Source organism: Yersinia kristensenii (assembly GCF_900460525.1).
Lineage (GTDB): Bacteria > Pseudomonadota > Gammaproteobacteria > Enterobacterales > Enterobacteriaceae > Yersinia > Yersinia kristensenii.
In genome coordinates this window covers 3,343,154-3,458,496 of record NZ_UHIY01000001.1, presented here as the reverse complement: position 1 = coordinate 3,458,496, position 115,343 = coordinate 3,343,154, and the positions used below count along the sequence as shown (strand labels likewise).

Genomic DNA, 115,343 nt, shown 5'->3' with positions numbered 1-115,343 from the left:
CACGGCCAATCCCATAATAAGTAAAACCTTGTCTATTTAGACGCTCGGGATCGTACAAATTACGCCCATCAAAAATAACGGGGTGTTTAAGGCGGGACTTGATCATCTCAAAATCAGGCGCCCTAAAATTCTGCCATTCAGTACAAATAATCAAAGCATCAGCGCCTTGTAATGCTGACTCTTTCGTACCCATTAATTTTAAGTCATCCCTTGCACCATAAATCCGCTGGGCTTCATCCATTGCCTCGGGATCATAAGCTTGAATAGTCACACCGGCTTTCCACAATGACTCCATTAAAATCCGACTCGGAGCTTCACGCATATCATCCGTATTGGGTTTAAATGCTAACCCCCAAAGAGCCAATGTTTTTCCCGCCAGTTGTGAGTTAAAGTGATGCAGAATAAATTCGACCAATTTAAATTTCTGCTCATTATTGATTTGCTCAACAGCTTGTAACAGCTGAGGCTGGTAGCCACAACTTTCAGCTGTACGAATTAACGCCTGAATATCTTTGGGGAAACAAGAGCCACCATAACCACAGCCAGAATAAATAAAATGATAGCCAATGCGTGAATCGGAACCAATACCCTGCCTCACCTTTTCGATATCTGCACCAAGACGTTCAGCGATATTAGCTATCTCATTCATAAAGCTGATTTTGGTTGCCAGCATACCATTTGCCGCATATTTCGTCAGTTCAGCACTGCGAATATCCATTATTAACATCCGGTCATGATTTCGATTAAATGGCTCGTATAACTCGCTAATTAAATCGATAACACCGTTATCATCAGTATCAATACCGATAACAATACGTTCAGGCCGTTTACAGTCAGCGACCGCCGCCCCTTCCTTCAGAAACTCAGGGTTTGAAACCACATTGAATGCTATTTTCTGCCCACGTTGCTGTAGAACAGTTTGTATCCTTTGTTGCACTTTATCTGCAGTGCCGACAGGGACAGTAGATTTATCGATAATAACTTTGGGGGAATCCATATATTTAGCAATGGTACTGGCAACTTCAAGTACATATTTCAGATCAGCGGCCCCATCCTCATCTGGAGGGGTGCCAACGGCTATAAATTGAATCGTGCCATGTGCTACGCCGGCTTCTGCATCTGTGGAGAATTGTAGCCTTCCACTCTCATAATTTTCTTTTACCAACGGCGCTAATCCGGGCTCGAAAATAGCGATACGACCTTTTTGAAGGTCAGCAACTTTTTTTTCATCTATATCTATACACATGACATCATGACCAACTTCAGCCAATACCGCAGCCTGAACTAACCCGACATAGCCAATGCCAAAAACCGTAACCTTCATTCGATCTATCCTCAAGTTAAAAATTCAATAAGAGACGTGCTATAGACCATTATCAGGAACCAACCTTAATTTAGCCTGAAGCGACGCATCTTATTGCCTGTAAATAACGCAGGTTAAAAATTTTCAGAGATAAGTATGGAAGAAAGTATATCAACCGATAATTATCACATCTCGGTTATACACATTGATTGAAACACATTGGGCTTATTTCACAGGTTCGTTATAGAACCATTTATATTAGGATAGATGTAGTCGTAAAAAAATGTGTCAATATATTGATTTATTAAACTCATTATTGTGTTTTAGATTCAGAGTACGGCGGGCTCCTCCGCAGACAGCATCAACCGTAAACGACTTCCCCCCCCCAAACTTGGCACTGCCATGCAGCGCAACGCTGGCTGATTTGATTTAAATGGGCTGTTTTTAATGTTCCTAAAGGCACACCATTACTGAGTTGAATCTGATGTTTACCTGCATGAACATTGGCATGTAAACCAGCGGAAATCAGTATCAAATTCTGATATTCCGCATGGTAATACCCCATAAGCAAAGGAAATTGCCCATCTAAATGGGTACGTCTTAAGAGTTGATTAACTTGTTCGAGTAAAGATGACATCTGTGGCAGCCGATGCTGTTGATGTGCTAAATGCTCTTGTAGAATCCCATTGAACAATACCCTTAACAGTAAGGCGGCTAAAACACCGTTATCTCCCGCACGTGTAACATCCAGACAGTAGAAGGCTAAATCTTTATCTGACAATGCTGCTATATCCAAGACTAACCCTGGTTTCTCAACCATGGTCAATTGCCGGTAGTTTATGCGGCAGTGAGCAATTGTTTGTTGTGCTGGAGGTTGGAGCTGTTTTAATAACTGAGCAGCATAATAAGGATTCTGGCGCAGCGCGTCCCAATCTTGAATAAGTTCCGTTTCTTCAATTGCATGGGAGGTAAACAACGCGGGATAAAGGCAAGTCAGTACGGTTTCTCGCAAGCGCTTTAAGTCGACAATTGGCTTCAACAAAACGTCCTTTACACCTAGGCGCAGAACTTTGGCAATATCTGTCATTTTATCGGTTGCTGATATCACTAGAATGGGAATTTTTACCCCTTGAATGAGTAAACGCTCAACAAACTCTATCCCTCCCATCACAGGCATAGCGAGATCACACAGTATCAGATCAGGAACCTGAGTTTTTAATTGTTCTAAAGCCTCAAGTCCATTTTCCGCCTGGTGAACTGTCGCGCCGAGTGAACTTAAGAATTCTGCAATGACTGAGCGAAAAACTGTTTCGTCCTCAACGACTAAAATATTTTTACCTGCTAGTGGTTTTTCCATGTACTGCTTCTCTTACTGACCTTAATGATAATAGTGGCTCAAAATGATTGTTTGTGCTTGTCAGAAATTGTCATGCCTCTGTTACAAACACCGATCTGTGCTATCTGTGCTTTATCAGGGGGTATAATTGTTCCGCACATTTCTCCACGGCCAACTGCCCGGCTGCAATGCTTTCATCCGCACGATGAAAATCCAACATTGATATTTGCGGACAATACGGCTGAATCAGGACATCCGGAGGATCACCGGCCATACGATTGCGTTTCAATCGGTTTTCCAATACTTGTATCGACGTAGACATGATTTCCATCGCGCTGGGTGCATTCTTTATCGGGTTGGATGTTAAGTCCGTTATCCGTGCTTTCAAGCGCCGGTGCCAATTATCTGGTATCTCCGCAAACTTGCTTTCAATAGGTGTTTGTGGGGAAAATATATCTTGCGCAATGAGATGGGCATCATGCTGCAAATCAACCGCAATAACGATATCTGCCCCCATAGCCCTGGCCAAAGAGATAGGAACCGGATTAACAACTGCACCATCAACAAGCCAATATCCCTCGAACAAAACAGGTGAGAATAACCCAGGCATACTGCACGATGCTCTGATAGCCTGCTTGATATCCCCCTCTGTAAACCATAGCTCCCGGCCGGTTGTTAAATTTGTCACCACGCACCCAAAAGGTAATGCGCATTCGGCGATATCTTGTACTTCAATAATTTCATTTACCACATTAAATACGCGTTCCCCGCGCAGTAGCCCACCACGTCGCCACGAAAAATCCATCATTCGGATAACATCCCAGTATTTAAATGAACGCACCCAGCGTTCCATCACCTCCAAGTGATCACTGGCGTAAGCTGCACCAACCAATGAGCCAACTGAGCACCCGGCGACCACATCAATCTCTACGCCCATCTTTTTCAGTGCATTAATGACACCAATATGTGCCCATCCTTTAGCAGCCCCAGCTCCCAGAGCCAATCCAACCTTACTTTTTCTCATTGTGTTTCATCCATTTCAAATCACTTTGGCACTTCCCCTGCTCTGAAATCTAACGCCTTATATACCGCTCGTTGATGGTCAATTTAGTTGATATCAACCTCACTGTAGCTAGGGAATAAAACGTATATTTATTCTTTTACTTTGTAGCCTTACTTATATAACTATAGTGAATATTTATTCTTCTGCTATTTTGATACAAATACTTTACATTTCAGGGCTAAGATATAGCGCGGGGACGAAAAGACATACGATGAATATTGAAATATGCCAAATGGATCGGTTTATCCCTGAGATTGTTACATTAATTAATCAATTAGATGCGTATCAATCGGCACTCTACCCCGCAGAAAGCAATCATGCGGAGCCTATAGAGAATTTGGCTCAGATAAAAACATATATTTATGTCGCTAAATGGGACAGTCGCATTGTCGGATGCGCGACTCTGGTACTACCAAGGGATAGCGTCCCTGAAGTTAAACGCGTTTTTGTCACGCCAGATTGTCGAGGTTATGGTATTGCATCATTGTTGATGTCCGCTTTGATTGACAAAGCTAATACTTTAAAAGTAAAGGAAGTTTACCTTGAGACAGGAGTGTTACAACCTGAAGCAATAAGCTTATATCAACGGCAAGGTTTTGAATTGACTGCTCAGTTCAGCCATTATACCTATGACCCATTGAGTGTATTTATGGTGAAAAAGCTAGATCCAAACCAATAAGTAAATCATAAGAAACATATATGGATAATATACAATTACTTTATTAACTCTATTGCTTAAATTTTATTATCATTAACAATAGATAAAAAGCAAAATAGCCACCTTTTCGGTAGCTATTTAGAGTTAATATTCAGGAATTCGCGCTCAAAAGGCGAAACATCATCGGATAAAAAACACGAGTAACAGGTTATGCATATTGCATGGTTACTTTATGGTCTGTCTGTAATGAACTCAGAGCCATCGCCTGTGAACCGAATTTCGTCCAAAATATTATGAAAAATTACGGATTAATAATGAAATAATTAACCGTTAATGGTACCGAATGAGACATTCATTTTTTCAAACATTGCGATAACTTTATTAATCAGTTTCATGGTTAGCTCCAGTCAATATCTTTATTTTTATGTGACACACATCACAGTTACAAAGTTAATCCAAAATGAAACGGCGGTCAAGTATTTTTGTGATATGAATCACAAAACTTCTCATTGTACTCTATTTCTTACGGGACTATCAGCTTTGAACCTCACCACATGATTAGGTAAGATAGCGTCTTATTCACCACAACTCGACTTTACTCGTGTTGATCGGCCGCTAACGAGTAACTCGCGGTTATCACGGCATATTGATTATTTGGGAGAAATTTTGTTAGAACAGTGTCCTTGTGGCAGTACACTTGAATATCAAGAATGTTGTGAACCTTATATTCTTGGTACTCAAGTTGCGGTTAACCCGGCAGTATTGATGCGTTCCCGCTATAGCGCTTACGTGAAAAAGAATGTGGATTACCTGGTCAAAACTTGGCATCCCGACTGCAATGCGCAAAAATGGCGTGAGGGAATAATTCAAAGTTTTAGTAATACTACATGGCACGGATTAACAGTCATTGCTGAAATCGAGAGTGATCGTGATGATGAGGCATTTGTTGAGTTTATCGCTCGTTTTTCTGATACAACCTGTTTTACTGATACAAATAGTACCCCGACAAGCTCCATGCATGAACGTTCTCGCTTCCTTCGCATAAATGAACACTGGTACTATATTGACGGAATCCGGCCATCTGTGGGTAGAAATGATTCATGCCCTTGTGGCTCGGGGAAAAAATATAAGAAATGCTGCGGGCGCTGACGGTAAGATCGTTCTCTTATCTGCCGTAACATCGAACATTTACATAACATCAAGTCATGTTAAGACAGGATTTACCACCTTATGCCACACCAGAATGTACAAAAGAAAGTGTTACGCACCATTTGCCCTGATGCCAAAGGTTTAATCGCAAAAATTACTAATATTTGCTACAAACACCAACTGAATATCGTGCAAAATAATGAATTCGTCGATCATCTGACTGGTCGCTTTTTCATGCGTACAGAGCTTGAGGGTATTTTTAACGATACCACCCTACTCGCCGATCTGGACGATGCTTTACCAGAAGGGACCAACCGCGAATTGCATACTGCTGGGCGTCGTCGTATTGTCATTATGGTCACCAAAGAGGCACATTGCTTGGGTGACTTATTAATGAAAAGCGCCTACGGCGGTCTGGATGTTGAGATTGCCGCCGTCATTGGCAACCACGATGCGTTACAAAATTTAGTGGAGCGCTTTGATATACCTTTCCACTTGATTAGTCATGAAGGGCTCACTCGGGAACAGCATGATCAACTTTTGATTGAACAAATTGAGCAATATCAACCAGATTATGTTGTGCTGGCAAAATATATGCGCGTATTAACGCCTGCATTTGTGCAGCGCTTCCCGTACCAAATTATTAATATCCACCATTCATTCTTACCTGCTTTTATCGGTGCCCGTCCATATCATCAAGCTTATGAGCGTGGTGTGAAAATCATTGGTGCTACTGCGCATTATGTCAATGACAGCCTAGATGAAGGCCCAATTATTATGCAGGATGTGATTCATGTTGATCACTCATATACCGCCGAAGATATGATGCGTGCCGGACGTGATGTTGAAAAAAATGTACTGAGCCGGGCGCTCTATCGTGTATTAGCCCAGCGGGTTTTTGTTTACGGTAACCGAACTGTTATTTTGTAAACACACAATAAACTGATGTTTTTTGTCCATATAATCATCGTCGCGGACAAAAAAACACCGAATGAATTATTTTTTTCATTTCAAGTCTTTACAGGGGCGCTTCATTTGATATGATGCGCCCCGCTTACCAAGACAGTGTTGTTAAGCAGATAGGCCAGTGGTGGGGTTCCCGAGCGGCCAAAGGGAGCAGACTGTAAATCTGCCGTCATCGACTTCGAAGGTTCGAATCCTTCCCCCACCACCATTTTTAACCTTAAGCAGCAAACTGATTTTGTATCAAGAATTCAGATAAGCACTTAAGGGGAAGGTGAGAATCTTCAAAAGAATAGCACGGCCAAGTATCATTAATTAAACCACGAACTCAGTGGTGGGGTTCCCGAGCGGCCAAAGGGAGCAGACTGTAAATCTGCCGTCATCGACTTCGAAGGTTCGAATCCTTCCCCCACCACCATCTCCTTATAATATTCCTAATATTCAGATAAATAATTTTATTTAAATAGCTCTAATCAGGGAAAGTTAGTCACCCTCACTGAAAAAGATGAATAATATTAAATAGTTATACTAGACTATAAATATAGTCAATTAGCCCATTTAGTACGCTTGAATGCGACCTTGATTTATAAAAATACAATTTATTTTCATCTTGGAAATTGGCTAAATTTATGAAATCCAATTTTGAATCACCATTAAAATTATCCATGATAGAGTCTGTAATACAGATATATCTACCTGAATAGATAAAGTCCAAACAGCAAGCTAAGTTATCCACTTGCCTAACACTAACTTTATCATATTGTTTTTTAACAAATTCCTCTAAATCCTTAACGAACTTACTTCTATATAAAGTTGGATTACACAGCCACGTATTATTATGAAGAATATTTATTACGTCCGGGCTTTCATTAATTATATCTTTTCTACCATAAATACCAAAACCGCTATCTGGAACCTCATTCAATAGTGTAAATCTGTCACTGGTTATTTTTTCCGATGAAAGTATCAGCGAGTTTCCATCATAATCTCCAATCTCATCAATATTTTCATAATAAAATTTTATTATATTAGCTTGGATGTTATTTTTCTCAGCGACTTTATACAATTTCGTCAGTTTTTCACTTTTTCCCCAGTCGTAATAAATATTAATAACATTAGAAACATGACCGGTAAGATGTTTTTTGGTTATTTCTTTTTCTTGCTGATATAAATCTTTTAGATCATTATATAAAACCTCGCCATCCCGAGTTAAACTCATGCCAAACTTCTCTCGCTTAAATAATTTTTTTCCTATTATACTTTCAAAGTCTTTAATAGACTTTGCTACAGGAGGTGTAGTTCTATTCATCACTCTTGCAGCCTTACTCAGCGAACCATTTTCAACTACAGCCATAAAGGCCTCAAACTTACGAGATAGAAACATAATTCACCAATCCTTTGTTTTGCGTAAAAATTAATCAGAAAAAACAACAAGCATGCCTACGTGTATAATGCTAACTGTAGATATTCTTTAATATATAATAAAAAAAACACCCGTTGGATTTAGAATAATTTATAGATATATTATCAAAAATTATTTTCGCGTAGACACTAACGACGTGAAGTTACATTTTTTGCAATCAAAGTTTTGGCGATTTTGTGTATTATCACCCTAACATTACAAACATTTTTAACAGACAAATCGATGTAGATCTATGATATTAAATAACTATTTTTTATTCTGCCTGTTACAAAATCAGATAATGCTGTCAAATATGAAAAAACAAAAATCATTGCTGAAATTTATAATTAAAAAAATAGTTAATAATTGTAAGAGCTTGATCTGTAGCTGAATCCATTTTTCTTTCGAGGAAGAATAAGCGGGGCCTATCAATAGATTTTGGTGATGATAATCACCGTAAAAATATGATAACAAGTTTATAGTTATTTTAACCATACAGAATTCATGCTATATCAATCAATATTGAAAAATAAAATATATATTAACACCTGGAGGAATTAATAACCAATAATATAGTGACTCCTTTGCCACCCATATAATATTATTAATCTATTTTTTTGAATTTCTTTTCTTCCGTAGTTCTTCACTCTCTGTTTTTTATAATAGACTATAGGTTATTCTCTTATTATGGATTACATTTTTATTCGACATCTGCTAATATTCGTAATCATTTCTAGCGAACATTCGGTGCTGACTATGAAGTTTGTCTCTTTTAATATCAATGGCCTACGTGCTCGACCTCATCAACTTGCTGCAATAATCGAACAACATCAACCCGATGTTATTGGACTTCAAGAAACAAAAGTACATGATGATATGTTTCCGCTTGAAGAAGTCAGTCAGCATGGCTATCACGTCTTTTATCATGGACAAAAAGGCCATTACGGTGTTGCATTGTTAACCAAGAATGAACCCTTAGCCGTGCGACGTGGATTTCCTACCGATGAAGAAGATGCACAGCGCCGTATTATTATGGCTGATATTGCGACACCACAAGGCCCATTAACCGTGATTAATGGCTATTTCCCCCAAGGGGAAAGCCGTGACCATCCCATAAAATTTCCGGCTAAAGAGCGTTTTTATGCTGACTTACAGCAGTACTTGGAACAGCAACTGTCATCTGATGCCCAAGTATTAATTATGGGAGATGTCAATATCAGCCCAACAGATATGGATATTGGTATTGGCGAAGAGAGCCGCAAGCGCTGGTTGCGTACGGGTAAATGTTCATTCCTACCTGAAGAACGTGCATGGCTGGAGCGTTTACAAAATTGGGGATTAGTGGATACATTCCGTGCAGCAAATCCCGATTGTAACGACCAATTTTCATGGTTTGATTACCGTTCACGTGGTTTTGACGAGAATAGAGGCTTACGCATAGATTTATTGCTGGCGAGCCACCCTCTGGCAGCTCGCTGCATTGCCACTGGCATTGATTACGATATTAGAAGTATGGAAAAACCCTCAGACCACGCCCCTGTGTGGTCTGAATTCGCACTCTAATCCTATGTTAGAATTTGAGGCATACCTTATTTATATAGAGCTGTTTTACAAAAAAAATAAGTAAACCTCTGTCATCAGGCAAATAGAAATGATTGATGTCGTCGCGGCAATTATTGAACGAAACGGTAAGATTTTATTGGCACAACGAGATTCACATCGCGATCAGGCGGGTTTGTGGGAATTCCCTGGCGGGAAAGTCGAGGTTGGAGAAAGCCAACCGCAAGCATTGATACGCGAACTTGCCGAAGAGTTAAATATTGACGCGGCGATAGCCAGATATGTTGCGACCAATCAGTGGGATTCACCGAAAGGCACCATCCGACTACATGCCTGGCACATTGAAAGCTTCTGTGGTGAGCCTGTGTTACATTGCCACTCCGCCCTCGCCTGGCTAATACCAAAGGATGTCCATCACTACCCTCTGGCCCCCGCCGACATCCCATTATTAGAGGCTTTTATCCGCCAAAAACGGTAATCACTATCGGGTTAATCTTTTCCAGATCAATGGATTAGTTCCAATCACGTTAGGGTCACGCACACATTGTAAAACTTCGCCCTCAACTCGCAGTACCGCACCTTCTGAATAGTTTTGATTTTGATAAATACAACAACGGGTACATGGATTACTGTTGCGATTTGATGAGTTATTCCAAACTTCGGGAGGTAAAGGAACGACAACATCAACATTATTCCGGTTCGCTAAAGCCTGACCGGAAATAAGTGCGGCAAACCCTATGCACCCTAGCATTACCCATATTCTCATGACTTAGTCTCCTTGGTCTTGGTCGGCGTTTTCTTACGTTTCTTTATCGCCCCAGAAGGAGCGGCTGGCAACCCACGAAAAACCTGAGGTGACCGATTTTGTTTTGCCTGACTGATTAAATCCTGCAATGTGGCCACCAGCGGTTGCATGAAATCCTGATAGCGGCAGTTTTTTTCACTGATTTGTGTCAGTGTTGATTCCCAATGAGCCGTCATATCGGGCCGAGCGGCGATATCGGGTAACGCATGAATTAATGCGCGTCCTGCCGGGCTGGCGTGGATATAACGGCCTTTTTTAAATAAAAAAGTTCGTTTAAACAGCAGTTCAATAATCCCCGCTCGTGTGGCCTCCGTTCCCAAACCATCAGTAGCGCGCAATACTTTTTTCAGTTCTTTATCCTGCACAAAACGGGCAATGCCGGTCATAGCAGATAACAAACTGGCATCGGTAAATGGCCGAGGCGGCTGGGTCTGGCGTTCAACAACTTCTCCACGTTCGCACAGTAATTCAGCGCCTTTCTCAACCACCGGCAATGGTGCGCCCTCATTTTCTTCATCCCGCTCTTTACTGCCGAGCAAGGTACGCCATCCCGCCTCCGCCAGAAAACGAGCTTTGGCGATAAATTTCCCCCCTGCAATATCCAGTTCAATAACACATTTACGAAATTGTGCATCAGGACAAAATTGCATCAGATATTGCTGTGCAACTAATCGGTAAACTTTGCTCTCATCAGCCGTCAAATTCACTTTACTGGCACGCGCCGTCGGGATAATGGCGTGGTGGGCATCAACTTTTTTGTCGTCCCAACAACGGTTACGCCGATCACTGTCCATGACTTCCAGCGGCAAAAGGTCGGCCTGATGAATACTGATAGCATTCAATACTGAATGACGTCCGGCAAAATGTTCTTCTGGTAGGTATCGGCAATCCGAGCGCGGATATGTAATCAATTTGTGCGTTTCATATAGTCGCTGACAAATATCCAGCACTTGCTGCGCACTCAATCCGAATCGTTTTGCCGCTTCAATTTGCAAAGTAGAAAGAGAGAATGGCAATGGGGCGGTTTCTGATTCCCGTTTATCATTATAGGACGTCACAACAGCCGGCTGACCCGTTATGCGGTTAACGACGTGTTCTGCCAGTGGGCGATGTAACAAGCGCCCTTCTTCATCCTGATAGGATTCACAAGAATCACTCGGTTGCCATAACGCCACAAAACGCTCATCAGCTGGCGTGACGATATGGGCTTTTACCTCAAAAAAATCTTTGGCTACAAAATCTTCAATTTCTTCATCGCGGCGCACTACTAGCCCTAATACCGGCGTCTGTACTCGCCCCACCGATAGCACTCCATCATAGCCCGCATTGCGCCCAAGAATAGTATAGGCGCGAGTCATATTGATGCCATATAGCCAGTCGGCTCTGGCTCGTGCCAATGCTGAAACACAAAGCGGGATAAACTCACGGTTGTAACGCAAACGCTCTACAGCACGCACTACAGCCTGCGGGTTTAAGTCATTAATCAAACATCGGCGTACGTTTTGCCGTTTCTCTGCCGCTAAATCGAGATAATCCAAAACCTCATCAACTAAAAGTTGACCTTCGCGGTCAGGGTCCCCCGCATGAACGACCTCATCGGCTTGTTGCAACAATTGCTTGATAACATTCAATTGTTTACTTACAGAGGGGCGCGGCTGCAACTGCCATTTTTCGGGAATGATCGGTAAATCTGCCAATGACCAACGCGCATAGCGGCTGTCATAAGCATCGGGTTGAGCTTGTTCCAACAAGTGGCCGACACACCAGGTCACCATTTGATCATTACCACAGGCAATGAACCCATCCCCCCGACGATGCGGTTTTGGCAAAATATCCGCAATCGCCCGTGCCAAACTGGGCTTTTCGGCAATAAAAAGTCGCATCATTTACCGCACGAATGTATCAAAAAAAAGGGCAGCAAATAAAAAATCATTCTGTTATCTCAATCAGTGCTCGGCTGTTATCCACCGTAGTTAATTCGCCAATAGCACTGAACACCAGGCCATGTTGAGCTGCAATTTCATGCACTTGCGCCTCAGCTTCTGGTAAGACCGCTAACAGCAAGCCACCTGATGTCTGCGGGTCACAGAGTAAACTCTTCTGTAAATCTGACATTTTGCCAATCAGATGACCATAACTGTCAAAGTTGCGACCGGTTCCCCCTGGAACACAGCCTGCAACAATATACTCTTCAACCGCGGGTAAACGCGGAATAGCTGAAAAATGCAAGGTCGCCTGAACACCCGAACCCTGACAAATCTCACTTAAATGGCCCAGCAGACCGAACCCGGTCACATCAGTCATGGCAGTGACCCCAGGAATATGCGCAAAGTCAGCGCCAGACTTGTTCAACTGGCACATGGTTTTGGTTGCAACCCCCTGATGCTCTGGCCGTAATTGGCTTTTTTTCTCGGCCGTGGTTAGGATGCCAATCCCCAGCGGTTTGGTGAGAAATAATTTACAGCCTGCTTTTGCCGCACTGTTTTTCTTCACGTGATCAGTGCCGACAATACCCGTGACAGCCAAACCGAAAATAGGCTCCGGTGCGTCAATGGAGTGCCCCCCCGCCAGTGAAATCCCCGCTTGTTGGCAAACAAGCCGTCCACCCTCAATGACTTGCTGGGCGACTTCGGGGGCCAGTTTATCAATTGGCCACCCCAAAATCGCAATAGCCATAATCGGTTTGCCGCCCATGGCATAAATATCACTGATGGCATTAGTCGCGGCAATACGCCCGAAATCAAAGGGATCATCGACGATCGGCATAAAAAAGTCGGTGGTGCTAATAATACCGACCCCATTACCAATATCATAAACAGCAGCATCATCACGGGTTTCATTACCCACCAGCAGGCGAGGATCGAGGAATTTTTCCTGCTCCGAATGTAAAATTTTATCCAAAACTTTAGGCGAAATTTTGCAACCGCAACCCGCTCCGTGGCTGTATTGAGTAAGACGTATCGCTGGCGATGTCATGAAACTCTCCCGTCTGGTGATTCAGCTGTTCAATCAATAGGTAAGTAAGGTACTTAGTCTGGAATAATGCGTCCAGGGTGTCTATGGTAGCGCCTATAGCTTAGCTTAGTAAGTAGAGAGCCGCCGTCGGGCAGATAGGTTGGTCACAAAGCGGGCGAAAACGCAGCTTATTGCCGATAAAAGCGACAGGCTGCGCAGTTTCGCGTGAGAAATAGTATCGCTATCTTAGAAATAGCGGACAAAAGTTGAGTAATCTGGCGGTGTCACATGGGTCGCTGATTTCAGCTGCGGTGTCCCCAAATACAGGAAACCGACAATTTCATCTTGTTCACGGCAAGCAAATCCTTGACGAACAACAGGATGGTGCGTCCAGGAGCCGGTACGCCAAATACCATTAAACCCTTGAGCCAGAGCCGCCATCTGCATCGCTTGCACGGCACAACCCGCAGAAACGACTTGTTCCCAATTAGGGACTTTCGGGTTTTCTGTGACATGAGCAATAACTGTAATAATCAGTGGCGCGCGAAAAGGTGCCTGTTTCGCTTTCTCCAGCACCGCGTCATCAGAGCCATCGTGCTTGACCGCATCTTGTAGCAATTGGCTAAAGCGCTCCCGCCCTTCGTCTTGGATTAAAACAAAGCGCCATGGCTGGAGTGTGCCATGATCAGGTGCCCGCATTCCTGCATGAATAATGTGATCCAATGCCTCGCCCGCTGGGGCTGGAGCCACTAAGCGCGACGCCGAACGGCGATTAAGTAACAGTTCCAATGCATCCATTATTTTCTCCTAATAACGATTTTCATTTTCAACACGGTAGCATAAGTTGTCGTTTTGTTACCAGTGCTGACCTATTAGCTAAACTTCTCTATGATTTAAAGCTGACTTTTGTTCGTCAGGTCATTAGGATAACTGTACTTGCTCGGTTTTATTGGAGATAATATGCACACTTTGTGGCGAATTATTGCTGGTTTTTTCAAGTGGACTTGGCGTCTGCTGAATTTTGCCAGAGAGTTTATTCTTAATCTTTTCCTGATACTGCTAATTTTGGTCGGTGTCGGTATTTACTTTCAGTTCCAAAGTAAGCCAACAGAGCCGGTTAAAGGGGCGCTGTTAGTTAATTTAAGTGGTGTTGTCGTTGATCAACCTGCGGTTAATAATAAATTGCGCCAATTAGGGCGTGAGTTATTAGGCGCATCGAGCAATCGCTTACAGGAAAATTCCCTGTTTGATCTGGTCGAAACCATTCGTCTGGCAAAGGCCGATAACAATATTACTGGATTAGTGTTATCACTGAGTGACTTTACCGGCGCTGATCAGCCCTCTCTACAATATATTGGGAAAGCACTACGGGAATTCCGTGATACGGGCAAACCCATTTATGCCATTGGCGATAGTTATAATCAAACTCAGTACTATTTAGCCAGCTTTGCCAATAAGATCTATCTGTCACCCCAAGGGGCGGTCGATCTGCATGGTTTTGCCAGCAATAATCTGTACTACAAATCCTTACTGGAAAAACTCAAAGTTACCACCAATATCTTCCGTGTCGGCACCTATAAATCGGCGGTAGAGCCGATGATTCGTGATGATATGTCGCCAGCCGCTCGGGAAGCGGATAGCCGCTGGATTGGCGGTTTATGGCAAAATTATCTGACTACAGTTTCCGCTAACCGGCAATTAACCCCAGAACAGTTGTTCCCAGGGGCAGCAGGAGTGATCAGTGGATTACAGGCTGCTGGCGGTTCTCCGGCGCAATATGCACTGGCGAGCAAACTGGTTGATCAATTAGCCACACGTCCAGATGTTGAAAATGAGCTGGTGAAAGCTTTTGGTTGGGACAAAAAGAGTAACGATTTCAACTATGTCAGTATTTATGACTACCAACCGACGCCAACCCCACAACAAGGCGAACAGATAGCGGTTCTCTTTGCTAACGGCGCGATTATGGATGGCCCACAAACCCCTGGGAATGTCGGCGGCGATGCTCTGGCGGCTCAAATTCGTCAAGCGCGTTTAGATCCAAAAATTAAAGCCGTTATCTTGCGGGTAAACAGCCCAGGGGGGAGCGTGAGCGCCTCTGAACTGATCCGTACTGAATTAGCGGCGTTACGTGCGGCCAATAAACCACTGGTGGTATCAATGGGCGGAATGGCGGCCTCAGGTGGGTATTGGATCTCAACCCCAGCCAACTATATCATCGCTAACCCAAGCACCTTGACCGGCTCGATTGGTATTTTCGGGGTGATTAATACTTTCCAAAACACACTGGAAAGCATTGGCGTACATACCGACGGTGTCGCGACTTCACCACTGGCGAATATTTCTGTGACCAAAGACTTGCCGCCTGAGTTTTCTCAGATGATGCAAATCAATATCGAAAATGGCTATAAAACCTTTATTGATTTGGTCGCGACCGCCCGCCACAAAACGCCAGAGCAAGTTGATCAAATCGCGCAAGGCCATGTGTGGATTGGGATGGATGCCAAAAATAATGGTCTGGTAGATCAACTGGGTGACTTTGATGATGCAGTTAAAAAAGTGGCTGAACTGGCACAACTGAAAACCTGGCAACTGAACTGGTTTGTTGATGAACCCAGCCTCAGTGATTTGATTTTCGGCCAAATGAGCGCATCAGTACAGGCGATGTTACCTGCGGCAATTCAAGCTTGGTTGCCCGCGCCAATTTCCGCGATGGCACAAGCAGTGAAAGATCAGCCCAGCTTATTGAATACACTCAATGACCCGCAGAATCGCTATGTTTTATGTCTAACCTGTGGTGATGTGCGCTAGTCAATTACTCAAAGGTATCCAAAGTAATTGGTGTTGCGGGTCGGCAGCAAACGAGTAAGTCCCGATGAGCTGACACAGGTCAGTGATTCGGGCGAGTAAGTGCAGCTAACACCGCTGCAACTTCTATTTACGATGGATATAGTAGATAAATACTCCGCCCGGCACCTGCCGGGCTTTTTTTCCTCGCCAGTCTCCCTATAATTCATCCATCTCATTTTTTACTATTTTTTAGGCATATGACTCATGCGGAAGAAATCTATTTATGTCGCCTATACTGGCGGGACTATTGGTATGCAGCGCTCAGATAACGGATACATTCCTGTTTCCGGCCATCTACAGCGCCAGCTTGCGCTCATGCCTGAGTTCCATCGGCCCGAGATGCCAGATTTTACTATCCATGAATATGCCCCATTGATTGATTCTTCTGACATGACGCCGGAAGACTGGCAGCATATTGCCAATGATATTCAGCAAAATTACGATTTATATGATGGCTTTGTTATTTTGCACGGCACCGATACCATGGCGTTTACTGCCTCAGCCCTCTCTTTTATGTTGGAAAACTTGGCTAAACCGGTGATTGTCACCGGTTCGCAAATTCCTTTGGCCGAGTTGCGTTCTGACGGGCAAACCAACTTACTCAACGCGCTCTATCTTGCTGCCAATCACCCGGTGAATGAAGTCAGTTTGTTCTTTAACAACAAACTTTTTCGCGGTAATCGCACCACTAAAGCGCATGCTGATGGATTTGATGCTTTTGCTTCTCCTAATTTGTCCGTGTTGCTCGAGGCTGGAATTCATATTCGCCGGATGACCTCAGTCGAATCCCCGGTTATTAACGGCCCATTGATTGTTCACAAGATCACACCTCAACCCATTGGGGTCGTCACTATTTATCCGGGAATATCTGGGGCGGTAGTGCGTAACTTCCTGTTGCAACCGGTAAAAGCGCTTATTCTTCGCTCCTATGGCGTCGGTAATGCGCCACAAAAAGCCGAGTTATTAGATGAATTAAAAAATGCCAGCGACCGCGGTATTGTGGTGATGAATCTGACACAATGTATTTCTGGTAGAGTCAATATGGATGGCTATGCAACCGGCAATGCACTGGCGCACGCCGGTGTTATCAGTGGTTTTGATATGACGGTGGAAGCAGCGCTGACCAAATTGCATTATTTATTAAGCCAATCTCTATCTCCCGAAGACATTCGCCGGTTGATGCAACAAAACCTGCGGGGCGAATTAACGGATACTCAATGATTTGGTGGAATGTAAATGAATACGGCACTGCTCTTAATTGATTTGCAAAATGATTTTTGTCCCGGTGGTGCACTGGCGGTAGCTGAGGGTGACGCGGTGATCGCCATTGCCAATCAGGCTATTGCCACCTGCTTGAGACACAAAATACCGGTCATCGCCAGTCAGGATTGGCACCCTGCTGGACACCGGAGTTTTGCCGTCAACTCACAGGCAGAACCCTGGACTGTCGGTGATTTGGCGGGATTAACCCAAGTGTGGTGGCCAGTGCATTGTGTCCAGAATACGTCTGGTGCGGCTTTGCATCCGCAGTTAAATCAACAAGCGATTACCGATATTTTCCGAAAAGGCCAAAACCCTGATATCGACAGCTACAGCGCCTTTTTCGACAATGGCCGACGAGCGAAAACGCCACTGGACGATTGGTTACGTCAGCAGGGAATTGACCGTTTGTTCATTATGGGGTTGGCAACAGATTATTGTGTGAAATACACCGTACTGGATGCATTAACATTAGGTTATAAAACATCAGTCATCAGTGAGGGTTGCCGTGGGGTCAATCTACAACCACAAGACAGCCAACAAGCTCTCGATGCGATGAATGCAGCAGGGGCAAACATACAGTCGTTGAAAGAGTTTATGGCTGAAATAAAAACACTGGCTGGCTCAACAAGATAAACCTATTTTGTTGCACTGGGACTGGCGGGGCGACTGCACCGATGGGCGCTCCGACAGCTTACGCCGTTACGACCCATTAGGTACATTTCCCCGCTTATCAACTTTATCAACAGTCTGGCGGAGCCTCACCCGGCTCCGTTTTTTATGCTTTCAATTTATGTATTAGTAATTACTCCGGCTTCAACTTGGCCAGTGTCGGCTGGCTGAATTGTTGCTTCAGCTCTTGTTTGGTTTTCATCACTATCTGGCCATCGGTACCGATACTCATATGCTGCGCATCCTTGTTATGGCGCGCTTGCCACAGCATGACCATTTGCAGGCTATTCTCTTTTTGTTCCGGCGTCAGTGCCACACCATCCGGCCATTTACCTAACTCAACCGCTTGCATCAACCGCTGGTAAATTTCGGGTGTCATCACTGAAATCAGGTCTTCAAGCTCCATCAGAGCATCCTCAGTAAACGAATAATAAGCTGAATCGATTTTTCACACCTAAAATGAGAAACAAAAATGCGCATTTACCCTGCGGTTTGTTCACCATTTTGGTTATCAACAAAATTCAGTGATGCCGAGTTTACGCAATAGCGCTCGCCGGTGGGTTGCGGGCCATCAGGGAAAACATGCCCCAAGTGCGCATCACAGTGACCACAACGGATCTCAACACGATGCATATTATGAGAATAATCATCAATATAGCGAATAGATTCTGCATCAAGTGGCTGATAAAAACTCGGCCAACCACAGCCGGAATCAAACTTAGATTCTGAAATAAAAAGCGGTTGATGGCAGCACAGGCATTGGTAGATACCCTCACGCTTATTATGCAGTAATTTTCCACTAAAAGGCGCTTCTGTCCCCCGCTGTTGGGTGACATGCCGCTGAATATCGGTCAGTTTCTCAATATTTTCTGTAGGGTTCAGTTCTTTAGCCATTTGTGCGGTTCTCTGGCAGGGAATAAAGTCAACGAAAACAACGTCTAATAATAACAAAAAATTAACAACAAAGCAGTTAAAATTGTCCTAAACTGTATGCCATCGAAAGGGCATCAGTGTAAATGTGATAAAAATCGCAAATATTACTGATTCTCACTTTAAACTGAATAATTCGCCCCAATATGGAAATAAGGCTAATCGTATCTGGAAACGTGTAATTAATGTTCGATCTAACGCCCTTGGTTTGATTTGTAGCAATAATTGACACGATTCCGCTTGACGCTCGGTAAGGTTTTTGTAATTTTACAACCAACCTTTTATTCACTAACAAATAGCTGGTGGAATATATGACTATCAAAGTAGGTATCAACGGTTTTGGCCGTATCGGTCGCATTGTTTTCCGTGCTGCTCAGGAACGTTCTGACATCGAAATCGTTGCAATCAACGACCTGTTGGACGCTGAATACATGGCGTACATGCTGAAATACGACTCTACCCACGGTCGTTTCGACGGTACTGTAGAAGTAAAAGACGGCCATCTGGTTGTTAACGGTAAAACCATCCGTGTTACCGCAGAGAGAGATCCGGCTAACCTGAAGTGGAACGAAGTCAACGTTGACGTTGTTGCTGAAGCAACTGGCCTGTTCCTGACTGACGAAACTGCACGTAAGCACATCGCTGCTGGCGCGAAGAAAGTTGTTCTGACTGGCCCGTCTAAAGACGACACCCCAATGTTCGTGATGGGCGTTAACCATAAAGAATACGCAGGTCAGGAAATCGTTTCTAACGCTTCTTGTACCACTAACTGCCTGGCTCCACTGGCTAAAGTTATCAACGACAAGTTCGGCATCGTTGAAGCGCTGATGACCACTGTGCATGCAACTACCGCAACTCAGAAAACTGTTGATGGCCCGTCTCACAAAGACTGGCGCGGCGGCCGCGGCGCATCCCAGAACATCATCCCTTCTTCTACCGGTGCTGCTAAAGCAGTGGGTAAAGTTATCCCAGCACTGAACGGCAAACTGACGGGTATGGCGTTCCGCGTTCCTACTCCTAACGTTTCAGTTGTTGACCTGACTGCACGTCTGGAAAAACCAGCTTCTTACAAAGAAATCTGTGCGGCAATCAAAGCTGCTTCAGAAGGCGAGCTGAAAGGCGTTCTGGGTTACACCGAAGACGACGTTGTTTCTACCGATTTCAACGGCGAAAAACTGACTTCAGTATTCGATGCTAAAGCCGGTATCGCGTTGAATGACAACTTTGTGAAACTGGTTTCTTGGTACGATAACGAAACTGGCTATTCAAACAAAGTTCTGGATTTGATCTCTCACATCTCCAAATAATGGATTGATGTAGATTTCTACCAAAAGCCACCTTCGGGTGGCTTTTTTATTATTGATAAACGGTGATCTCACCACCCTGCCCATTTCGACACTACAAAAAGTTGCGTAATATCAATGATACGCTACGACTTCATCGTTGATTTGCTGCAAGATTTAAAGCCTGTGATATTATCGAAAGTCTGAAGTTCAATGGATCTCCAGCCCCTTTTCTCATAAGGCCAAACGAATGAACGAGAAAATCTTCACCCTACCTGTTGTTGAACAAATTTCACCTTACATCAGCCAGCGCCAGTTGGATGATCTGCCCATTGTGGTCGTTTCCCATCCCAAAGTACGTGCCGCCGTTAGCTTGCAAGGTGCTCATTTATTGGCTTACCAGCCGAGCGGTGAACAACCTGTAATCTGGTTGAGTAATAACACGCCATTTAAAGACGGTGTCGCTATTCGTGGTGGTGTACCTATTTGTTGGCCTTGGTTTGGACCATCAGCGCAACCTTCTCACGGTTTTGCTCGTTTACTGCCATGGACGCTTAGTGCCCATGATGAGAATGAAAATGGCGTTATCCTGACGTTCACCCTGGAAGACAGTGATGCATCCCGTCAATTCTGGCCACATCCATTCACTTTGATTGCTCGCTTCAAGTTGGGCGAAGAGTGCGAAATGGAGTTAGAATCACATGGCGATTATGAAGCAGTTGCTGCATTGCACACTTACTTCCAGATTGGTGATATCAACCAGATTAAGATCAGTGGATTAGGTGAAAAATACCTTGATAAAGTGCTGAAAGTGGCTGATGCCACTCAACAAGGCGACTTGGTGTTTAACGGTCAGACCGATCGCATCTATACCCACCCTGAAGCCTACAGCCTGATAAAAGATGCCGCGCTGAAACGTACCATTGAAGTGCATCATCATCACCAAAGTGATGTGGTTGCCTGGAACCCAGGTGCAGAACTGTCCAGCAGCATGGTTGATATGCCAAATGATGGCTATAAAACCATGGTTTGTGTAGAAACTGCGCGGGTTAATAAACCGTTGGTTGCCAAACAAGATTCCCCTGCACGTCTGGCCATGACCATTCGTAGTCGCAAGAATACTCAATAACAGCATGTACCGCAGATACAAAAATGGGGCTTTATGCCCCATTCATAGCATTAACAAAGTCCTGGTCCTCTGACTGGGATTTTGAACTGATAGGAATCGCCGACTTTCAGGGCTAAGTGTCATGACTTAATCCTAAAGATTCTATTTCATAGTTTTGTGTTTTTTGACGCGATGATAATCTTATCTCTTGCATAATATTAGTCACTACTAATCTACTTTTCGGTTCCTCATGTTGAAGATAGAGTTTTTCTCCACCATAACCTGATATAGGAAACTCCCACGTTTTTCTCATCTGTTTTTTACTGCCAATAACCTCCAGATTAAGCAGTTCATTACCATCCGCATCAAAATAACGTAGTACAGCGTATGTCCTGTTGAACCCACTATGGGCAGTACCACTCATAAGTTTCACTTCAAGTTTTTTTGTCACTAAATTAAGTTCAGCGCTCAAAAAAATCCGGTCATTAATTCCTTTAAAGACAAAGCTAAATCTATTACCCAAGTCTTCATTAGGCTTTTCATAGTAGGGAGAAATACAATCAGAATACTGTTCAAGTAAGGCTTCCTTTCGTGGGCTAGGGAAAATATCGATTGCTAAATATATATTATCTTTAGCTTCTGAAAAATTGGCATGCCACATTATCGGCTGACTACGCAGTGCCTCTACTGCAGAATTTATACTGTCTAATAAAAAAACTTTCGGATCGTTATTCAACTTTATATTTTGCAAACCATAAGGCGTTATAATAAACGTATTGGTAGACGATTTATTATCAATCACACCTTTACATTCCGGAATTAACTTTATTCTACCAGGCTCTTTGTGAAAGACCTCAATATAATAACAAGAAGACAGTGGAAGTGTATTTTTACTTAACGATTGATTAGTACCGGTAATCACTTCATTAATTAAGTCATTATTATCTTTATCTTTTATTATTATTCCCGCATACATACCAGGGAAATGATAATGTGGCTTTTCCTTAGTAATATCAACGATAACCGTAGCATTTTCCTGATCAATAAATATAGTTGCAAATGTAGAATCATTTAACCCTCGTAAAGAAATTGTCTGGGAAGCAATTGAGGAACCTATTCTGTGAACAAAATCTATATTTTTTGGACTATCTTCATTGTTTGCTATCAAATAATTATTTTGAGGTGCATACTTTTTATTTCTTCCTGTAGGGATGCGTAATGTATAAGCACCAATGGGAAGATCATATATAGTTTGTTCTTTATCCATAATAGATTGATTATACACATAGTTATCACCATTGAGTATAAGCAATTCTTCGCCATAGATCTGAGTAAAATCATCTATGGAAAACTGCAATGTCATATTGATTTTTATATCTGTAAACTCAAGATTATCTACATCAACAAGACTGAGTTCGCTATTCAAGTTTAGTGTTTTTTTAACAAAACTTAATTCATCACCTTGCAATATTTTATTTAGTGGATACACTGCCTTTGCATGGCTAAATAAGTTACGTTGATATTGTTCTTGAGATATATGTCCACCAACTATTTGTATAAATGGTGTAACATCAACTCGATTTTCAACAGTTGCAAAGCTGTTTGAGAGCATATCTAACACTGAGGGTACGCTTTTATCGAGATTTTTGCGTTCACGATATATCTGATTGAAATAAGTAAAACAATTTACTCCTGCTTTCTCTAGCATCAGCATGATAAAATATAATTTACTCCGCGGTTCCCAAGAGTTGACTTTCCTACCATTACTAATGTTATTTAAAATACCTTTTTCAACCTCTTTTTGTTTGCCGAAGTTATATAACCATCCTTTATTGAACTTTTCAGTTCCTAACATAACATCTTGGTAGCAGGCAGCATAAATATTATTCCAGACTTCTCTTGTAGAAAAATATTTGTCATCAATAAATCCGCCCTGATAACCATGCGCGATTTCATGCAAGCAGCCCCAATTAGTTGAATTGGGGGATAGCCAAAATGTATTTATGGAACCAGAGGATGACGCGACCCAATTATTAGAATAATATGCTGCCCCACCACCTCCTTTATCTGCTTTAGCAAAATAACGATTCCGTGTATTTTCGTCAGAATATCTTTGCGGTTCAAAAGACAGACCTGCCAGAGAGTTATTGAAAGCAAGAATGCCTTGATAAAATTCTAATATTTTATCAATCCCTCCACTCGTACTGAAAGATTTTAGTCTGTCCTTACTGGCTTTCGGTGCCAAAATTATTACATATTCTGATTCTACTACGCCAAACTCAGCATCTTGTTCATCCCAACTTTCAAAAAATATTCGCTCGTCATCCCCTCTTTCATAAACAGGCAGTAATTTAGATGTGTCCGGGTATTCAAAAACAATTTCAGGTATAATCTCATCACTATATGGGGTATTAATAAAGGGTACTGAAACAGCATCAACACTCAACTCTATCCAATCAAAATTAAAATTTATCGAAGTCTGTGTTTTTTGATTATCATTAAGTAAGCGTAATTTAAGTCCTCCTTTAAATTCCATATTGACTTGTCGGACTCGGATAATTTCTCCGGCAGCAAGAATAATGCCTAGATGTTGTCTATCATGATCAATACCTTTTGACATTCCAGCCTTAACTAACCATTCTGGGTAAGGTAGAAATTTAAGTTTTTTTGATTTTGTTATTTGCCCCATAAATAAAACCCTCATTAGGATGGTATGATTAAATATTTTAAATTACATCAGTTATATATTAAAATATCGCATATAAGTCATTAGTGATATTTACACATAAAAACCCCAGTTGAAATCCATGTTGTACTTTATATATAATTAATACCTTTACCATAATTGATAAATTGGAATAGACTCTTCACTTTAAATAAGAGCATTATCACTTAATGTGTGAATATGCATTATTTATTATCTACTTGTATTTTTCTTATTACCTTTCTTAATCCTATGGATGGATTTTTAACGTGTATCTCGAAAGATTCATGTTTTGGTCAGGATGGAAAAAAGTCTATTTGTAGTACGTTATAAAATGAATGTTTACTTTTAATATTAATAACCACATCAAATATGCTGATTTTAGTGTTTCCAAAACTATGCACGCCGAAAAATTCACTTTGTCTGATTTTTTGCTTCGGATCTTGAAAAAATCTGTCGTGCTTTTAAAATCATTATTCACTGAAAGCGGTTATCGTATAATGGATATTACTTCCGTTTTCAAAGCTGATAATGCGGGTTTGATTCCCGCTGACCCTCGCCAATTAATTCAACACATCATTCAGTGATAGATAGATGGGATAACCTAAAGCGTTTGAGGTGTTGCACAATTGCATAGGTATTGGGGATGCATAAAAGTAAAAGTGGCTCCGTGTAGATATGCAACCGTATTCCAGTACCTATGCCAATTGTGATAATGAAATGATATGCACAATCGCATGAGCCATTGCCGTGGTATTTAATGATGCTTAATACCTCTCCGAGCCATGGTTGATGGCTCAGCCGATTGTGGTGTTAGCGTGACTACGCGGGTAAGTCTGGTAGTGTCGGTAGCTGACGATAACACCCGATGTCAGGTAGACCAGCGCTGGGACATCTTCGGAATAAGTACCGAGCACCACAGCTTTTACCAATAATAATAGAGGGTTCACCCCCTCTCTTCCCGCCTCACTTTAATGAGTTTTTTGCCGTTAAACTTCCTTATTGTCATTGTCTTATTGCTTTTTATTTCGAGTAAATATTGTACGAACCATTAATATGGTCTTTAAAATAGTTAACTTCATCTTTTAACAAGTTTGAGTCAGTCGAGCATAATCAATAGAGATTGTATTTACTCACAATACAATCTCTAATTAACATTACCCCCCGCATTGAGCAAGGTTTGAGGGGGATTTATTAAATTTTATTTTGGGCACAAAAGAGAGCAACTTTCCCAATCTGCATGATCTCAACATGATAAAAATAGGTTGAGAGTATGGCCTGTAATGTATTTTTGCTATCTGACTTATTAGAAAAAATCCCTTTCGCGTTGTACACGTCCATCAGTTTTTTGCCGAAACAATTATGATTAGCTTCTTCACCCAAAATTGTTGCACCGTACAGTGTGCCATTTGCATTTAAGGCATCTCTGGCGTTAGCTATTGCTTGTGATTTTTCTGTCAATGTTCCCGGTAAACAATGCAAAAGATAGAACATAGAGATAGAATCGAATTTATCATGAAATTTTTTAGGGAAAGGGTTGAATACATCATGCTGGATGCAATCTTTAACTCGTCCCACCCCAACTCGGTTGCTTGCCGCATTTAAGCTGCTGATATTGACATCCATGAGAGATACGAACGAACCTTGAGGTAAGTGAGTTAGATAAAAACCAGTACCCACCCCAATATCTAAATGTTCTTTACCCACATACTTTTGGAAATGGGGCAATAGAACTTCTTTTGTTGGGCACCGCCAAGCGAATTGATTAGAAAGACCCAAGACCCACCAATCGTACAATTTTAGCGTCAGTGGAGTGTAGACCTTTGCGCCCATATGAGTTGTTTTTTCCATAGTTACAATCCATTACTATTAGTAAAATCACAAATATTAATCAATATTTACAATAGGAGTCAACGGGAAGAAATTGATATTACAAACATATAACCTTAATAAAACCAGATTACCAACGACAGCCAGTGACAGTTAATTACACCTCAAGCTAAAGGATGAGTTTCACGATACATTTTGATAACGGGAAATATATTAAATAACTTTCCATTAATATGGTGATATTTTTTAGTTCTTTATTTTCGAATAATCAAATAGATTAATATAGAAATAAAAACACTACTTATGACAGCCCAGAGAAACCGGGATAGCTCCAAAGTAAAATAAGAATCATAATCCATATAAATGTACCTTTATTGATTTCTTACTACGGTTTGGCCGTAGTTTATCCACACAACAATAGCTTCGCCCCATTACGCATCAGGGTAACCGAATATTAAGTACAATTTGCCCTTTGGTCTCCCCAGACCTTAGTTTGTCTTTGTCGACATACATGAAGCATTGCTCACCCGCGTTTATCCAAGAGCAAGGTCCCCCCCCCATCCTCGTAATGCGGACTGCCGTAGTAAACCCCGCATCAACATCTTTGGTGGTGGCAGCCACAAACGCCCAGGTACTACTGTCATCCGTAACGGTTAGAATCGGAACATAGGGATGACTTTCTGATACCAGGTGCTGGATTTGCTCATTGTAGGTTGCAGACCACTTGTTACCCCCCCCTCTAAGGAAATAGTAACTATCATCCCATCCAGACGACGCATTCCAAGATCGGGGGAGTTCGACCTTTTTACCATAGGGTATTAACGTGGCGTAACTGGGGCCATATGCAGACTTATTGGCGGTGATGGTGTTATAAACATAAAGGTTTGCATAGGCGTTGGGGTATTGTGGCGTTGCCTGAAGTCTCACTTGGGCGACACATATAGCCTCCCCCGCGTAACCTTCTTGTAATTTTTTCACTTTCAGGATGACTTCTCGATGGCCATAACTGCCGTTCACTATTTCGCACTGATATGCTGAGTTTGTAGCGCCCTGAATAATCTGCCCGGACACAATGTTATCCACACTGCCATACGCGATAGCATCGGTCATGACCTCACCGACTTTACTGCTATCCGCGCCAATATGTGTACTGAGTAAGAACTGAGCTATCGCCACCCGTCCACTTTCGTCTCCATGCAGGGTTATTATCCCGGCGTATCCCGTTGTTACTCTGAGTGGCACCAGCAGCACGATTAGCACAGTTTTCCACGTCATCGTCATCATCGTTGACCTCACACTATCAAATCAGTAGATTCTGGCTGGTTCCCGGTATCCCCCTGCGAGTGTCCCTCTCGTCCTGAGGGGAGCATAACCAACCGAAACTCATGCACACTGGAAAACCCATACCATCGAATCAAGGCGCGCCGCCGGTTGTGTATCGTTTTGATGCAGGCTTCCCTTTCCCTCGCGTACTTTGTCACCCCACAGTCGCTCATCATACTCTCGTATGCCACCCCGATACGTGTCACCGATTCAGGAGTAACCGCTACGCTAGCCGTGCGCTGACACTCACTCAACGCAACGATGCTGTCTTTTATCAGTTTTCGCAATGCCCGTAGTCCCCGCTTATATCCGTGACCATCTATCATGCGCAGGCGCGGATGCGTAATAACCGCAGCAGGGACGCGAAAAGGGTGCAATACAATAATGCCGCACTTATAATGCGACAAAAGCGTATGCAGCTCGTCAAGATAGCGCGCTCCCCACCCCAATGCGGGCTTATCGCTCCAGCACATGACCAAAATATCATCTGGCTCAAGCGGGCGTTCACAGTGATAACGGCGATAAGACAGGCCCATGTCATCCATGACATGACATAACCCGATGTATTCGTAATCACATGCGCCATATAATGTTATTATCGGGTACATTATTGTTCCCTCGGCTTGTTGGCCTGGAACCATGTCGCCGCCTTTACAACCGCGGCCATTGCGCTTTCAGGGGAGCTGAACATTGAGTACAACCAAACCTTTAGTCACCCCCGGTTTCAGCTTGTCTTTATTGACATACATTAAGCATTGATCCCCTGCACCCATCCCTCTATCGCAAGGTCTGCCATCCTTCATCCTGAAATTTACCGCCGCAGTAAAGCCGGCATCGACATCTTTGGGGATAATAGCCACATACGCCCATACGTCACTGTCATCGGTAACGGTCAGGATGGGAACATAGGGATGACTTTCTGATACATCGTGCTGAATTTGATCATCGTAGGTTGCAGACCACTTAACCGCTTTGCGAAAGGTATTACTCTTATCGTTCCAGGCATGCCACCAATAACCAGGATAGCCTTGCATCTGCCACGCCTTGGGAAGCGTAACTTTTACACCGGACGGCAGTAGCGTGGCGAAGCTAGGCCCATATGCTGACGGTGCCGTTATAGTGTTATAGACATAATAGTTCGTATAGCCCCAGTTCTCGTTGTATGGTGCCATAGTGACCACTTCAGCGGTACATGTCGCCTCCCCTGCGTATCCTGCTTGTAGTTTCCTCACTTGCAGTCTGATATCATTCGGATACTTATAGCCATTCGGATACGTATAGTCCCCACTGCTATACTTACCGGGCTGCCCCTCCGCCAGTTCACACTGATATGCTGGGTTTGTGGCGTGTTCGGTAATATACGCGTACTCTTTACTGCGGTAACTGCTAACCACCCCAACATTAGTAATAACCTCACCTATTTTGCTATCATCAGCACCAATATAGGTACTGAGCACAACCCGTACGGACGCCATCTCCCTGTTTTCATTCTCCAAGGTTATTATTCCCGCGTGCCCGGTTGTTATTCTAAATAACACCAACAGCGCGATTACCATTGTTTTCCACATCGCGTGACCTCATATTACAAAATTATTCATCGAGTTCTTTTTAGATTCAGGCCGGATACACCACTTCAAAGCGAATCGTCGCACTTATCTGACCCAGCGGGTCTGACGCCCTCACCTCGGTGACCGGCGACAAACTACAACTGTTGTTTATCCCGGTCTGTACACAGAACGCATCCGCCTCATTCCCCGTCAGCATCACACTCTTTCCATTGTTATCCAGCCACAGCAACGGCCCCGAACTCGCCTGGTTGCCATTAACCGGCATCACCATTTTGTCATTACCCGCCACCAGGGTGCCGTTCAAATTCTTGGCGGTCAGCGCGGTCTTGACCGGTGTATTCCCCTGACATTTAATGTCCAACGTAAACGGCCGATGTGATACCTGCCCGGTGCTTATCAATCCCAAGTTATAGTTCCCTCCGGTGACATCGCCTCCATTGACCTCCAACAAACAGGTGTGCTGATTATTTATTAATGTCACCTGTATCGTTGCCGTGTCTGTTGCCGCGGCCTCTGCTTTGGGCAACAATGCCATGCTAAGGAAGAGTAAGCTCACGCCTGCATATCGCTTAATGTTATGCATCATCATTGCTCCTCATTTGTTGTACTTCTAACCCTTCAGCGTGTAGCTATCTACACCGCCCCAATCATTGACAGCTTCAATCATCACCGTGCCATTCAAGGCATGCTTACCGACCGAAACCACGCCAAACGGCGCCATTTGAGCCAGAGCATTCTGCTCGGCAGAACTCAATTTGACCGCCTGACCATTTACTTTCATCCCGATGACAGCAAAGTAATACGGTGTCGGATTACTCAGGTAAGTCACTCCGTCTTTTTTAACCAGCGAGATATTCTTTTCAGCCCCTTTGCGCCCCTCCACAAGGGATTTGGGGCGATAAATCAGCTTCACCTTGGTGTTCACCGCTACCGCCAGCACGTTACCGTCTTCCGCCTTCGGCTTCGGGGGGATTTCTTGTACATTCAGCCAGAACAATGATTCCCGGTTCGTCGGCAACCCGCTCCCCGTCTTAATAACCCGCACTATCTGCTTCTGATTGGCAGCCACTTTGAAGAATGGCGGGGCCGGAACCATGTACACGTCATTTCCCTGATTGGTATTATCCACCCAGACCTGACCACCAAAGGTTTCCTCTGCTTGGTTGGTTACCTCAAAGGAGAGGTTTCTCTTGCCCTCTTCATAGATAAAACGTGTCCCGTTCAGAACAAAAGCCGCCATAGCATGGCCACAGACAAACATAGACAGTAGGGAAATCATCCCCCACTTCATGACCTTATTCACAACGTACCTCCTGAACCTTATTGGCATCAGCCACTATTCCAGTCATTGAAAAACGGCAGGTTTTCCCCTCGTCTAACGTAATTTTCACCCACTTCGGTGTGCTCAGCATGCTCATCAGCAATACTCCGTTATTGGCAATAAACCCTGCATCCAACCCCTGTTCCGTGCGCGCACTGCCCCCATCAAGAACCTTGCCGTTGCTATCTTTTACTCGCAGGATGTAACGTTGCACATAGTTTGCGCCGAAATGGCGATAGACCACGGCTTTCTCGGTCGGCACCACGTTGTAAGAGGTGGTTTGAAGCTCTAAATCATCCGGCACGTTCTCCATGTCAACATTAATGCGATTGAGTGCGTAGTCCGACAGGTTGACCACCGTGTAGCCCTTACTGTTGGTCGGCGTTGAGCGGTTAAAGCGCACACCTGCCACATTCGGTATCCGAACCACTCCCAGGGTATTTCCCTGTTCTTTAGTCAACAGCACACCACTCTCCGGTGTTGCCAGCACGGTGCCGCTCACACTGCCCGATACGCTGGTTTGGTGGCGGCCCCGCGTCAACATCAGACGAGTCTGTATGGCATCGAATCCATAAGACATATTACCGCTCAAATTTCGGTTTCCTTTTTCACTCAATGAGGTACTCAGGCCGTAACTGAAGCGGTCTGTCGGGTTGGCGGATACCCCTGCGGTCATGCCCATTTTGTTATGGCGGCTATAGTTCACCCCCGTATTGCTGTAATGGCGTACCCCTCCCAGATTGAACGGCACACTAAAGGAGATGGAGGTGCTGTAATCAGGCTTCTCCAGATAGGGTTGTTTGTTATAGCTGCCGCGCAGAAACATCGAGACATCCGTAAATAACCGGCTGCTGAGTGAGATATCTCCCCCAGTGGCATTACCATTCAACCACCAATAGTTCTCTCGCCAGCCAGACAGGCTCAGGTTGATATCCCCCATACGCTGCGAAAAACGCATCTCATAACGCGCTTTTTTGTCGTTACGGGCATAGCGATCGGTGGTATAGAAATCGGCAAACTCGACATATCCCTTGCTTTGATAGCGGTAGGCCAATAACTGTAGGTCAGTGTCGTTAGAAAAACTCTTGGCATACTTGGCACTCGCACTATGACCGTTCTTTTTCACCCCGTTGTCATAACGCGCTTGTGCCAGATTTCCCCCGACCGAGAAAGCCCCAAATGCCCCCAAAGACTGCGTCAGACTCAGGCCACCGGCCTGATATTTATTGTGCATAATTGAGGAGGCATTGAATGTCGTGCCGGAAAAGCCATATCCCAAACTTCCCAGCCAGAAAAGACCATTCTCACCGGAGGAAAAAGCATCTTTAATATTGCTGCTGCTGGTTTTACGCCCCGCAGCCATGTTGTACTCCAATTCCCCCGGACGCAGCAGGGTCGGCAGCGTGGTGATCGGATAGAGGGTAGTGGTTTTCTGACCGTCGGCATCTTCGACCGTCACTTCCAGGTCACCGTTCCCCACCGGGCGGACGTCATCCAGTTGGTAAGGGCCTGGCGGAACCACTTTTGAATACACTGTATAACCACTCTGGGTAATAGTGATACGGGAGGTGGAACTGGCGACTCCCGTGATCAGTGGGGCATACCCGCGCAACTCCCACGGTGTCATATTGCTGTTGGAGCGCAGTGATGCGCCATAAAAACCAAAATCACTGAATAGCAAGCTGCGTGTCTGGGATTTTCCCAGCAACAAATCCCCTTGAATCTGACTGACAGCTGTCGATAACGTAATATCACTCGCTGCAAACTCACTGGAGCCATTGCTGTTTTTGGTAGCATTCATATTGCTACCCAGCACCCAACGCCCCAAGTTGACTATCAGGTCAGTGTTGGCAAACGCACTGTTTTTTTGTCCGGATGACTGGAAAAAGTTACCGGAATATTTTAGGCGTGCAGCACTCACCCCATAGTCCCACTGGCTGGGGTCGGTTTTACTGATGAGATAAGATTGGGGAATACTAAAGACCAGACTTTGGCTGCCATAGTCAAAGTCCACTCGGGTATACGGGTTTTTACTCAGTTCATAACACTGTTTTGATGCGTTCAGTTCAGATACATAACTATCCAGGCGAACGGGGACACCCGCGGTTTTTAACCATGCCGCTGACAAACATAAAATATTAGCTTTATCCTCTTCAGGGGAAATATTTAATTGCGCCTTGCCGATATTTTCTTTATTGACAATAACATCAACATAATATTGGCCAGCAGGATAAAGTGAAGCCGTTTTTAATATAGAGGGTATAACACTGGTACCTTGCAAAAAATCAAGATTAAGATCCGAATCAGAAGACGCCGAAGAAAAATGTGAGAATAATGCCAGACTCAATACTGATAATTTAAATATCCGTGGGCGCAATAACACAATTCACCCTCCATTTCGATTAAACGAAATAAGAAAATTTAATAAAGTTATATAAAAGGGGTGTGGCCACCCCTTTGTTTAAATAAAGGTTGTGTCTGCTGATAAATGATTATTTATAAAGAATATCGACTTTAGCTACACTCTGGAATCGACCCGGAGTCTGACCACCTTGCAGTTTGGCTTCAAACTTAAGACCATCGTTAACGACTTTGTTGGCCTCAAATTCAGCGGTATCATTCGAGTTATTAATAGATACCGGGTTAGCGCTCTTAGTATTCACAGCAGTCAGCAAGACTCTAGAATCGTTTGCTTCACCAGAGGTCATCCCCAAGCCCAATGCATCCATTTTCGGAGAGAACCATCTCACCTGGGCGGTATCCTGAGCAGTCAAATTAGCGCAATCACCACCAGCTGCATTAGCCGCTTTCAGTGCAAAACTCACCGCCGGCCCTGTCACACCTTTCCCAACAACACCCAACTCAATGTTATTGCCCATAGCATTAGGAGAATCAACTGATATATCACAGGTTTTAGCGGTTACCCCACCAGTGAATGTCACATCAAGAGGTGCCGCATGGGCCGCTGAACCAGCCATTACACCCAATGCAATAACGGAAGATACAATACTCTTTTTCATGTGAATAACCCTATTAGATTAGTTGGTTAATAACATTTTCCAGCATGGCTGGCCTTATTTCCCTCCATAACAAAAACCAAGGGAAATAAAGATAGCCATATCAGTAAACTTTGCTTTTTACATAAAAAAACACATGAATCTTATTTTCATAAAATGAACTTGAGCGCATATAAAAATTACCTGCCAAAACCTTATGCGTGAATCCTATATGAATTTTTATACCATTAAAAGCCCATAAATCGATCTTTTAAACCAAATCATATCAAAAATACACTATTAAAAACCAAAAACAAATAAAATATAAGAACAAAGAACTACATCTGGCATTGGTTAGCAACATAAAAGATCGTCAACTACAAATAAAATAGAAAAATAATTTTTTTTATCACGCAAAATAAGATATTGTGTAAATGAAACAAAAGACATTAATAAATAACGAGTTACAAACATGACAATGTCAGCACTATTTACATAATTGATATGATTCAGATTTTAATTATTTATCGAGAGGCATTAAATTAAGAAAAAGTGCAATCATGAAAAGTAAAATTATAGAAAACAAGGCATGTTAAAGTTAATTATATATTTACACAAAATAAACGAATACATATTCAAGCCAATGATTAAATGATATTTATCCTTTTGTATAAATCCAATTCACTATGGTTTTCTTGTGCTTTTCATGGTTGAGATTTTTTATGAGAACAAACAAACTCACTAATATTAATCGCAAGGGGTTTTACATAAAAATACAATACAAACAATTATTTATGTTTGTTTGCTTTAGTTTTCTCATATGGTTATGAGTTAGATCTTTAATTTTGAGATTTATCTTAATATTCCCCACATCAAGAAAATTTAATCTAAAAACATTTCATATAACTCTGTTTTTTTAACAGCCCGCTAATTATTAATTAAATATATTTTTTGAGGAGAATAGAATGGTTAGTTATGCGAAAAGAATTAGTGAACTTCTTTACACACATAATGATTTAACTACAGCAGAAATAGCACAAGCACTAAACATCTCGATATACCAGGCGCGCTACCACTTGCTAAAAGAGCACCGAAAGGGAACAGTTTTGATGAAAACGACGGGACAGGGAGGGAAAGTCAGGTGGTCAAGCCAGCGAACGGCATCTACTTGCCGAGGTCAGCATCGGTGAGCATTATGCTTTGTATGACAATACCCCTTTAGAAAGAAAAACACCCTGCTCGCGTGCTGCTCACAGGGTGGATAAGACCATCTTATTAAACAGAGTTCGTCAGGCCTGATTGAGATTGCTAAATACGCCTACCATTACATTAGGTTTAGCGGAAGGTATAAGTCACCCCAGTCCACAGTACACCGGTCCAGGAAGCATCCACCATCGGGCTATTTTTGACTTCATTCGCCAGATGGATATAACGGCCAGTAAAGAAAGCATTCCAGTTTGAATTGATATTGTAGTTTGCTGTCAATTCCAGATACGGTGACCAGCCATCATTCGGGTTATATTGTGCCAAACCACTGCGGGCAGACTCCCCACGGCTCACACCATAGTAATACTTGTTCTGGTCTTCACTGTTCCAAGCCACACCTGCGCCCGGCGTCAGAGTCCAGCTATCAACATTGAAGCGATAGAGATAGGCCAGATCGCCGACAAAACCACCACTATTATCCAGCACGTCACCGGAGAACATGGCTCGGATAGTCCCCCAATCCTCAATATGAGAATATGACATCCCTGCCATCATGGTGCTGCGGCGTTTATCCAGCGCCTTCATCTGATGGTCATCACTATCACCTGGCGTAAAGTGCAGCGGCAGATAATAAGCATCAATCGACAGACGATTATTGTCATCTTTCCACAAGTAATAACCCGCAGCCAATGTACGGAAGTAGAAGTTATCACTTTCATAAGAAACGATAGGCACTGGGTAAACACGGTCATTCTTGCCGCGATAAGGGTCAGGACTGACTAAAGCTGACGCCCCTACCGACCATGTTCCCGCCATCGCCGTTGGCATACAAACTGCGGTCGCCACAGCCAAGGCGGCCAGTGTTTTGACTTGCTTCGTTTTTATGTAATGTTTTTTCACGGATAAAATCCCTTTGGTAACAAAATCATGAGTTAACTTAGTGTAAATCAATTGCTTGCCCGTGGCGAAATCTTTACACATTCCCGCACGATATCAATATTCGTTGTGCAATTTATCGCCGATATACAGCAAATTAACAACATAAAAATTTATGTAAATTTGATTACAATAAAATAACAAGATATTCAAATAGATAATCTCAACTTATCACATATAAATCACTGAGAATGAAATAAAAAATAGATTTAATTACCGAACAATGGTTATTTATTGTACTGACAGTGGCGAGTTTGTGTCTAATGTCTACTTGACCTTTGTCAGAGACGCGACCATAACAATAAGGTAGTAGTTTCAAAATTTTAACCCAATAAAGCACTACTATTATTTTATGTTCCCAACCATTCAAACAGGACGGGCATCGCTATGAACATATTTGATCACTATCTCCAGCGCTACGAGGCTGCCAAGGACGAAGAGTTCACACTGCAGGAGTTCCTTACTATTTGTCAGCAAGATCGCAGTGCATATGCGAATGCGGCTGAACGTCTGCTGATGGCTATTGGTGAGCCTGTCATGGTCGATACCGCACTAGAGTCCCGTATGTCTCGGTTATTCTCCAACCGAGTTATCGCCCGTTACCCTGCATTTGAAGAGTTCTATGGAATGGAAGAGGCCATAGAGCAAATCGTTTCTTATCTCAAACATGCCGCTCAAGGGTTAGAAGAGAAGAAACAGATCCTCTATTTGCTCGGCCCGGTAGGCGGGGGTAAATCATCACTGGCTGAACGTTTGAAAGCGCTGATGCAACGCGTACCTATCTATATCTTAAGTGCCAATGGTGAGCGTAGCCCGGTCAATGACCACCCATTGTGCTTATTCAACCCGCAGGAAGATGCGGCGATTTTGGCGAAAGAATACAGTATTCCCAGCCGTTATCTCGGCACTATTATGTCACCGTGGGCGGCCAAACGCCTGCACGAATTTGGCGGCGATATAACCAAATTTAAAGTCATCAAAGTCTGGCCTTCTATCCTTGAGCAGGTTGCGATTGCAAAAACTGAACCCGGAGATGAAAACAATCAGGATATCTCTGCTCTGGTCGGTAAGGTTGATATCCGCAAATTGGAAAATCATGCGCAAAACGACCCCGATGCCTATGGTTATTCTGGGGCATTGTGCCGGGCGAACCAAGGGATTATGGAGTTCGTCGAGATGTTCAAAGCACCGATTAAGGTGCTGCACCCCCTGCTGACCGCAACTCAGGAAGGGAACTATAACGGAACTGAGGGAATATCCGCCCTGCCATTCAGCGGTATTATTCTCGCGCACTCTAACGAATCAGAATGGGTAACATTCCGTAATAACAAAAACAATGAAGCTTTCCTTGACCGTGTGTATATCGTCAAAGTGCCTTATTGCCTGCGGGTTTCAGAAGAAATCAAGATTTACGACAAGCTATTGACTCACAGTGAACTGACTCATGCACCTTGCGCCCCCGGCACCTTGGAAACACTGGCGCGCTTCTCCATTCTTTCGCGGATGAAAGAGCCGGAAAACTCCAGCATTTACTCCAAAATGCGGGTGTATGACGGTGAAAGTCTGAAAGACACGGATCCTAAAGCCAAGTCTTATCAAGAGTATCGCGACTATGCGGGGGTTGATGAGGGTATGAACGGCCTTTCGACCCGTTTTGCCTTTAAAATCCTGTCGCGGGTGTTTAACTTTGACCATGCTGAAGTGGCTGCCAACCCAGTACATCTATTCTATGTACTGGAACAGCAAATTGAACGTGAGCAATTCCAGCAGGATATCGCGGAGAAATACCTCGAGCACCTGAAAGGTTATTTGATCCCGAAATACGCCGAATTTATCGGCAAAGAGATCCAAACAGCCTATCTGGAATCCTACTCTGAATACGGTCAGAATATCTTCGACCGCTATGTTATTTACGCCGATTTCTGGATTCAGGATCAAGAATACCGTGATCCGGATACCGGGCAACTGTTTGACCGTGAATCACTGAATGCTGAACTGGAGAAAATTGAAAAGCCCGCGGGCATCAGCAACCCGAAAGATTTCCGGAATGAAATCGTCAATTTTGTGTTGCGCGCCAGAGCCAATAACAATGGCCGCAATCCAAACTGGACCAGCTATGAGAAGTTGCGCACAGTGATTGAGAAGAAAATGTTCTCCAACACTGAGGAGTTATTACCGGTTATCTCCTTTAACGCCAAAACCTCAACGGATGAGCAGAAAAAACATGATGACTTTGTCGATCGAATGATGGAGAAAGGTTATACCCGTAAGCAGGTTCGTTTACTTTGTGAATGGTATCTGCGGGTAAGAAAATCATCATAACCTGTTATTCGTCCGCCATGATATCGCGGGTATTGATTCCACATTGTTGCTGTGTTGGTCGTCAGCACAGCAACAGTGCGGAAGAGGCAGGGAATAGAGGCAGGGGGAGTTATGGGCTACTTTATTGACAGGCGACTTAACGGCAAAAATAAAAGCATGGTCAATCGCCAGCGCTTTTTGCGCCGCTATAAGTCGCAAATTAAACAATCAATTTCCGATGCTATCAATAAAAGGTCAGTAACTGATATTGAGAGTGGCGAATCTGTCTCGATACCTATTGACGATATCAATGAGCCGATGTTCCATCAGGGCCGTGGTGGATTACGCCATCGGGTGCACCCCGGCAATGACCATTTTGTCACCAATGACCGCATCGAACGCCCACAAGGTGGTGGTGGCGGTAGCGGCAGTGGTCAGGGGAATGCCGGTCAGGACGGTGAAGGGGAGGATGAATTTGTCTTTCAGATCTCCAAAGACGAATATCTCGATTTGTTGTTCGAAGATCTGGCGCTGCCTAACCTGAAGAAAAATCAGTATAAACAGCTGACCGAATTTAAAACTCACCGTGCAGGTTATACCTCCAATGGGGTACCTGCCAATATCAGTGTGGTGCGCTCACTGCAAAACTCACTGGCTCGCCGTACTGCCATGACCGCCAGTAAACGTCGAGAACTGCGCGAATTAGAAGAGACACTGAAAGCGCTGGAAAACTCGGAACCGGCACAATTGTTGGAAGAAGAGCGCATACGCAAAGCCATTGCCGAATTAAAACAAAAAATCGCCCGGGTACCTTTTATTGATACCTTTGATTTGCGTTATAAAAACTATGAACGGCGGCCTGAACCCTCAAGTCAGGCAGTCATGTTTTGCTTGATGGACGTGTCTGGCTCCATGGATCAAGCCACTAAGGACATGGCAAAGCGGTTTTATATTCTGCTGTATCTATTCCTGAGCCGCACTTATAAGAACGTCGATGTCGTGTATATCCGCCATCACACACAAGCGAAAGAAGTTGATGAACAAGAGTTTTTCTATTCGCAAGAAACCGGTGGGACTATTGTCTCCAGTGCGCTGAAGCTGATGGACGAAGTGGTGCAAGAGCGCTATGACCCTGCGCAATGGAATATCTACGCGGCTCAAGCCTCGGATGGGGATAACTGGGCCGATGATTCGCCGCTGTGCCATGAATTACTGGCGAAAAAAATCCTGCCAGTGGTGCGTTACTATAGTTACATCGAAATCACCCGCCGTGCCCATCAAACACTGTGGCGAGAATATGAAGATTTACAGGCAAAATATGAGAATTTTGCCATGCAGCATATTCGGGATCCGGAAGATATTTATCCCGTATTCCGTGAGTTGTTCCATAGGCAGACTGTTGATAATTAACCTCTAGGTAGCCGGTAATCTTTTTCTGTTACAGAAATGGCTTCCCGGCTTTTTAATGCGCTAAAATTTCTACTTCTCCTTTCATCCTCAGAGCGCCCCAATGAAATGGCATGATGGACTGCGACAACCGGGGGTATTAGCGGTATTAACCGCGGCGGCATTGTTTGGTGCCGGAACCCCATTGGCAAAACAATTGCTGAATACGGTTAGCCCATGGTTACTGGCCGGTTTACTCTATCTGGGTTCTGGAGTGGGTTTGGCGCTGTATCGGTTGATAACTCGCCCGTCCCCCGTCAGCTTGCCGCGTAATGAGCTATGGTGGTTTATCGGCGCGATTACCGCCGGTGGGATTATTGCGCCGGTGCTGCTGCTGATTGGCCTAACCGGCATGCCCGCATCGGGTGCTTCATTGTTACTCAATGCTGAAGGGGTATTTACTGCCCTGCTCGCCTGGTTTGCTTTCAAAGAGAACTTTGACCGCCGCATTGCTTTGGGCATGATAGTGATTATTGCCGGTGCCGCTATTCTGAGCTGGCCGGGAGAAGCACATTTTGCCGGACTATGGCCGACACTGGCTATTCTGGGCGCTTGTTTCGCCTGGGGGATTGATAATAATCTGACCCGCAAAGTCTCTTTGACGGACGCCACATGGATTGCATCAGTCAAAGGATGGATGGCTGGTACGGTGAATCTCGGATTGGCATTTTCGCTTGGTGCCAGTTGGCCGCCACTCACCCAACTGGCCGGTGCTCTGCTGGTCGGATTCTTTGCCTATGGCGTCAGTCTGGCCCTGTTTGTTATTGGCTTGCGCCACTTGGGCACCGCCCGCACCGGCGCTTACTTTTCTGTCGCGCCATTTTTGGGCGCGGCGCTGGCGGTGGCAATGGGTGATGCAGTGACCTTACCTTTAGTGGCCGCCGGGCTGTTGATGGCCATAGGGATTTGGTTGCATCTGACTGAACAGCATGAGCATCAGCACCACCATGAAGACTTACCGCACGAACACGAACATCTTCATGATGTACATCATCAGCATTCACATGATTTTCCGGTCAGCGCCAATGTGCCACATAAACATCCTCATCGGCATCAGCCCATGACGCACTCTCATCCCCACTTTCCGGACTCGCACCATCGCCACAAACATGAATCGCAAACCAAAGATAAATAACAAGCACGGCCACCAACATGAGCAGTATATAAATCACCGCGTTAGCACATATTTTGTTTAATAAACACCAGCCTGACATACACAAACAGCATAATTTGCCAATTTACATCATTAACTTGTTCTACCTGCGAAATCACTTAATATAGGAATATTCTTATATTGGCGGTGTTGCAGATATGACTGTGCGCTCCTTACTCATACTGATTTTATCTTTATCATTTATCCCATTTTGCCAGGCAGTTTATAATCCCAAAGAATATAATATTTGGCATATTCAGGGCAGTGTTTTATACGGTGCCACCCAAACGGAAGATGAAGAGCCGGTGCTAATCAGTATTGCTGGCCCCTCGACCCACTGGGCCAATATGGTGATTTCACTGATGGCCAGTGAGCCCTGTGATATCAATCAAACAACCACTGAACTTGCTTTTAATACTGATCTGTTCACTGTCGAATATGGTTGTCTGACAACAGCAGGCCAGACCGTAATAAGCTATACCCTGCATGATGCTGACAAGGTCAATAAACTCTACAATCACCTGAAATCGGGTTTTACTATCACACTGGATAAGCGCATTAAGGTGTGGGCGGCCAATATTGGCACTCCCATAAACAGTGATTGACGCATAATGGCGTTACTTATCATCAAGTTGACTAAAACGCAGTGTCAAATAATCAAGCACACTGCGCACTGAGGGTAATAAACCGCGCCGTGAGGGGAAAACGGCATGGATAATTTCATGGCGCAGTGACCACTCCGGTAGCAGACGGATTAATTCCCCCGAGGTCAATTGCTCTGTCACCATCATCACCGGAAGCTGCACCGCCCCGACCCCACTTAGGGCAGCGCTGCGTAATGTGGTCATGTCTGCGGTCACCAGCCGAGGTTGATGATAGATTGCTGCATGCGCCCCATCTGGCCCCGCTAAGTTCCAGATAAACTCCTGCTGCGGTTGCCCTAGCCCAAGACTTGGCCAGCCGGTCAAATCAGAGGGCACTTTCACTTCCCCCTGGCGCGCAATCAATTCAGGGCTGGCGACCAGACACTGACAGCGGTTGCCTAACACCTTCAGCACCAAATCACTGTCTTGCAATGGCGGTGGCCGAACCCGAATAGCAATATCAATGGCTTCCGCCACCGGGTCGACCTGTCGATTTGTCGCGTCGAGATGAAGCGTCACCAGAGGGCAACTGGCCATAAAATCCGCTAACATAGTGCTGACCGTGGCTTGTAACAGTGCCACTGGGCAAGTCATACGCACCACCCCACGGGGCTCTGCTCGTGTTAAATCAATCGATTCTTGTGCCGCTTTGGCTTCTTCCAGCATCGCTTTGCAGTGTTCATAATAGGTGCGCCCGACATCCGTCACCGCAAAGCGCCGGGTTGAGCGCTGAATTAATCGCACCCCTAGCCGCTCTTCCAATAAAGCCAACCGCCGACTCAGTTTTGACTTGGGTACCCCCAATACCCGGGCTGCGGCACTGAATCCTCCGTGCTCGACCACCTCGGCATAATAATAGAGGTCATTAAGATCCTGCATACCCTACCCTTATGTTACCTACAGTTAGTATTGTTCCCAAAATAGAACAGTGATACTCACTTTTGCTATCTACTGCTGAGATTATCCTGAATATATACTTTACCCAACCTGTAGCCAAGCAGATTGAACCGTAAGGCTGCTCTCTATTATTAAAGATGTTGTAAGGAGATTACGATGAAAAAAGTCCAAGGTATTTATCGTGCGCCGCGCCAACATTGGGTGGGTGATGGTTTCCCGGTTCGCTCACTGTTTTCATACCAAAGTCATGGCAAACAACTCAGCCCATTCCTGTTGCTGGACTATGCCGGGCCGATGGATTTTACCCCGACTCAGCAGCGTCGAGGTGTCGGGCAACATCCACATCGCGGATTTGAAACTGTGACCATTGTGTATCACGGTGAAGTTGAGCACCGCGACTCTACCGGTAAAGGTGGAATTATTGGCCCTGGTGATGTGCAGTGGATGACAGCAGGTGGCGGTATTCTGCATGAAGAATTTCATTCAGATAGCTTTGCACAACGCGGCGGTGCTTTTGAAATGGTGCAATTATGGGTCAATTTACCGGCTAAAGACAAAATGACCGCACCGGGTTATCAAGCCATTCGCAATGAAACTATTCCTCTGGTTACATTGCCTGAAGGCGCGGGTAGTCTGCGCGTCATCGCGGGGGACTATGCTGGAGAAAATGGCCCCGCCCAGACTTTCTCACCCTTGAATGTGTGGGATATCCGGCTAAATCAAGGAAAAAGCACTGAGTTTTCACTGCCCGATGGCTGGAATACCGCGCTAATTGTGTTGCGCGGTACTGTGCAGGTTAATGGGGATGCGATTGCCCGTGATGCAGAAATGGTGTTGTTGGGATCTGCCGGTAGCAAGGTGATTGTTGAAGCTAATAATGATGCCGTGCTGTTATTGCTCAGTGGTGAGCCAATCGAGGAGCCCATTATCGGTTACGGGCCTTTTGTGATGAACACCCAAGAGCAAATTGCCGAGGCTATCGCGGACTTTAACAGTGGCCGTTTTGGTTCGATGAGTCATCACGCCTAACGGCCAATCTGCCCGCCATTACCTGATATGACACTGATCAGGTAATGGCATTTAACCTGTATCAAACCATGATAGTTATTGGTATTCATTAAAAATAACCTCCGCGCGGCCCTATCATCCCGATAAATCCCCTCTTTCCCTGCTCCGTTATCGACTAAACTTAATGTTATATACAGATACAGCAATAAACTGGCATAAATAAGACTGCCGTATTTTTTTTGCATGTCATATATTAACGAGTATTTAAATATTTATTTGTCATTAATCTTATTTTCTTTATTAAAAAATAATGCTATTCCAATAACTCTAGAGGTAACCTCACTCAAACAACATAGCTGCCAAGCGATTCTTTTTCATAGGAATTCATAATGAAAACAACAAAGACAGTAAAATGGCAGAAAACTGAACCGTCTGATTATGACGAAAATAATGCCTTATTAAGCGCATTAGATGACTCATTAGCTATTATTGAGTTTGATCTTTACAATCGTATTATTGAAGTTAATCAAAACTATCTTGATTATTTTGGTTATAAACGCGAAGAAGTCATTGGTCAACCTCATTTAATTTTTTGTCATCCCGGTTATGCCAACAGTGAAGAATACCAAGAAATCAAAAAGAGCTTCCTCGCCGGGCAATCAATGGAAGGGCATTTTGAACGATTACATAAAGATGGTTCAACTGTCTGGTTGGCGGCTATCTATCAGCCGGTTCGCGGCCCTGACGGCTCAGTCACCCGGATGGTCAAAATCGCCAAAGACATTACCTTTTTCATTGAGCAACAAAAATTGACCCGAGAGTGGGTGAAACTTTATCCGGTGTTAGCCGCATTGGTGCAGGAATGCCCACTCGACGAAGTGATGTCTATGTTGTGCCTCGAAATTGAGCGAATTGCTCCGGAGGTGACTGCCAGTATTTTACAGATCAATGAGGAATGTTATCTTACCCCCCTTGCTGGCCCCTCCCTACCACCGGCTTATACTGCCGCACTCTCCTATGTGCCTATCGGCCCATTTGCGGGATCCTGCGGTACAGCTGCATTTCGCAAACAACCGGTCGAAGTACAAGATATCGCCACTGACCCGCTATGGGAAAATTATCGTCATTTGATTTTACCTCATGGGCTGCTGGCATGCTGGTCAACACCTATCATCTCCAGCCAAGAGAAAATCCTGGGGACTTTTGCTTTTTATTACAAGCAGGTACGAGGCCCAAGTGAATTTCATCGCCAATTGGTCAAGCTAACGGCTGATTTGTGTTCTCTTGCCATGGAACGGGAACTATCACGCAAACAAATTCAACATTTAGCTTTTTATGATTCATTGACCGGGCTGCCCAACCGCAGCCAGTTTTGGATTTATGCTAAACAGGCCATTGCCTTAGCGGCTGAAATGAACCATCCACTGGCCGTACTGGTGATTAATCTGGATCGTTTTAAACAAGTTAATGACTCACTCGGTCATGCTGCAGGTGATGAACTGCTTGCCGCTATCGCCGAGCGCCTGCGTGACAGCCTGCCCAAAAATGACATCATTGGCCGCCTGGCTGGGGATGAATTTATTATTATTCTGGCCTCAAGCCCCCTGCAACAAACTACGGCGAGAGTAGAAAAGATGCTGAGCCTACTGTCTCAGCCCTGTCAAATAGCCAATATGAATATTATTCCTTCGGCCAGTGTGGGGATCAGTTTATATCCAGAAAACGGCACTGAAATAGACACCTTGATGAACCATGCCAATATCGCGATGCATAAAGCGAAGAATATGGGTTATGGGCATTTCAATTTCTTCAGCGTAGAAATGAATAATCTCAATCAACAACGCCAGGATATGGAAGATGCGCTGCGTCATGCCTTTCATATTGGCTCCCTTGAGCTATTTTATCAGCCGCAAGTGATGTTAAAGGATGGCCATCTGTATGGTGTCGAGGCGCTAAGTCGCTGGAATCATCCGGTACTGGGCAACATCCCACCGCAACATTTTATTCCTATTGCCGAGGAGAGCGGCCTTATCAACGAACTAGCCCTGTGGGCGATTGATACCGCGTGCCAGCAACTGGCGGACTGGCGTTTACGGGGCATTGATATTCCATCGGTATCAGTGAATTTATCCCCGACTAATTTCCATAACCCCGGATTACCGGACATGATTTTGCATATTTTGCACCGTTATCATTTGCCGCCACAGGATCTAACACTGGAAATCACCGAAGATATATTGATTGAAAGTAACCCGGCAATTTTCACTACTATCGAAAAAATTCATCGCCTGGGGGTTCGCCTGTCAATGGACGACTTTGGCACCGGTTATTCCAGCCTCAGTTATCTGCGCCGCTTGGATCTCGATGAAATCAAGCTGGATAAAAGTTTCGTGCATGACCTTGAGCATGATGAAACCAGCCGAACCTTGAGTGAAGCCGTGATACGCATCGGTGAAAGTTTGCAATTGTCGGTGATAGTCGAGGGGGTCGAAAACGAAGCTCAGCGCACTTTGCTGAGCCGCCAAGGTTACTTAATTGGTCAGGGATTCCTGTTTTCAGAGGCGCTGCCCGCGATCAAGCTGGAAGAGTGGTTGGAGCGGCGCACCGCCATTGGCTGATAAATGGCATTTAGCTTATGAATAACAAGAGATATACAATTAATTGTAGTAACCTAATGACAGGTTCAATCACCCATAAGTGACGTTGTCACTGTCACCGGGTCACTCGCGTGAAGTTGGGCGCCGCCCACCTTTTCATCTGTCGGCAAATTCTTTATCCTTGCTGCCTTTTTCATTTGGATGTTGCATTGTTGTTATGCAAAAAAATGTTGTTATGCAAAAATTTCTTTTCCTACTGTTAAGCCTCATTCTGCTCGGCCCTCTGGGCATAGACCTTTACCTACCGACCATTCCCGCGATAGCCAAGGGCCTGAACAGTAGCGAGTCACTTATTCAATCCACCATCGCCCTGTTTATTTTGGTGCTGGGTATCGGCCAACTGATCGCCGGACCATTGGTTGACAAATATGGCCGCAAACCGATTGCCATCATCGGTATCATCCTTTATATGTTGGGTGCCGCCATGGCTGCGCTGGCTGTCAGCCCCATGATGTTTGTCAGTTCCCGCCTGTTGCAAGGTGTGGCCGTCTGTTGCACGGCGGTAGTGGCATTCAGTGGTGTCCGTGACCGCCTCAACGGCAATGAAGCTGCCCGTGCTTTTGGCTTCCTCAATGGCACCTTAAATATCGTCCCGGCGCTGGCCCCCTTATTAGGCGGGCTATTGGCTGAAGCCTTTGGCTGGCGTGCACCTTTCTGGTTCCTGGCCCTGTACGGGTTATTAGTATTAATCCTGGTGATTGTCTTCCTACCGGAAACCCGCCCGGCCAATACGCAGCCGGTGAAAAGTTTGCCGATAAAAAGCTATCTGCGCATTTTGCGTGACGACCGCTTTCTGATTTTTGCGCTGGTGAATGCCGGTGCAATGGGGATGGCATTAACTTATGTTTCGTTGGCGCCCAATGTCCTGATGGTCGGCGCTGGGCTGACTCCACTGCAATTTTCCTTAGTATTCGGAGCGAATGGTTTTTGGATCATGGCCGTCAGCTTTTTGGCGAATCGGATCATTCAAAAAGTGGGCCGCCCTGCCTGCCTGATGACCGGCAGTGTATTGATGGCTCTCGGCTGTTTCGGTCTGCTATATGGCCTTCGATTAGCACCTGAAGTGCAACAACACTGGCTGGTTTACATGTTACCCGTTGCCAGTGCCTGCGCCGGTTTAGCCTTTATGATGGGCCCTGCCACGAGCTATGCGCTGGAACCTTACGCCAATGAGGCCGGTGTTGCCTCAGCCTTGGTGGGGTTTGTACAAATGGCAGGTGGTGCCGGGCTAGGTTTATTCGCCATGGCCTTGCCAATTGAACCTAAATTATCATTGGCTATTGTGATGTTAGCGGGTTGCTTACTGGCCTGGCAGGCACGTCGTGCCAGTAAACATGTGCGCGGTAAGTTGCAGAAAATAAACTAACATGTCACTTCAATGGTAAATAATAAACCGATTACCCAATTGAATTGATGTTGTAGCAAGGCTGCAAATGAAATCATCCCGATAAGCTGACATAAGTCAGTGATTCGGGTGTAGATTTGAACGCTATTTGCAGCGGCGAAGCCCATGGACGGGCCGAGTCACAACAGCCGCTAACACCACCACAGGGTCAAGTCAGACAGGTAACACGACTTGCCAGCGCGCACATCAATTCATACCCCACGGTTCCGGCAGCCTTTGCCACCTGATCAATCAGCACATTTTCGCCCCATATCTCGACTTTGCTGCCAATCTGCGCTTGTGGGCAAGGTGTTAAATCCACGGTGAGCATATCCATCGAAATCGCGCCCACCGTGTGAGTCAATATGCCGTCTACCATTATCGGGGTTCCACTGGGTGCGAGTCGTGGATAGCCATCGGCATAACCACAAGCCACCACCCCAATGCGTTGCGCCCCACTGGCACGATAGCGGCCACCATATCCCACACGTTGTCCCGCAGATAATGATTGCACCGCAATAATCTCACTGCGTAAACTCATCACCGGGCGCAAACCCATGCCCGCAATATCCGCCATATCACCACTGGGCGACGCCCCATAGAGAATAATCCCCGGCCGCACCCAGTCATAATGGGTCTGTGGATTACGCAATATCGCGGCCGAATTAGCAAAGCATCGCGCCGCCGGAATATGCCCCGTGGCCTGTTGAATCTGCGTAAACTGTTCATCTACGCCGATAGAATTATCTGCATTGGCAAAGTGGCTCATTAATGTCACTTCGCCGACATTGCTGAGGCTTTTCGCCCATTGCCACACCGCCTGCGCTTGCCCAACAGGGAATCCCAATCGATTCATACCGCTATTGAATTTCAAATAAATATTGAGCGGAGCCGTCAGGCGGGCCGCTTTAATGGCTTCCAGCTGCCAATCACTGTGGACGGACGTGGTCAGTCGATAATGATCCAGCAACACTAAATCTTGCGGCTGGAAAAAACCTTCCAACAGTAAAATTGGCCCGTGCCAGCCCTGCTCTCGCAATAGAATGGCTTCATTTAAATCCAGTAAAGCAAACCCATCCGTGGCCGCCAGCCCCGACCAAATACGTGCTAAACCATGACCATAAGCATTTGCTTTGACCACTGACCAGATTTTAGCTGTTTTGGCTCGTTGGCGAACAAGACTTAAATTATGGTGCAGTGCAGATAAATTCAGCGTGGCAGATATCGGGCGAGGCATGCTTATTCCTTCTGGGACAATCTTCAGTCGTTATTATCAATAGCCATTATTATCAACAGAATTATATTAAACTGGATGAATATCCTGTAATGGCGTGACATTCAGTGGCCGAAAGCCAGCGCTATAGCGGGAGACCGAAAGATCATCAGCAAAAATAGCAGGACGCCGGCCAACCATGATATCGGCCAATAATTGGCCTGAACCGCAGGCCATCGTCCAGCCTAAAGTGCCATGGCCAGTATTGAGGTAGAGATTTTTCAGTGAAGTTCGCCCCACAATAGGCGTACCATCCGGTGTCATCGGCCGCAAACCGGTCCAAAATGTGGCCTGACTAATATTGCCGCCATCGGGATACAAATCGCCGACCACCATTTCCAGAGTTTCTCGCCGTGCCTGTTCCAATTGGGTATTGAAGCCCACGATTTCCGCCATCCCGCCCACTCGAATCCGGTCATCAAAACGAGTAATGGCAATCTTATAGGTTTCATCCAGCACGGTAGAAAATGGCGCAGCAGCCGGGTTGGTGATCGGGATAGTTAGCGAGTAACCTTTTAGCGGATAAACAGGGATCGACACCAACCCCGCCAGCAGCGCGGTAGAATAAGCGCCAAAAGCCACGACATAGGCATCGGCTGTCATAATATCATCGCCGCACAACACACCTGCGATTTGATTTCCATCCACCAGCAATTTATCCACTGAGCGATTGAAGATAAATTTCACCCCCGCTTGCTCGGCCATTTTTGCCAACCGCTCAGTAAACAATTTACAGTCGCCGGTTTCATCATTAGGGAGACGTAAACCGCCAGCGAGTTTATATGAGACTTTTGCCAATGCCGGCTCCACACTGGCCAGTTGATCCGCAGTTAATAATGAATACGGTACCCCCGCATCATCCAATACCGCAATATCTTTGGCGGCATTATTAAATTGCTGTTCGGTTCGGAATAATTGCAGAGTTCCGCCCTGACGCCCTTCATATTGAATACCGGTATCTTCGCGCAGATCTTTTAAACAATCACGGCTGTATTCAGCCAGGCGCACCATCCGACTTTTGTTAATCATATAGTGGGATGTATCGCAGTTTCTTAGCATTTGCCACATCCAGCGCAACTGGGCGGCGCTGCCATCAAGATGGACAGCTAATGGCGCATGGCGCTGGAACATCCATTTAATGGCTTTCAATGGGACTCCAGGGGCGGCCCAAGGGGCGGCGTAACCCGGTGATATTTGGCCCGCATTACCGGCGCTGGTTTCCTGAGCGGGCCCGTCCTGCCGGTCAATGACCGTAACATCATGCCCATCTTTCGCTAAGTACCAGGCACTGGCGACACCCACCACACCACTTCCTAAAATGACAATGCGCATATCATCCCCCACACCCAAAACGCCTTAAAAGCATAATATTCCGTTGACAGAAAATTAGCCCAGCAGAAAAAACTATCCAACATATTAATGATGAATTGTGATTACATTCACAATTAATTTACACCGCAATAACTTTTCAATTCAATGGCCGGAGGGAAATAGCGATAAGATGCTGCTTTTAACGAGTTATACGAGAGAATGACTGAAAAACCCCCTAATTCTACCTATTAACAGCATGAATAATTAGCATATTGTTAAAGTGAATTTTATTGGGTTATTACTCTAAAAAATCACTGAAAATGCAGAACAATAACCTGATTAAATCTTTTTTAAGACAATTGGTTCTGGCAATAAAAAATCCCCCCACACTCCCGTTACGCCCCACCCAAACAGCCCTCTGTTGAAAGATAACGGATATTCATTGACATAAGGTCTTGCCATGCCTCAATTTGTTCATATTGAGCTAGGATTATTGAAGTGACCAGTATTTTGCAGGGTTATAAAACCGTGAGGATGCGCTAATGACAACTTCAACATCGAAACACACCGCGCAGGATAAGCGCCTGACTGACGGCCCGGACTGGACATTTGAATTGTTACAGGTCTATTTGGATCAAATAGATCGGGTGGCAAAACATTACCGGCTTGATACTTACCCTCATCAGATAGAGGTCATCACCTCAGAACAAATGATGGATGCCTATTCAAGTATTGGCATGCCGATTAACTATACCCATTGGTCTTTCGGTAAAAAGTTTATCGAAACCGAGCAAAAATATAAGCACGGCCAGCAAGGCTTGGCCTACGAGATTGTGATTAATTCCAATCCGTGTATTGCTTATTTAATGGAAGAAAACACCATTACCATGCAAGCCTTGGTGATGGCCCACGCCTGCTATGGTCATAATTCTTTCTTTAAGAATAACTATTTATTCCGCGCATGGACAGATGCCAGCTCCATTGTTGATTATTTACTCTTTGCCCGCCATTACATCAGTGAATGCGAAGAGCGCTATGGGGTGGAAGAAGTTGAGCGGCTGCTCGATTCTTGTCATGCACTGATGAATTATGGCGTTGACCGCTATAAACGCCCGCAAAAGATCTCATTGGTTGAGGAAACTGCGCGCCAGAAAAGCCGTGAGGAATATCTGCAAAGCCAGGTCAATTCATTGTGGAAAACATTGCCACGAAAAGACCGGGAAGAAGTGCAAGCCCAAGCTCAGCGCTACCCCAGTGAGCCGCAAGAGAACCTGCTTTACTTTATGGAGAAAAATGCCCCACTGCTCGAGTCATGGCAGCGAGAAGTACTGCGGATTGTGCGTAAAGTCAGCCAATATTTTTATCCCCAGAAACAAACTCAAGTGATGAATGAGGGCTGGGCGACGTTCTGGCATTACACCATTCTTAACCATTTATATGATGAAGGCCGGGTCAGTGATCGCTTTATGATGGAGTTCTTACACAGCCACACCAATGTTGTGTATCAACCGCCATATAATAGCCCTTACTATAGCGGTATTAACCCTTATGCTCTTGGGTTCGCCATGTTTCAGGATATTAAACGCATTTGCCAGTCCCCTACTGAGGAGGATTATTACTGGTTTCCCGATATTGCCGGTAAAGATTGGTTGGATACCCTGCATTTTGCTATGCGTGACTTTAAAGATGAAAGCTTCATTAGCCAGTTCTTATCACCAAAAGTGATGCGTGATTTCCGTCTCTTCACTGTATTGGATGATGATAAGCATAATTATCTGGAAATTTCGGCTATTCATAATGAAGAAGGCTATCGCGCCATCCGCAATGAATTGTCTGCTCAATATAATTTGAGTAACCATGAACCCAATATTCAGGTATGGAATGTTGATTTGCGCGGGGATCGCTCTCTAACACTGCGCTATATCCCTCACGACCGCGCACCACTGGATAAAAGCCGCCAACAAGTGATGAAACATATCCACCGCTTATGGGGATTTGATATCCATATGGAGCAACTTAATGATGATGGCAGTATTGAATTGCTCGACAGCGTCCCACCCAGAACCAATAAACTCTAGTATTGGCTGTCTTACTGAATAAAAATGCGTAAAAAAGGGGCTAACAGCCCCTTTTGTTTTTCTGCTCCACCACATTTTCGTCTAGCGGCGCGCTTCCGTCAAATCACTTGGCATGGTGCTCTGCATACTGTGCCAGATAGCCCCGCTCTCTTTACCGTAGGTTCGTAGGCAGTCCAACACTTGGTCGTAGGCTTTCTCATCACAGAGTGTCGACAACTTGCTATAAAATGTCAGTGCCAACTTACGCGCTTCTGGATTCGAGAAATAATAGCGGCCAACACGGGTATAGAGCCCTTTCAAACCATTCAGGATCAAACCATAGATAGGGTTACCCGAAGCAAAAGCTAAACCACGGAAAATACCATAATCCAGCGCGGTGAAAGACTCAGAGTTATCATCAACCGTTTGCGCTTGTGCCAGAATTTCCTGCGCTTTTTCCGGATGATTGCGAATGGCCGTCCGCACAAAAATGGTAGCGATATTGGTTCGAACAGCCAGTAAGTTGTCTATCAATTGTGGCACGCTGTCGTGATCAAGCCGCGCCAGTGTTTCCAGAATATTAAGACCGGACGTCTCCCAAAAGTTGTTTACTTTCGTCGGTTTACCGTGCTGAATAGTGAGCCAGCCATCGCGGGCTAACCGTTGTAGCACTTCGCGCAATGTTGTGCGGGTGACTCCAATCAGCTCTGAAAGCTCACGTTCCGCGGGCAAAATAGTGCCTGGAGGGAAGCGATTATTCCAAATACTTTCAATAATATACTCTTCCGCGAAACCGGCAGGACTTTGCGCCTTTATAACCATATTTTTTGACGTTCCGTAGCGATACATATCAGCAATTTAGTATGCTCATCATACCAGACGACGGTATTCTGATATAGCTCCAGAACCGAACAAATGGTGAAAGCAGTCATAAAGTTGCAAAAATGGCGCAGATGTAATGATGAACAGATTATACATATTGTTTTTAGGCGAATAACGTAAAGTAAAATGTAACTTTGGACAGTAATAACACCATAATAACTTATTAAGGAGACCGTAGCTCACAATGGAAATGACCATTAGACAAGCCGTACTGAGAAATTTTCTGGGGAGTTCACCCGATTGGTACAAGCTGGCAATTATAGCGTTTCTCATTATTAACCCGCTGGTATTCTTCTTTGTCAGTCCTTTTGTCGCCGGTTGGATGCTGGTTATTGAGTTTATTTTTACACTGGCAATGGCTCTAAAATGTTATCCATTACAACCCGGTGGCTTATTGGCCATTCAAGCCGTCGCTATCGGGATGACCAGCCCGAATCAGGTAGCCGAAGAAATTGCCAATAACCTCGAAGTCCTGCTGCTGCTGGTGTTTATGGTGGCGGGTATCTATTTTATGAAGCAGTTATTATTGTTTATTTTTACCAAACTGCTGCTGAATATCCGCTCAAAAATCGTTCTCTCATTAGCATTCTGTATCGCCGCAGCTTTCCTTTCTGCTTTCCTCGATGCGCTGACTGTGATCGCCGTTGTCATTAGTGTCTCCGTTGGTTTTTATACTATTTATCATCACGTTGCCTCAAATCATTCGGATAAAGACATCAATGATGACAGTTGGATAGACAGCCAGGAAAATCGTAAAACGCTGGAGCAATTCCGCGCGTTTTTGCGCAGCCTCATGATGCATGCTGGCGTGGGAACAGCGCTGGGGGGCGTGATGACCATGGTGGGTGAGCCGCAAAATCTGATTATCGCTAAAAGTGCCGGCTGGAACTTTGGTGATTTCTTTATGCGGATGTTGCCTGTCACCCTGCCAGTGCTGTTTTGCGGATTGTTGGTCTGTGTGTTGGTCGAGCGTTTTAAGCTGTTTGGCTACGGTACGGCACTACCTGAGCGAGTGCGTCATGTTCTGACGGATTATGACCAACAAGCTAGCGCGAAACGAAATCGGCAGGAGAAAGTGAAGCTGCTGGTGCAAGCGCTCATTGGCGTCTGGTTGGTACTCGCGTTGGCGTTGCATTTAGCCGAAGTGGGTTTAGTCGGGCTGTCAGTGATTATTCTTGCTACCTCACTCTGTGGCATCACCAATGAACATGCGCTGGGTAAAGCATTTCAGGAAGCATTGCCTTTCACTGCACTGCTTACGGTGTTTTTCGCCGTGGTTGCAGTTATTATTGAGCAAAACTTATTCACCCCGATTATTCAGTTTGTTTTACAATCCTCACCGTCAGCCCAATTATCCCTATTTTATCTGTTTAACGGCTTACTATCCTCGGTCTCGGACAATGTTTTTGTCGGCACCGTGTACATCAATGAAGCCCGAAAAGCATTTGAATTGGGCATTATCTCACTCCAGCAGTTCGAACTATTGGCCGTCGCTATCAATACCGGTACCAACCTGCCCTCTGTTGCAACACCTAATGGTCAGGCCGCGTTTTTGTTCCTGTTGACCTCAGCACTCGCCCCATTGATTCGCCTATCCTATGGTCGAATGGTATATATGGCTCTCCCTTATACTATTGTGATGACATGTGTCGGCCTGTTCGGTGTGGAGTACTTATTAGTGCCGGCAACGGAGTGGATGATGCAAAGTGGCTGGATAAGTTTGCCTCATCTCGCGGCAGGGGTTAGCATTACACACTGATGGCTTAAACTATCGTCCGTACCCGCCCATTTTCGCCCGTATAAAGAGGCTAAAATGGGCGGGTATAACAAACCAATATCTCACCCAAAGCAAAATTGATGCTCGTGATGGCCGATAGACGCGAGAAATAGCTGATTTTGCCTAATTTTACCTTTGGGTAGCTGGCAGCAAAGATGAATTGGTTTACACTGCCAGTACAATTGCTTACTGCATGGAAAATAAAGATATGTTGCAATTTCTTAACCGCTGCTCTAAAGGGCGCGGTGCTTGGCTGTTAATGGCCCTGACTGCACTTGTATTAGAATTGGTTGCGCTCTATTTTCAACACGTAATGCTGCTTCAGCCTTGCGTAATGTGTATTTACGAACGTGCCGCGTTATTCGGTATTCTTGGAGCATCACTGCTGGGTGCCATTGCACCTAAATCCCCTTTGCGCTATCTGGCTATTTTTATCTGGATTTACAGTGCATGGAGAGGCGTTCAATTAGCCTGGGTACATACGATGCTGCAATTACATCCATCGCCTTTCACAACCTGTGATTTCTTTGTCAGCTTCCCGTCATGGTTACCACTAGACAAATGGTTCCCCGCTATCTTTGTTGCCAGCGGCGATTGTGCAGTAAAACAGTGGGAATTCCTGTCACTGGAAATGCCGCAATGGTTAGTCGGCATTTTCGCCGCTTATCTGCTTATGGCGGTATTAGTGCTAATCAGTCAATTTGTTAAGCCGAAAAGGCGCGATCTATTTAGTCGATAGTTTTTGATTTGGTTGACAGTTTTCACACATATCTTTATCTATTTAAGGCGCCCATAATGTGGCGCCTTTTTTATATTCTGACCGCCTGAGATTCCCGCGCTCCACAGCTTTATTGATTAACGAATAATGCCACGTGCAGAACGACTGAAAAATGGCTTATAAGGCAGCAATATTTGCCACTCCCTAGCCAATATTTCAATTTCTTTATTCACCTCAGCCACCCGCTTACCCCGATGATAAATAAGTTCGTAAGCGCCTTTAACCGCCTGTTGGTCATGGCTATTTAGCCAATCATCCCGAACTCCTGCGCCTCTTATCCCGACAGGCACTGCGCGATTCCCTTGTGCAATAACATAAGGCGGTACATCCTGTACCACGCAAGCCCCTATATTCACTAGGGCATGAGTGCCAATCACACAAAACTGATGCACCGCGCTGCCGGCATTAATAATGGCAAAGTCATCAACTTCGACATGCCCAGCTAATCCCACATTTGATGCCAAGAAACAATGGTCACCCACAATGCAATCATGCCCAATATGAACATGGCTCATCAGATTATTATCATTACCAATATGTGTAATCCCACCGCCCTGTAAAGTACCGCGATGAATAGTGACATTTTGCTGAATCAAATTGCGACTGCCGATGACAACTCGAGTGCTCTCGCCTTTGTATTTAAGATCCTGATTAACCTCTCCAATGGAGGAAAATTGTCCAATATAATTGTCACATCCAAGCTCGGTAATACCATTAATCACAATATGCGATTTAAGCACCGTGCCGGAACCAATAGTGACTTGAGAACCAATGTAACAAAAGTGGCCAATATGTACATTCGCACCAATCACCGCCCCCTTCTCAATGATTGCAGAAGCAGAAATTTTCGCGGTGTTATCAATCAAGCTATTTAATTCTCCTGGTGGAGGACTCACTTGCTGCTCTGTGGGTAACTTCAAGGCTGACTAAGGACTAATCCATCCATTGGTTTAATCGGATTTACTGATAGAAACAGGTAGGAATAAGGGAATATGCTCGTCATGCTGATTCGATCGTCCATATAAAAACCCCGGTCATAACCAGGGTTTTTAAAGGATGCCGGTACTTTCCCGGCTGTCATGTTATGGTGCAAGCGTCCGTCGTACACTCCAACATTACACAGCCTAAGCGCGACTATTGCATAACAGAGAAACACACTGTAAATATCCCTAATGTGCTTATCTGTTAAACATCTTATCCCACGAGTCACTAGCTGTAATAGACGCAAATACTGCTATACTTTAACTTCCTACGACTAATAATCATACAGTGTTATAATGTTTCATCAAGGCAAATTGAATATAATCTTCTATTTCAGATGAATCTGGACTTTTTATTTCTTGCCAACAAGAAGCAAATAATCAATCTCCCCGTGACACTACTAAAAAGGCCGCCCTATGGCAGCCCTGTTTCAAATTATTATCCCAGTATTACGCTTTGCTATAAGTACAAATATATTGACTTGCTTGCTCACCATCGACAATCGCCAAACGAATGGGCATGGTGGAAATGTTAAGAGCCGCTATAACATGTTCTTGGTTACTGGACTTCTGGAAGATTAGCGATTCACCCTGACCTTCCGGATTGACTTTAACAAACTGAAATACTGACTTATCGATGGTCAGCTGTTGATTAGGCCCATCCAATATCGCAGAAAGGTTGCCGCCCTCTTTCAATTCGCAGTCAAGATTAATTAATGAAGCCCCAGCGGCCTGAACCTGATGTGAAACACCACCTAATGTGGCGGATATACCGATGATAACGGCGGCTAAAGTAGAATATTTCATTTTTTTAAGTTTCTTGGTTAAATTTCAGCATTAGTATGCCATATCTGACTGATAGTTGCTTTGCAGTAATTTTCACCCCTACTATGCCCCGTAATACTACCATATGAATGTTCCATCCGCATCCGCGCCCACTCACCATATGCTATAGCATCAATCACACCCAAATCGACTGATACACCACGTAGCAGTTTAACACGTTAAGATAATGCCCGTATGTATCCAAGCATCCCTGACCAACCGCTATATGCGCGGACTATCCTCAAACCTTTCTATCATCAGTTCGGTTGTAATCATGATTTAACTTCTTGTATCGATCGGGCTGTACGATTAAAATCCACCGCATTAAATGCGAGCTTTATATATTCTATAGCGGGTAGCTATGGAACCATATTTCTTAGGATTAAAAGCATGTCAGTAAAATTTAGGCCGGAACTGGATGGACTTAGAGCCTTAGCTGTAGTTGCGGTTATTCTTTATCACGCTAAGCTTCAGGTCTTAGGGCACAATCTTCTGCCAGGCGGTTTTTTTGGTGTTGATATTTTTTTTGTTTTATCAGGCTTTTTGATAACTTATATTATCCGTAACTCTTTACAAGAAGGAAATTTCTCTTTTATTAAGTTTTATATTAAGCGTATAAAGAGAATTTTCCCTGCGTTGTTATTTGTTCTGTTTTCAGCAACCGTTGCTGCTTATTATTTCTTACTACCGTCAGAATTGGTAAAGTTCAGCAACTCTTTATTATCAGCAATATCATTCACATCTAATATATTTTTCTATTACGAAGATCCGTATACATCGAGTACAAGCGAATTAAAACCATTGCTTCACACATGGAGTCTTTCTGTTGAGTGGCAATATTATCTTATCTTCCCTGTTTTGCTATTTTGTTTTTATAGAGTTTTTAAAGAAAAGACATATATACCTTTAATTGTTATATTCTTCGCATCATTATACTTTGCAAACTATCAGGCTCACAATGATATTAGCTATTCATTTTACATGCTACAAACAAGGGCATGGGAGTTGATAGCTGGGGGGCTATGTACATGGCTTGTAAGAAAACAAGAAAATAAATTAATCAGCGAACTGATTACAGCGTTTGGTCTTTGCTTAATTGTATTTTCATTTTTTTATTTTGATGATTCCATATTACATCCATCCTTTATTACTCTAATCCCAGTGGTAGGGACGTGTTGTTTTATAGTTTGCTCTTGGCAGAGCAGTATAAGTTCTGCCCTGCTAAGGTTTAAGCCTGTCGTTTATGTGGGTGGAATATCATATTCTCTTTACTTGTGGCATCAGCCAGTTTTTGCATTTTTCAGAATTCAAAATGACAGTATTACATGGGCTTCCTTTGCAACGCTTGTGTCTCTTATTTTTGTTTTATCTGTTCTTACATATACATATATAGAAAATGTATTCAGAAGAAGCTCGTCATCTATATCTAACTTTGTCTTTTATGGGTCTTTAATCGCTGTTATTTCATCTAGTTATATCGTTAACATTCAATCAAATGGTCTTCCATCTCGTTTAACACCACTTGCAAGAGATATGTACGAAAATTATTCACAGCCAGAATTTAAAAGGCTTGTAGGCCCAGCGGGTATTAAATTAAGAAGCAACACTCCATCTACTTCATGTACGATGAGAGACCCTTATTCAGCATGCAAATTTGGTGACGGTTCTGTTATTGTCCTCGGTGATAGCTATGCTGGCAGCTTCACATATGCACTAAAAAACAATTTGGAAAAAGAAGGTAAAGGATTAATTGCGCTGGATTACGAACAATGTCCATTCGTTTCTGGTCTTTGGTTCGGGAATGTTGCTGAATGCCCTGAAGTTAACAAAAGGCGCTGGAACGTTCTGGACAACATCCAGAATAAAAATAAGACAACTATTTTTATAGCAACAAACTATGCTCAATTTGCCTATCCGAAAGAAGAAACATTAGATCCAATCTCAGACGGTAGAGCGAATATCACTGTCGGTAAATTTGTCGATAGTGATGAAGCTTGGACATCATATAAAAACAACATCACTCTACTGCTTGATAAAGGCTTTAATGTTGTCATTGTATACCCGATCCCCTCAGTTACAGAAGATGTTAAAAATAAATTCTTTAATATCATCAGAACTTCAAGTGCTGAAATATCTGAGAGTTATTACGAAAAAGATATCTCAGGGCTTATTCAAGCAAAGGAATTTAGTGACAAGTTGGATACTTTGTTTGCTGATGAAAAAAGGTTATTAAAAATTAATCCGGTGGATGTTTTATGTAAAACAGGAAAGTGTGAGATTTTAACAAAGAATGGAGCTTTATATAATGTTGGCTCACACTTATCTTACACTGGTGTACAAACAGTTCTAAGCTCGAGTAAATTTTAATGTAACTTATAAAAAATAGCGCAGTTCATATGACTGCGCTATTTGTTATTTCGATATCACTCGCTTCCTTTGATTACGTCTAGTTCTCACTCATTGGTATTCTGCTCAACACAAGAGAACCGCTGTAAAATACAACTAATGGACCGCCTGGAGCCAATATTCTGATGCCAAGTAATTTATTGTGAGATATTCAAATACAGCACGCTACATCTTAGCTGTGGGGGGCTAAAGCAAATTTTGTCGCCAACCAAATGGGGCGTTCAACACCGATGATTTACAGCGTATAGGGTAAACGGATGACTGAAAATAGCCTGGATCAGACAGCTATTTAAAATGCTGGTTTTAGTGAGAATGTCCCACTGACGCCCCAAACAATAGCTATCTGATATAAATACCTTACATATCAATGACTATCTAGCCCACTGTGGCTTATTCAAAATGTGGTTTTGCCAGTCGATCACTTCACTCTCGCGCACTGCAATATGGCGCACTGAAATTCGCTCGCCGTGCATGGCGGATTTTGAACCCGCTAATAATGGGTGCCAATGGGGTAAGTCATGACCTTCACCAATTAAGCGATAAGCACAGGTCGGTGGCAACCATTCAAAAGTCACTAAATTTTCGCGAGTTAACTTGATGCAATCCTCTTCTAATTCAAAGCGGCGATCATAGTTACGGCACTGACAGGTTTTGAGATTAAGCTGATCACAGGCCACATTGGTGAAATAGATTTCATCTGTGTCCTCATCAATCAGTTTATTCAAACAACATTGGCCGCATCCGTCGCACAGTGATTCCCATTCACTGTCTGACATCTCAGCAAGTGTTTTTTGTTGCCAAAAAGGAAGTTGTAACATAACGATATCCGCGTAGTTAATAATATAGAATTGAATGAGCGGGTGGTTATAGACGCTTTGGCTACCAGATGCAAGTTTTGCCGCCCGAGCAATGGCCCAAGCGGCAGACATTCACTTAGATTATGCGAGTGTTCAATGTTTTACCATTTAGCATAATTTTTAGCATATCACCTGATTTCATCGGGCCAACACCTTGCGGTGTCCCAGTCAATACAACATCACCAGGTCGCAACGTAAAGAAACGGCTGATGTAACTTATTAATGGAATGATGGGGGTTATCATATCGCGGGTATTCCCCTGCTGACGGATTTCATCATTGATTGTCAGGGATAAATCAACCTGCTGGGCATCGCTAAACTCAGCCACCGGGATAAAACCTGAAATCGGGCACGAGCCATCAAATGCCTTGGCCTTCTCCCACGGCTGCCCCACTTTCTTCAAGCCAGTCTGTAATTCACGCAAGGTTAAATCCAATGCCACACCATAACCCGCAATAGCACGAGCCACTCTATCTTCAGTGGCTTGTTTTAACGATGTGCCGATCAAAACAGCGAGTTCAACTTCATGATGTACAGCACCCAAATCTTTCGGGATCGAAACCGGTTGGCGAATATCGCACAATGCAGTTTCCGGTTTCATAAACAGTACCGGCTCGGCTGAAGCTGTACTTCCCATTTCTTTAATATGTTCGGCATAGTTACTGCCTACGCAAACCACTTTACTCACTGGAAAATCCAGCAAAGCCCCTTGCCAGTCTCTATGTTGATACATACTGCCTCTCTTGAATTTACATCCTAATAGACACTACACCGCAGGCATTATTGACCAATGCTATCCGCCATCATACCAATGCTGATAGCGAAATAGTAAGAGCGGTTCCAGTGCATTATGGTTCGGAAATTATCATAAACCAGAAACGCGCGTCCTTGCACATCATCGGGCACAATCACCCAAGCACGCCAATCGGGGTGAGTCACCCCCTCTTTAGGGATAACTCCCAGTTGCTGCCATTGTGTGACTGTCTTGGCTTGGCTATCTTTCAAACCGGCAAGAGCAATATTGAAGTTCTCAGGTAACTGAGCTTCTTGCCCCCAATCCATGCCTGGTTTCCACCCCTCAGTAGACAGATAGTTAGCGGTGGAAGCAAATACATCATCAATATTGTTCCAAATATCAACTTTTCCGTCACCATCGCCATCAGCCCCATAGGTCAGGAAAGAACTGGGCATAAACTGGCTTTGCCCCATAGCTCCGGCCCAAGACCCTTTCAATTGCGGATCTTCCACGCGACCTTGTTGAATTATCTTCAACGCGGCCATGAGCTCTTTGGTGAAAAAGGCCTCGCGCCGCCCTTCAAATGCCAATGTTGACAGCGCCGAAATCACATCTTCTTTGCCTTGAATTTTACCAAAACCACTTTCCATACCCCACAGTGCCACAATGTAGCGCTCTGGCACACCATAGCGAGCAGTCACTTGTGATAACTGAGGTTGGTAGCGCTGATAAATTTCTCTACCCTGCGCTATTTTGCTCGGGGTCAGAACTTTAGCGAGGTAGTCATCCAAAGTGACTTTTTTTTCTAACTGATTACGATCCGATTGAATGACCCGGTCGACAAAGTGAATATTCGCAAAAGCGATATCCAACGTGGCCTCAGTGATTCCCTGCGCACGAGCCTGGGATTTCAATTTTTCAATATAAGCAGGAAATTGCGCCGGATCTCGCCCCTGCTCGGATAACATTTGTTTGCTATTGGCGACAGGGACTGGGTTCGGTACAGATTGCAATGTAACAGATTGTGGTTGTATCGGGGCAGCGGTGTTCTTTGTGGAACACCCCATAGATATAACCGCCGCAATGGCGACTGTAATCATTGACAATTTCATCGACGCGTTCCTTTGTAAAGCCATCGCCAGTAAGGAAACTAAGCTTTCGTTTCACCCAAATGCATTTTCAATAAACTTTCTGGCGGTGGCGGGACTTGTAGATAAAAGCCCTGATCAACGAGCGCGTTCTTCACTTTTTCGATATCCGCAGTAGCTAAACTTTTTCGCTCATTGAGTGAAAGCAACATCGCAAATTGCGGTTGACCAAAACTGGCGAGTAACTCAGCAGGCACTCGCGAAAAATCATCTTTCTTTTCAATATAAAGGTAAGTTTGATCCCGTTTCGGGCTTCTGTAGATAGCACAAAGCATATTCTGGACTCTAGTCGATGAATTCAAGGGTAATATACCCTAAATAATTCGAGTTGCAGAAAGGCGGTAACTGAGTGCCCCCCAGAAGCTTACTCAAGTAAGTGACTGGGGTGAACAAAAGCAGCCAACGCACATGCAGCTTGAAGTATGACGGGTATAACTGATGATTATAACACGCCAGGCTATGTCACATATCTGAGATATCAATAGACGGGAATATCAATGCCTATACTGGCAGCACAGGGATCCGGCGTTAAATAGGAACTCCTGGGATTATCCACTCGCGGACGAGGTTGATGTTCTTGCTGTTGGCATTTCATTTGTTTTTCTTTTTCATGTCTGGCGGCATCAGCATCCATTCGCGCTTTTTCCTCATCTAATTGCCGTTGCCATGATTCAGCATCATGAGCCGCCCCTCGCAGAGCTTTACGTTTTTCCAAGTAATCGGTAGAAACCTGACTATCTTTCGGTAATTCAGCGTGATAGCTAAAATCAGCCCCGGCATGAAACGGGGTTGATAGGGCAATAACACAGATAAATGATAGTGGGACGAAATTCCTTTTCATCGTTGATTTCCTTTAGATTTGCTGATGCAGAAAGTGCAAAATATCACAAAATGATTATCATTCTCAATATACAATCATTAAATATAGAACTGATTTATGTCATTCATAGTAAAAAAAACAAAACCTCCTGGGTTTTATGACTCATCCGTTTTCTCGACATACTGCGCAAATTGACAAAGTATTGGGTAAGATTGCTCCGAAATAATATTACGAGGTATTTCACTGAACCGATAATAGCCACATTCCATTTCCCATTTCATCATCATCTTAAAAGCCATAATAATGGTCTACCGTTACCTCATTTTATAAAAAGCAACTTCACTTGATAAAAAAATGACCACATTTGATAGAAATTAATGGCTTTTATGGGCGTTCCCTAACCGGCATAAAGCCAACTTTATTGCTGAAAAAATACACAACTCAATCACGGCAGTGATATACACCAAATATAGGCTGGTCGGGGCTAGCGAATAAGGAGAAGTTATGCTGTAATTTCTGGCAAGTTCGGCGTCATTATGACGTTACAGTTTCAATATATTGATACGGATAGATTTCTTTTTATATTACCTATAACATGCTTAGGAACATCAGAATATTGTACCCCGGATAATATTTCGGGGATTAACACAGCTGAAACTGAGTCAGGATAGATGTCACAATCGCCAATTGAGTTAAAAGGCAGTAGTTTTACCCTATCGGTCATTCATTTACATGATTCACGACCGGAGGTAATCCGTCGGGCATTACAGGAAAAGGTAGATCAAGCGCCGGCTTTCCTGAAAAACGCCCCTGTTGTGATTAACGTTGCAACGTTACCTAACGGTGCTAACTGGAAAGATCTCCAACAGGCTGTCACTTCAGCGGGTCTGCGTATTGTTGGCATCAGTGGTTGTCAGGATGAACGTCAAAAACGTGCGATAGCACGGGCAGGCTTGCCATTACTGAGCGAAGGTAAAGGCCAGAAAGTGGCACCCGAGCCCGTTATCAGCCCGCCGGAGAATGTTCCTACCAAGACACGAATCATCAACACGCCTGTCCGTTCCGGCCAACAGATTTATGCCCGTAATTGCGATTTGATTGTTATCAGCAGTGTCAGCGCCGGAGCTGAATTAATTGCCGACGGCAATATTCATATCTATGGAATGATGCGAGGTCGTGCGCTAGCAGGTGCATCGGGTGATGCGCAATGCCAGATTTTTTGCACACATCTGGGGGCTGAACTAGTCTCTATCGCAGGGCAGTACTGGTTGAGTGACCAGATCCCCAGTGGTTATTTTGGCCAAGCTGCGCGTTTACATCTGCTGGATAACGCACTAACTATACAACCTTTAAATTAAGCCCTTTTGACAAGGAATCCATTTCATGGCACGCATTATTGTTGTTACATCGGGTAAAGGGGGCGTTGGCAAGACCACATCAAGCGCGGCTATCGCAACCGGCTTGGCCCAAAAAGGTAAAAAAACCGTTGTTATCGATTTTGATATCGGTCTGCGGAACCTGGACTTGATTATGGGCTGCGAACGCCGGGTAGTTTACGATTTTGTTAATGTGATTCAAGGTGACGCAACCTTGAACCAGGCATTAATAAAAGATAAGCGCACAGATAATTTGTATATTCTGCCCGCCTCTCAGACCCGAGACAAAGACGCCCTGACCAAAGAGGGTGTTGAAAAGATTTTAAACGATCTTGGCGAAATGAATTTCGAGTTTGTGGTGTGTGACTCGCCAGCGGGCATTGAAAGCGGCGCGTTGATGGCGCTGTATTTTGCTGACGAAGCCGTCATCACCACTAACCCTGAAGTTTCCTCTGTTCGAGACTCAGACCGTATCCTTGGGATATTGTCATCCAAGTCGCGCCGGGCTGAGAGAGGCCAAGAGCCAATTAAAGAACATCTGCTGTTGACCCGCTACAATCCAGGGCGTGTTAATCGCGGCGATATGCTTAGCATGGAAGATGTCCTCGATATTCTGAGGATCCCACTGGTTGGCGTTATTCCAGAAGATCAGTCAGTACTGCGCGCCTCGAACCAAGGTGAGCCTGTGATTCTGGACAAAGAGTCAGATGCCGGTAAAGCTTATGACGATACCGTTGACCGTTTGCTAGGAGAAGAACGTCCCTTCCGCTTCATTGAAGAAGAGAAGAAGGGCTTCCTGAAACGCCTTTTTGGGGGATAAACCATGGCTTTGTTAGACTTTTTTCTGTCCCGCAAAAAACCGACAGCCAATATAGCCAAGGAACGGCTGCAAATTATCGTCGCTGAGCGTCGTCGTGGGGACAGTGAGCCCCACTATTTGCCTGACTTGAAACGCGATATTTTGGCGGTTATTTGTAAATATATTCAGATCGATCCTGAAATGCTGCATGTGCAATTTGAGCAGAAAGGAGATGATATTTCGGTACTTGAACTTAACGTGACATTACCGGAAACGGAAGAAACGCCTAAATGATTTCTCCGCAATAACTCCCCCTGTATTGATTTACAGGGGGAGTTTCTTTCGGTTGACTGGATATATATACAGTCACATTCTCGTTATATTCATCCACTATAAATATACCCACCAAGACAAGATCATTCTTCTTCTCTATTTGGGCTATTTATAAACGAGTGATCAATTAAAACTCAAAACCCAGAGTGAAGTCTCCCCCACCCTGAATATCCATTAATATTGCTGTAAAATCTCAGTCAATTCCGGCGACAATAATTCACCACGCCAACCACTTAATAATTCAGGCTGAGTCTCTGTTAATTTCAATTTCCAATGCCAACTGAGTAATTGGTTTATTTGGCGGCGAGATGCCAGTAATTCACTGCTTAGCCCGCTGCGCTCACTAACAGACACAATAAGTGCTTTAATATCTTTAAAGACTTTTTTGTAACCCGGCTGGTCAATCAGATTAATAACCGGTGGCGGCAGTTGATCCTCAGGGACGGCATTACCTTCAACCACCAGCGCCAGCAAGGTGCGGCCATGATAGCGAATCTCCTGTCCACTTAAGCCTAGTGAGTCCAGCTCGCCCAGCGAGGTTGGCTGATAACGGGCGACTTGCCACAGATTCTCTTCACGAACCACAAAGTTCACGGCCAGATCGCGCTCACGAGCTTGACGCAAGCGCCATGATGCCAGCTTTTGTAGGCAAGCCAACTGATGGCCGCGCAACTGCCAGGCATTGGTGATTTCACGATAGGCTAATTCGGGGTCGAGTGTTTCACTGCGGCGGCGGCACAACAGCTCACACTCGTCTTTAGCGGCGTCCATTCGCCCGGCAGCTTCGGTCGCCTCAACCAACTTAGTGGCCAACGGCAACAAATAAAATACATCCGCAGCGGCGTAATCACACTGTTTTTCACTCAGGGGCCGAGCAATCCAATCCGTCCGAGATTCACTTTTATCTAATTCGACACCTTCAAACTCATTCACCAACATGGCAAAGCCGCAAGATAACGTGCGGCCAGAAAATGCGGCCAATACCTGAGTATCAATCATCGGCGTCGGCATGATATCAAAGGCATTTAAGAAGACTTCGAGATCTTCACTCCCCGCATGCAGATACTTCACCACATTCAAATCTTGTAGCAACTCGCGGAAAGGTTGCCACTGCGTAATAGGCAAAGGATCAATCAGTGAAAGTTGTTCACCGTCATACAGTTGAATCAGGCCCAACTGAGGATAGTAAGTGCGGGTTCTGACAAACTCTGTATCCAGCGCAACATGGGCATATGTTCGGGCTTGTTCGCAGACCTGCTGCAACGCACTGTCGGTCGTGATCAACTGATAATTCAAAACGTGATTCTCTATAAGTCGTTAGTGCTATGGCAAACACAACAACGCCGGTGATAACCGGCGTTGTTGATGATGATTGAGTGACTCCCACCTTAAGTTAAGCCGCGTTTTGCTCGCTGGCTTTAGCCTTAATCTGTTCGTCACGCAGTTCCCGACGCAAAATTTTGCCGACATTCGATTTCGGCAACTCATCACGGAACTCTACTATTTTCGGTACTTTATACCCTGTTAGGTAGCGGCGGCAATGGGTTAGCAACTCTTCCTGCGTCAATGAGGCATCTTTTTTCACGACAAACAATTTTACTGTCTCACCGGAAACCTCATTAGGCACCCCTACCACCGCAGACTCCAGCACTTTCGCATGTAACGCTACCACATCTTCAATCTCATTGGGGTAGACGTTAAAACCGGAAACCAGAATCATATCCTTTTTGCGGTCAACAATTCGCAAAAAACCTTGTTCATCTATTGTCGCGATATCACCGGTTGCCAACCACCCCTGTTTTAGGACTTCATCGGTCGCTTCGGGCCGCTGCCAATAGCCTAACATAACTTGAGGCCCACGCACCCACAGTTCGCCCGGTTCCCCCAAAGCCACATCGTTACCCTCATCATCAACCAGCCGAACATCGGTAGAGGGCACAGGCAGGCCAATACTGCCGCTGTAATGTTTCAAATCATAAGGGTTGCCAGTGACTAACGGCGAACATTCGGTTAAACCATAACCTTCCAGCAAATGTTTCCCGGTCAGTTTTTCCCACTTTTCGGCCACCGCTTTCTGTACCGGCATCCCGCCGCCGACAGAAAGGCGCAAAGTAGAGAAGTCTAATTTGGTGAATTCCTCATTATTTAGCAGCGCGTTAAATAATGTATTCACCCCGGTCATCGCCGTGAATGGGTAGCGACTGAGCTCTTTCACCATGCCTGGAATATCACGCGGGTTAGTTATCAATAAACTGCGGCCACCCAGTTCGATAAATAGCAGGCAGTTCATGGTCAACGCAAAAATGTGATAGAGCGGTAGCGCCGTCACCACCAGCTCATGACCCGGTTGTAACAATGGCGCATAGGCCGCTTTGGCCTGTTCCAGGTTCGATTGCATGTTACGGTGGGTCAACATAGCCCCTTTCGCCACGCCAGTAGTACCGCCGGTATATTGCAAGAATGCCATATCTGTATTGATGACATCCGGCTTCACATATTGCATACGGCGGCCTTTCTGTAAGGCAGTGCGGAAGGAAATGGCATCGGGCAAATAGTATTTCGGCACCAGCCGCTTGATATATTTCACCACGAAATTGACCAGTGTCCCTTTCGCCGTCGAGAGCTGATCACCCATACGAGTTAAAATAACGTGCTTAACTTGGGTCTTAAACACGACTTTTTCCAGTGTGTGGGCAAAGTTGGAAACTATAACAATAGCCGTAGCGCCACTATCATTGAGCTGATGTTCCAGCTCTCGTGGGGTATACAGTGGATTAACATTCACCACAACCATGCCAGCACGCAGAATACCAAACAAAGCAATAGGATATTGCAGCAGATTGGGCATCATCAATGCAACGCGGTCGCCTTTTTGCAGCCCCAGACCTTCCTGTAGATAAGCGGCAAAAGCACGGCTACGCTCTTCCAGCTTACGGAAGGTCATCACCTCCCCCATATTGATGAACGCAGGTTGGTCCGCATAACGCAATGCGGCATTCTCAAACATTTCCACCAAAGAAGAATAGCGATCCGGGTCAATTTCTGCGGGGACATCTGCCGGGTATCGCTTTAGCCATACTTTTTCCAAGGTAGCGCTCCTGAAATTATTATTAGTCGCCAGATAAGCTGGCAAACTTATTTACACCAGAACTTTAACAATATTTTAACTCAGCTTACCAGTTTACTTTTAAACAATTTTGAGGTTGGGATATACGTCACTATTTTTTGGCGCTGAGATCATAAAAATAATCAAGTCAGTTAATGCTGACAAAAAAATAGCAATAAAATCAACATATTAATTTTAGTGAATAATACAAAACAATCTAACCTATTGATTATAAAACTTTTACATCCGCATAGCCTAAAGCAAATGTAAAAGGGCGCTGAATTCAGCGCCCTTCTCGATTAACCTCATCGTCTATATAGCCCCACTGTGATGGAGCCCACTCACTACTCCGTCACAATGGTTTGTATCGGTGCTGGCCCCGGATTGTACCAACCGCCCCATCCTGGCCCCCACATCCCGGGGTGACGATAACCCCAAGGGTCCATCATGGGTGGCATTAATACTTGCTGTTCAAGATGCCAACGCTTATAACCCGTGGCATTCATTACCACGAAGTCATAAGGTGTCTGGCCAATTTTACCCGCTTCAACACCGGTAATGGGCCCAACAACAGTGACAAGGTGCCCACGGAAATCAACGGGTTCAAGGAAACCATTCACATAAGCAATGACTCGGCCCTGTGAAGGTTCACCCAAAATAGGTCTGGCACCCGAATCTAAAGGTACACTGGCAATTTCAAGCCGAGTGCGGTGCGTTTCGTTGGTCACATTAATCACTGTTCCGCCAAAACGTGCTTCCTGACCAATAAAGGCCTTGGGATCAGTCCGAACCAAGTTAAGATTTTGCTGCGGTGTCGCGGTTGTGCCCTGGATCGCTGGTGGGATCGTGACACAACCGGAAAGTAACAAAGCGCCCAATCCTAGCCAGCCACACCGCCATTTACGGCTTATTTTCTGGCTAGATTGAGTTGTTAAGGTGTTTATCGCCATAGCATGTCACTCCTTATCCTATCGCTATCTTAAAATTTTAGACTCTCATCAGGATGATAAGTTGTTAAATATTTCAAGCTACCGCGGAGTCGATTAGTTCTAGCGGCCCGGCAGTTTTTTCCAAGTCACTTCATTGCGCAGGTAAACTGGCTCAGCATTTTCCACACGAACAACCTGCCCATTCGCCCATGATGATAACGCCAGCGGCAACATATCTTCAGCATGAGGCAAGGTGATTTCGCCGTCAGTCAGCATCACACTGCTGCCGCTAATCAGGTCAGGATAAGTCTGCCAGCCAGTACCCACGGTTGCCCAAGTACCACTCAATGATTGAGCATACTCCAGCGCTTGTGCTGGTGTCATTACCGCCTCACTCGCCTCGCCGAGCCACTGGCCTTGGTCATTGCGCTCAAACTCACCCCAATAAACCTCTCCCATGCGCGCATCTATCGCCGCTAATACTCGGGAGCTGCTCGTCAAACGAAACGCCCCCTGGGCCATAGTTTGCAAGGTGGAGACGCCAATCATCGGTAAGTCAGCACCCAATGCTAGCCCTTGGCCAATACCGATCCCAATTCGTACCCCGGTAAAACTGCCAGGGCCGCGGCCAAAGGCCAAAGCATCGAGTTGTTGCAGAGATAAGCCCGACTCCGCCAGCACTTGCTGCACCATCGGTAAAATTCGTTGGGTGTGTTCTCGTGGACAAAGCTCAAATAGGGCCTGAACTTCGCCGTTGTTCCAGAGTGCGACAGAACAAGCTTCTGTTGCGGTATCGATCGCTAAAATTCGCGTGGACATGCCAACCTCGGCAGGAAAAGAAGATAAATTCAACACAGGGCGCGCATGATAGCACACCCCTCCTCGCTTTTCCCTCAATCGCGCTGCTTGAGAAAAGCGATAGCTTTCGCCAAATCACGGGTTCGGGGTGCAGGTGGTAAACTATTGAGGAACATCGCGCCATAAGGGCGCATTACCAGCCGGTTATCACAGATAACCAGCACTCCGCGATCATCAATATCACGAATCAAACGGCCCACACCTTGCTTGAGCGTAATCACTGCATCAGGTAATTGCACATCATTGAATGGGTCACCACCGCGCAGACGGCAATCTTCAATACGCGCTTTCAACAAAGGGTCATCTGGCGAGGTAAACGGTAGTTTGTCGATAATAACGCAAGATAGGGCATCACCGCGCACATCGACACCTTCCCAAAAGCTGCTGGTCGCCACCAACAGCGCATTGCCCGCCGCCACAAACTGCGCCAACAGTTGCCCTTTACTGGTCTCCCCTTGCACCAATACTGGCAATGTCATGCTGGCGCGGAACTCTTCGGCCAACCCGCGCATCATCTGGTGCGAGGTACACAGGAAGAAACATCGCCCTTTATTGGCATCAATCAAGGGTTTTAGCATCACCGCCAGCTTGCGCGCCGCCCCCGGCTCATTGGCGGAGGGTAAATTACGCGGCACACACAATAATGCCTGATTGGCATAATCAAACGGGCTGGGCAAGAGCAGCGTTTTGGCGTTAGTCAGCCCCAGCCGCGAGGTGAAATGGGATAATTGGTCATTCACCGACAGGGTGGCCGAGGTGAAAATCCAGGTGCCGGGTTTTTCTTCGATTAACTCGCGAAAGCGGTCAGAGACAGACAGTGGCGTGAGCGCCAGCACAAAATGCCGTGCGTTACATTCATACCAATAACTGTAACCGGGCATAGAGACATCTTTCAATCGTTTCAATCGGTTGCGATACACCGTCGCCCGTTCAAAGGCCGCATCCAACATCGCACTGCGCCCCAGTGAAAGCTTCATCACGTCGTAGCACAGTTCCAGCGCATCATCGAGCAACAACAGCGCCCGCTGAATAGCGGGTTGCTCCATCACATCACGCAGATTACCGCGATAACCGGGATCCCCCAACACCAAACGAAAATCTTGGGTGTTTTGTGTCAGGCGGTCAGCACTTTTTTGCAATTGCGCTGAGTCACGCACTTCAGTTCGATAGGCAATAATGATGTCTTTTGCCAAGTCCATCAGTTGCCTGCTGGTCAATTGCTGACCGAAATATTGGCTGGCAATGTCGGGTATCTGATGGGCTTCATCGAAAATCATCACATCGGCGGTGGGGATCAACTCAGCAAAACCGCTCTCTTTCACCACCATATCCGCCAAGAATAAATGGTGATTAACCACCACCACGTCGGCATCCATCGCCCGGCGGCGAGCTTTCACCACAAAACACTCTTTATATAGCGGGCAATCACTGCCCAGACAGTTATCATTAGTGCTGGTCACTAACGGCCAGACAAAACTGTCTTCTGCAACTTCACCACAAGTGCTGATATCACCATCAACGGTTTCTGCTGACCAGCCGCGTAAGCGCACTAAATCCACTAATGTTTCACTGGCCAGCTCGCCGCCCGCCAGTGATTGTTGCTCAAGCCGCTCCAAACACAGGTAGTTTGAACGGCCTTTGAGCAACGCTAATTTCCCTTTATATTTCAAAGCAGTAGCGACAGTGGGCAAATCGCGGGAATAGAGTTGATCCTGCAATGCTTTGGAGCCAGTGGAGATAATGACTTTGCAATCAGCCCGTAACGCAGGAGCCAAATAAGCAAATGTTTTACCGGTACCAGTACCGGCCTCAACCACCAGCTGTTGTTTGGCATCAATAGATTCACTGATTGCCGCAGCCATTTGGCGCTGGGACTCTCGGGGGTTAAAACCTGTAATGGCCTGCGCTAATGCGCCGTCTGTTGCAAAATCGTCTGTCACACTTTCTCTTCCGGGCGAAATCAGCGGTGATTATGCCAAGCCTAAGCGCCCGCGACCACACATTCTCGCGATAGGCTATGCTACCCTGATGGTGAAAATTGACATTTACATTCACATTGGCATTCACACGAAGGAGTGAAAATGAGTATTGAGCGAATTAATCCCGAAAAACGGTGGTCAGACGCAGTGGTATTTAACAATACAATCTATTACACCAGTGTTCCGGAAAATCTGGATGCAGACGCCACTGCACAGACGGCAAACACATTGGCGGCCATTGATATGATGCTGAATCAACTCGGTTCAGATAAAGGCCGTATTTTGGATGCGACAATCTTTTTGGCAGATATTGCAGACTTCGCGGCAATGAATGCGGCGTGGGATGCCTGGGTAGTAGATGGCAATGCACCGGTGCGCTGCACCGTAGAGGCTAAGCTAATGAATCCAAAGTATAAAGTTGAAATCAAAATTATTGCGGCTATTTGATTAGCCGCTAAATTTCCTTGGCTTGTCTCAGACTAATCACAACGTGAATAGGTGGGGAAATGTGCCGAATGGGTCGTAGCGGCGTAAGCCGCCGGAGCGCCCATCGGTGCAGTCGCCCCACCAAACTCCAGATTAGGATAGCTTTATCATTACCATACCAGCCAGTAGCAAAATCAACCCGATCCAGCCTTTATAGTTCAGCCGCTGGTTGAACAAAATCCAACCCGCCGCCACGGTAGCGGCAATACCGAACCCGCCCCACAAGGCATAAGCCACTGATAATTCGATACCTTTCACCGCTTGTGCCAGCGCACTGAATGCCCCAAGCACTGACAACAATGATAAAATCCCCAACCATACCCGGCGAAAGCCATCTGACATTTTCAGTAGGATGTTAGCGATAATTTCTAGAATCACCGCCAAAATCAGAAACGCAATATGATAAAATTCAAGCTGTTGCATGATGCTCACCTGAATTTCGGCTTGGACTGTTCGGTTTCTTTGGCTTACGAGTCCCTGATTTCACTAACATTATGCCGCCGATCAAAGTCACTAAACCGACAATTTTCAGCGGTGATAAGCTTTCATCAAACCACAACACACTGAAAACAGTAATAATCAGGATACCAATCCCTTCCCACAGAGCATAAGCCACTCCTAGCGCCACTTTCTTCACCGCCAGAGCCAGCAAGATATATGAGCCGGTTATCATAAAATACATCACGATATGCCCGGTCATCTCACCACTGACACTGGCGTATTTCATTGATAAAGTGCCGATAATTTCAGCAACAATCGCTAAACCTAAAAATATCCAATAAATCATCATTCTTCTCCTAACAGGCATAGATGCTCGCTAAGGTCTATTTATTACGGTTATCCTAATTCGACGCCCCATTCACAGGGAATAGACGTGCGCAGGCCGTAAGAAATAGAAACTCACTTGGCGTAGAAATTTTTTGTTAAATTTATTAACTACAGAAGAAGAAAGACGCTATAGCTCGCTGCACCAGTGATGCTCACTGGCCAGAATGGCTGACAAGAAGAGTTGGGATGTAGAAGGCTTGAAAGTAATTCCATTAGTTTTCATCATAATATATCTCTTTTTTTTAGCTACACACGTTTTGGCTACTTTCTTGTATGCCAAACCCAGTGCGATACGCCTAAAACCCTCATCAAATTGGAATAATTAACTGCTGTATTTTTACCACAGTCAATTTTATAAAGCAAACCATCAATTTGATAAATAGTTTATAAAAAGAGATTAAAAAATAATAAGTTAGTAATTTTAAAAAAACAAAACCCCTGCATTGCAGAGGTTTACTGTTCAGCACTCATACTGGGTTTTCCCAGCAGTTCATGGAGTTAGCGCGACTTAGGCGGTGGCACCTGCAACAGCTTGTTTGGCTAACTCAGTAATGCGAGCGTAGTCACCTTTTTCCAGTGCATCAGCAGGAACCAACCATGAGCCGCCGATACACAATACGCTTTTCAGCGCCAGGTAATCGCGATAGTTGTTCGGTGTAATACCGCCAGTTGGACAGAAACGCACTTGAGAGAATGGGCCGCCGATAGCTTGCAAGGCTTTAACACCGCCGTTAGCTTCTGCCGGGAAGAATTTAAACTCACGCAGGCCATAACTCATGCCAAGCATCAGTTCAGAAACCGTGCTTATTCCTGGGATCAACGGAATATCACCTTCAGTTGCCGCTTTGAGAAGTTCATCAGTCAGCCCAGGGCTAATGGCAAATTGGGCACCCGCCTCAACCACATCAGCCAATTGCTGAGGATTAAGCACCGTACCCGCCCCCACAATGGCTTCTGGAACTTCTTTAGCAATAGCGCGAATAGCCTCAACAGCACAAGAGGTGCGCAACGTCACTTCCAGCACCCGAACACCACCCGCCACCAAGGCTTTAGCTAGCGGTACCGCTTGCTCGATCTTATTTATCACGATCACCGGGACGACAGGGCCTGCGGTCATTACCTGCTCTGCGCTCATTTTCCAGCTTTTCATTCGTTGTTATCTCCACTTATGCCGGTTGGCATGGACTCACCCGAAGGTGTCAGTTGAAAGATGGCTGGCGGAGCATTTATTACTTTTCCGCCGGCCATAAAGAATCATTCTGCGAGTCGCTAACGGCTCTTTATTATTGCGCTTGGGTGGGCGGCAATATACCCGTCATACTTCAAGCTGCATGTGCGTTGGCTACGCTCAATAACCCGAATCACTTACTGATGTAAGCTCATCGGGACTCTCTCGTTTGCCGCCTTCCTGCAACTCAAATTATTTAGGGTATAGTCATAACCTAAATATTTATTCGAATTCATTCCATGAGCGGCCATCACGGGTAATCATGGCCACCGACGCCACAGGGCCCCATGTCCCAGATTGATAAGGCTTTGGAGCCTCATTATCAGCAGCCCATGCATCCATGATGGAATCAACCCACTTCCAAGCTTCCTCCACCTCATCACGGCGCACAAACAGGGCCTGAATACCGCGCATCGTCTCCAACAGCAGACGTTCGTAAGCATCAGCAATATGCTGCTCGTTAAAGGTTTTGGAGAAACTGAGATCAAGCTTAGTGGTTTGCAGACGGTGCTTATGCTCAAGACCTGGTACTTTATTCAGCACTTCAATTTCGATGCCTTCATCTGGCTGCAAACGGATAGTCAGTTTATTCTGTGGTAATTGCTGATAAGACTCACGGAACAGATTCAACGCAGGGTTTTTAAAATACACCACCACTTCAGAACATTTGCTTGGCAGGCGTTTACCGGTTCTCAGGTAGAACGGCACACCGGCCCAGCGCCAGTCATCAATATCGACCCGGATAGAAACGAATGTCTCGGTGTTACTGCTCTTATTCGCCCCTTCTTCTTCCAGATAGCCAGGGACTTTATTACCCTGCACAAATCCGGCCGTATACTGACCCCGAACCGTGGTTTCACGCACATTGGTGTGATCAATACGGCGCAGCGAGCGCAGCACTTTCACTTTTTCATCACGGATACGGTCGGTACTCAAATCTGCCGGTGGCGACATGGCAATCATGGTTAGGATTTGCAGCAAGTGGTTTTGGATCATGTCGCGCATCTGGCCGGCCTGATCAAAATAGCCCCAACGCCCTTCAATACCGACTTCCTCTGCAACAGTAATCTGCACATGATCAATGGTGCGGTTATCCCAGTTCGACGCAAACAGTGAGTTGGCAAAACGCAGGGCCAGCAGGTTCAATACTGTCTCTTTACCTAAATAATGGTCGATACGGTAAACCTGGCATTCGTTGAAATACTCAGCGACCTGATCATTAATCACCCGTGAGGAAGCCAAATCTTTCCCCAAAGGTTTTTCCATTACCACCCGTGCTGGCTCTTTATTCAGACCCGCTTCGCCCAACCCTTTGCAAATGGCCCCAAAGGTATTCGGTGGCATCGCGAAGTAGTTAATGGTGGTGCGATTTTTTTGATCCAGCATTTTGCCCAATTTGGCAAAGTGTTTGCTGTCATTGACGTCCAGATTACAGAAATCGAGGCGAGAACTGAGTTTTTGCCACAATTCATCATCCAGCGTCTCTTTCATAAAGGTATCGAGGGCTTCCCTTACCACGGCTGTGTACGCGTCTTTGTCCCAATCGGCACGGCCTACGCCGATAATCCGTGTATCAGGGTGGATGTGACCCGCTTTCTCTAATTGGTAAAGGGAAGGCAACAGTTTCCGACGAGCCAAATCGCCCTTAGCGCCGAAAATCACCAGATCACATGCCTGGGCTGCCTGGGCTGTATTAGTTACCGCCATGTTATTCTCCTCGTTGCAGGATATTTGTAATTTTCTTACATTACTAATGTACTCTCTTTGACTATAGCCAGTAAACCCAGATAAAAGTGGGCCAAAAAAGGTTAAAAAACACTCGATAGAGTGGCAGGCCGCGTCAAATCAGGCCGCGCAACTTTAAAATGTAATTTTATGACGTTTTTGACAACTATTTACCATTATGAAAATTAGACACAGGTCATATTCTGGTGAAAAAGAGTGACTTCTCACCAGATGTCTCTGCCAACGGGTTCCAGCTCGTAGTATATTTTCATTAAACCGACATAGATTTCTCCTTTAAATGAAATCGGTAAAACCCATGGGTGACTCTCGTTATATGAATACGCTGGAAAATATCCAAAATAATCTGGACCTCCTGAGCAAATCGGAAAGGAAAGTCGCCGAGGTGATCCTCGCCTCCCCACAAACTGCCATCCACTCAAGTATTGCCACACTGGCCAAATTGGCGAATGTCAGCGAACCCACGGTAAACCGCTTTTGCCGTCGACTAGACACCAAAGGTTTTCCTGATTTTAAACTTCATTTGGCACAAAGTCTGGCAAATGGCACACCTTATGTGAACCGGAACGTCGAAGAGGATGATAGTGTAGCCGCTTACACGGGGAAAATATTTGAATCGACCATGGCCAGCTTGGATATGGCGAAAAATAATTTAGATATTGCCGCGATCAACCGAGCGGTCGATTTATTGACACAAGCGAAGAAAATTTCGTTCTTCGGCCTTGGCGCATCGGCCGCTGTAGCCCATGATGCCATGAATAAATTCTTCCGCTTTAATATCCCAGTAATTTATTTCGATGATATCGTAATGCAACGCATGAGTTGCATGAATTCCAACGAAGGTGATGTGGTGGTATTGATATCTCACACTGGGCGCACAAAAAGCCTGGTTGAGCTGGCACAACTCGCCCGTGAAAACGATGCCACAGTGATTGCCATTACCTCGCGCGATACTCCGCTGGCTAATGAAGCAACATTACCGCTGTTACTGGACGTGCCGGAAGATACTGATATGTATATGCCAATGGTGTCCCGTATTGCTCAATTGACCTTAATTGACGTGTTGGCAACCGGTTTTACTCTGCGTCGTGGGGCTAAATTCAGGGATAACCTGAAGCGAGTGAAAGACGCATTGAAAGAGTCGCGTTTCGACAAAGGTTCACCACGGGTCAATAGTGGCGAGTAACCTTAAAAAGTTAAACCAGTCAAAAAGTAAAGAGCATTGAAGACAGAAGTTGCTTTGTTTTGTGTTAGCGCATCTTCTGTGGTGAAAGTTTGACGTACCATTAAAAGATAATATGTGTTTGACTCTTAAAACATTGGAGTCAACAAGTCCTAAACAGCTCGCTTTTGTAATGTGGTCATTGATGTGTAAATGGAATCCGCATGGGCCATTTTGCGCATCAATTGTTTTACAGTCGCAAGCGGATAACATAAATGACACTATGTTGTGGTAATACGTTGTTGTAAAAAGTTGTTATCGCAAACATAACTGTCACAAATGCATCGTCGTAAAATTTGTAACTTAATTACATTTTACTATCGGATTGATTATCCGCTGTTTTAACAACACCATGCTTCATCAGTCAACGGAGTAAGAGATGTCCAGACGGCTCAGAAGGACCAAGATTGTTACTACACTGGGGCCGGCTACTGACCGCGACAATAATCTGGAAAAGATTATTATTGCGGGTGCTAACGTAGTCCGCCTGAATTTTTCCCATGGTAGTGCTGAAGATCATGAATTGCGGGCCAATAAAGTCCGTGAGATTGCTGCCCGATTGGGGCGCCATGTAGCTATTCTTGGCGATTTACAGGGTCCTAAGATCCGGGTATCTACTTTTAAGGAAGGAAAAGTCTTCCTTAACGTGCACGATAAATTCTTGCTTGATGCCAATATGGCAAAAGGCGAAGGCGATAAAGACAAAGTTGGTATCGATTATAAAGGATTACCGGCAGATGTTGTTCCTGGTGACATCCTGTTGCTGGACGATGGCCGCGTACAATTAAAAGTTATTGAAGTTCAGGGCATGAAAGTGTTCACCGAAGTGACTGTCGGCGGCCCGCTCTCTAATAACAAAGGTATCAATAAGTTAGGTGGCGGCCTGTCTGCCGAAGCACTGACAGAAAAAGATAAAGCCGACATTATTACTGCCGCCAAAATTGGTGTGGATTTCCTGGCGGTCTCTTTCCCTCGTACCGGCGAAGATTTAAATTATGCTCGCCGTTTGGCCCGTGATGCCGGCTGCAATGCGCAAATTGTCGCAAAAGTTGAGCGTGCTGAAGCCGTGGCGACAGATGAAGCCATGGACGATATCATTCTAGCCTCAGATGTCGTGATGGTTGCCCGTGGTGACTTGGGTGTCGAAATCGGTGACCCTGAGTTAGTCGGTATTCAGAAAAAACTGATTCGCCGGGCTCGCCAGCTAAACCGCGCGGTTATCACTGCAACCCAGATGATGGAGTCAATGATAACCAACCCAATGCCAACACGCGCAGAAGTGATGGACGTGGCTAACGCCGTATTGGATGGCACAGATGCGGTCATGTTGTCAGCCGAAACGGCAGCGGGCCAGTATCCGGCTGAAACGGTTGCCGCCATGGCGCGTGTTTGTCTCGGTGCAGAAAAAATCCCAAGTATCAATGTGTCCAAACACCGCCTTGATGTGCAATTCGACAATGTCGAAGAAGCGATTGCGATGTCGACCATGTATGCAGCAAACCATCTGAAAGGCATCACAGCGATTATTGCGATGACTGAATCAGGCCGCACGGCGTTGATGATGTCACGTATCAGTTCCGGCTTGCCAATCTTTGCAATGTCGCGTCATGACCATACTTTGAACCTGACGGCTATTTATCGCGGTGTCACGCCAGTGTATTGCGATACCCATACTGATGGCATTCTTGCCGCAACCGAAGCAGTTAATCGACTGAAAGATAAAGGTTTCCTGGTATCTGGCGATTTAGTTATCGTCACACAAGGCGATGTTATGGGGACGATTGGTACCACCAATACCAGCCGCATCATCCGCGTTGAGTAATCTTTAATTAGAAACAAAAAGCCCGCTCATCAATAGCGGGCTTTTTTTGTTTCTATTCAACTAAATTCAACTAGCGACCTTAGAGATCCTTACGGACATAGGGCTCTATCTCGCCTTCTCGCCGTGTTTTCAGTAGTTTTAGAATCCAGGTATATTGTTCCGGATTCGGTTTAACCAACAACTCAACTTCTTCATTCATCCGGCGCGCGATATAAACATCGTCGGCACCAGTCAAATCATCCATTGGTGGACGAATATAGATATCAAGCCGATGTTCACGATAATTATAGACTGGGAACATGGGGACAATCGCCGCACGACAGACTTTCATCAACCGCCCGACGGCCGGTAACGTCGCTTTATAGGTCGCAAAGAAATCAACAAACTCACTTTGCTCTGGGCCATAATCCTCATCGGGCAAATAATATCCCCAAAAACCCTGACGCACTGAGCTAATAAACGGCTTAATACCACTCTCTCGAGCATGAATACGACCACCAAACCGCAAGCGCGCACTGTTCCATAAGTAATCAATTAATGGATTCCGTTGATGATGGAACATGCCAGCAACCGGCTTACCTTGCTCAGCTAACAACATGGCGGGAATATCTATCGACCAGGCATGGGGCACTAATAAAATAACATTGCGCTCCTGCTGTTGCAGGCCGTCAAGAATATCTAGCCCATGCCAATGAACTCGAGATAACACTTTCTTCGGATCACGAAAACACAGTTCGGCCATCATCATTAAAGGCTGGGCTGCGGTCGCAAACATTTGATCAATAATATGTTCGCGCTCTGCTTCTGGCAGCTCAGGCATACAATAAAGAAGGTTAATGCGCGCTCGGCGACGGGCACTTTTAGCAAATTTACCCGCAAGACGCCCGACCCGAGCCAATAACGGATCACGCACTTTCGGTGGGACATAAGCCATTGCTGCCATTGCCCCAGCCCCTAACCACACCCCCCAAAAACGGGGATGTAGGAAAGATTTCTTAAATACCGGAATAAAACCAGCTGCGTCGTTTTTCTCTTTATGCATGGGAAACTCTTGGAATGGGCGGTGAGCTAATAATATACCGCGGGGTATAAACGCGCCGGTAGCGCAAATTTATGGCTACCGGCGAGCTATTAATCCAGTTGCAACTGCGGAATGACCTGCTTGGCAATGGCCAGATAATCGCTGCGATCTTTACCACTTAATCCTTCTGAACGCGGTAACTTAGCGGTCAATGGGTTAACAGCTTGCTGGTTCATCCAAAATTCATAATGCAGATGCGGGCCAGTAGAACGACCGGTGTTACCTGACAATGCGATGCGATCACCACGTTTCACTTTTTGGCCTGGCTTCACCAGTAATTTTTTCAAATGCATATAACGCGTGGTGTATTGGCGGCCATGACGGATAGCAACATAGTTACCCGCTGCGCCACTGCGTTTAGCAATAACAACTTCGCCATCACCCACGGCAAGCACCGGGGTGCCCACCGGCATCGCAAAATCCACCCCTTTATGCGGTGCAATGCGCCCTGTTACCGGGTTAATCCGGCGAGGGTTGAAGTTAGACGAGACCCGGAATTGCTTCATCGTAGGAAAACGCATAAAACCACGCGCCAGCCCAGAACCTAGCCGATCATAGAACTTACCGTCGTCGGCGCGGATAGCGTAATAATCTTTGCCACCAGAGCGCATACGCACCCCAACCAGTTGACTTTGCTCACTGCGGCCATCCAGTATTTCACGGGACATCAACACTGCGAACTGATCGCCTTTACGCAGTTTGGCAAAATCCAACTGCCATTGTAATGCTTTTGTCACAGCGCGAATCTCTGCGCCCGTCAAACCGGCCTTTTTAGCACTGGTCACAAAACTACCGTCAAGCCGACCGGTGAGAACCGCATTGGTCCACTCACCTTTCTGTAACTCTTTTGTTTCTTTGAAGTTATTACCTACGCGGTCATATGTGCGGGTTTCACGACGAGAAACTTCCCATGTCAGGCGCTGCAAATCACCAGTGTCATTGACTGTCCAGGAGATTTGTTGTCCGATCTTCAGATTACGCAAATCACGGTTTTGAGTCGCCAACAAGGAAACATCAGAGATATCAATGCCATATTGGGTAAGAATTGTGCTGAGAGTATCGCCAGTCGAGACCACGTACTCATGAACGCCAGTTTCACTGACATCTTTAGCATCTAATTCGTCTTGTGGGATTTCATCATCAGGGGTTGGCTGATCAATAGGTTCACTGGCTTCGGGAAGTAAAACACGGCTTTGGCTGGTATCTAATACAACACTTTTAGCGACAGGTTCATGCTCAGAATGATAAACAAAAGGCCGCCAAACGGCTACGGCCAGTGTCATTACAGTCAACGACCCCAGCATGATGCGGTGGGGTCGAGGGAGATTGTTATATGCCAAAGTGATAGTTCGGACTATCTGCTGCACTTATGAGTATCCTTTTAATCTTACTTCAGGCAGCTCACGTATTGGTTCGACAACTGAGACATAAAGTCCACATAGCTGTCCTTGCCTAATACTATGCCACTCCCCAAAGGATCTAAGGTGCCTGAACGCACGTCTGTTCCTTTGGCGACAGCATTAATGACGGCTGGCCTGAATTGTGGCTCAGCAAAAACGCATACCGCTTTATGCTCAACCAACTGTGTTCGAATTTGATGTAAACGCTGCGCACCAGGTTGAATTTCGGGATTGACTGTAAAATGCCCCAACGGGCTCAAGCCAAAATGTTTTTCAAAGTAGCCATAAGCATCATGAAAAACGAAGTATCCCTTACCTTGGGCAGGCTTTAGCATAGTAGCAATATTTTTTTCATTTTGCGCTAGTTGATCCTCGAATCGGCGCAGGTTTGCATCTAGTTTGTCCTTATTTTGTGGCATAAGTTCCAATAATCTGTCGTGAATAGCAATTGCAGATTGTTTAGCGATGGTTGGGGACAACCAAATATGCATATTATATTCACCGTGGCGGTGCTCATCACTATGATTATCTTTTGCATGATCATGATCATGCCTTTCATCTGTCCCTTCATGATCCCCATTTTCATCACCTTTCATCAATAAAGGCGTAACTGAAGGTAACTGTGCCAGGGATATCTTTTTGTTATCAGCAACTTGCGTCAACGGTTTTGCTAAAAAAGCTTCCATTTCCGGCCCAACCCAAATAACCAGGTCAGCGCTGCGTAACCGCTGGACATCTGATGGACGCAGAGCATAATCATGTGGCGATGCGCCATCGGGCAGCAATACTTCAGTGGGTAATACGCCATCAGCAATGGCTGCGGCGATAAAACCTAACGGACGCACTGATGTAACGACCGCAGCAGAGGCAATATTAAATGGGCTGGCCGCTAAAATTACACTGCCCAAAATTGCCCGCTTCAACCACTTGTTTTTATGTAACATAATATGAACTCTCGACGTTTGGATCGCTAAGGCGTAATATTATAACATTCACTCGGTTCTGCAAACGTAATCATAATGTCCACATTGGTCACACTAAATAAAATATCCGTCACTTTCGATAGTCGACGGGTATTAAATGATATTTCCCTTTCGCTGCGCCCAGGAAGAATTCTCACCCTGCTTGGCCCAAATGGCGCGGGCAAATCAACACTGGTTCGCGTGGTATTGGGGTTAATTGCCCCCACCAGTGGCACTCTTGTTCGTGAGCCAGGTTTGCGCATTGGCTATGTTCCACAAAAGCTTCATCTGGATGCGACCTTGCCGCTAACAGTGAGCCGCTTTATGCGCTTGAAACCGGGTGTTAAGAAAGTCGATATTTTACCGGCTCTGAAACGAGTACATGCTGCACACCTATTAGACCAACCGATGCAAAAACTGTCCGGCGGTGAAAACCAACGTGTTCTCTTAGCCCGTGCATTATTGAATCGTCCACAGTTATTAGTGTTAGATGAGCCAACACAAGGCGTTGATGTTAATGGTCAATTAGCACTGTATGACTTAATTGAGCAGCTACGCAGAGAACTCGGCTGCGCCGTCTTGATGGTATCCCATGACCTGCATTTAGTGATGGCTAAAACTGACGAAGTATTATGTCTTAACCAACATATTTGTTGTTCCGGTGCACCAGAAGTGGTTTCCACTCATCCTGAGTTTATCGCCATGTTTGGTAATCGCGGAGCAGAGCAATTAGCGGTTTACCGTCATCACCATAATCATCGCCACGATTTGCACGGAAAGATTATTTTGAAAAACAATGGGAGCCGGGACGCATGATTGAATTATTGCTGCCTGGCTGGTTAGCAGGTGTGTTGCTGGCAACGGCGGCTGGCCCTCTGGGGTCTTTTGTCGTCTGGCGGCGGATGTCTTATTTTGGCGATACCTTAGCGCATGCATCATTATTGGGTGTTGCATTCGGTTTATTGCTCGATGTGAACCCATTTTATGCCGTGATCGTGATGACCATGGTACTGGCACTCATTCTGGTGTGGTTAGAACGCCGCCCACAGTTAGCTGTCGATACGCTGCTCGGAATTATGGCTCATAGCGCATTATCTTTAGGCCTGGTGGTGGTTAGCCTGATGCATAACGTGCGAGTCGATTTAATGGCCTATCTGTTTGGCGACCTGCTTTCCGTGACGCTGAGTGATATCGGGCTCATTGCTGCTGGAGTAGTCGTGGTGCTGGGGATATTGTGCTGGCAATGGCGATCATTGCTATCAATGACCATCAGCCCGGAACTGGCCCATGTGGACGGTGTGAACTTAGAGCGTGTTCGGATGCTACTGATGCTGGTGACCGCGCTGACCATAGGGTTGTCGATGAAGTTCGTCGGCGCACTGATTATCACTTCCCTGCTGATAATCCCAGCCGCTGCCGCACGTCGTTTTGCCCGAACACCAGAACAAATGGCCGCTATTGCTATTGCTATTGGCATTGTCGCGGTGACAGGCGGTTTAACTTTCTCTGCTTTCTATGACACCCCAGCAGGCCCTTCCGTCGTGCTTTGTGCCGCTGTGATGTTCATCCTGAGTCTGTCACAAAAGGCACGCGGATAGCCGAGTGATAAATACAGTGCTCATTGAGAAGACTGTTGCTTGAAAATAACCTTCATCAGGGCTGTCCATCGCACAACCCGGCATTAAAGAGGCTTACTCTTCGCGGATGATACCAAAATGTTTATAAGCATGATTGGTGGCAATACGCCCGCGGGGGGTGCGCTGAATAAACCCTTGTTGGATTAAATATGGCTCCAGCACATCTTCGATAGTTTCTCGTTCTTCACCAATCGCCGCCGCCAGATTATCCAACCCCACAGGGCCGCCCATAAATTTATCGATAACGGCCAGCAAGAGTTTGCGGTCCATAAAATCAAAACCTTCGGCATCGACATTCAGCATATCCAGTGCTTTCATCGCTACATCTCCGTTGATAGCACCATCAGCCCTGACCTCAGCGAAATCACGCACGCGCCGTAACAAGCGGTTGGTGATACGCGGTGTCCCGCGTGAGCGACGAGCTAATTGATGTGCCCCTTCCGCGGTTAGCTCCAGACCTAAGCACTTAGCACTGCGCGCCACAATGTGTTCTAAGTCAGCGACTTGATAAAATTCAAGCCGCTGAACAATACCAAATCGGTCGCGCAATGGAGAGGTCAATGACCCTGCACGGGTCGTCGCGCCAATCAAGGTAAATGGCGGTAAATCAAGTTTGATTGAACGCGCCGCCGGGCCTTCACCAATCATGATATCTAATTGATAATCTTCCATTGCCGGATAGAGGATTTCTTCAACCACGGGTGATAACCGATGGATTTCATCAATAAATAATACGTCATGCGGCTCAAGATTGGTCAGCATGGCAGCTAAGTCACCCGCTTTTTCCAATACCGGGCCTGAGGTGGTACGCAGATTCACCCCCATCTCATTCGCCACAATATTTGCCAAGGTGGTTTTGCCTAGTCCCGGGGGGCCAAATATCAGCACATGATCCAGCGCATCACCGCGTTGTTTCGCCGCCTGAATGAAGATTTCCATTTGCTCACGGACATGGGGCTGCCCGACATATTCTGCCAATAGTTTCGGGCGAATAGCCCTATCAATACTCTCTTCATCACTGATAACACCCGCAGAAATCAGGCGGTCTGCTTCAATCATTATCTACCTCTACCTATAACGCGGCACGCAAAGCATCACGGATCAGGGTTTCACAATCAGCGCCCGGTTTAGCGATTTTGCTCACTAAACGGCTGGCTTCTTGTGGTTTATAACCTAAAGCCACCAGCGCAGAAGCGGCTTCTGCTTCGATATCGGCATCAGAGATTTGTGACGAACTACTGGCGGGTAACTGAATATCACCCGTATTATTGAACAAGTCACCATTGAGGCCTTTAAAGCGGTCTTTCATTTCAACCACCAAGCGCTCAGCTGTCTTCTTGCCGACACCCGGTAATTTCACCAGAGTGGTGATATCTTCCCGTTCAACCGCCGCCACAAACTGTTGTGCTGACATGCCAGAGAGAATGGCCAGCGCCAGTTTTGGCCCCACACCGTTCACTTTTATCAACTCACGAAACAGCGCCCGTTCCTGCTTATCATTGAAACCGTACAGCAATTGGGCATCTTCGCGCACCACAAACTGGGTAAAGATAATGGCTTCCTGCCCCAAGTCTGGCAGCTCATAAAAACAGGTCATTGGCAGTTGGACTTCATAGCCAACACCGTTTGTTTCCAGCAGCACCAAGGGTGGCTGTTTTTCCAGAATGATACCTCTGAGGCGCCCTATCACGTTGACTTTCTCCTCGTTTACCCACATTCGGGTATAAACATAATGGCTGTTTATAGCATAAAAAAGGCTGGATGGATATCCAGCCTACAGTATACCCAAAAGATTTCAAGATGCAGGAAGGCGGCAAGCGGGATAATTCCGATGAGCTTACATAAGTAAGTGATTCGGGTTATCGAGCGCAGCCAACACACCTGCAACTTGAAAGATGACAGGTATAACAGTTAATCTGCTCGCATTAAAATACCAGTCAACGGAGCCTACCACGCGCCAGCACCATTTGGTCATTACCCAGTCGCAAGGTATTTTGGCTAAGGTGACAATGAGTTATGGCAATGGCCAATGCATCGGCGGCATCAGCCTGAGGGTTCGCAGGGAGTTTCAACAGTGAGCGCACCATGTGCTGAACCTGGCTTTTTTCCGCCGCGCCAGTGCCAACCACGGTCTGTTTAACCTGCCGAGCCGCATATTCGGAAACCGGCAAATTCAAGTTGACTGCCGCGACAATCGCCGCGCCGCGCGCTTGCCCCAGTTTTAAAGCCGAATCCGGGTTTTTTGCCATAAACACTTGTTCGATAGCAAAAAAGTCGGGTTGAAACTGGGTGATAATTTCAGTAACACCGGCATAAATCAACTTCAGGCGAGTCGGCATATCGTCAACGACAGTGCGAATACAACCGCTGCCCAGATAAGTAAGCTGGCGACCTTGTTGGCGGATGACGCCATAACCGGTGACACGAGAACCGGGATCGATGCCTAATACGATCGCCATACCAGTTTATTCACCTTGTTCAAGTACTGCTAATGACACTGGCCACAAAACGCAGCCAGTGTTATGCCCGTCATATTTCAAGCTGCAATAGACCTAAAATCAGACTGAATTACAGGGTTGCTGCCACTTCATCAGAGATCTCGCCGTTATGGTAAACCTCTTGCACATCATCCGAGTCTTCCAGCATATCAATCAAGCGCAGCAGTTTTGGTGCAGTCTCTGCATCCAAATCGGCTTTAGTTGATGGGATAAGAGAGACTTCAGCGCCTTCCGCGACCAAACCAGTGGCATCCAGTGCATCTTTCACCGCCCCGAGAGATTCCCAAGCGGTAAACACATCAATAGCACCGTCATCATAGACCACGATATCATCAGCACCGGCTTCCAATGCCGCATCCATCACCGCATCTTCTTCTAAACCCGGTGCGTATGAAATGACACCTTTTTTGGTGAATAGATAAGAAACAGAACCATCAGTCCCCAGGTTACCACCGGTTTTGGTGAATGCATGGCGAACTTCAGATACGGTACGGTTACGATTATCACTCAAGCATTCAACCATCACGGCAGTGCCGCCGGGGCCATAGCCTTCGTAGATGATGGTTTCCATGTTGTTATCTTCGTCACCGCCCACACCACGGGCAATAGCGCGGTTCAGGGTGTCGCGTGTCATGTTATTCGACAACGCTTTATCAATAGCCGCACGCAAACGCGGGTTGGCACCGGGATCACCACCACCCAAACGGGCCGCGGTTACCAGCTCACGAATAATTTTAGTAAAAATCTTACCGCGTTTGGCATCCTGTGCCGCTTTGCGGTGTTTTGTGTTGGCCCATTTACTATGACCTGCCATAAATCAGTATCTCCAAAATAGTCTAACTAGACTGAATAAAGAACGTACTCTTCTATCGCTTGCTGATTGCTCCAGGACTTGGTCAATGCTGCGGCATCCGCAGCATCTAACCACTGGTAAGCCAGATGTTCGGTAATCACCACATCTCGCTCTTCGGGTAACGCCAAACAGAACCAATGTTCTTTATTACGCGTAACACCCGGCGCATAGCGACGGCGCAAATGCACAAAGAGTTCAAATTCCACACAGCGCTGGCAGTCGAACAGCTCCAGATTTTCACCCAGTATATCAATGCCGACTTCTTCCTTTACTTCGCGCTGCGCGGTTTGCAACGGGGTTTCATCACCTTCCAGGCTGCCGGTGACCGACTGCCAAAAATCAGGATCATCACGCCGTTGCAGCATCAGCACCCGACCACTGTTTTTGGCGTAGATCACCGCCAGTATTGATTCGGGCCGCTTATACCCGTCATCTTTCAAACTGCAAGTGTGTTGGCTGCACTCAATCATCCGAATCACTTACCGGTGTAAGCTCATCGGGTTTCTCTTGCTTGCCGCCTTCCTGCATATTGAAATCTATTGGGTATATATAATTCATTACTGATTCTCTTCTTCCGTGCTATCCGTTGCCCCTTTCTTCGCTACCACGCTGATAGACAGCTCTTGCAGTGAAGCTGGATTAGCAAAACTTGGCGCGTCCGTCATCAGACAAGCCGCAGCGGTAGTTTTCGGGAAGGCAATAACATCGCGAATGTTATCCGTGCCGGTCAACAGCATCACCAGGCGATCCAGACCAAAAGCCAGACCGGCATGTGGCGGTGTCCCGTATTTCAATGCATCCAGCAGGAAGCCAAACTTCTCGCGCTGTTCGTGTTCATTGATGCCCAGAATACCAAACACTTGCTGCTGCATTTCAGTGCGGTGGATACGCACAGAACCGCCGCCAACTTCGTAACCGTTAATCACCATATCGTAAGCATTGGCGATGGCGGTAGTCGGTGCCGCGGCCAATTGCTCCGGACTCATGTCTTTCGGCGCAGTGAACGGATGGTGCATTGCGGTCAAGCCGCCTTCGCTGTCATCTTCGAACATTGGGAAATCTACAACCCACAGCGGTGCCCATGTCCCCAACTTAGTCAATGCCAAATCGCGGCCCACTTTCAGGCGCAATGCCCCCATGGCATCAGTCACAATTTTGTAGCTGTCAGCACCAAAGAACAGAATATCGCCGCTTTCAGCCTGAGTACGGGCCAGAATAGCTTCCAACACCTCTGCACTGAGGAATTTTGCAATTGGGCTTTGTACACCTTCAACACCCGCAGCACGGTCATTGACTTTCAACCATGCCAAACCTTTCGCGCCATAGATGCTGACAAACTGACCGTATTCATCAATTTGCTTACGCGTTACCTGTGCGCCACCCGGTACTCGCAGTGCCGCTACGCGGCCTTTGGCATCATTGGCCGGGCCGGAGAAGACTTTAAATTCAACCTCTTTCACCAGGTCCGCGACATCCACTAATTCCATTGGGTTACGCAAATCAGGTTTATCAGAGCCGTAACGGCGCATAGCTTCAGCAAAGGTCATTACCGGGAAATCACCCAGATCCACACCTTTGGTTTCCTGCCACAATTCGCGCACCAGTTTCTCCATCACTTCACGCACTTGATCGGCGGTCATGAAAGAGGTTTCAACATCTATCTGGGTAAATTCTGGCTGACGGTCAGCACGTAAATCTTCATCGCGGAAACATTTTACAATCTGATAATAGCGGTCAAAGCCGGACATCATCAGCAGTTGTTTGAATAGCTGTGGTGACTGTGGCAATGCATAGAATTTGCCTTTATGTACGCGGCTTGGCACTAAATAATCACGAGCGCCTTCCGGCGTTGCTTTGGTCAGCATCGGGGTTTCAATATCAAGGAAACCATGGCTGTCCATAAAGCGACGGACAAAGCTGGTGATTTTTGCGCGAGTTTTCAAGCGATCGGCCATTTCAGGGCGGCGCAAATCCAGATAGCGATATTTCAGGCGCTGTTCTTCACTGTTGGTCTGATTAGAGTCCAGTGGCAATGGTTCTGAACGGTTAATAATATTCAGTGCATTGGCAAAAATTTCTACTTCACCGGTAGACATATCTTTATTGATTTGGCTGTCAGGACGTGCGCGCACGGTACCGGTAATCTGGATACAAAATTCATTACGCAGTTCAGAAGCTTGTTCGTAAGCGGCTTTATGATCGGGATCGAAGAATACCTGAACAATGCCTTCACGGTCGCGCATATCAATAAAAATCAGGCCACCGAGATCACGACGACGGTTAACCCAACCACAAAGTGTCACTTCTTGGCCTACATGAGACAGATTCAACTGCCCGCAATACTCAGTACGCATACGATATCCTTTTACTCAGCCGATGCCGCACGCGTTATGTACTGTCCGTGCGGCTGTTTTCTTAGGTATTCTGGATTAAAAAGTGTTGAAAAAAGTGAGTCATTATAAAGGAAATTCATGGCGTAGATAAGAGCGAACGTAGCGCTCTGGCACGACAAAATCTCTTTCGGGACGGTTTTCACACATCATTTAACAAAATTATCCCCTCATAGGGGCTACCCGATAACATATGTTGGCATAAACTGGTCAGCAGATTAAGTCTGTCATCCGGAATTTACCCAAATGATATCGAGGCATAACACCATGAAACTTGATGCAAAAACCACCGCGCTGGTATTGATTGATTTACAGCAGGGGATCTTACCCTACGCCAAAGGCCCGTACAGTGCCGAACAGGTTATCGCGACCAATGCTCACCTGGCAGCACGATTTCGCCAGCTCGGTGCACCGGTGGTCTTCGTGCGCGTCGGTTGGTCAGATTCATTTGCTGAAGCACTGAAACAACCGGTCGACCAGCCAAGCCCAAGCCCGGCCGGTGGTTTACCTGAGTCGTGGTGGACTTTTCCGGAGGAACTCGCGGTCACAGATGAAGATATTAAAGTGGTAAAACATCAGTGGGGCGCGTTTTATGGTACCGATTTAGATTTACAGCTACGTCGCCGGGGGATCAAAACCATCGTACTGGCAGGAATTGCCACCAATATTGGTGTCGAATCCACCGCCCGTGCCGCTTGGGAACACGGTTATGAGTTAGTGATTGCAGAAGATGGTTGCAGTACCGCCAGCACCGAAATGCAGCAGTTCGCGGTTGAAAAAATCTTCCCGCGCATCTCCCGCGTACGCAGCAGCACCGAGATCCTTGCAGCCCTAAGCGCTTAACGTTAAATTTGTGCTAACAACGCGGCAACGTCTGGTAGCAATGGAATATCCAAACTAATTGGCGTTACCGCTAGGCAGCAAGTAAGTGAATCCCGATGAGTCTATTTATTTTAAGATCAACGGGTAGTCAGTGATTCGGGTGCGTGAATGCAGCTAACAACGCTGTAGCGCCAGGAAGGTTTACCCAAATTAATTGGTGTTACAGCTAGGCAGCAAATGAATAAATCCCGATGAACTGACACAAGTCAGTGATTCGGGTGCGTGAATGCAGCTAACAACGCTGTAGCGCCAAGTAAGAAGGGTAAAAGATGTATATTGGACTGCCGCAATGGCACCACCCAACCTGGAACCGGTTGGGGATCAAGGACTTGGCTGATTACAGCCGCTACTTTAACTGTGTTGAAGGGAACACCACTTTTTATGCATTGCCCCGACCGGAGATTGTGCAGCGCTGGCGCGATATGACGCACGAAAACTTCCATTTTTGTTTTAAATTCCCCGCGACAATCAGCCATCAGGCGGCCCTGCGCGATTGCGATAAAGAGCTACAGGCTTTTTACCAATGCCTTTCTCCCTTGCATGACCGTATTGGCCAATTATGGTTGCAGTTACCCGCGGCTTTCGGGCCAAATCAGCTCACCCGTTTATGGCAATTTCTCGATAAATTACCGACAGGTTTCCATTATGGCGTGGAAGTCCGTCACCCCGATTTTTTTGCCAAAGGGGATGCAGAACGCGCACTCAATCAGGGCTTACACCAGCGAGCAGTCAACCGAGTGATGCTCGATAGCCGCCCGATTCATGCAGCCAAACCCCACACTGAAGCCGTTCGGGAGGCACAAAGCAAGAAGCCGCGCCTGCCGGTACATGCTATCGTCACTGGCCGTCAACCGTTGGTACGCTTTATCGGTGGCGATCAATTAGATGATAATTTAGCGCTATTTGCACCTTGGCTACAAAAACTGCCGCTGTGGGAACAGCAATATCAACCCTATGTTTTCATTCATACGCCTGATAACAGTGACTCCCCCCTGCAGGCGCAAAAGATTTGGCAACAATTAGCCACCGTCATTGCCAACTTACCGCCAGTTCCTGATTGGCCAGAGCAAGACACTCTGTTTTAGGCCTGCTTGTACATTTTTCAGCCGAATGCATCACTATCAGCAGGCAATGTCGATCATTGTTTCGCAAGTTCATCTTTCCCAACACTAAACCGAGTATCAAGAAATGTGATTCCCACCATTTTTCTAGCGACAGTAGCCCGGTAGGCGGTTATCATCATTAAGCCAGTCTATGGTTGGGCAATGGAGTTGAAAATGGTTAGCTCGCTTTATGTCGTGTTGGGCGCACTGTTATTGATCAAGCTTTCATTTGATGTGGTTAAATTGAGACATCAGTACCGAGTCGCTTACGGCGATGGTGGTTTTTATGAATTACAAACCGCCATCCGCGTACATGGCAACGCCGTAGAATACATTCCTATTGCTGTCATTTTACTCATTATGATGGAAATGAATGGCGCTGAGACATGGATGCTTCATATCTGTGGATTAATGCTGATAGTTGGCCGCCTGCTACATTATTATGGTTTACGTCATCGCGAAATTCGCTGGCGTCGCTCTGGGATGAGTGCCACCTATGTTTCTTTGGTTTTGATGATTATTGCAAATATTTATTATTTGCCTTGGGATCAGATTTTCAGCCTGACCTAATAGGCCTGTTCGGATTGTTGCTCGGTTCCCAAACGGAACACAGTTAGTTCGGGCGGCTAATTGCCGCCTTCATGCCTGCCCTCCCCTATCTGCTATTCACACGTGCTTTATCGCGCTCATCTATTCTGTTTTCTGTTATAATATGCGCCTTAAATTTCCTGTTCCTTTCATTCCTTACTTAATGCCAATGACAGTTATGCCAAAACGCGACACTCAATCTTTAAACGATGTGCAGCAGCATCAGTCTGGGCCAGTAGCGCCACAGCGTGATAGCCTGTTTGCTGCCCCTATCGCCCAGTTAGGTGACTGGACTTTCGACGAAAAGGTCGCTGAAGTCTTCCCTGATATGATAAGTCGATCGGTGCCCGGTTATTCCAACATCATCTCAATGATAGGTATGTTGGCGGAGCGTTTTGTGCAGCCCAATAGCCAGATTTACGATCTCGGCTGCTCATTGGGAGCGGCTACACTGTCAATGCGCCGTAATATTAAAGCCGAAGGTTGCAAAATCATTGCCGTGGATAACTCACCGGCGATGGTTGAACGTTGCCGCCGCCATATCGATGCTTTCCGCGCCGAAACACCGGTGGAAGTGGTGGAATCCGATATTTTGGATATTCAGCTCGAGAATGCCTCAATGGTGGTACTTAACTTCACCCTGCAATTCCTTGAACCTGCGGATCGCCAGCGGCTGCTTAACCAGGTCTATCAAGGGTTACGTCCAGGAGGCGCGTTGGTGTTGTCTGAGAAATTCAACTTTGAAGATAGCGATATTGGCGAGTTATTATTCAATATGCATCACGATTTTAAACGCGCGAATGGATACAGCGAACTGGAAATTAGCCAAAAGCGCAGCATGCTGGAGAATGTCATGCTGACGGATTCGGTTGAAACCCATAAAAATCGCCTGCGCCTGGCCGGTTTCGAACATGCAGAAGTCTGGTTCCAATGCTTTAATTTTGGTTCATTAATTGCCCTGAAAGCGGGAGAGGCCCAATGATCGAATTTGGCGATTTTTACCGGCTGATTGCCAAAGGCCCGCTAAGCCCATGGTTAGACACCCTGCCCGCCCAGCTCAGTGCCTGGCAGCGCGAATCATTACACGGTAAATTTAAAACCTGGTTTAACGCCGTTGAACACTTACCGCAACTCACCCCAACCTCACTGGATTTGCGCGAAGGTGTGCGAGCAGAAATGTCGCCGCCAATTTCAGCGGGCCAGCGTGAGGGGATGGAAAACATGTTGCGCGCGCTGATGCCTTGGCGCAAAGGCCCATTCTCATTGTATGGGTTAGATATTGACACCGAATGGCGTTCCGACTGGAAATGGCAGCGGGTATTGCCGCACATTAGCCCACTGGCGGGCCGCACTATTCTGGATGTCGGGTGCGGCAGCGGATATCACTTATGGCGCATGATTGGCGAAGGTGCTCATTTGGCCGTGGGTATCGACCCTATGCAGCTATTTTTATGCCAGTTTGAAGCCATTCGCAAGTTGCTGGGCGGCGACCAACGTGCCCATGTGCTGCCGCTGGGTATTGAACAACTGCCGGAATTGGCGGCCTTTGATACCGTATTTTCCATGGGGGTGCTGTATCATCGGCGCTCACCGCTGGACCATCTTTATCAGCTTAAAAATCAGTTGGTCAGTGACGGAGAACTGGTGCTTGAGACTTTAGTGGTCGAAGGTGATAGCCAGCAAGTATTGGTGCCCGGTGATCGTTATGCTCAGATGCGCAATGTGTATTTTATCCCGTCGGCCCCGGCCCTAAAAGCTTGGTTGGAAAAATGCGGTTTTGTCGATGTCAGAATCGCCGATATGGCCGTGACGACCACCGATGAACAGCGCCGCACCGATTGGATGACCAGCGAGTCATTGGCTGAATTCCTTGACCCCAATGATCCCACTAAAACCGTAGAAGGTTATCCGGCCCCACTCAGAGCGGTATTAATCGCCCGTAAGCCATAAAAAAACCCGGTCTGATTGGCCGGGGTACTAACAACGTCGTCACTTAGATACACAAAAAACTAAGCGGGTTGAGACAACGGCGCTCCCATCATTTCCAACAAATTCTTCATGTCTTTGACCACTTCACCATCGACACAATAATGAGCAAACTCATCAACATCACTGTCTGCGCACATGGTTACGCCCGCTTTCCGGTATTTCATGGTTGAAGGTACCGTTCGACCAGCAGAACTGTGCAGTTCACGGATGCCAATATCAATAAATTTTTGTATGTTGGCGGTGCGAACACCGGCTCCGGCCATAATAACCGGCCCTTGACGCTGAGTGGCCAGGACTAAATTTGATAATAATGCCAACCCCAACTCAGCATTCTGCTGCTGGCCTGAGGTTAAAATCCGCGCCACATTCAGATCCGCCAATTGCTGCAAGGCAATCATTGGGTTCTGACACATATCAAATGCACGATGGAAAGTGACCGCCAATGATCCACTGATGGACATAATCTCCCGCATCCTAGGCAAATCAATGTGGCCGTCAACATCCAGAATGCCCACCACCACACCCGCAAAACCCATATCGCGAATACGGGCAATATCATTCTTAATGATGGCAAACTCATTATCGTTGTAGCAAAAATCGCCGCCGCGCGGGCGGACAATCGGATGCACCGGAATGGTGACCGTCTCCCTGGCCTGCATTAACGCACCAATACTCGGCGTTAAGCCTCCCTCGGACTGACCGCAGCATAATTCAATCCGGTCGGCTCCTGCCTTTTCTGCTATCTGTGCGCAATCGACGCTATAGCAACATATTTCCAATGTAGTCATTCTCTTCCCCCGTTTGACGGATGCCACTGCGGCAGTCATACCCTAATTATTTATGGGCATATAAATGATAATTTAATAATTCTACTGTTGAATAAATAAACTGCCGAATAATGATCTCAAGCTAAAAAAATTTAATCCCGCTGGCCGAAGCATTCACTATGGCACTCATTTGGGATCCACAAGTAGATGTCAGTCACAGTGATAACCATAAGTGATAGTCGGTATTGAAATAAATAACCCATATACGTTAGCCATTGCGCTCACTATCTATAATTTGCCGCAAAGTATAGGGGTGAAACTTAATAGTGACTTCGCCATCACTCACCGCCAAAGTCGGATTGGCTAACCTCTCATGCTCCCCTTGTGGAGAGCTAAACTTGATAGTCACTCCATCTGGCAAGGTTGCAGGTAATAAGGCACGGGCGCGCTGCATCAAGGTTTGTGAGTCGCCGGACAGAACCAGCTCCACATGCTCCCATCCTTCATGTGGATAATGCGTTTTCCCCGGATAGGGTAACTCAACACAGTCTATTTGCCAGGGCCCAATAACCAGCGCTGGGGTTAAATCGAACAAGCAAATTGGCCGACCATTAATTTGTGTCTCGGACATCAAATGGCCACATTGTTGTAAACCACGACGCCAGCGTTGTGCCGTTTCTGTTTGATGACAACGCAATGAAATATGGTCAGCGCTGAATTGTGTCAAATCCAGATTTAATTTAGCCGCGAAAATAACCAGTTTTTGTTCAAAGCGCGGCAAGTCTGTTAATAAGTCCGATAATTCGACGATACCTTTCAGGCTGCTCATTTATTCTCCTATTAAACTGTTATTCCGCGTATTTAAGCGGACATAATCTACAGTTATTAGTGCTAATCAGCCATATTTAATCCATCCCTAAATAATTCGCGTTGCGGGCAGGCGGCAACTGAGAAACAAATCGGTCGAGAACCTATTTGAACAGCATTTATGTTAGCCCGTAGGGCGAGACTCATGGCGGTGCTAACTAACACTCATGCAGCTTGCAGTATGACGGATATAACTGATTTGTGCTGCCGGGGCCACCTGTGCTAATAAAATATTCTGTTGATCAATTTGCTACAGTAACCTCCGGCCTGATGCTGACGTCGCGGGTCAAATATGGTATAAATCCTGCCATCTTGTGACTCACGTTCTGCTAAACCCGTCCTCTGCTTGTACGATGTGGTTATTTGGCCCCGTGTGGATTAACTGACACAGAGATGCTCGTGTGCGTCATTAATGTGTTTTTTGTGCGTAATTAAGGTAACCCGGTGAATATTCAGGCTCTTCTCTCAGATAAAGTCAGCCAGGCGCTGATTGCAGCAGGTGCTCCAGCAGGGAGCGAACCTCAAGTTCGCCAATCGGCTAAAGCACAATTTGGCGATTATCAAGCTAACGGCGTCATGGCCATTGCCAAAAAACTTGGCATGCAACCCCGACAACTGGCAGAAAAAGTCATTGAACAACTCAACCTTGACGGCATTGCCAGCAAAATCGAGATTGCCGGCCCCGGTTTTATCAATATTTTTCTTGACCGCCAATGGGTTGCCAGCAAAGTTGACGAGGCACTGAAAGCACCGAAACTGGGCGTGCAGCCGGTTGAGCCACAAACTATCGTGATTGACTACTCCGCTCCGAATGTGGCCAAACAGATGCACGTCGGCCACCTGCGTTCGACCATCATCGGTGATGCAGCGGCACGAACTTTAGAGTTCTTAGGCCACCGTGTTATTCGCGCCAACCACGTCGGCGATTGGGGCACCCAGTTCGGTATGCTGATTGCTTATCTGGAAAAAATGCAAAACGAGAATGCCAGTGACATGGGCTTATCGGATTTGGAGCTTTTCTATCAGCAAGCCAAAAAAACCTATGATGAAGATGAAGAATTTGCCCAACGCGCCCGCGCTTATGTGGTGAAACTGCAAAGCGGTGACGAATATTGCCGTCAGATGTGGCGTAAATTGGTGGATATCACCATGGCGCAAAACCAGATTGCTTACGACCGCCTGAATGTCACCCTGACCAAAGACGATGTGATGGGTGAAAGCCTGTATAACGCGATGTTGCCGGGTATTGTGGCTGATCTGAAAGCCAAAGGGCTGGCAGTGGAAAGTGAAGGCGCGACAGTTGTGTATCTGGATGAATACAAAAACAAAGATGGCGAGCCGATGGGCGTCATTATCCAGAAAAAGGATGGCGGTTACCTCTACACCACCACCGACATCGCCTGCGCCAAATACCGCTATGAAACGCTGGGTGCAGACCGCGTGTTGTATTACATCGATAGCCGTCAGCACCAGCACCTGATGCAAGCCTGGACTATCGTGCGCAAAGCCGGTTATGTGCCAGAGTCTGTGCCACTAGAGCACCATATGTTTGGCATGATGCTGGGTAAAGATGGCAAGCCATTTAAAACCCGCTCCGGCGGCACGGTAAAACTCTCTGATTTGCTGGATGAAGCTATCGAGCGCGCGGGTAAACTGATTGCCGAGAAAAACCCGGATATGCCTGCGGATGAGCTCAAGCAAGTGGTGGACGCCGTCGGCATTGGTGCCGTGAAATATGCCGATTTGTCAAAAAGCCGCACCACGGACTATATCTTCGACTGGGATAACATGCTGGCGTTGGATGGCAATACTGCGCCTTACATGCAATATGCTTATACCCGAGTGGTTTCAGTCTTTAAACGTGCCGGTATTGATGAAAGCAGTCTGACCTTGCCGTTAGTGATTACAGAAGACCGCGAAGCCGCACTGGCAACACGTCTGTTGCAGTTTGAAGAGGTCATTACTACTGTGGCTCGTGAAGGGACACCGCATGTGATGTGCTCTTATTTGTATGATCTGGCTGGTTTATTCTCCAGTTTCTACGAGCATTGCCAAATCCTGAATGCGGAAAGTGAAGAGAGTCGCCAAAGCCGCCTAAAATTAGCCATGCTGACAGCAAAAACCCTCAAGCAAGGTCTGGATACCTTAGGTATTCAAACTGTTGAGCGCATGTGATTTTTATTACGACAACACAAAAAAGGCCCCTCAGGGCCTTTTTTTTTACTAAAAAATCAGTTCGTTCTGCGAGCAAAATCGCGCAATTTAAATCCAAGCAAAGCAAGTGCTGCAAAGTAGGCAATAACCCCCGCAATGACAACAGCAGAAAGCCGTAGCAGGCGATAAGCCATGCCACCGACATCCCAGGCTGGCATCACCCATAATAATCCCAACAACACCACGGACATCACCACGACGCCAATCACTAATTTAGTCAGAAATGCCGCCCAACCCGGTTGCGGGTGGAAAATTTGCTGCTTACGCAACTGCCAATATAACAAGCTGGCATTTAGGCAGGCACCCAAACCAATCGACAGTGATAAGCCGGCATGTTTAAGCGGCCCGATAAATATCAGATTCATTACTTGGGTTATTATCAGCGTAATAATGGCAATTTTAACCGGGGTTTTAATGTTCTGGCGTGAGTAAAAACCGGGAGCCAGCACCTTCACCACAATGAGCCCCATTAACCCGACGGAATAAGCCACCAGTGCACGTTGTGTCATCAGTGCATCGAAAGCGCTGAATTTCCCGTATTGGAATAATGAAACAACCAGAGGCTTAGCGAGAATGCCCAAGGCCACTGCACTGGGCAATGCTAGCAAGAAGCAGAGCCGCAGGCCCCAATCCATCAATTTAGAGTATTCATCATGGTTGCCACTGGAGAAACTTTTGGCCAGTGAAGGCAACAAGATAGTACCCAATGCTACACCCAGTACCCCAGAGGGGAACTCCATTAAACGGTCAGCATAATACATCCATGACACCGAACCTGAGACCAGGAACGAAGCAAAAATAGTATTGATAATCAGGGAGATCTGGCTCACTGACACCCCGAGAATCGCGGGCCCCATTTGGCGCATCACCCGCCAAACACCGGCATCACGCAATGACAACCGAGGTAACACCAGCATCCCTATCTTTTTCAGATGAGGCAGTTGATAGCCCAATTGTAATACCCCGCCGACCACCACCGCCCAAGCCAGCGCCATGACTGGCGGGTTAAAATAAGGTGCAGCGAAGAGAGCAAAACCTATCATGCTGATATTCAGAAAGGTCGGCGCAAAGGCCGGGATAGAGAAACGGTTCCAGGTATTAAGAATCGCCCCTACCAGCGAGGCCAATGAAATCAGCAATATATAGGGGAAAGTCACCCGCAGCAGTGCCGAAGTTAACGCAAACTTGTCTGGTGTATCGGTAAACCCGGGCGCAGTAATAAAAATAACCCAAGGTGCGGCCAGCATCCCCAATACCGTGACCACCGCCAGAATCAGCGTTAGTAAGCCGGAGACATACGCCACAAATGTCCGTGTTGCTTCTTCACCTTGCTGGCTTTTATATTCAGCCAAAATTGGCACAAAAGCCTGCGAGAATGCCCCCTCAGCAAAGATGCGCCGTAATAAATTAGGCAATTTAAATGCCACAAAAAAGGCGTCTGTTGCCATGCCTGCGCCAAAAACCCGCGCGACAATCGCATCACGAGCAAAACCCAATACGCGGGAAAACATGGTCATAGAACTGACGGCTGCCAGTGATTTCAATAGATTCATAGGTTTTTCTGATCTGTTTTCCGATCTGTTTTTTAAATATGCTGTAAATATCAACGCCTGCTGTCAGCAGGCGCGGCTTCTACCCAATGTATACTCGTCATACTTCAAGTGGCATACGTGTTGGTTGCGGTCATGACTCGGCCCGCCCATGGGCCCCGCCTCTGCGAGGCCGCTGCAACTCGAATTATTTCGAGTATCGCCTCACCACGATTGAGATGAGCTTGGGAGTGTACCAGTACTGGCAGGTTATTCCGCTACCTGCTGTTGTAACAGAATTTCTATCATTCGCTGCGCAAGGATGGCCTCTTCACCTGAGACTTGTGGCGCAGTTTGGTTACTGACCGCGGTAATAAAGTGATGAACAGCACCACTAAACCCTCGTTGCTCCAACGTCGTTTGCCAACCAGGCGCAGGTAAGTTTATTACTTGCCCCTCGGACTCCTGCTGCCACTGGCGCATGTCAGTAATCTGATAGCAGGCGCCAGGGCTAACAGCCTGCACACTTTCGCGCTGCGTTCCCGCCTGGCGGTGCATACTGGTGGTTATCCGAGCATTGCCAGCTTGGAAATGGTGTTCGGCATATAACATCTGCCCTTGTGCGTTTGTTTGCACCGTGCCAGTGATAAGTTTTGCTGCAGCGCCGCCAAGCCACAGCGCGGTATCCACCACATGCAGGTAATCATCAAGCAAGGTAAAGCGAACATCCTTTGGCCCGATACTGTTGTGCCGATGCTTCTCCATACGCAGAGACGCAGGGTGAATCATTTGCTGTTTAAGCTGTTGATACAAAGGTGCAAAACGGCGATTAAAACCCACCATTAGCGCCAGTTTTTGCTTTGCCGCCAGAGCGATCAATTGCTCAGATTGCTCCAGCGTTTCGGCCAAGGGTTTATCGACATAAACATGAATACCGGCCTGCAATAGCTCACTCACTACCTGAAAATGGCTGGCGGTACTGCTGTGGACAAAAATGGCATCACATTCAGCCGCTAATGTATCCAGCCGAGAGAAATACCTCATGCGATAGCTGTCACATACCGGTTGTGCTTTTATTTGATTAGGAGAAAACGCCCCTACCAATTGCCAGTCTTGCGCTTGAGCCAATATGGGTAAATAAGCTTTTTGCGCTATACCGCCAAGACCCACAATGCCAACTCGCAGTTTTTTATCAACACTGAGCTGTTTCATAGCACCCTTATTAAATTAATCGTCCAGTTGTATCAACACTTCGTCTAAGCGGCGAGTCAGCGCAATAACTTGCTGCTCCAGCTGAGCAACTCGGGCTTCAAGGGCACTATCCCCCTCTGGCGCACTTTCTTCTGCCGAGGAGGTTGGCGCAACATCACCACTGAATAGATGCATAAAGCGACTTTCTCGTTTCCCGGGTTCACGAGCTAAGCGCACCACAAATGGCCCATCTTCGCGTAAGGATAACTGAGTGAGAACCTGTTCTGTTTCAGCGACATCCGCAAACTCATACAGCCGGCTGGTGCGAGTGCGCAACTCCCCCGGAGTCTGCGCGCCGCGCAATAATAGTGTGGTAATGACAGCAAATTCAGCAGGAGAGAACTTAAGATTGCCAAACTCAGAATTGCAAAAACGGTGCTCATATTTCATCACCCGATTGCCACTTTGAGTGCGGATAAGGTGTTTTTTTAGCAAGAAATCGAGCGTTTGTTGCACTTCTGATTCAGATAACTCCATCACCGGTTCACGGTTGGTTTTCTGATTACAGGCGATGGTCACGCCATTAAGTGACATCGGATATTGCTCCGGCGTTGTCACTTGTTTCTCCAGCAAACAGCCAATCACTCTGGCTTCTTGTGCATTTAAACTGTGTTTCATCCTGACCTCAGCGAGTTGGCGTCCATTCTTGGTTAGTCAAAGCCGTTAGCACATGATCGCGCCATTGACCGTCAATCAGTAAGTAGTCTTTGGCGTAGCCTTCGCGTTCAAATCCAAGCCGTTCAAGCAAGTTACCGCTGCGATGATTATGCGGCATATAGTTAGCCATGATACGGTGCATTCGCTCTTGCCGCTGCATATAACGAATCAAGGGTTGCAGAGCTTCAAACATCAGCCCCTGACCCTGCCAGCGTTCGCCTAATGAATAACCGAGAAAACAGGCATGAAAAGAACCGCGCAGCACATTGCTAAAATTCGCCACCCCACGGACTTCTTTTTCTTCTGGATCTAACAAAATAAAATAGTAAGCGCTGCCCTGTTTTTGCAGCTCCATAATCATTCCGAGCCTCGCCTGCCACCCTGAAGGCATGCAGTGACTTTGATCGCGCACCGGCTCCCATGGTTTGAGAAACGCCTGATTTTCGGCGTAATATTCCGCCATGCGATAAGCATCACGCTCATTAACCAGCCGTAATGACATACGGTCTGTTGTAAGGCGTATTTTAGGTGTTGCTGAATGATAGCCGAACATCTGCTCCCCTTGGGCTATGCGTTGCACTTAATTTAGCAGCAATTTTTTTATTCAATATACCTGTTGTCTGGCTGCCAGGTAAAACCGCAGCTGTATTCTTTGCCCCCATAAATACAGCAAAATTACGCAACTAAAGAGCAAAAATGCATTTTATTATGAAATTGTCTATGAGGTAACGTATTGACGATAAAAAAATATTATCAATCTAGCCTCTATCGTTTCTGACAATTTGGGTACAGACTATGGGCGTATTTTCTATTTCCTCTTTTTTGATTTCTGACGGTGAAGCATGGCCTTGGTCTCGCAAGCTCGTAGCTTGGGTAAGTACTTTTTATTGCTTGATAACTTATTAGTTGTATTGGGCTTCTTCGTCGTTTTCCCCCTTATTTCTATCCGATTTGTCGATCAATTGGGTTGGGCTGCGGTGCTGGTTGGCCTTGCTTTAGGATTAAGGCAGTTAGTTCAGCAAGGGCTCGGGATCTTCGGTGGTGCTATCGCTGACCGTTTTGGCGCTAAACCCATGATAGTCACTGGCATGTTGATGCGCGCTGCGGGCTTCGCGTTTATGGCGATGGCAGATGAACCCTGGATATTATTGTTGGCCTGCGCACTCTCTGGCTTAGGGGGAACCCTATTTGACCCTCCGCGCACGGCTTTGGTTATCAAGTTAACCCGCCCTCATGAGCGTGGCCGTTTCTACTCCCTGTTGATGATGCAAGACAGCGCTGGCGCGGTTATCGGCGCACTGATAGGGAGTTGGCTACTGCAATATGACTTCCATTTTGTCTGCTGGACAGGTGCATTTATCTTTATATTGGCCGCAGGCTGGAACCTCTGGTTGCTACCGGCTTATCGAATATCGACGGTGCGCGCGCCAATGAAAGAAGGCTTAATGCGCGTGCTGCGTGACCGCCGTTTTGTCACCTATGTACTCACATTGACCGGTTATTACATGCTATCAGTACAAGTCATGCTAATGCTGCCGATTGTGGTCAATGAAATTGCCGGTTCACCTGCCGCCGTCAAATGGATGTATGCCATTGAGGCCGCAATCTCACTGACATTGCTGTACCCCATTGCACGTTGGAGTGAGAAACGTTTTCGCCTTGAGCAGCGTCTCATGTTTGGTTTGCTGATAATGACATTAAGCTTGTTCCCAGTGGGCCTGATTTCCCATCTGCAAACCTTATTTATGTTTATTTGCTTCTTCTATATAGGCTCAATTATTGCCGAACCCGCCAGAGAAACACTGAGTGCTTCACTGGCTGATTCACGGGCACGGGGAAGCTATATGGGGTTTAGCCGCCTTGGGCTGGCGCTGGGGGGGGCATTAGGCTATACCGGTGGGGGTTGGATGTATGATACCGGCCGAACATTGGAAATGCCGGAATTACCTTGGTTCCTGCTTGGCATTATTGGTTTAATGACGCTCGTTGGGCTGTACTGGCAATTCAATCAACGCCGTATTGAGTCAGCCATGTTGAGTGGTAGCTAGCCTGTCTCTCGCCGGATCGGCCTTCTCCGGCGAGTCTTCCTTTTGTCCACTCAATATTGGATTCAGGGTTATCTGATTGGCAATGACTAAACTCTGCTCCACTATTCCCCAACCCAAACCGCTGTTGAACAAACGCGGTAAATAATACAAAACAGCAAATTAACCGGTTACTATTAAGCAAATTCATTTTGTTTAATGTTGTTGCACATATTGTTACGAGGCTTTAATGAATAAATTAATGTGGGGCGCAGCGGCGCTGGTGATGACTGCGATACTGGTCGGCTGCAACCAATTGACTCAGTACACCCTGAGCGAACAAGAAGTTAATGATTATCTGCAAAAACATAATAACTATGAAAAACAGATTGGTATCCCAGGACTGGTTGATGCACATATCACTTTGACACAATTGCAAAGTCAGATTGGTCGCGCTGAACCCGGCAAAGTCACATTAACCGGCAATGCCAAAGTGGATATTTCATCGATTCTTGGCCCGCAAACAGCTGATATGATATTAACCTTAAAAGCTCAGCCAACATTTGATCGCGAAAAAGGCGCTATCTTCCTAAAAGATATGGAATTGACAGACTACAAAGTGACACCGGAGAAAATGAATTCAGTGATGAAAGCACTGACGCCATATTTGAATCAGTCACTGAAATCTTATTTTGATCAGCAACCCGTGTATGTGCTGGATGGCGAAAAGAGTAAAGCGGAAGCCATGGCGAAAAAACTGGCAAAAGGTTTAGAAGTAAAACCGGGCCAATTAGTCATCCCACTAACGGACTAATTGGCACAGAGCATTTAATTTACATTGATGATGATGACGGGGGAGATTACTCCTCCGTGTCACAACTTTCTGACAATTCATCCCACATAGCTTGTAATGCCTCGCGACTCAACTGTGCCAAAGTGCGATAAAAACCACTGGTGGCATGAGCTTCTACTTTGCCAAGGAAACGGCCACACCAAGGCAGTAAATAGTCGTTAAACAGTTCAATTTGTGCCGCCACTTCATCTTCAGCTGCTTGATCTTCAAGCCAGGAAGCTGCAAGTAATAAACCGCCAAAGTGGTCAGTGGGCCCTTCACCTAGTGGCATACCACGTTGCTGAAGAAAAGCTCTAACTTCTGCTTCTGAGCGAGCATCTTCATAATCGGCCCCATAAGGTGAAACACTGCGTTCGTCACCAACGAACAGAGCGTTATAATCAGCAACCAGAGCTTCGGGCTGATAATCTTGTTGCAAACGCGCCAGTAACTCACTTTGTTCTAGCGGCCAATGCTGCTCCAATTTTCCCTGGCTTATCAAGGTAAAAAGAGGCTCCAACAGTGGGTCTTGAGGCGGGCGATAAAAAAGTGATCCCAAGATGCGACACATCAGAGAAAAATCGTTCATTTTTAACATCCTGTTTCTTATGTATTTTTAACTTATTTTTTGAAATTAAAGTTGTGACAGTGTCACAAAAAATCACAGATCGGCTAACTCGGGTATCGGTGGGCGACCACGCTGCTCGAGGTAATTCAGTAAGCGCCGTGGGCTAACATTTAAGATACGCTCTTGCGGAAAATCCACTTCAGCAATAATGCGCTCACAATGCTCAAAAATCCCCAGTGAATAAGCAATATGGGAATCCGATCCCAAGGCTAGCCATCCACCCGCATCCCGCACCGCTTCAGCAATTGCCCGGCAATTCGCTTCGCTCCCCTTACGTGAATGTGTAAATGATGAGTTGTTCAATTCTAGCGCAACATTGTAATGTGCTGCAGCTTCGGAAATCGCTTTAATATCAACTGGATACTTAGGATTCCCCGGGTGGCTAATGATATGCACATTCCCCTGCGCCATAGTGGCTATCATCGCTTGGGTATTAGCCATTCTATCTTGCGGCGGGAACACTGGCTCATGGAAACCGGCGATCAACAAATCGATAGCATCAAGCATCGGGCCAGTACAATCGATGTCACCTGCCAAATTTTTAATATTGGCTTCAATACCACGCAAAATCCCTACGCCATCAACCAGCCTCGGCCATACTTGCATGTTCATAAAGTGCCAATAATGGGGAGCATCAGCCATATCTGGGCCATGGTCAGTAATGGCGAACAGTTTGATATTTTTTAGCTTAGCTTCGGCGATATAATCGTGCAGGGTACTGTAAGCATGGGTGCTGGCAATGGTATGCATATGTAAATCAACAGGATACATGACTACTCCACAAAGTCTTTTGAGGCGGGATAGCTTTTTTGCAGGCAAAGCATAGTCCGCTAATGATAGCAGGAATTCTTCTCATCAGCAGCGCTAAAACCTTGCCAGCTATTGTTAACCCCATCAAGCTGTGGAAATGCTTAAATCAATAACCTCGGCTCACATCAACTAATCCAACCGGTTCCCTTCCCGCTTCGAGGCTCTGGATATTGGCAACCACCTGATCCATTGCCACGTCTGGTAAAGTGATAGCAGCAATATGTGGGGTAATAGTAATCCGAGGATGGCTCCAGAAAGGGTGCATCGAAGGCAAAGGCTCTTCAGCAAACACATCTAATGTTGCGGCGGCTATTTGACCCGTACTCATTGCAGCTAATAAATCTCGCTCTAACAAATGCGCTCCCCGAGCAATATTGATGATATATGCATTGGCATTTAATTGTGAAAAGAGTGACTGATTAAGGATACCGGCAGTCTCTGGGGTATTAGGCAACAGGTTAATCAGCAATTGTGTCCCTTTAATGAATGCTGGCAATTTTTCTTGACCGGCAAAGCTGGTAACACCATCAATATTTTTGGGTGTGCGGCTCCAACAACGAACGGTAAAACCAAACTCGACCAATTTGTGAGCAACACTTTTCCCTAACACGCCTGCGCCCAGGATACCTATCGTGAATTTATCGTGCTGATGCGGCTCCAGTGGTTGCCACAGTTTCTGCTGTTGTTGCAGTTGATATTCATCCATGCGGCGAAAATAGCGTAATACCGTCGCAACCACATATTCCTGCATCTGCAACGACATTCCGGCATCTTCCAACCGAACCAACGGCACTCCAGCAGGTAATGTCCCAGGATGACGCCGCTCTTGATCCAAGATAGCATCCACCCCCGCACCCAAAGCAAAAATCCCTTTCAATTCAACACGGCTGGCAAGCATTTCCTGAGGCGGCTGCCAAACCAGCGCATAATCCGCAGATTGCGTGTCACCACGCCGCCATTGCCGGATATTCGCTGTAGGTAAACGCGACTGTAGCCCTGACAACCACTGTTTTGCATCAAAGAATGGATGGTAAAAAATAATATTCATTACTTGCCAGCTCCTTACGAAAGTACTGAATAGACTTCCGCGATTAACGCGCAGATGCAAGTGCTACTCGCACGAAATGCCGATGAAATCAGCAAACTGCGGGAACTTTCGCTAAACAGTAACAAAGCATGCATAAGAGGGTTGACGCTGGGCACACTTTTGCCTACATTACGCCGGTCGACCACGTAAACGCGGCGGATGACAGTAGAGAAGTAACACGGTGAGGTGTCTGAGTGGCTGAAGGAGCACGCCTGGAAAGTGTGTATACGTGTAAGCGTATCGAGGGTTCGAACCCCTCCCTCACCGCCATATTAAAGTGAAAAGCCCATGAGATTCGTGGGCTTTTTTCATTTCTGCTATTTATAATGTACTGCTTTCCAAGCATTCTAGCGTACGGCAGTACTAACCTCATCACTGTGTTAAATCCATATTAAGATAAAACAATAAGCCACCCAGCAATGACAAATAGCGTTTATCATTAATTGATTATGCTGCCCTTTATCATCACATGTTACAACGTGTTGAGTATTTCGACTCTGAGATATACACCACAAGGGCATACAATATGAAAATATCTTTTCTTTTATTATCACTTCTATTTTATCTGCAAAATTCATTGGCCTCCCCCTTGATAGTCGCTCATCGAGGGGGTACCGCTGATTACCCAGAAAATACTCGACAGGCCATTGAAAAGGCGATAGAAAATGAAGCCAACGTTATCTGGCTCAGTATTCAACTGACTAAAGATGAGGTTCCCGTATTATATCGCCCCAGTGATCTTAATACTCTGACTAACGGTAGTGGGCCAGTATCAAGCTATACTTGGCAACAGTTAACATTATTAGATGCTGCTTATCACTATAAACTCCAAGACCAGTATATCTTCCGTGGCCGAGGAGTAAAAATACCCTCATTGCAACAAGTAATTCTGTCTTATCCTCATACGGAATTTTTCCTTGATATTAAATCACCCGATGCTAATCCAAAGGTTATTGCTGCAATACTTGGAAAAATAATAAAAGAAACAGAATCCAGTGAAAGAGTAAGATTTTATTCTACCCAAACAGAATATCTGGATGCGTTACCCAAGGAGTTGAATAAATTTGAGACACGGAATTTGACCCGAAAAATTCTCGCCAATGCCGTTATGGCAAATGACTGTAAAATGCCTAAAAACCACAGCAAACAATTGAGTAGTCACTCAGATAAATATCATGCTTTCGAATTAAGGCGCGATGTGAAAGTCGTTGAGAAATTCACCCTCGGCAGAGGCACATCACGAGCGCAATTAGTTTGGAGCCCACAAGCCATGACCTGCTTTAAGCGGAACCACAGTACTAAAATACTGCTGATAGGTATAAATTCGAATGAAGACTACCAAATAGCTGAATATCTGGGAGCAGATTATGTGATGGTCGACTCCCCTGCCGCGGCAAGATATTGGCATTAAACAAACATAATTTGTTTGTGATTCACCCTATATGCGCGCGGAATAACCAGATGATAAGCGACAGGTAAATACTGCTTGACCATCTGTCTGCCGCTCACTATAGTACCGCCCCGTTGCAGTGCATAGCGCGGTAACAAACGGTGAGGTGTCTGAGTGGCTGAAGGAGCACGCCTGGAAAGTGTGTATACGCGTAAGTGTATCGAGGGTTCGAACCCCTCTCTCACCGCCATATTCGAGCGAAAGGCTCTGACGAAAGTCAGGGCCTTTTTCTTTGGCTCACATACCGGGATCTGTTGATTAAAAAGAGCGTCGACGCCGGTCTTTCACTATACGATCACCCAATGGAGAAAATGGCATTAATCGGCTATAAACCACCCGATTCCGACCTTGCCCCTTGGCCTGATACAACGCTTCATCGGTCATTTTCAATGCTTTTAACATCGACATTCCAGGTAAATACAGAGACGCCCCTATTGAGGTTGTCGCCTTAATTTTTCGTCCATCGGCTAATTGTACTTCTAAGTTTTCAACACACTGCCGAATTCGCTCGGCTACTGCTTTAATAGTTTGTGGGTCATGGCTATGTGTAATAATAATAAATTCTTCACCACCGTAACGCCCCACAAAATCCTCATCTCTAGTTACTGACATCAATAACCTGCCAACCTCAGTTAACAGAATGTCTCCCCCATCATGGCCGTAGGTATCGTTAACCAATTTAAAATGGTCGAGATCCAAAATCAATAAACCACATGCCTGCCGAGTGCTATGAATGGTCGCCAGCCGATATTCAACACTTGCCCGGTTGTTCAACTGGGTTAGTTTGTCGATATTAGCCCGACTCTTCATCGCAAAGTAAGCATAAATATGTCGTTCTTTAAAGTTTAGTGCGTGATAACAAATAGCTAAACAAAGAGCAGAACACAATTGATACACCACAACCTGTGTCAAAGTATGTGTATTGGGAGCCAATAAAGTCGCAGTAAAAATTCGATAAACAGCGATTAAGATAATAGTGATATAAAAAATACGATTACTCTTGTTCTCCCATACTTTGGAGAACAAGAGTGGAATAAAAACGATTGCTATTAATAGGTTGTCTAAAGTGGCCCAACCGGTAAACGTAAAATTTATCACCAGTGCAGTTAAGCCGCTTAGCCAACCGCCATAAAATGTAACCAAAATAATGGGGATCAACTCGAAACTGTAGAAGAAAGAGCCAGAAATAATCCATTTATCTTGATTGAGGTAAAGTGAAACCAGCCCCGAGACCAGACCAAAAAGAATACGTTTCCAAACCTCTCCATTATAGGAAAACGCACTGTTTTTACTGAGGGAAAAATAACAGATAGAGAGTGTGGCATAGGTTACACAAGCATCTTGATATAACATTAACAAAGAATCTAATTCACTCATGGCGTAGCGTCAGCCCTTTGATTTTTCAGGGTTGATTTTAACCAGCATTGACACTGCCAATTTTTCACGCAAATTAAGTCACATTCTAATCTGAAATTATTCATCAGAACCTTTGGTTATTAAGCAGAGATTGATAGTTTCTAACCTAAATCTTAGCGGCGAGATAGGCATTTACACAATTTTTAGGATAGGTCTGAGAATTTCATTATGGGGCTAAGCCTAATCGTTGGGTAACAAGATATCGCCAAATCACTTAATTCTGGCTCAGGTGGTCAGTTTTTCTGAACTTAAAGCTTATTACTCGGTTTCTCACATCTGATGCTGAAAAAAGACGCTACCGATGATAATAGTGATTTTCCATTAAATCATACGCAAAATGGCCTTGCCTGGCATGAATCTGTTGATTTAAACCCCTTTATAAAACGGCTAGTTATCTACATTTCTGTCAGAGATTGATATACATCTAGATCTCATCCTGCTAATTGGCGTATCGTGGTTGTCTGCTACTCGAGACGGACCCTTATTGGCCCGCCATTTATTTTGTCTTTTCTTTATTTGGTTTGCACCTTAGATGAAAACGCACGGAATTAACGGCATTAGGCCGTTCAGCGCGATAATTGACGCTTGCTGGCGAGAAACCTATACTCTTCAACGCTTTATAAAAGATATAATTGCCGGTGTTACGGTCGGTATTATTGCCATTCCACTGGCTATGGCACTGGCAATTGCCAGTGGTGTTCCCCCACAGTACGGCTTATATACTTCGGCTATCGCCGGGATTGTTATTGCAGTCAGTGGAGGCTCCCGTTATAGCGTGTCCGGCCCTACCGCAGCCTTTGTGGTTATTCTTTATCCCGTATCACAACAATTTGGTTTAGCCGGTTTATTACTGGCGACATTACTCTCCGGTGTATTTTTATTGTGTATGGGGCTGGGAAGGCTAGGACGTTTAATTGAATATATTCCGCTGTCAGTCACCCTCGGCTTCACCTCGGGAATTGGTATCACCATTGCCACGATGCAAGTGAAAGATTTCTTTGGCTTACATCTAGCGGAAGTGCCAGAAACTTATGCCGGTAAAGTGGCTGCGCTGGTGCAAGCAATGCCAACCATCAACTTCAGTGATACTTTAATTGCTGCCGTTACCTTGATGGTATTAATTCTTTGGCCGCGGTTAAAACTAAAGTTACCGGGTCACTTACCTGCGCTCGTAGCTGGCACGGCGGTAATGGGAGTATTGTCACTATTTGACCATCAGGTCGCCACTATTGGCTCACGTTTTGGCTATTTATTGGCTGACGGAACTCAAGGCCAGGGTATCCCGCCCATTTTGCCACAGTTTGTCTTGCCCTGGCACCTCCCTGCCGCCAATGGACAAGAGTTTGTCCTCAACTGGGCCACACTGTCAGCACTGCTACCCGCTGCCTTTTCAATGGCAATGCTCGGGGCAATCGAGTCGCTATTATGCGCGGTGGTTCTTGATGGGATGACCGGGCAAAAACATCATTCAAACAGTGAGTTAGTCGGTCAAGGTTTGGGTAATATGGTCGCGCCGTTCTTTGGGGGTATTACCGCCACAGCGGCGATTGCAAGGTCGGCAGCCAACGTCCGCGCTGGGGCCACCTCGCCGGTGTCGGCTATTATCCATGCCTTATTAGTGTTATTGGCCTTATTGGTTCTGGCACCGATGTTGTCTTATCTCCCCCTGGCAGCAATGGCTTCCTTGCTATTAATTGTGGCCTGGAACATGAGCGAGGCCCATAAAGTGGTCAACCTACTACGTCGAGGGCCAAAAGACGACATTATCGTGATGCTGCTGTGTATGAGCCTGACGGTGTTATTCGATATGGTGATAGCAATCACGGTGGGTATCGTGTTGGCCTCACTGCTGTTTATGCGCCGCATTGCACGCATGACGCGCCTAAGTGAGATACCTACAGATGTGGGTGACAAAACGCTAGTATTGCGGGTAAACGGGCCGCTGTTTTTCGCTGCCGCTGAACGGATATTTAGCGAGTTATTGAGCCGCTGCGAAAATTACCACACGATCATTTTGCAATGGGATGCAGTCCCGGTTCTGGATGCAGGGGGCTTGAATGCGTTTCTGCGCTTCACAGAGGCCTTAGACGAGGATCAGCAGCTCATCATCACGGATATCCCTTTCCAACCGCTAAAAACGCTGGCAAGAGCGCGCGTGCAAGCTATTGAAGGTAAGTTGAGTTTCTATGGCTCACTACCGGAAGCATTGGCAAGATTAGCCGCTAAATAACCATTATCACGATCAAAAAAGGCAGCTTACATAGCTGCCTTTTTATTTATCCACCACGACAACGTCAAGGACGCAGGAGAGTGAATTACTTGCTGGTATCCAGTTCTGGGAAGCTTTTCACTAAATCGTCGATAGCTTTCATCTGCACCAGGAACGGCTCCAACTTGTCTAATGGCAATGCTGACGGGCCATCACATTTAGCACTGTTTGGCTCAGGGTGTGCTTCAATAAACAACCCAGCCAAACCTACTGCCATACCTGCACGGGCCAATTCAGCCACTTGCGCACGGCGGCCGCCAGATGCTGAGCCAAACGGGTCACGGCATTGCAACGCATGGGTCACGTCGAAAATAACCGGATGACCGCCAGTAGCATTGACCATCACATTGATGCCCAACATATCAACAACCAAATTGTCATAACCGAAGTTGCTACCGCGATCGCAAAGAATAACCTGGTCATTACCGGCTTCTTTGAATTTCTCGACGATATTGCCCATCTGGCCGGGGCTAACAAACTGAGGTTTCTTCACGTTAATAACCGCGCCGGTACGCGCCATAGCTTCGACTAAATCAGTTTGGCGTGCCAGAAATGCGGGTAATTGGATAACATCAACGACTTCCGCAACGGGCTGACACTGGCTTATTTCATGAACATCGGTGATCACTTTTACGCCAAATGTCTGTTTCAATTCCTGAAAAATTTTCATCCCTTCGTCCAAACCAGGGCCACGGTAAGAATGAATTGAAGAACGGTTGGCTTTGTCGAACGAGGCTTTAAAGACGTAAGGAATTCCCAGCTTTTGGGTGACGGTCACGTAATGCTCGCAGATGCGCATCGCCAAATCACGAGACTCAAGCACGTTCATGCCGCCAAATAGCACGAAAGGTAGGTCGTTCGCTACCTTGATATCGCCAATGCTAACCACTTTCTGTTCCATACAAATACCTTTATAAAGGATAAATCGAGATTAATTACAGTGAGTTATTACTCAACAAGGTGATTACCATAAACAGACCCAAAATAATTCGAGTTGCAGGAAAGCGGCAACTGAGCAACAAATGGGTTGTAAACCATTTTGAACGCTGCTTGCAGCGGCCTCGCAGAGGTGAGGCCCATAGATGGGCCAAGTAACGAAGACGGCCAACACACGTGCAGCGTGAAGTATGACAGGTATCAGTGCAACGTCACTCGCTGCTGCTCAATGGAGTGGATCTGCATTTTTATCATTTCAGCGATGGGGTCTTCCGGGCACTGTTCGACAAAATAGCTTAAATCAGAGATGGCAATGTGATTGCAATCCAATTGGGCATAAATCAGGCCACGATCACGGATTTCATATGGGTCATCGGGATCAAAAGCCAACACCGCTTCACTGGCACGCAAGGCCAGCTCCATCTGCTTCTCTTCCATTAATGCTGCTTTCAGCGTATCGAGCATTTTGCGTACAATCAGGGTGTTTTCCGCTTCATCCAGATCTTCATCTTCCAATTCGGCACTCAACCCCAAATTGCCTTTGATCCACACTTCCAGCACATGCTCGTTCAATGTTTCACCATTCAGCGGGTTAATCAGCCACATTTCTTCATCTAGCCAATCCGCACGCAGAATTAATTGAGTTGGGAAAATAACCGGCATCAATGGCAACTCCAATTGATGCGCAATATGCAAGAAAATAACGCCTAGCGACACCGGAGTCCCCTGCCGCTTATCCAGCACTTTATCGAGCCAGATGGCATCTGACAGGCGGTAGACACCGCCCGCACCACCAAATTTCCATTTACGATAAAACAGATCGATAAGCACTTCTAATTGCTGATCCTGATTGAGACCGGCGGGCATTGCGGCCCTGGCATCATCAACGAGCTGTTGTAGTTGCTTGCGTACATCAGCCAGTGGAAAATTCTGTCGAATCTCCTGGGTAACCAGTAACACCCCATCACACAGGGACGCGTTGTTAAATTCGAAATCAGCAATGCGACTCATAGATATCCCATCAGCAGCGGTAACTTAGTTGTTGCCAGCTTTATAATCAAATACAGGCAACCCAATGCAAGTATAAAGGCAACCCAGCGGCGGTTCTGGCTGCGGGTTCGCTTACCTAATGCGACATAGCCAAGCAGGATATAGATAATAACGCCAAATAGCTTTTCAGTCAGCCATGTTCCTTGCGGACTAAAAGGATAAAATCCAGTGATAAATATCAATACAATACCGCTGACAAACAATAGCGTATCATTGATATGCGGTGTTATTTTTACCCAGCGTTTTTCCATCATAGCTGAACCGCGACATTTCCAGAAGAAACGTAACACAAACAGCATAATACTGATAACCACTGTCAGTAAATGCAAATACTTCATGGCGATGTAATCAACCCACATGTCTCTCATGTCCTTTATTTATGCTGAACGGGAATTTTTTAATTAAGAGCCCCACTGCCCCAGCGTCACACGATCATTATTACCATAATCTTTATGTGTCATTACAGCACTAAATCCCACTTCTTTAAGGTGTTTCTGTACTGTATTGGCTTGCTGCCAGCCGTGTTCCAGCATTAACCAGCCCCCCGCCTCTAAATAAGCCGGTGACTGGCGAATAATCTCAGCCAAATCAGCCATACCTTTTTCCGAAGCCACTAGTGCACTATGGGGTTCATAGCGCACATCGCCCTCATTAAGGTGAGGGTCATTGACATCAATATAGGGGGGGTTGCTAACAATAAGGGTAAACCGCCCGCTCACTGACTCAAACCAGCAACTTTGCAAGAAATGCACATTATTTATCGCGAGTTTCTCGGCATTATGGCGCGACAACGCCACGGCATCCGCTTTGATATCAACACCCACCACCGAGCAATCAGGGCGTTCACTGGCTAATGCCAAAGCAATAGCGCCGGTGCCCGTTCCTAAATCCAGAATGTGGCAAGGCGTGGTCGGTAAATGCGCCAAAGCTTGCTCGACCAAGC

At 45.9% G+C, this 115,343-nt stretch carries 103 protein-coding genes, 4 tRNA genes and 1 pseudogene (2 of these 108 running past the window's edge); 44 read left to right on the top strand and 64 right to left on the bottom strand.

What is annotated here, in order from left to right:
- The 3 genes and pseudogenes from DX162_RS15875 to rssA form a co-directional block, all read right to left on the bottom strand.
- Positions 1–1,324, bottom strand: partial view of a UDP-glucose dehydrogenase family protein gene (locus DX162_RS15875; RefSeq protein ID WP_004390905.1) — the 5' portion only. Its footprint begins 26 nt before the window's first position; the window shows 1,324 of its 1,350 coding nt (coding positions 1–1,324); the start codon lies at positions 1,322–1,324; its stop codon lies beyond the left edge, outside the window.
- 308 nt (positions 1,325–1,632) lie between these two features.
- Positions 1,633–2,660: pseudogene (gene rssB, locus DX162_RS15870) on the bottom strand (two-component system response regulator RssB).
- A 100-nt stretch (positions 2,661–2,760) separates the two neighbouring features.
- A complete protein-coding gene (gene rssA / locus DX162_RS15865; RefSeq protein ID WP_004390907.1) occupies positions 2,761–3,663 on the bottom strand; it encodes a patatin-like phospholipase RssA in 903 nt (300 codons plus the stop codon).
- Positions 3,664–3,913: 250 nt separating this feature from the next.
- Between rssA and DX162_RS15860 the strand changes: the two genes are divergently transcribed.
- The 5 genes from DX162_RS15860 (at position 3,914) to DX162_RS15840 (ending at position 6,890) form a co-directional block, all read left to right on the top strand.
- Positions 3,914–4,381 carry a GNAT family N-acetyltransferase gene (locus DX162_RS15860; protein WP_004390908.1) on the top strand — a complete coding sequence of 156 codons (468 nt, stop codon included), beginning with the start codon at positions 3,914–3,916 and terminating at the stop codon, positions 4,379–4,381.
- A 645-nt stretch (positions 4,382–5,026) separates the two neighbouring features.
- A complete protein-coding gene (locus DX162_RS15855; protein WP_004390909.1) occupies positions 5,027–5,509 on the top strand; it encodes a YchJ family protein in 483 nt (160 codons plus the stop codon).
- 81 nt (positions 5,510–5,590) lie between these two features.
- Positions 5,591–6,439 carry a formyltetrahydrofolate deformylase gene (purU, locus tag DX162_RS15850; RefSeq protein ID WP_004390910.1) on the top strand — a complete coding sequence of 283 codons (849 nt, stop codon included), beginning with the start codon at positions 5,591–5,593 and terminating at the stop codon, positions 6,437–6,439.
- 159 nt (positions 6,440–6,598) lie between these two features.
- Positions 6,599–6,683, top strand: a tRNA-Tyr gene (locus DX162_RS15845).
- Positions 6,684–6,805: 122 nt separating this feature from the next.
- Positions 6,806–6,890: transfer RNA gene (locus DX162_RS15840), tRNA-Tyr, on the top strand.
- Between the two features lie 105 nt (positions 6,891–6,995).
- Here DX162_RS15840 and DX162_RS15835 read toward each other — a convergent pair.
- A complete protein-coding gene (locus DX162_RS15835) occupies positions 6,996–7,856 on the bottom strand; it encodes a LysR family transcriptional regulator (protein ID WP_098080829.1) in 861 nt (286 codons plus the stop codon).
- Positions 7,857–8,630: 774 nt separating this feature from the next.
- On the opposite strand from DX162_RS15835, the gene xthA reads away from it, so the two are divergent.
- Entirely contained in the window at positions 8,631–9,437 is an 807-nt protein-coding gene (gene xthA, locus DX162_RS15825) for an exodeoxyribonuclease III (protein ID WP_032819957.1), read from the top strand.
- Positions 9,438–9,525: 88 nt separating this feature from the next.
- Positions 9,526–9,912: a pyrimidine (deoxy)nucleoside triphosphate diphosphatase gene (locus tag DX162_RS15820; RefSeq protein ID WP_004390914.1), complete on the top strand. Its 387-nt coding sequence runs from the start codon at positions 9,526–9,528 to the stop codon at positions 9,910–9,912.
- A 3-nt stretch (positions 9,913–9,915) separates the two neighbouring features.
- Here DX162_RS15820 and DX162_RS15815 read toward each other — a convergent pair whose 3' ends face one another.
- The 4 genes from DX162_RS15815 to DX162_RS15800 form a co-directional block, all read right to left on the bottom strand.
- The gene (locus DX162_RS15815) at positions 9,916–10,200 is read right to left on the bottom strand and encodes a DUF1496 domain-containing protein (protein ID WP_032819958.1); all 285 of its coding nucleotides are present in this window, start codon (positions 10,198–10,200) and stop codon (positions 9,916–9,918) included.
- Positions 10,197–12,122, bottom strand: coding sequence for a DNA topoisomerase III (locus DX162_RS15810; protein WP_004390915.1), 1,926 nt, complete (start codon positions 12,120–12,122; stop codon positions 10,197–10,199). The genes DX162_RS15815 and DX162_RS15810 overlap by 4 nt, the downstream gene beginning before the upstream one ends.
- Before the next feature lie 46 nt (positions 12,123–12,168).
- The gene (selD, locus tag DX162_RS15805) at positions 12,169–13,215 is read right to left on the bottom strand and encodes a selenide, water dikinase SelD (RefSeq protein ID WP_098080828.1); all 1,047 of its coding nucleotides are present in this window, start codon (positions 13,213–13,215) and stop codon (positions 12,169–12,171) included.
- A gap of 225 nt (positions 13,216–13,440) precedes the next feature.
- A complete protein-coding gene (locus tag DX162_RS15800) occupies positions 13,441–13,992 on the bottom strand; it encodes an NAD(P)H nitroreductase (RefSeq protein ID WP_004390918.1) in 552 nt (183 codons plus the stop codon).
- Between the two features lie 162 nt (positions 13,993–14,154).
- Here DX162_RS15800 and sppA point away from each other — a divergent pair, with 162 nt between their 5' ends.
- From sppA to pncA, 3 genes are all read left to right on the top strand, one after another.
- Entirely contained in the window at positions 14,155–16,005 is a 1,851-nt protein-coding gene (sppA, locus tag DX162_RS15795; protein WP_032819959.1) for a signal peptide peptidase SppA, read from the top strand.
- A 243-nt stretch (positions 16,006–16,248) separates the two neighbouring features.
- On the top strand, positions 16,249–17,265 hold the full coding sequence (gene ansA / locus DX162_RS15790; RefSeq protein WP_004390922.1) for an asparaginase: 1,017 nt from the start codon (positions 16,249–16,251) through the stop codon (positions 17,263–17,265).
- A 15-nt stretch (positions 17,266–17,280) separates the two neighbouring features.
- Complete coding sequence (pncA, locus tag DX162_RS15785) at positions 17,281–17,940, top strand: bifunctional nicotinamidase/pyrazinamidase (RefSeq protein ID WP_004390923.1); 660 nt, start codon at positions 17,281–17,283, stop codon at positions 17,938–17,940.
- Between the two features lie 169 nt (positions 17,941–18,109).
- On the opposite strand, the gene DX162_RS15775 is transcribed toward pncA, so the two are convergent.
- Both DX162_RS15775 and msrB read right to left on the bottom strand, forming a co-directional pair.
- The gene (locus DX162_RS15775; protein ID WP_004390924.1) at positions 18,110–18,382 is read right to left on the bottom strand and encodes a YeaC family protein; all 273 of its coding nucleotides are present in this window, start codon (positions 18,380–18,382) and stop codon (positions 18,110–18,112) included.
- A gap of 74 nt (positions 18,383–18,456) precedes the next feature.
- Complete coding sequence (gene msrB, locus DX162_RS15770; RefSeq protein ID WP_004390925.1) at positions 18,457–18,870, bottom strand: peptide-methionine (R)-S-oxide reductase MsrB; 414 nt, start codon at positions 18,868–18,870, stop codon at positions 18,457–18,459.
- Between the two features lie 347 nt (positions 18,871–19,217).
- Between msrB and gapA the strand changes: the two genes are divergently transcribed.
- Entirely contained in the window at positions 19,218–20,213 is a 996-nt protein-coding gene (gene gapA, locus DX162_RS15765) for a glyceraldehyde-3-phosphate dehydrogenase (protein ID WP_032819960.1), read from the top strand.
- Between the two features lie 226 nt (positions 20,214–20,439).
- The gene (locus DX162_RS15760; protein ID WP_004390927.1) at positions 20,440–21,318 is read left to right on the top strand and encodes a D-hexose-6-phosphate mutarotase; all 879 of its coding nucleotides are present in this window, start codon (positions 20,440–20,442) and stop codon (positions 21,316–21,318) included.
- 112 nt (positions 21,319–21,430) lie between these two features.
- Here DX162_RS15760 and DX162_RS15755 read toward each other — a convergent pair whose 3' ends face one another.
- From DX162_RS15755 to DX162_RS15710, 10 genes are all read right to left on the bottom strand, one after another.
- Positions 21,431–23,986 carry a putative mucin/carbohydrate-binding domain-containing protein gene (locus DX162_RS15755; RefSeq protein ID WP_172460436.1) on the bottom strand — a complete coding sequence of 852 codons (2,556 nt, stop codon included), beginning with the start codon at positions 23,984–23,986 and terminating at the stop codon, positions 21,431–21,433.
- Positions 23,987–24,798: 812 nt separating this feature from the next.
- Positions 24,799–24,951, bottom strand: coding sequence for a hypothetical protein (locus DX162_RS22315; protein ID WP_004390930.1), 153 nt, complete (start codon positions 24,949–24,951; stop codon positions 24,799–24,801).
- A 244-nt stretch (positions 24,952–25,195) separates the two neighbouring features.
- Positions 25,196–25,852, bottom strand: a complete 657-nt coding sequence (locus DX162_RS15745; protein WP_032819961.1) for a class I SAM-dependent methyltransferase — start codon at positions 25,850–25,852, stop codon at positions 25,196–25,198.
- 417 nt (positions 25,853–26,269) lie between these two features.
- Positions 26,270–27,106: a hypothetical protein gene (locus DX162_RS15740; protein WP_127446270.1), complete on the bottom strand. Its 837-nt coding sequence runs from the start codon at positions 27,104–27,106 to the stop codon at positions 26,270–26,272.
- A gap of 17 nt (positions 27,107–27,123) precedes the next feature.
- Positions 27,124–27,762 carry a hypothetical protein gene (locus DX162_RS15735; RefSeq protein ID WP_127446269.1) on the bottom strand — a complete coding sequence of 213 codons (639 nt, stop codon included), beginning with the start codon at positions 27,760–27,762 and terminating at the stop codon, positions 27,124–27,126.
- Between the two features lie 66 nt (positions 27,763–27,828).
- Positions 27,829–28,722 (bottom strand): hypothetical protein, encoded by an 894-nt coding sequence (locus DX162_RS15730; RefSeq protein WP_004390934.1) that lies wholly within the window; start codon positions 28,720–28,722, stop codon positions 27,829–27,831.
- 46 nt (positions 28,723–28,768) lie between these two features.
- Positions 28,769–29,308, bottom strand: coding sequence for a hypothetical protein (locus tag DX162_RS15725; RefSeq protein WP_050413807.1), 540 nt, complete (start codon positions 29,306–29,308; stop codon positions 28,769–28,771).
- A gap of 24 nt (positions 29,309–29,332) precedes the next feature.
- The gene (locus DX162_RS15720; protein ID WP_032819963.1) at positions 29,333–30,025 is read right to left on the bottom strand and encodes a fimbrial chaperone; all 693 of its coding nucleotides are present in this window, start codon (positions 30,023–30,025) and stop codon (positions 29,333–29,335) included.
- Positions 30,018–32,426, bottom strand: a complete 2,409-nt coding sequence (gene pefC / locus DX162_RS15715; RefSeq protein ID WP_004390937.1) for a PefC/AfrB family outer membrane usher protein — start codon at positions 32,424–32,426, stop codon at positions 30,018–30,020. Before pefC ends, DX162_RS15720 begins: the two co-directional genes overlap by 8 nt.
- Before the next feature lie 109 nt (positions 32,427–32,535).
- Positions 32,536–33,063, bottom strand: coding sequence for a fimbrial protein (locus tag DX162_RS15710; RefSeq protein WP_004390938.1), 528 nt, complete (start codon positions 33,061–33,063; stop codon positions 32,536–32,538).
- Positions 33,064–34,004: 941 nt separating this feature from the next.
- Between DX162_RS15710 and DX162_RS22940 the strand changes: the two genes are divergently transcribed.
- Positions 34,005–34,229 (top strand): FaeA/PapI family transcriptional regulator, encoded by a 225-nt coding sequence (locus DX162_RS22940; RefSeq protein ID WP_032819964.1) that lies wholly within the window; start codon positions 34,005–34,007, stop codon positions 34,227–34,229.
- 145 nt (positions 34,230–34,374) lie between these two features.
- On the opposite strand, the gene DX162_RS15700 is transcribed toward DX162_RS22940, so the two are convergent.
- On the bottom strand, positions 34,375–35,145 hold the full coding sequence (locus DX162_RS15700; protein WP_098081228.1) for a MipA/OmpV family protein: 771 nt from the start codon (positions 35,143–35,145) through the stop codon (positions 34,375–34,377).
- Positions 35,146–35,568: 423 nt separating this feature from the next.
- Here DX162_RS15700 and yeaG point away from each other — a divergent pair, with 423 nt between their 5' ends.
- The 4 genes from yeaG to DX162_RS15675 all read left to right on the top strand — a co-directional run bounded on the left by yeaG (position 35,569) and on the right by DX162_RS15675 (position 40,686).
- Positions 35,569–37,503, top strand: coding sequence for a protein kinase YeaG (gene yeaG / locus DX162_RS15690; RefSeq protein WP_004390941.1), 1,935 nt, complete (start codon positions 35,569–35,571; stop codon positions 37,501–37,503).
- Positions 37,504–37,614: 111 nt separating this feature from the next.
- On the top strand, positions 37,615–38,892 hold the full coding sequence (locus tag DX162_RS15685) for a YeaH/YhbH family protein (RefSeq protein WP_004390942.1): 1,278 nt from the start codon (positions 37,615–37,617) through the stop codon (positions 38,890–38,892).
- Positions 38,893–38,992: 100 nt separating this feature from the next.
- A complete protein-coding gene (locus tag DX162_RS15680) occupies positions 38,993–40,063 on the top strand; it encodes an EamA family transporter (protein ID WP_004390943.1) in 1,071 nt (356 codons plus the stop codon).
- A 176-nt stretch (positions 40,064–40,239) separates the two neighbouring features.
- Positions 40,240–40,686 (top strand): hypothetical protein, encoded by a 447-nt coding sequence (locus DX162_RS15675; RefSeq protein WP_004390944.1) that lies wholly within the window; start codon positions 40,240–40,242, stop codon positions 40,684–40,686.
- Positions 40,687–40,698: 12 nt separating this feature from the next.
- Here the strand turns inward: DX162_RS15675 and DX162_RS15670 are convergent, their stop codons facing one another.
- Complete coding sequence (locus tag DX162_RS15670; RefSeq protein WP_004390945.1) at positions 40,699–41,604, bottom strand: LysR family transcriptional regulator; 906 nt, start codon at positions 41,602–41,604, stop codon at positions 40,699–40,701.
- A 174-nt stretch (positions 41,605–41,778) separates the two neighbouring features.
- Between DX162_RS15670 and DX162_RS15665 the strand changes: the two genes are divergently transcribed.
- From DX162_RS15665 to DX162_RS15650, 3 genes are all read left to right on the top strand, one after another.
- The gene (locus DX162_RS15665) at positions 41,779–42,651 is read left to right on the top strand and encodes a pirin family protein (protein ID WP_004390946.1); all 873 of its coding nucleotides are present in this window, start codon (positions 41,779–41,781) and stop codon (positions 42,649–42,651) included.
- 368 nt (positions 42,652–43,019) lie between these two features.
- Entirely contained in the window at positions 43,020–45,248 is a 2,229-nt protein-coding gene (locus tag DX162_RS15655; protein ID WP_098080826.1) for a bifunctional diguanylate cyclase/phosphodiesterase, read from the top strand.
- 214 nt (positions 45,249–45,462) lie between these two features.
- Positions 45,463–46,653: a multidrug effflux MFS transporter gene (locus DX162_RS15650; RefSeq protein WP_032821265.1), complete on the top strand. Its 1,191-nt coding sequence runs from the start codon at positions 45,463–45,465 to the stop codon at positions 46,651–46,653.
- A gap of 187 nt (positions 46,654–46,840) precedes the next feature.
- On the opposite strand, the gene dadX is transcribed toward DX162_RS15650, so the two are convergent.
- Both dadX and DX162_RS15640 read right to left on the bottom strand, forming a co-directional pair.
- Positions 46,841–47,908 carry a catabolic alanine racemase DadX gene (gene dadX, locus DX162_RS15645; RefSeq protein WP_004393517.1) on the bottom strand — a complete coding sequence of 356 codons (1,068 nt, stop codon included), beginning with the start codon at positions 47,906–47,908 and terminating at the stop codon, positions 46,841–46,843.
- Positions 47,909–47,974: 66 nt separating this feature from the next.
- Complete coding sequence (locus tag DX162_RS15640) at positions 47,975–49,276, bottom strand: D-amino acid dehydrogenase (protein ID WP_032821260.1); 1,302 nt, start codon at positions 49,274–49,276, stop codon at positions 47,975–47,977.
- Between the two features lie 521 nt (positions 49,277–49,797).
- On the opposite strand from DX162_RS15640, the gene DX162_RS15635 reads away from it, so the two are divergent.
- Positions 49,798–51,333, top strand: a complete 1,536-nt coding sequence (locus DX162_RS15635; protein ID WP_004393519.1) for a SpoVR family protein — start codon at positions 49,798–49,800, stop codon at positions 51,331–51,333.
- Between the two features lie 81 nt (positions 51,334–51,414).
- On the opposite strand, the gene fadR is transcribed toward DX162_RS15635, so the two are convergent.
- Positions 51,415–52,134 (bottom strand): fatty acid metabolism transcriptional regulator FadR, encoded by a 720-nt coding sequence (fadR, locus tag DX162_RS15630; RefSeq protein WP_004393520.1) that lies wholly within the window; start codon positions 52,132–52,134, stop codon positions 51,415–51,417.
- 244 nt (positions 52,135–52,378) lie between these two features.
- On the opposite strand from fadR, the gene nhaB reads away from it, so the two are divergent.
- Positions 52,379–53,953 carry a sodium/proton antiporter NhaB gene (nhaB, locus tag DX162_RS15625; protein WP_004393521.1) on the top strand — a complete coding sequence of 525 codons (1,575 nt, stop codon included), beginning with the start codon at positions 52,379–52,381 and terminating at the stop codon, positions 53,951–53,953.
- A gap of 226 nt (positions 53,954–54,179) precedes the next feature.
- Positions 54,180–54,710, top strand: a complete 531-nt coding sequence (gene dsbB, locus DX162_RS15620) for a disulfide bond formation protein DsbB (protein WP_032821267.1) — start codon at positions 54,180–54,182, stop codon at positions 54,708–54,710.
- 116 nt (positions 54,711–54,826) lie between these two features.
- Here dsbB and lpxA read toward each other — a convergent pair whose 3' ends face one another.
- Both lpxA and DX162_RS15610 read right to left on the bottom strand, forming a co-directional pair.
- A complete protein-coding gene (gene lpxA / locus DX162_RS15615) occupies positions 54,827–55,615 on the bottom strand; it encodes an acyl-ACP--UDP-N-acetylglucosamine O-acyltransferase (RefSeq protein ID WP_032821262.1) in 789 nt (262 codons plus the stop codon).
- A 564-nt stretch (positions 55,616–56,179) separates the two neighbouring features.
- Positions 56,180–56,536, bottom strand: coding sequence for a hypothetical protein (locus tag DX162_RS15610; protein WP_004393524.1), 357 nt, complete (start codon positions 56,534–56,536; stop codon positions 56,180–56,182).
- 408 nt (positions 56,537–56,944) lie between these two features.
- Here DX162_RS15610 and DX162_RS15605 point away from each other — a divergent pair, with 408 nt between their 5' ends.
- Entirely contained in the window at positions 56,945–58,921 is a 1,977-nt protein-coding gene (locus DX162_RS15605) for an acyltransferase family protein (RefSeq protein WP_032821263.1), read from the top strand.
- Positions 58,922–59,331: 410 nt separating this feature from the next.
- Here DX162_RS15605 and DX162_RS15600 read toward each other — a convergent pair whose 3' ends face one another.
- The 5 genes from DX162_RS15600 to DX162_RS15580 form a co-directional block, all read right to left on the bottom strand.
- A complete protein-coding gene (locus tag DX162_RS15600; protein WP_032821268.1) occupies positions 59,332–59,778 on the bottom strand; it encodes a YcgN family cysteine cluster protein in 447 nt (148 codons plus the stop codon).
- A gap of 115 nt (positions 59,779–59,893) precedes the next feature.
- On the bottom strand, positions 59,894–60,550 hold the full coding sequence (locus DX162_RS15595) for a fumarylacetoacetate hydrolase family protein (protein ID WP_004393527.1): 657 nt from the start codon (positions 60,548–60,550) through the stop codon (positions 59,894–59,896).
- Between the two features lie 47 nt (positions 60,551–60,597).
- Positions 60,598–61,665 (bottom strand): lytic murein transglycosylase, encoded by a 1,068-nt coding sequence (locus DX162_RS15590; protein ID WP_004393528.1) that lies wholly within the window; start codon positions 61,663–61,665, stop codon positions 60,598–60,600.
- A 38-nt stretch (positions 61,666–61,703) separates the two neighbouring features.
- Entirely contained in the window at positions 61,704–61,976 is a 273-nt protein-coding gene (locus tag DX162_RS15585) for a YcgL domain-containing protein (RefSeq protein WP_004393529.1), read from the bottom strand.
- Between the two features lie 203 nt (positions 61,977–62,179).
- Positions 62,180–62,542, bottom strand: a complete 363-nt coding sequence (locus tag DX162_RS15580; protein WP_004390676.1) for a hypothetical protein — start codon at positions 62,540–62,542, stop codon at positions 62,180–62,182.
- Positions 62,543–63,192: 650 nt separating this feature from the next.
- Between DX162_RS15580 and minC the strand changes: the two genes are divergently transcribed.
- Genes minC through minE form a run of 3 tightly spaced genes read left to right on the top strand, consistent with a single transcriptional unit; the run spans position 63,193 to position 64,990 of the window.
- Positions 63,193–63,879 carry a septum site-determining protein MinC gene (minC, locus tag DX162_RS15575; RefSeq protein ID WP_004390678.1) on the top strand — a complete coding sequence of 229 codons (687 nt, stop codon included), beginning with the start codon at positions 63,193–63,195 and terminating at the stop codon, positions 63,877–63,879.
- Positions 63,880–63,904: 25 nt separating this feature from the next.
- The gene (minD, locus tag DX162_RS15570) at positions 63,905–64,717 is read left to right on the top strand and encodes a septum site-determining protein MinD (protein ID WP_004390679.1); all 813 of its coding nucleotides are present in this window, start codon (positions 63,905–63,907) and stop codon (positions 64,715–64,717) included.
- A 3-nt stretch (positions 64,718–64,720) separates the two neighbouring features.
- Positions 64,721–64,990: a cell division topological specificity factor MinE gene (gene minE, locus DX162_RS15565; RefSeq protein WP_002211180.1), complete on the top strand. Its 270-nt coding sequence runs from the start codon at positions 64,721–64,723 to the stop codon at positions 64,988–64,990.
- A 213-nt stretch (positions 64,991–65,203) separates the two neighbouring features.
- Here minE and rnd read toward each other — a convergent pair whose 3' ends face one another.
- The 5 genes from rnd to DX162_RS15540 form a co-directional block, all read right to left on the bottom strand.
- Positions 65,204–66,325, bottom strand: a complete 1,122-nt coding sequence (gene rnd / locus DX162_RS15560; RefSeq protein ID WP_004390680.1) for a ribonuclease D — start codon at positions 66,323–66,325, stop codon at positions 65,204–65,206.
- A gap of 97 nt (positions 66,326–66,422) precedes the next feature.
- Positions 66,423–68,117, bottom strand: coding sequence for a long-chain-fatty-acid--CoA ligase FadD (gene fadD / locus DX162_RS15555; RefSeq protein WP_032819881.1), 1,695 nt, complete (start codon positions 68,115–68,117; stop codon positions 66,423–66,425).
- 362 nt (positions 68,118–68,479) lie between these two features.
- Positions 68,480–69,085, bottom strand: a complete 606-nt coding sequence (locus DX162_RS15550; RefSeq protein WP_004390682.1) for a Slp family lipoprotein — start codon at positions 69,083–69,085, stop codon at positions 68,480–68,482.
- A gap of 99 nt (positions 69,086–69,184) precedes the next feature.
- Complete coding sequence (gene tsaB / locus DX162_RS15545; protein WP_032819922.1) at positions 69,185–69,883, bottom strand: tRNA (adenosine(37)-N6)-threonylcarbamoyltransferase complex dimerization subunit type 1 TsaB; 699 nt, start codon at positions 69,881–69,883, stop codon at positions 69,185–69,187.
- A 74-nt stretch (positions 69,884–69,957) separates the two neighbouring features.
- Entirely contained in the window at positions 69,958–71,862 is a 1,905-nt protein-coding gene (locus tag DX162_RS15540) for a DNA repair helicase YoaA (protein WP_115155873.1), read from the bottom strand.
- Positions 71,863–72,003: 141 nt separating this feature from the next.
- Between DX162_RS15540 and DX162_RS15535 the strand changes: the two genes are divergently transcribed.
- The gene (locus DX162_RS15535) at positions 72,004–72,348 is read left to right on the top strand and encodes a RidA family protein (RefSeq protein WP_032819882.1); all 345 of its coding nucleotides are present in this window, start codon (positions 72,004–72,006) and stop codon (positions 72,346–72,348) included.
- Between the two features lie 132 nt (positions 72,349–72,480).
- On the opposite strand, the gene mdtI is transcribed toward DX162_RS15535, so the two are convergent.
- The 4 genes from mdtI to zwf form a co-directional block, all read right to left on the bottom strand.
- Positions 72,481–72,810 (bottom strand): multidrug/spermidine efflux SMR transporter subunit MdtI, encoded by a 330-nt coding sequence (gene mdtI / locus DX162_RS15530; protein ID WP_005163022.1) that lies wholly within the window; start codon positions 72,808–72,810, stop codon positions 72,481–72,483.
- Positions 72,797–73,174, bottom strand: coding sequence for a multidrug/spermidine efflux SMR transporter subunit MdtJ (gene mdtJ, locus DX162_RS15525; protein ID WP_032819883.1), 378 nt, complete (start codon positions 73,172–73,174; stop codon positions 72,797–72,799). The genes mdtI and mdtJ overlap by 14 nt, the downstream gene beginning before the upstream one ends.
- A 549-nt stretch (positions 73,175–73,723) precedes the next feature.
- The gene (locus DX162_RS15520) at positions 73,724–74,365 is read right to left on the bottom strand and encodes a bifunctional 4-hydroxy-2-oxoglutarate aldolase/2-dehydro-3-deoxy-phosphogluconate aldolase (protein WP_004390688.1); all 642 of its coding nucleotides are present in this window, start codon (positions 74,363–74,365) and stop codon (positions 73,724–73,726) included.
- Between the two features lie 300 nt (positions 74,366–74,665).
- Positions 74,666–76,150, bottom strand: coding sequence for a glucose-6-phosphate dehydrogenase (gene zwf / locus DX162_RS15510; RefSeq protein WP_004390690.1), 1,485 nt, complete (start codon positions 76,148–76,150; stop codon positions 74,666–74,668).
- Positions 76,151–76,502: 352 nt separating this feature from the next.
- Between zwf and DX162_RS15505 the strand changes: the two genes are divergently transcribed.
- Both DX162_RS15505 and pyk read left to right on the top strand, forming a co-directional pair.
- Entirely contained in the window at positions 76,503–77,372 is an 870-nt protein-coding gene (locus DX162_RS15505; RefSeq protein ID WP_032819923.1) for a MurR/RpiR family transcriptional regulator, read from the top strand.
- Between the two features lie 415 nt (positions 77,373–77,787).
- Positions 77,788–79,230, top strand: a complete 1,443-nt coding sequence (gene pyk, locus DX162_RS15500) for a pyruvate kinase (protein ID WP_004390692.1) — start codon at positions 77,788–77,790, stop codon at positions 79,228–79,230.
- A gap of 79 nt (positions 79,231–79,309) precedes the next feature.
- Here pyk and lpxM read toward each other — a convergent pair whose 3' ends face one another.
- The 3 genes from lpxM to znuA form a co-directional block, all read right to left on the bottom strand.
- On the bottom strand, positions 79,310–80,272 hold the full coding sequence (lpxM, locus tag DX162_RS15495) for a lauroyl-Kdo(2)-lipid IV(A) myristoyltransferase (RefSeq protein ID WP_098080825.1): 963 nt from the start codon (positions 80,270–80,272) through the stop codon (positions 79,310–79,312).
- Positions 80,273–80,361: 89 nt separating this feature from the next.
- Positions 80,362–81,678: a murein DD-endopeptidase MepM gene (gene mepM / locus DX162_RS15490; protein ID WP_032819884.1), complete on the bottom strand. Its 1,317-nt coding sequence runs from the start codon at positions 81,676–81,678 to the stop codon at positions 80,362–80,364.
- A gap of 20 nt (positions 81,679–81,698) precedes the next feature.
- Positions 81,699–82,655, bottom strand: a complete 957-nt coding sequence (gene znuA / locus DX162_RS15485) for a zinc ABC transporter substrate-binding protein ZnuA (protein ID WP_004390695.1) — start codon at positions 82,653–82,655, stop codon at positions 81,699–81,701.
- 75 nt (positions 82,656–82,730) lie between these two features.
- Between znuA and znuC the strand changes: the two genes are divergently transcribed.
- Together znuC and znuB are read left to right on the top strand one after the other, a co-directional pair.
- Positions 82,731–83,489 (top strand): zinc ABC transporter ATP-binding protein ZnuC, encoded by a 759-nt coding sequence (gene znuC / locus DX162_RS15480; RefSeq protein ID WP_004390696.1) that lies wholly within the window; start codon positions 82,731–82,733, stop codon positions 83,487–83,489.
- Complete coding sequence (gene znuB, locus DX162_RS15475; RefSeq protein WP_032819885.1) at positions 83,486–84,271, top strand: zinc ABC transporter permease subunit ZnuB; 786 nt, start codon at positions 83,486–83,488, stop codon at positions 84,269–84,271. Before znuC ends, znuB begins: the two co-directional genes overlap by 4 nt.
- A gap of 93 nt (positions 84,272–84,364) precedes the next feature.
- On the opposite strand, the gene ruvB is transcribed toward znuB, so the two are convergent.
- From ruvB to aspS, 6 genes are all read right to left on the bottom strand, one after another.
- Entirely contained in the window at positions 84,365–85,369 is a 1,005-nt protein-coding gene (gene ruvB, locus DX162_RS15470) for a Holliday junction branch migration DNA helicase RuvB (protein ID WP_004390698.1), read from the bottom strand.
- Between the two features lie 13 nt (positions 85,370–85,382).
- A complete protein-coding gene (gene ruvA / locus DX162_RS15465) occupies positions 85,383–86,000 on the bottom strand; it encodes a Holliday junction branch migration protein RuvA (protein WP_032819886.1) in 618 nt (205 codons plus the stop codon).
- Between the two features lie 247 nt (positions 86,001–86,247).
- Positions 86,248–86,769, bottom strand: a complete 522-nt coding sequence (ruvC, locus tag DX162_RS15455) for a crossover junction endodeoxyribonuclease RuvC (protein ID WP_004390700.1) — start codon at positions 86,767–86,769, stop codon at positions 86,248–86,250.
- A 109-nt stretch (positions 86,770–86,878) separates the two neighbouring features.
- Positions 86,879–87,622: a YebC/PmpR family DNA-binding transcriptional regulator gene (locus tag DX162_RS15450; protein WP_004390701.1), complete on the bottom strand. Its 744-nt coding sequence runs from the start codon at positions 87,620–87,622 to the stop codon at positions 86,879–86,881.
- A gap of 26 nt (positions 87,623–87,648) precedes the next feature.
- Complete coding sequence (gene nudB / locus DX162_RS15445) at positions 87,649–88,131, bottom strand: dihydroneopterin triphosphate diphosphatase (RefSeq protein ID WP_004390702.1); 483 nt, start codon at positions 88,129–88,131, stop codon at positions 87,649–87,651.
- Positions 88,132–88,218: 87 nt separating this feature from the next.
- On the bottom strand, positions 88,219–90,015 hold the full coding sequence (gene aspS / locus DX162_RS15440; protein ID WP_004390703.1) for an aspartate--tRNA ligase: 1,797 nt from the start codon (positions 90,013–90,015) through the stop codon (positions 88,219–88,221).
- A 303-nt stretch (positions 90,016–90,318) separates the two neighbouring features.
- On the opposite strand from aspS, the gene DX162_RS15435 reads away from it, so the two are divergent.
- The 5 genes from DX162_RS15435 to cmoB all read left to right on the top strand — a co-directional run bounded on the left by DX162_RS15435 (position 90,319) and on the right by cmoB (position 94,574).
- Positions 90,319–90,894 (top strand): hydrolase, encoded by a 576-nt coding sequence (locus DX162_RS15435; RefSeq protein WP_004390704.1) that lies wholly within the window; start codon positions 90,319–90,321, stop codon positions 90,892–90,894.
- Positions 90,895–91,202: 308 nt separating this feature from the next.
- Positions 91,203–92,018 carry a DUF72 domain-containing protein gene (locus DX162_RS15430; protein WP_004390705.1) on the top strand — a complete coding sequence of 272 codons (816 nt, stop codon included), beginning with the start codon at positions 91,203–91,205 and terminating at the stop codon, positions 92,016–92,018.
- Between the two features lie 192 nt (positions 92,019–92,210).
- A complete protein-coding gene (locus DX162_RS15425; protein WP_032819887.1) occupies positions 92,211–92,606 on the top strand; it encodes an MAPEG family protein in 396 nt (131 codons plus the stop codon).
- A 196-nt stretch (positions 92,607–92,802) separates the two neighbouring features.
- Positions 92,803–93,606, top strand: coding sequence for a carboxy-S-adenosyl-L-methionine synthase CmoA (cmoA, locus tag DX162_RS15420; protein WP_032819888.1), 804 nt, complete (start codon positions 92,803–92,805; stop codon positions 93,604–93,606).
- Positions 93,603–94,574, top strand: coding sequence for a tRNA 5-methoxyuridine(34)/uridine 5-oxyacetic acid(34) synthase CmoB (gene cmoB / locus DX162_RS15415; protein WP_032819889.1), 972 nt, complete (start codon positions 93,603–93,605; stop codon positions 94,572–94,574). Before cmoA ends, cmoB begins: the two co-directional genes overlap by 4 nt.
- A gap of 59 nt (positions 94,575–94,633) precedes the next feature.
- On the opposite strand, the gene cutC is transcribed toward cmoB, so the two are convergent.
- Together cutC and DX162_RS15405 are read right to left on the bottom strand one after the other, a co-directional pair.
- Complete coding sequence (gene cutC, locus DX162_RS15410; protein WP_032819890.1) at positions 94,634–95,401, bottom strand: copper homeostasis protein CutC; 768 nt, start codon at positions 95,399–95,401, stop codon at positions 94,634–94,636.
- 247 nt (positions 95,402–95,648) lie between these two features.
- Positions 95,649–96,209 carry a VOC family protein gene (locus DX162_RS15405; RefSeq protein ID WP_004390710.1) on the bottom strand — a complete coding sequence of 187 codons (561 nt, stop codon included), beginning with the start codon at positions 96,207–96,209 and terminating at the stop codon, positions 95,649–95,651.
- Positions 96,210–96,691: 482 nt separating this feature from the next.
- Here DX162_RS15405 and argS point away from each other — a divergent pair, with 482 nt between their 5' ends.
- The gene (gene argS, locus DX162_RS15400) at positions 96,692–98,422 is read left to right on the top strand and encodes an arginine--tRNA ligase (RefSeq protein WP_004390712.1); all 1,731 of its coding nucleotides are present in this window, start codon (positions 96,692–96,694) and stop codon (positions 98,420–98,422) included.
- 56 nt (positions 98,423–98,478) lie between these two features.
- Here argS and murJ read toward each other — a convergent pair whose 3' ends face one another.
- From murJ to rimJ, 4 genes are all read right to left on the bottom strand, one after another.
- On the bottom strand, positions 98,479–100,014 hold the full coding sequence (murJ, locus tag DX162_RS15395) for a murein biosynthesis integral membrane protein MurJ (RefSeq protein ID WP_004390713.1): 1,536 nt from the start codon (positions 100,012–100,014) through the stop codon (positions 98,479–98,481).
- A 246-nt stretch (positions 100,015–100,260) separates the two neighbouring features.
- Positions 100,261–101,202 (bottom strand): Gfo/Idh/MocA family protein, encoded by a 942-nt coding sequence (locus tag DX162_RS15390; RefSeq protein WP_004390714.1) that lies wholly within the window; start codon positions 101,200–101,202, stop codon positions 100,261–100,263.
- A 15-nt stretch (positions 101,203–101,217) separates the two neighbouring features.
- On the bottom strand, positions 101,218–101,859 hold the full coding sequence (locus DX162_RS15385; RefSeq protein WP_004390715.1) for a YceH family protein: 642 nt from the start codon (positions 101,857–101,859) through the stop codon (positions 101,218–101,220).
- Positions 101,860–101,866: 7 nt separating this feature from the next.
- The gene (rimJ, locus tag DX162_RS15380; protein WP_032819891.1) at positions 101,867–102,451 is read right to left on the bottom strand and encodes a ribosomal protein S5-alanine N-acetyltransferase; all 585 of its coding nucleotides are present in this window, start codon (positions 102,449–102,451) and stop codon (positions 101,867–101,869) included.
- 289 nt (positions 102,452–102,740) lie between these two features.
- On the opposite strand from rimJ, the gene mdtH reads away from it, so the two are divergent.
- Both mdtH and DX162_RS15370 read left to right on the top strand, forming a co-directional pair.
- A complete protein-coding gene (mdtH, locus tag DX162_RS15375) occupies positions 102,741–103,946 on the top strand; it encodes a multidrug efflux MFS transporter MdtH (RefSeq protein ID WP_004390718.1) in 1,206 nt (401 codons plus the stop codon).
- A gap of 226 nt (positions 103,947–104,172) precedes the next feature.
- Positions 104,173–104,736: a lipoprotein gene (locus tag DX162_RS15370; RefSeq protein WP_004390720.1), complete on the top strand. Its 564-nt coding sequence runs from the start codon at positions 104,173–104,175 to the stop codon at positions 104,734–104,736.
- A gap of 46 nt (positions 104,737–104,782) precedes the next feature.
- Here DX162_RS15370 and DX162_RS15365 read toward each other — a convergent pair whose 3' ends face one another.
- From DX162_RS15365 to ghrA, 3 genes are all read right to left on the bottom strand, one after another.
- Positions 104,783–105,343, bottom strand: coding sequence for a TorD/DmsD family molecular chaperone (locus tag DX162_RS15365; protein ID WP_032819925.1), 561 nt, complete (start codon positions 105,341–105,343; stop codon positions 104,783–104,785).
- A 72-nt stretch (positions 105,344–105,415) separates the two neighbouring features.
- Positions 105,416–106,153, bottom strand: a complete 738-nt coding sequence (locus DX162_RS15360) for a phosphatase (RefSeq protein ID WP_004390722.1) — start codon at positions 106,151–106,153, stop codon at positions 105,416–105,418.
- Positions 106,154–106,298: 145 nt separating this feature from the next.
- Positions 106,299–107,240: a glyoxylate/hydroxypyruvate reductase GhrA gene (gene ghrA, locus DX162_RS15355; RefSeq protein WP_004390723.1), complete on the bottom strand. Its 942-nt coding sequence runs from the start codon at positions 107,238–107,240 to the stop codon at positions 106,299–106,301.
- A gap of 219 nt (positions 107,241–107,459) precedes the next feature.
- On the opposite strand from ghrA, the gene DX162_RS15350 reads away from it, so the two are divergent.
- The 3 genes from DX162_RS15350 (at position 107,460) to DX162_RS15340 (ending at position 108,919) form a co-directional block, all read left to right on the top strand.
- Positions 107,460–107,549 (top strand) — tRNA-Ser (locus DX162_RS15350).
- A 256-nt stretch (positions 107,550–107,805) separates the two neighbouring features.
- A complete protein-coding gene (locus DX162_RS15345) occupies positions 107,806–108,690 on the top strand; it encodes a glycerophosphodiester phosphodiesterase family protein (RefSeq protein WP_032819892.1) in 885 nt (294 codons plus the stop codon).
- 139 nt (positions 108,691–108,829) lie between these two features.
- A tRNA-Ser gene (locus tag DX162_RS15340) sits at positions 108,830–108,919 on the top strand.
- Between the two features lie 68 nt (positions 108,920–108,987).
- Here DX162_RS15340 and DX162_RS15335 read toward each other — a convergent pair.
- Positions 108,988–110,106 (bottom strand): GGDEF domain-containing protein, encoded by a 1,119-nt coding sequence (locus tag DX162_RS15335; RefSeq protein ID WP_004390725.1) that lies wholly within the window; start codon positions 110,104–110,106, stop codon positions 108,988–108,990.
- A gap of 571 nt (positions 110,107–110,677) precedes the next feature.
- Here DX162_RS15335 and dauA point away from each other — a divergent pair.
- Entirely contained in the window at positions 110,678–112,375 is a 1,698-nt protein-coding gene (dauA, locus tag DX162_RS15330; protein WP_004390727.1) for a C4-dicarboxylic acid transporter DauA, read from the top strand.
- A gap of 85 nt (positions 112,376–112,460) precedes the next feature.
- Here the strand turns inward: dauA and kdsA are convergent, their stop codons facing one another.
- The 4 genes from kdsA to prmC form a co-directional block, all read right to left on the bottom strand.
- Entirely contained in the window at positions 112,461–113,315 is an 855-nt protein-coding gene (gene kdsA, locus DX162_RS15325) for a 3-deoxy-8-phosphooctulonate synthase (RefSeq protein ID WP_004390731.1), read from the bottom strand.
- A gap of 236 nt (positions 113,316–113,551) precedes the next feature.
- The gene (sirB1, locus tag DX162_RS15315) at positions 113,552–114,361 is read right to left on the bottom strand and encodes an invasion regulator SirB1 (RefSeq protein ID WP_032819893.1); all 810 of its coding nucleotides are present in this window, start codon (positions 114,359–114,361) and stop codon (positions 113,552–113,554) included.
- Complete coding sequence (locus DX162_RS15310) at positions 114,358–114,759, bottom strand: SirB2 family protein (RefSeq protein ID WP_004390733.1); 402 nt, start codon at positions 114,757–114,759, stop codon at positions 114,358–114,360. Before DX162_RS15310 ends, sirB1 begins: the two co-directional genes overlap by 4 nt.
- Positions 114,760–114,801: 42 nt before the next feature.
- Positions 114,802–115,343: the 3' portion of a peptide chain release factor N(5)-glutamine methyltransferase gene (gene prmC, locus DX162_RS15305; RefSeq protein WP_032819894.1), read on the bottom strand. It continues 289 nt past the right edge of the window; 542 of the gene's 831 nt are visible here — the last part of the coding sequence; its start codon lies off the right edge, out of view; it ends in the stop codon at positions 114,802–114,804.

Excerpts from the sequence above, each read along its gene's own strand:
- dsbB (WP_032821267.1), top strand. The coding sequence starts at position 54,180 with ATGTTGCAATTTCTTAACCGCTGCTCTAAAGGGCGCGGTGCTTGGCTG.
- DX162_RS15725 (WP_050413807.1), bottom strand. The coding sequence starts at position 29,308 with ATGATGCATAACATTAAGCGATATGCAGGCGTGAGCTTACTCTTCCTT.
- DX162_RS15655 (WP_098080826.1), top strand. The coding sequence starts at position 43,020 with ATGAAAACAACAAAGACAGTAAAATGGCAGAAAACTGAACCGTCTGAT.
- sppA (WP_032819959.1), top strand. The coding sequence starts at position 14,155 with ATGCACACTTTGTGGCGAATTATTGCTGGTTTTTTCAAGTGGACTTGG.
- xthA (WP_032819957.1), top strand. The coding sequence starts at position 8,631 with ATGAAGTTTGTCTCTTTTAATATCAATGGCCTACGTGCTCGACCTCAT.
- DX162_RS15775 (WP_004390924.1), bottom strand. The coding sequence starts at position 18,382 with ATGGAGCTTGAAGACCTGATTTCAGTGATGACACCCGAAATTTACCAG.
- DX162_RS15860 (WP_004390908.1), top strand. The coding sequence starts at position 3,914 with ATGAATATTGAAATATGCCAAATGGATCGGTTTATCCCTGAGATTGTT.
- rssA (WP_004390907.1), bottom strand. The coding sequence starts at position 3,663 with ATGAGAAAAAGTAAGGTTGGATTGGCTCTGGGAGCTGGGGCTGCTAAA.
- DX162_RS15740 (WP_127446270.1), bottom strand. The coding sequence starts at position 27,106 with ATGACGTGGAAAACTGTGCTAATCGTGCTGCTGGTGCCACTCAGAGTA.
- DX162_RS15535 (WP_032819882.1), top strand. The coding sequence starts at position 72,004 with ATGAGTATTGAGCGAATTAATCCCGAAAAACGGTGGTCAGACGCAGTG.
- DX162_RS15585 (WP_004393529.1), bottom strand. The coding sequence starts at position 61,976 with ATGCTTTGTGCTATCTACAGAAGCCCGAAACGGGATCAAACTTACCTT.
- DX162_RS15650 (WP_032821265.1), top strand. The coding sequence starts at position 45,463 with ATGCAAAAATTTCTTTTCCTACTGTTAAGCCTCATTCTGCTCGGCCCT.
- DX162_RS15685 (WP_004390942.1), top strand. The coding sequence starts at position 37,615 with ATGGGCTACTTTATTGACAGGCGACTTAACGGCAAAAATAAAAGCATG.
- murJ (WP_004390713.1), bottom strand. The coding sequence starts at position 100,014 with ATGAATCTATTGAAATCACTGGCAGCCGTCAGTTCTATGACCATGTTT.
- ansA (WP_004390922.1), top strand. The coding sequence starts at position 16,249 with ATGCGGAAGAAATCTATTTATGTCGCCTATACTGGCGGGACTATTGGT.
- ghrA (WP_004390723.1), bottom strand. The coding sequence starts at position 107,240 with ATGAATATTATTTTTTACCATCCATTCTTTGATGCAAAACAGTGGTTG.
- cmoA (WP_032819888.1), top strand. The coding sequence starts at position 92,803 with ATGCCAAAACGCGACACTCAATCTTTAAACGATGTGCAGCAGCATCAG.
- DX162_RS15640 (WP_032821260.1), bottom strand. The coding sequence starts at position 49,276 with ATGCGCATTGTCATTTTAGGAAGTGGTGTGGTGGGTGTCGCCAGTGCC.
- minE (WP_002211180.1), top strand. The coding sequence starts at position 64,721 with ATGGCTTTGTTAGACTTTTTTCTGTCCCGCAAAAAACCGACAGCCAAT.
- DX162_RS15430 (WP_004390705.1), top strand. The coding sequence starts at position 91,203 with ATGTATATTGGACTGCCGCAATGGCACCACCCAACCTGGAACCGGTTG.
- DX162_RS15735 (WP_127446269.1), bottom strand. The coding sequence starts at position 27,762 with ATGTACCCGATAATAACATTATATGGCGCATGTGATTACGAATACATC.
- DX162_RS15745 (WP_032819961.1), bottom strand. The coding sequence starts at position 25,852 with ATGGAAAAAACAACTCATATGGGCGCAAAGGTCTACACTCCACTGACG.
- aspS (WP_004390703.1), bottom strand. The coding sequence starts at position 90,015 with ATGCGTACTGAGTATTGCGGGCAGTTGAATCTGTCTCATGTAGGCCAA.
- DX162_RS15810 (WP_004390915.1), bottom strand. The coding sequence starts at position 12,122 with ATGCGACTTTTTATTGCCGAAAAGCCCAGTTTGGCACGGGCGATTGCG.
- DX162_RS15370 (WP_004390720.1), top strand. The coding sequence starts at position 104,173 with ATGAATAAATTAATGTGGGGCGCAGCGGCGCTGGTGATGACTGCGATA.
- DX162_RS15385 (WP_004390715.1), bottom strand. The coding sequence starts at position 101,859 with ATGAAACACAGTTTAAATGCACAAGAAGCCAGAGTGATTGGCTGTTTG.
- sirB1 (WP_032819893.1), bottom strand. The coding sequence starts at position 114,361 with ATGAGTCGCATTGCTGATTTCGAATTTAACAACGCGTCCCTGTGTGAT.
- DX162_RS15310 (WP_004390733.1), bottom strand. The coding sequence starts at position 114,759 with ATGTGGGTTGATTACATCGCCATGAAGTATTTGCATTTACTGACAGTG.
- nhaB (WP_004393521.1), top strand. The coding sequence starts at position 52,379 with ATGGAAATGACCATTAGACAAGCCGTACTGAGAAATTTTCTGGGGAGT.
- selD (WP_098080828.1), bottom strand. The coding sequence starts at position 13,215 with ATGACATCGCCAGCGATACGTCTTACTCAATACAGCCACGGAGCGGGT.
- msrB (WP_004390925.1), bottom strand. The coding sequence starts at position 18,870 with ATGGCTAAAGAACTGAACCCTACAGAAAATATTGAGAAACTGACCGAT.
- DX162_RS15335 (WP_004390725.1), bottom strand. The coding sequence starts at position 110,106 with ATGAGTGAATTAGATTCTTTGTTAATGTTATATCAAGATGCTTGTGTA.
- cmoB (WP_032819889.1), top strand. The coding sequence starts at position 93,603 with ATGATCGAATTTGGCGATTTTTACCGGCTGATTGCCAAAGGCCCGCTA.
- DX162_RS22940 (WP_032819964.1), top strand. The coding sequence starts at position 34,005 with ATGGTTAGTTATGCGAAAAGAATTAGTGAACTTCTTTACACACATAAT.
- DX162_RS15760 (WP_004390927.1), top strand. The coding sequence starts at position 20,440 with ATGAACGAGAAAATCTTCACCCTACCTGTTGTTGAACAAATTTCACCT.
- znuC (WP_004390696.1), top strand. The coding sequence starts at position 82,731 with ATGTCCACATTGGTCACACTAAATAAAATATCCGTCACTTTCGATAGT.
- DX162_RS15390 (WP_004390714.1), bottom strand. The coding sequence starts at position 101,202 with ATGAAACAGCTCAGTGTTGATAAAAAACTGCGAGTTGGCATTGTGGGT.
- znuB (WP_032819885.1), top strand. The coding sequence starts at position 83,486 with ATGATTGAATTATTGCTGCCTGGCTGGTTAGCAGGTGTGTTGCTGGCA.
- DX162_RS15670 (WP_004390945.1), bottom strand. The coding sequence starts at position 41,604 with ATGCAGGATCTTAATGACCTCTATTATTATGCCGAGGTGGTCGAGCAC.
- nudB (WP_004390702.1), bottom strand. The coding sequence starts at position 88,131 with ATGATTGAGTGCAGCCAACACACTTGCAGTTTGAAAGATGACGGGTAT.
- DX162_RS15505 (WP_032819923.1), top strand. The coding sequence starts at position 76,503 with ATGAATACGCTGGAAAATATCCAAAATAATCTGGACCTCCTGAGCAAA.
- DX162_RS15360 (WP_004390722.1), bottom strand. The coding sequence starts at position 106,153 with ATGTATCCTGTTGATTTACATATGCATACCATTGCCAGCACCCATGCT.
- gapA (WP_032819960.1), top strand. The coding sequence starts at position 19,218 with ATGACTATCAAAGTAGGTATCAACGGTTTTGGCCGTATCGGTCGCATT.
- DX162_RS15730 (WP_004390934.1), bottom strand. The coding sequence starts at position 28,722 with ATGTGGAAAACAATGGTAATCGCGCTGTTGGTGTTATTTAGAATAACA.
- mdtH (WP_004390718.1), top strand. The coding sequence starts at position 102,741 with ATGGCCTTGGTCTCGCAAGCTCGTAGCTTGGGTAAGTACTTTTTATTG.
- DX162_RS15595 (WP_004393527.1), bottom strand. The coding sequence starts at position 60,550 with ATGTATCAACATAGAGACTGGCAAGGGGCTTTGCTGGATTTTCCAGTG.
- DX162_RS15520 (WP_004390688.1), bottom strand. The coding sequence starts at position 74,365 with ATGAAAAGCTGGAAAATGAGCGCAGAGCAGGTAATGACCGCAGGCCCT.
- dadX (WP_004393517.1), bottom strand. The coding sequence starts at position 47,908 with ATGCCTCGCCCGATATCTGCCACGCTGAATTTATCTGCACTGCACCAT.
- DX162_RS15580 (WP_004390676.1), bottom strand. The coding sequence starts at position 62,542 with ATGAAAAGGAATTTCGTCCCACTATCATTTATCTGTGTTATTGCCCTA.
- DX162_RS15365 (WP_032819925.1), bottom strand. The coding sequence starts at position 105,343 with ATGAACGATTTTTCTCTGATGTGTCGCATCTTGGGATCACTTTTTTAT.
- DX162_RS15435 (WP_004390704.1), top strand. The coding sequence starts at position 90,319 with ATGAAACTTGATGCAAAAACCACCGCGCTGGTATTGATTGATTTACAG.
- lpxM (WP_098080825.1), bottom strand. The coding sequence starts at position 80,272 with ATGCATAAAGAGAAAAACGACGCAGCTGGTTTTATTCCGGTATTTAAG.
- DX162_RS15710 (WP_004390938.1), bottom strand. The coding sequence starts at position 33,063 with ATGAAAAAGAGTATTGTATCTTCCGTTATTGCATTGGGTGTAATGGCT.
- DX162_RS15600 (WP_032821268.1), bottom strand. The coding sequence starts at position 59,778 with ATGTTACAACTTCCTTTTTGGCAACAAAAAACACTTGCTGAGATGTCA.
- cutC (WP_032819890.1), bottom strand. The coding sequence starts at position 95,401 with ATGACTACATTGGAAATATGTTGCTATAGCGTCGATTGCGCACAGATA.
- kdsA (WP_004390731.1), bottom strand. The coding sequence starts at position 113,315 with ATGGAACAGAAAGTGGTTAGCATTGGCGATATCAAGGTAGCGAACGAC.
- zwf (WP_004390690.1), bottom strand. The coding sequence starts at position 76,150 with ATGGCGGTAACTAATACAGCCCAGGCAGCCCAGGCATGTGATCTGGTG.
- DX162_RS15590 (WP_004393528.1), bottom strand. The coding sequence starts at position 61,665 with ATGAAATTGTCAATGATTACAGTCGCCATTGCGGCGGTTATATCTATG.
- rimJ (WP_032819891.1), bottom strand. The coding sequence starts at position 102,451 with ATGTTCGGCTATCATTCAGCAACACCTAAAATACGCCTTACAACAGAC.
- DX162_RS15820 (WP_004390914.1), top strand. The coding sequence starts at position 9,526 with ATGATTGATGTCGTCGCGGCAATTATTGAACGAAACGGTAAGATTTTA.
- ruvC (WP_004390700.1), bottom strand. The coding sequence starts at position 86,769 with ATGGCGATCGTATTAGGCATCGATCCCGGTTCTCGTGTCACCGGTTAT.
- yeaG (WP_004390941.1), top strand. The coding sequence starts at position 35,569 with ATGAACATATTTGATCACTATCTCCAGCGCTACGAGGCTGCCAAGGAC.
- DX162_RS15665 (WP_004390946.1), top strand. The coding sequence starts at position 41,779 with ATGAAAAAAGTCCAAGGTATTTATCGTGCGCCGCGCCAACATTGGGTG.
- DX162_RS15550 (WP_004390682.1), bottom strand. The coding sequence starts at position 69,085 with ATGGCGATAAACACCTTAACAACTCAATCTAGCCAGAAAATAAGCCGT.
- DX162_RS15675 (WP_004390944.1), top strand. The coding sequence starts at position 40,240 with ATGACTGTGCGCTCCTTACTCATACTGATTTTATCTTTATCATTTATC.
- DX162_RS15605 (WP_032821263.1), top strand. The coding sequence starts at position 56,945 with ATGTCAGTAAAATTTAGGCCGGAACTGGATGGACTTAGAGCCTTAGCT.
- purU (WP_004390910.1), top strand. The coding sequence starts at position 5,591 with ATGCCACACCAGAATGTACAAAAGAAAGTGTTACGCACCATTTGCCCT.
- fadR (WP_004393520.1), bottom strand. The coding sequence starts at position 52,134 with ATGGTTATAAAGGCGCAAAGTCCTGCCGGTTTCGCGGAAGAGTATATT.
- znuA (WP_004390695.1), bottom strand. The coding sequence starts at position 82,655 with ATGTTACATAAAAACAAGTGGTTGAAGCGGGCAATTTTGGGCAGTGTA.
- DX162_RS15425 (WP_032819887.1), top strand. The coding sequence starts at position 92,211 with ATGGTTAGCTCGCTTTATGTCGTGTTGGGCGCACTGTTATTGATCAAG.
- ruvB (WP_004390698.1), bottom strand. The coding sequence starts at position 85,369 with ATGATTGAAGCAGACCGCCTGATTTCTGCGGGTGTTATCAGTGATGAA.
- minD (WP_004390679.1), top strand. The coding sequence starts at position 63,905 with ATGGCACGCATTATTGTTGTTACATCGGGTAAAGGGGGCGTTGGCAAG.
- DX162_RS15450 (WP_004390701.1), bottom strand. The coding sequence starts at position 87,622 with ATGGCAGGTCATAGTAAATGGGCCAACACAAAACACCGCAAAGCGGCA.
- pncA (WP_004390923.1), top strand. The coding sequence starts at position 17,281 with ATGAATACGGCACTGCTCTTAATTGATTTGCAAAATGATTTTTGTCCC.
- pyk (WP_004390692.1), top strand. The coding sequence starts at position 77,788 with ATGTCCAGACGGCTCAGAAGGACCAAGATTGTTACTACACTGGGGCCG.
- DX162_RS15635 (WP_004393519.1), top strand. The coding sequence starts at position 49,798 with ATGACAACTTCAACATCGAAACACACCGCGCAGGATAAGCGCCTGACT.
- DX162_RS15800 (WP_004390918.1), bottom strand. The coding sequence starts at position 13,992 with ATGGATGCATTGGAACTGTTACTTAATCGCCGTTCGGCGTCGCGCTTA.
- dauA (WP_004390727.1), top strand. The coding sequence starts at position 110,678 with ATGAAAACGCACGGAATTAACGGCATTAGGCCGTTCAGCGCGATAATT.
- DX162_RS15680 (WP_004390943.1), top strand. The coding sequence starts at position 38,993 with ATGAAATGGCATGATGGACTGCGACAACCGGGGGTATTAGCGGTATTA.
- DX162_RS15405 (WP_004390710.1), bottom strand. The coding sequence starts at position 96,209 with ATGAGCAGCCTGAAAGGTATCGTCGAATTATCGGACTTATTAACAGAC.
- mdtI (WP_005163022.1), bottom strand. The coding sequence starts at position 72,810 with ATGCAACAGCTTGAATTTTATCATATTGCGTTTCTGATTTTGGCGGTG.
- DX162_RS15755 (WP_172460436.1), bottom strand. The coding sequence starts at position 23,986 with ATGGGGCAAATAACAAAATCAAAAAAACTTAAATTTCTACCTTACCCA.
- mdtJ (WP_032819883.1), bottom strand. The coding sequence starts at position 73,174 with ATGATTTATTGGATATTTTTAGGTTTAGCGATTGTTGCTGAAATTATC.
- tsaB (WP_032819922.1), bottom strand. The coding sequence starts at position 69,883 with ATGTCCACGCGAATTTTAGCGATCGATACCGCAACAGAAGCTTGTTCT.
- DX162_RS15835 (WP_098080829.1), bottom strand. The coding sequence starts at position 7,856 with ATGTTTCTATCTCGTAAGTTTGAGGCCTTTATGGCTGTAGTTGAAAAT.
- DX162_RS15345 (WP_032819892.1), top strand. The coding sequence starts at position 107,806 with ATGAAAATATCTTTTCTTTTATTATCACTTCTATTTTATCTGCAAAAT.
- DX162_RS15610 (WP_004393524.1), bottom strand. The coding sequence starts at position 56,536 with ATGAAATATTCTACTTTAGCCGCCGTTATCATCGGTATATCCGCCACA.
- DX162_RS15815 (WP_032819958.1), bottom strand. The coding sequence starts at position 10,200 with ATGAGAATATGGGTAATGCTAGGGTGCATAGGGTTTGCCGCACTTATT.
- minC (WP_004390678.1), top strand. The coding sequence starts at position 63,193 with ATGTCACAATCGCCAATTGAGTTAAAAGGCAGTAGTTTTACCCTATCG.